This is a genomic window from Pontibacter sp. 13R65, from assembly GCF_047525655.1.
Taxonomy (GTDB): Bacteria; Bacteroidota; Bacteroidia; order Cytophagales; family Hymenobacteraceae; genus Pontibacter.
In genome coordinates, this window is the sequence record NZ_JBLIQL010000002.1 from 1 (window position 1) to 115,343 (window position 115,343).

Consider the following 115,343-nt stretch of genomic DNA (forward strand, 5'->3'; position numbering starts at 1 on the left):
AGTGCCTGCGTTATTAACTTGTCTAGACATAAAGAACCTCCTGCTTTAAGTGATATCTCTACCACTTTAACAGGAGGTTCTTCCTTTTCTATCCCCAATCAACTAAAATTCGGGATGAGTCATGTACAATTATTCTAATGAAAATGGCCTTCCGGAGGCTTTTATAAGACCTTAGATGCTAGATTATAGATGTTAGATTTATTGAATCAGTTACGAAGCCTACTGCTTTCCCAGACACTCGCTGGAGCTCCGCACCTTGGGAAGTTTTAAGGGTTTCCTTAAATTAACCATTAAACAATTAAGCCAATTAACAACCAGAAAGTAAATTATTATTCTAATGAAAATGGCCTTCCGGAGCTGTTTTCTATATATACAAGCCAAGGCTTAACTTACCAGTGCCTGCAGTGCTTTTTCGGCACGTTCGAAATGGAACGAAGCAATTGCATGTTGCATAAGCTGCTGAATTTGATCGTTACAAAGGTTGCCGATACTGCCTTCGTGGGTATGTGTAACAGAGGCTGGCACTGTAAAGGTACCTTCCTCTATCGAAGTGCCAACTTTTTTATAGGCATCTCTAAAGGGTACCCCGTTCAGGACTTCGGCATTCACGGCATCTACACTAAAAGCATATTTGTATTTCTCTTCTTCCATGATGTTATCCCGCACCTGCAGGTTCTGCACCATAAACGTCATCATCTGGAGGCAATTCTCTAGTTCTGTAAACGCCGGAAAGAGGCACTCTTTCAGCAATTGCAGTTCGCGGTGGTAACCAGATGGCAGGTTCACGAGCATCATGGTAACCTCTGTTGGTATTGCCTGCAGCCTATTGCACTTGCCCCTCATTATTTCAAACACATCGGGGTTCTTCTTGTGTGGCATTATGCTGGAGCCAGTAGTCAGGTTATCAGGCAGTGTTACGAACCCAAAGTTCTGGCTCATGTACAGGCAAAGGTCCATAGACATACGCGCCAACGTGGCGGCCACCGAAGCTAAGGCTACTGCCACTACACGCTCTGTTTTGCCTCGTCCCATTTGGGCATACACCACGTTGTAGTTTAGCGACTCAAAGCCCAGCAGGTCAGTCGTCATCTGGCGGTTGAGCGGGAAAGAAGAACCATAACCAGCCGCAGACCCAAGCGGATTTTTATCAGTTATCTTGTAAGCTGCCTGTAGCAGGTGTATGTCGTCTACAAGGCTTTCGGCAAAGGCGCCGAACCATAAGCCGAAGGAGGAGGGCATGGCAACTTGCAGGTGGGTGTATCCAGGCAGCAGTTTATCTTTGTGCGTTTCGCTTTGCTGAATCAACACTTCAAACAGATTTTGAACCTGCTGCACCGTCTGCTGTAATTGGTGACGGAAAAACAATTTAAGGTCTACCAGCACCTGATCGTTGCGGGAACGACCGCTATGAATTTTCTTGCCAGCGTCTCCAACCCTTCTGGTCAGTTCCAGCTCTACCTGCGAATGCACATCTTCTACACCTGCTTCTATTGCAAACTCACCTTTCTGGATGCTCTGGTAAATATTTTTAAGTTCACGCTGCAATTCTACCAACTCCGCCTCTTCAAGCAAACCAATGCTCTCCAGCATACGCGTGTGCGCCAGCGAACCCAGCACATCGAAAGCAGCCAGTTGCAGATCAAAATCAGGATCTTTTCCTACGGTAAATTTCTCTATTTCTGATGCTACACTTGTGTTCTTTTGCCAGAGTTTCATTTTATAAGATGTTAGATGCTAGATATTAGATTTTAGATTAAAAGTTATTAGGGCAAAAGTAACAGAAATAGAGGTAAGTGATAAAAGGAAGGTGAATTTAGGTTTGATTAAAGTTAAAATGAAGTTTTATTATCTAATATCTAAATTCTAGCGTCTATAAACTACTTGCTCTAGTATCTGCACATACAGTCCGATGCCCTCTTCAATTTCGTGCAGGTAAATAAATTCGTCTGCCATATGTGATCGGGCTGAGTCGCCGGGACCAAGTTTGAGCGACGGAATAGAAAGCAGTGCCTGATCAGAGGTGGTAGGAGAACCATACGTGTTGCGGCCCAGCTTCAATCCTGCCTGCACCAAAGGGTGCTCTACTGCGATGGATGACGGGCGCAGGCGCATTGACCTTGGTGTTACTTCCGCCTTTACATTGTCTTTAACAATTTGCAGCACCTCCTCCATACTATGCGCATCTGTCAGGCGAATGTCTACGGTAAACTGGCACTGGTCCGGCACCACATTATGCTGCGTTCCTGCCTGCACCATCGTAACCGACATTTTTATAGGCCCCAGGTAAGCAGACTCCCTCGGAAACCTATAATCCTTGAACCATAGAATATCCGGAAGTGCTTCATATATAGCATTAACACCTTCTTCCCGTGCCGCATGCCCAGATTTTCCTTTGGCCACGCAATCGAGCACCAACAAACCTTTTTCGGCAATAGCCAGGTGCATGAGCGTAGGTTCTCCCACAATGGCTGCTTCCAGCGGTCCCAGCTCGGCCACCACCAGCTCAATGCCGTTTCTACCAGAAATTTCTTCTTCTGCGGTTGCTGCTATTACGAGGTTATAAGCCAGGTTTTCCTTTTCATAAAAGTATAAAAATGTCGCTAGCAGCGACACCAGGCAACCGCCAGCATCGTTGCTGCCCAGGCCGTACAACTTATCGTCTTGTACAGTTGGCGCAAAGGGATCGCGGGTATAACTCGTGTTCGGCTTTACCGTGTCGTGGTGCGAGTTCAGCAGCAGAGTCGGACGATCGGGATTATAATGCTTATTAAAGGCCCAAACGTTGTTCAGTTTCCGGTGTACTTTTTCCACCCTGTGCTGCTCCAGAAACTGTGCAATTGCGTTTGCCGTCTTGTCTTCTTCCCTGCTAAAAGATGGTATAGAAATCAGCTCTTGCAGCAGCTTTGTCGCCTCCCCGTATAGTGCCTGAACCGTCATTTTTATTCTTTGTGGTATAATTGCTCTGCTTTAGCAGATGATAACTTAATGCCTTTGATCATGGCAGAGCTGAAGCCATGGTGCTCCATTTCGTTTAATCCGGCAATAGTACAGCCTTTTGGCGAGGTAACTTTATCAATTTCATTTTCGGGATGGCTGCTATTCTGGAGCAGTAAAGAGGCTGCTCCTTTTGCAGTTTGAGCGGCCATTCGTAGAGCGTCTTTTGCATGAAAGCCAATTTCTGTACCGCCTTGTGCCGCCGCCCGAATAGAGCGCAGGAAAAAGGCAATGCCACAGGCTACCAGTGCTGTAGCCGAAGACATAAGTTCTTCTTCAATTTCTACAGTCTCGCCCACAGAGTCGAAAATATCTTTCACCAGGGCCTGATTCTCTGCAGAAGCGTTACCGGCCAAACAGGTCATAGATTCTCGTATGGCAATGGCCGTGTTTGGCATGGCCCGCATCACTTCCACTGGTTTGCCTAAGCGTTGCACGATGTCGCCAACTGCAACTCCTGTTACAATAGAAATGAACAAGTGCCGCTTTGGGTCTACACTTTCAGAAATGGTGTCCAGTACGCTGTCGAGCTGCTGAGGCAGGATGCTCAGAATAATAATGTCTGCCTCTACCACAGCCAAGGCATTGTTGTTCGATACTTTATAGCCTTCTTTTGCCAAGTCATCGAGCTGACGCAGGTTACGTCGGGTAAGGGTGATGTTCTCGGCATGATATTTTCCGCAGGCCACCATGCCTTTGGCAATGGCAATTCCCATGTTGCCGCCTCCCAGTATGGCTACTTTTTTATTTTCTGTACTCATTGTCCTTTTGGTTTATGGATACAATGTACCACTAATTCTATTTGCCTTGTTTATTTTGAGGAGCATCCTGGAACTGTAGTCACCGGTATATTGCTTTCATCAACACAAATTCTGCTAATGAAAAAGGGCTTCCGGAGCTATTTAAAGAAAAAACAATCAAGGGCAAGGCAGCACTGGTCACCAGAAGGTGACCAGTGCTATTCCCTATAAATTCAATATGTCTACTTCTAACAGTATTCCCCGGTCCGTCTGCTGCTGAACTACAATTTATAAGCTGATCAGTGTTCCGGCTTCTCCTCCTGCTACTATGGTATTAATTTCGGCTGCATCTCCTATTATGACCGCGCTTACTCCCTGGTCCAGCGCCGCAAAAGCATTGTCTAATTTTGGAATCATGCCTAATGTCACGATGCCATCTTCTTTAAGCTGCTTATAAGATTTTTTGTTTATGCGCGAGATCACTGATTCATCATTGTCTGCATCCTGCAGGACCCCCTTTTTCTCGAAGCAGTAGATAAGCTTCACCTGGTACAAATGCGCCATGGCTGTAGCCAGTACAGAGGCAATGGTATCAGCATTAGTATTGAGCAGGTTTCCTACCTTGTCATGAGTCAGCGGAGCGCAAACAGGTGTAAGGCCGCTTTTCAGAAAAGTGTCCAACACCGTGGCGTTGATTGTTTCAGGACCTGCCACATCGCCTACAAAACCGTAATCAATTTGTTTAACAGGGCGTTTGGAGGCCGGTATAATGTTAGCATCGGCACCGGTAAGACCTATGGCGTTGCAGCTCATGCTCTGGAGCTGTGCCACTACATTCTTATTAACCAGACCGGCATAAACCATTGTTACCAATTTCAGGGTTTCGGCATCGGTAATGCGTCTTCCTTCGACCATGTTTGGCTCTATACCGAGTTTCTTACCTATAGTGGATGCTATTTTACCACCACCATGAATGAGCAGCTTTGGCTCTGGCAGTGCTGCAAAATCAAGTAAAAAGCTTTCCAGTTTAGCAGGCGAATCCAGAATATTGCCGCCTATTTTTATAATGTGTAAGGTTTGCACGAGTTGATAGGTTTAAACCCACCAGGATTTAAGATCCTGACGGGTTTGTTTTACTTCGAATTTTCCAGCAGTTGCTTCAGCACCGCTTGAGCGGCATACACCCGGTTGCCTGCTTCCTGGATGACCAGCGAGTTTGGTCCGTCCAGAATTTCATCGCTCAGTTCTAATCCACGTCGCACCGGCAGGCAGTGCATCACTTTGGCATTGTTCGTATTGATCAGCTTTTCGTTGGTCATCATCCAGCCTTCGCCATCCGATAATATTTTGCCGTACTCTTTGTAAGACGACCAGTTTTTTACATAAATAAAATCGGCATCTTGTAGTGCCTTCTCCTGATCGTATTCTATGGTGGCACCTTCGGTAAAGCTATTTTCAAGCTCATAACCTTCCGGGTGCGTAATTACAAAGTCAACGTCTGCTGCGCACATCCATTCTGCAAACGAGTTCGGTACAGCCTGAGGCAGCGGCTTTACGTGCGGCGCCCAGGTTAACACCACTTTAGGTCGGCGACCTTCCGGTTTGTGTTCAGTAATAGTTACTAAATCAGCCAGGCTCTGCAGGGGGTGCCGGGTAGCAGATTCCAGGCTTAAAATCGGAACCCCGGTATATTTGATAAACTTGTTCAGTATATCTTCGCTATAATCTTCTTCTTTGCTTTGCAGCTTTGGGAAAGAACGTAAGCCTAATATATCGCAATACTGGCCCATTACAGCTGCAGCTTCTTTTATGTGCTCTACTGTTGTGCCGTTCATCACCACGCCTTCCTGCGTCTCCAATGCCCACCCTTCCTTGTCGAGGTTCATCACCATTACATTCAGTCCTAAGTTTAGGGCAGCTTTTTGGGTGCTGAGGCGGGTGCGCAAGCTGGGGTTAAGGAAAATGAGGCCTAAAGTTTTGCCTGTGCCTAATTCTTTATGAGCAAGTGGCGCTTTTTTCATTTCCAGCGCCTCTTTTACCAACGCAGCCACATCAGCCACATCGTGCACAGAGGTATAATTTTTCATAGTTCTGAGGTTAGGAAATCAGTGATTTAAAGGCTGCTAAAAATTTATCTGCGTCTTCTTTGGTAACAGATAAAGCAGGCAGTAAACGTAATGTATTTTTGTTATTGGCAGAGCCAGTGAAAATTTTAAACTCGTTCAAAAGCTTGTTGCGAATGGGACCACATGGTTCCGGAAGCTCCACACCTATCATCAGGCCTTGTCCTCGTACTTCCTTCACGCCCTCCACCTTCTGCAGTTCTTCCATCAGGTAATTGCCAACGTTAGTCGCATTTGTCAGCAGGTCTTCTTCCTCCAACACTTCCAGCACAGCCAGGCCAGCAGCGCAAGCCAAATAGTTACCCCCAAAAGTGGTGCCCAGCATACCGTGCTTGGCATTTATCTCAGGACTAATCAATACGCCACCGATGGGGTAGCCATTGCCCATGCCTTTGGCTACTGTAATGATATCGGGTTGAACTGCTGTGTACTGGTGCGCGAAAAACTTGCCGGAACGGCCGTAACCCGACTGTACCTCATCCAGAATAAGGAGTGCTCCGCTTTTTTTACAAAGCGCTGCAATGGCTTCCAGAAAAGCGGGATCAGGAATGTACACGCCTCCTATTCCTTGAATTCCTTCTATGATAACGGCTGCAAACTCCTCTTTCTGAAAAGCTTCTTCCACAGCAGCTATATCGTTGAATGGGAGAAACAGGAAATTATTGGTTTCGTTGATAGGCGCAATAATACTAGGGTTATCTGTAGCCGCCACTGCCGCAGAAGTACGACCGTGAAAAGAATTTGTAAACGATATAACTCGCTTACGTCCTGTCTGGAAAGAGGCAAGTTTCAGAGCATTCTCATTGGCTTCAGCGCCGGAGTTACATAAAAACAGGCTGTAGCTTTCATATCCACTAAGTTTACCCAGTTTCTTTGCTAACTCTTCCTGAAGCGGCATTTTTACCGCATTCGAATAAAAGCCAATTTGCTGCAGTTGCTCCTGAATGCGCTGGATATAAGCGGGGTGGCTGTGGCCTATGGAAATAACGGCATGGCCGCCATACAAATCGAGGTACTCAACACCGTTTTTGTCCCAGACTTTCAGCCCGGATGCTTTAACAGGTTCAATATTGAAAAGAGGATATACGTCGAAAAGATTCATCTTTATAGTTGTTGGATGGTTTTTGTTGATTATCAAATGGCCTGAAGGTTAGATGCTTGCTTATTTGCAGTTGTATTAGCGCTGATGCACTTAATCTTCAACTTGTTCCATTTCATAAGAATTATTCTTATTAAATCGATTCACTACAATAGTCCGCACCCTTAGGTGCAGCTACTCAGGAGCAACGTTAAATAAGCAAGCTGGTCAGAAAGGACAGTATAATTGATCAACAATTAACCCTTACAACAACCTAACAATCAACAAAAAACAATCAAAAATTAAATTAAAACGCAGCTGGCTTCAGCTTGAGTCCGGCAGTTTCTTCCAGGCCGAACAGCAGGTTCATGTTTTGTACAGCTTGTCCTGCCGCTCCTTTCAGGAGGTTATCGATCATGCTGGTAATGACGAGCATGTTGCCGTGCTTTTGCAGGTGCAAAATACATTTGTTGGTGTTCACGACCTGTTTCAGATCCGGGTTATGCTCCGTTACAAAGGTAAACGGATGTGACTCGTAGTAGCGCCTATATAATTGCTGCGCCTCCTCCAGACTTAACTCCGTTTGCAGGTAAGAGGTGATAAAGATGCCTCGGGAGAAAGGACCTCTGTATGGAATGAAATGGATAGTGGATCCCTGCCCCGGCTGCAGGTGCTTCAGGCTGCGGTTAATCTCACGCAGGTGCTGATGCTCCATAACCTTGTAGGTAGAAATGTTTTCGGTGCGCCAGCTGAAATGCGAAGTAGGGCTAAGACTTTGTCCGGCGCCAGTAGAACCGGTAATGCCGCTCACATGGACGTCGGAAGTCAGTTTACCTGCAGCTGCCAGAGGCAACAGGCCCAATTGTATGGCAGTGGCAAAACAGCCTGGGTTAGCAATGTGCTGCGCCTCCTGTATCTGGTTACGCTGAAGTTCAGGTAAGCCATAGGTAAAGGTTCTGCCATCGGCTTCTACATTTGCTGTTGCCGTGCCTTCGTTCCATCGGAAGTCCTGGCTAAGGTCTATTATTTTTGTAGAAGTAGAAACAGTAGTAGCTGCTAAAAATTTTTTGGCCTCACCATGGCCTGTGCATAAAAACAATACATCTACCGCTTCGTCGGCCTCAGCTGAGAAAATCAGATCTGTTTCTCCCAGTAAATCAGGAAGGGTTTCTGATACAGGTTTACCTGCCTGGCTGCGGCTTTGCACAAACGCTAAAGAGACTTGTGGGTGGAGCAGTAGCAGGCGGAGTAACTCTCCACCTGCATATCCTGCTCCACCCACAATGCCTGCCTTTATTATATCTGTCATTTTAATGTAGATCCGTTGATTTTGTGGTACATCACGGATTGGTTTCCGAATATCTTAGAGAATCCTTTTACATCTTCGCCACTCCAGGTGTTGTTCATTTCGCCATAGCGGCCGAATTTAGAAGACATTAGGTCGTGATCCGACTCTATGCCCTCTACCTGAAAGCGGTAAGGCGCGAGCAGCACTTGCACCTTGCCCGTTACATTCTGCTGCGTATCCTGCAGAAAAGCTTCAATGTTGCGCATGGTAGGGTCCAGAATCTGTCCTTCATGCAGCCAGTTACCGTACCAGGCCGATAGTTGGTCTTTCCAATAGAGCTGCCACTTGGTCAGTACGTGTTTTTCCAGTGTATGGTGTGCCTTAATGATAATGATTGGGGCAGCGGCTTCAAAACCCACACGACCTTTAATACCAATAATTGTATCGCCTACATGGATGTCGCGGCCAATAGCAAACGGACCAGCCATTTCCTGCAGCGCCTGAATAGCTGCTACCGGGCTTTCGCAAGTTTTGTCGTTAAGACCAACCAGCTCTCCTTTCACAAAGTGTAAAGTCACATGCTCCGGCTCCTGCTTGCTCAACTGCGTTGGGTAAGCTTCTTCGGGCAGTGGTAAATGTGATGTAAGGGTTTCTTTACCGCCAACTGATGTGCCCCAAATCCCTTTGTTTATAGAGTATTGCGCTTTTTTGTAGTCGTATTCAACGCCATACTTTTTCAGGAATGCAATTTCCTCTTCTCTAGAGAGTCTGTTGTCGCGAATAGGAGTTAAAATTTCCACATCCGGAATCATCATCTGAAAGATCATGTCGAAGCGCACCTGGTCGTTACCGGCACCTGTGCTGCCGTGGGCAACATAAGAGGCTCCTACTTGCTGCGCATGGCGGGCTACGGCAATGGCCTGCGTTACGCGCTCCGCACTCACCGATAAAGGATATGTACCGTTTTTGAGCACATTTCCGAAAATCAGGTATTTAATGCAGCTCTGATAGTAGTATGCGGTTTCGTCGAGGGTGGTGTGTTCTTTCACGCCAAGCGAGTAAGCCCTCTCCTCTACCTCTTTCAGTTCTTCTTCTGTAAAACCGCCTGTATTTACCAACACCGAATAAACCTCAAGACCTTTTTCTTCTTTCAGGTGCTTTACGCAATACGATGTATCTAGTCCGCCACTAAAGGCTAATACTACTTTGTCTTTCATTATAAGGGTTTATTGATATACCAGTTCTAGGTCTGAGCTTCTTACGTGCTCTACATTCTGACTCGCCGCTAAAGGAGCCTTCTGCTCTATTGCGGCATTAGCCTTTTTTTCGCGTGCGGGGTCGAACAGCATGGCTGTGCAAAGGCAGTTGCTGCGGCCTTTCATGGTAAGAATCTCATAGTTCACGCAGCTCTTGCAACCTTGCCAGAAAGCTTCGTCGTCGGTTAGCTCAGAGTAGGTAACAGGAGTATAACCCAGCTCAGAGTTGATCCGCATGACAGCAAGCGCCGTGGTCAGGCCGAATATTTTGGCGTTAGGGTACTTGGTGCGCGAAAGCTCAAATATCTTCTTTTTAATTTGCTTCGCCAAACCACTTTTCCGCAGATCAGGCGATACGATAAGGCCAGAGTTGGCCACGTACTCTCCGTGCCCCCATGTTTCTATATAACAGAACCCAGCCCACGTGCCATCTTTCTGGAGCGCAATAACAGCCTTTCCCTCCAGCATTTTCTGCTTCAGGTACTCCGGCGATCGTTTGGCTATACCAGTACCTCTTGCTTTTGCTGAAGATTCCATCTCGTCGCAGATTTGCTGTGCGTAAGAGATGTGTTGCCCATCGGCAACCAGAATATTAAAACCTGATTGGTTGCTCATAACCATTAAAATATAAAAATACTGTGCCCTACACAGCTGATGAACAGAAAAAAGAGAATACGAATAATACGAATCGAATGGCTGTACGTTCAGGTACAGTTACAAACGTTACGCAAAAGATGTAGATGGAGGAATGATTCCCACGTAGGCAATCGGTAAGCGCATCGGCCTAGGGCCTGTAGCAAAATAGCATCTGCGGTGCCCTAAAAACTATCCTACTTGATAGGATAGAAAAAGACGCATTCCCGGTGAAGGAATGATTTATCATATCAGATGATAAAACCGGCTTTTTTTTCATTTTTTGTCTTGAAGTAATGGTATTTGTTATGGTTATACCAATTAGAAGCACAAATGTTTCTTATAATTTTTGGGAAATACAAGTGTTAAATCTATTTTTTTTATTTGCACCGTTTTTCCACTTCGCAAGGATTCGTTGATCCGCCTTGTTGTAGTGCTTAATTTACAACTCTTATGCCAGAAACAGCAGCAGGGACATTATAGTGCATTAAATTCGATAATATTTTTAACACAAAACCCTAACTTGCCGCTTTTAGCAGTTTCTTTCATGAAAAACTTAACAATTCGGATTTTTTTCGGGCTCTTGTTTTCTGCCATTGGCACAGTTTCACTTATACTTAACCGCGACATTTTAATGGCCGCGATCTGGCTTAGCTTTGGTAACGGCTTATTGCTCACAGATTATAAACTCACCAAACAGGATGAGCAAGGCAACACCTACCTGCAACCTGTACCCAAAGTAAGGTTCTATGCCGGTTTGTTCCTGATCGGGTTAGCTGTGTTGTTACTCTTCCTTCAGATTGTAGTAGATATGCAGGCGGTGTAAGGTAAATAAATTTGCTTGAATGTAGCATGACCCTAGCCCTCAGTTACACTAGGATTTTAAAGCAGCTTTTTGTCTCCGGAAGGGCTTTTTCATTCGAATAATTCAGCAAACAATTTATAACGAGTGCCTTGTGTAGGACGGGTATCTGCTTTCTAAATTCTGTTCTGCAATGTCAGGACAACTTGATGCACCTCTTTTTCGCGGTACAGCTTTAGCCTCAGCTTTTTGCCAGGCCCTTTCTCCAGGTAACCCAACACATCGGAAAGCGACATAGAGAAGCAGTTCTGGCCGTTAATGCTTAGAATCTGATCGCCTTCCTTCAATCCAACTTTATGAGCCGGTGAACCATCTACCACGTAGGCCACTTCGTAAAGTTTCATGCCTACAACGGGCGTGCTTACTTCGAAACCTGCCAGGTTATAATGAAAGGGCTCCTTGTAACGCTTGTTTGGTATCAGCGTCATCTGGCTGTGAGGGTAATCGAAGATAACGGTAAATCGCTTCAGTATGTCTGATCCCAGGTTCCCGTTCCGGTCGGAAATCTGCATGGCGGCCTGAATAGATGCCTCATCAGGGTAAGAAGCAGGTAAGTTCTGTAATTCGTGGCGCCCTATAGAAAAACTGTTGATGCGCCCTATCTTCCCATTTACATCGCCGCTTAATCCTCTGCCCAGATAAGCCTCCATTACTTTAGGCGGCAACGACAGCCGGTTGTGGCTTGGCAGGTACAACGACAGCGAATGGCTGGCTCCTGTGTCTATTACCAGTTTCACCCGCACCGTATCGCCGCTGTGTTGCCGCACATTAGCGAAAATATACGCCTTGTCGCGCTCCAGGTACAGCGGATACACCTCCCCCCGCTTGTGCGGTTTTAAGGTGGCATCCGGCCTATACAAAGTGATATGGCGCGAACTGTAGTTAATCTTTACAATAAAATTCTTAAAGATATCGTAGCCAATGATGCCATGTATGGGCATGCCCATACGCGCCGAAAGATGAAAAACATCTTCTTTCATTACATAAACATCCTGGTTCCTGCCTTCAATGCCTTTCATCTTGAGCGAATTACCTCTGGAGTAAAAGGCTTTTAAAGTATCGCCGGTGCCGAGCCCTTTGATAACTATTTCGGAAGCGTGGTTCAGGTTTAAAGAGTCGGTGTAATAGAGATGCGTTATGAGAATATTTTTTACCCCAGTATCTAAAATGAAGTTTAGCGGCGGTGAGTTGTTGATCTGCACCGGAATAACCATCAGGTTATGGATGAAATGAAAAGGAACAACAACGCTCTTTCTTTTGGAGGTGAACGAAACAGTGTCGTTAAGAATGAATTGGGCATGAGTTTCAGTACCTATCATGAAAAACAGGTAAAGACAAAGCAAAGAAGAAAAACCTCTTTTTGTCATGGCCCCTCACAACTATTATTCTACAGCCACATGTCGTGCGCTACTTTTACAACACACTTAATTAGCTATACGTTCCTGCTAAAAAATCAGCAATAGTTTAAATTAAAATCAGAATGTTTAAACTCTGATCGCCTTAAACATGCTTTAAGAGCTAAATATTAGCTATTTTCTTTTGTTTAAGGTTTGTCTAAAAATGATAGCTTATCATTATTCACACAAACTACTGTTAGTTATAAAGTGAAATGCTATGCTTTACGTGAATTATTTTAATGAAAAAGGCCTTCCGGAGGCATTTAGTTGGTGTTAGGTACAAGGCTGTTCCAGGCATCTGCAGCAACAGGTAGCGTGCTTTCCACTTTTAAATGTACTCTATAGCAACCCCACCTACCATGTTCTTTGGCTGTCAAATTCCGCTAATAAAATGGGCCTTCCGGAGGTACTACGAAGCTTTGAACCTAATGGGCTCTAGGTGATGCATGTTTGAACAGCAGGCAAATTCCTTATTTTCTCCGCTTTTTACGGCGGTCTTCCAGAACAGAAGCCAAGCTCTTGCCTTCTTCCCTTCCGTAAAAAAGGTGCTTCGGGCTTCCTATTAGTTGAGCACCATAAACACCCGAATGCCCCGAAAACAGGTAAGCGCAAACACAGGCAAGTGCCATAAACACAGCGCTTTCAGCACCAAAAAGCTCCATTGCCATAATTGTACAGGTAAGTGGAGTATTGGTAGCTCCGGAAAAGACTGCCACAAAGCCCATTCCTGCCAGCAGCCCCATGGGCAGCGGAATAAGCTGCGAGAGTGCATTTCCCATGGTGGCTCCTGTAAAAAACAAAGGGGTTACTTCTCCGCCCTTGAAGCCAGCTCCCAACGTAAAGGATGTAAATAGGATCTTTAGAAAAGAATCGTAGACAGGTAGCTCCTCTGTAAAAGAAGCCAGAATAGTGGGTAAACCCAGGCCAATGTATTTGGTGGTGCCAATTGCCCAAACAGCCACCGCTACCACTAAACCACCTACAAACGGACGAAGCGGCGCGTACGAAAATCTGTTCCTGAATTGGTCAGTCCAGAAGTGGGTTGCTTTCGCGAAGATCATTCCTGTTAAACCAAAGACTGCTCCGGCAAGCAGTGCATAAGCAAAACCTTCCGGGGTCATAGCAGGCACAATAGGAATTTCGTAATGGGTATGGCCTACACCCCAGGCGTGGCAGGTAAGGTTGGCGATAACGGCCGCGAGAATGCTTGGTACCAAGGCATCGTAGCGGATGCGGCCTATCACAAATACCTCAAGCCCAAAAATGGCTCCTGCTAAAGGCGTACCAAACAAAGAGGCAAACCCAGCGCTAATACCGGTAATAAGGAGACTTTTACGGTCGCGGGGCCGAAGTTTGAAAACCCTCGTAAATTGATCGGCAATAGTTCCTCCCATTTGCACAGCCGTCCCTTCTCTGCCTGCCGAACCACCCAAAAGGTGTGTCACGAGGGTACCAAACAGTACCAGCGGTGCCATTTTAAAAGGAATGATTTGGCGGGGATGATGTATTTCCTCCAGGAGCAGGTTGTTCCCCTTTACAGATCTGCCTCCCCAATAATGGTACAGCAACCCAACCAGCAAGCCGCCTAGGGGCAATAGCCAGATAATTGCAAGATGTGCCTCACGATAATAAGTAACCCAGTTTAAGGAAGTGAGGAAAAAAGCGGAAGCAGAGCCCACCAGCACTCCTACCACACTGCTAATAACTAGCCACTTGCAAGTGAAAAGCAAGGCCTTGGCCTGTTCCCCCGGTGAGAAAAGCTTCTTTATAAAAGTATTTGTACCGAGCTTGGACTGGGGATATGGTTTCATAAAAATGCAGCTGACAACTGGCTATACCCTGCTAGTACATGAAGACCACATGCTTAAACAAAAGTTATCAGCCCTAAAACAAGGCGGATTCAGGCGAACTCCACCACCTTCTGCGGCAAATGTAGTGCACCACAAGATGTAGCGCAACTATAATTTCAGGAACTTAACGCTTCACCTCCGAAATCGCTCATCCGGTAAAAGGATGTTATGAGGCAGTAAAACCAATTGCCGTGGCTATTAGATAAGGGATGTGCTTCTAAAGCAATTCTCAGGTGCTTTAAACCGTTTCAAAAAGTTTAGGGTGTAGTGAGGGAGGCCGCATCGTTTTGCAATTGCACCAAAAATTGACCTAAAACTCCCGGATGATGTTCCTGCATCTTTTCAATCATATAGTGCATGATTTTGTATTCCATATCTGCATCAATAGGATAATCCAAAACAGTATTAAATTTAAACTGCATGATATTAAAGTAAATGTTGTAGTCATTTACTTTTAGAAAGTTATAGACCAACTGATATAGTTTGTCAGATAGAGCTTCGTCTAAGTCAGCATTTAAAACCTCAGCTATGGCTCTTTTTTTACCCATGGTACTTATACTATATTTCAATTATGGATGAAGCGGGTGCATTTTCAAATTTAAAAAATTTCATAATAAGTAAAAATACTTTATGTGTAAAAACACCTACAATGAATAAGTACGTACTTATGCTCTTGGAGTACATAAACAGTCTTACATTTTTCATTTTAATTTTACTTTCTGGTAATTTACCACCAGAGCAACTCCTACTTTGCCAAATTGGTAGTTAACTTAAAAATGGATTTGTAAATAAATCTATCTAATTTGGCCTTAACCGTAGAGGCAGAATTTGATTGTTCTTCTTCTTGCTGGCAGGCACTTACTTTAGGAAAACCTAACTTAGACGCAGAATAACAGCCACCTGCCTATGCTTCTTATGGCGACAACTTTTAAAACCATGTTAGAGCATTTTTAAATTCTTTCTCAAGGATACCTCCGTTATCGAGGTACTCATTAACCAAAAACCTACACACTGTGAGTAACGTTGTCGAACGCCGGCTATTTAGAATAATCCTTTACCCTGTGCAGGCCTTTATACAGGCAGAAGCATTTAGCGGCATCCTGCTCATCTTTATTACACTGATCGCATTATTGTGGGCTAATTCTGCCTGGAGTGAATCTTACAACGAAGTATGGAATACCTACTTCTCTATATCTTTAGGCGATTTAAGCATATCAAAAGATCTGATTCACTGGATAAACGACGGGCTTATGGCTGTCTTCTTTTTTGTAGTTGGGTTAGAGATAAAACGAGAAGTAACCACCGGCGAGCTTTCCTCGCTGCGCAGAGCGGCATTTCCTGTGATGGCTGCTGTTGGCGGTATGGTAGTTCCTGCCTTGTTTTATTATTTTATGAATGCAGGTGAGGCTACGGTAGCAGGCTGGGGAGTTCCAATGGCCACAGACATTGCCTTTGCACTTGGTATTTTATCCTTACTCGGTAAGCGTGTTCCCCTTTCGCTTAAGCTGTTTCTGGTGGCCCTGGCCATTGTTGATGATATTGGGGCGGTGCTGGTCATAGCCGTTTTTTATACGGCAGACGTTAATTTTCTGAGCCTCTGGGTTGGCTTCGGAATTTTTGGTCTGCTCCTGGTTATTAGCTCCTACAACCTGCGGGTGCTGGGCGTATACATTTTGCTTGGCCTTATAATGTGGGTTGCGTTTCTATTATCAGGGGTGCATGCAACCGTAGCAGGTATCTTATTGGCGCTCACCATACCTTCGCGCAGTGGCATTAACCAGGAAGAATTTATTACGAGTACTGATAATGTGCTGGGCGAACTGCATTCTTCTTACTTAGCACATACCTATCCTGCTGTTAAAAGTGAGGCGGCAGACCAGGAAAACGATTTACAGGCTGCTGTATACACCATAGAGGCCAATTGCAAGAAAGCCCTCTCGCCATTAGGCCGCCTGGAGCACACGCTGCACCCATGGGTTGCCTTTGCCATTATGCCTATTTTTGCCTTGGCCAATGCGGGCATATTTGTAAATGCTTCCCTCATATACGACTTCTTTAATCCGGCAACAGCAGGAATAGTGTATGGTTTAGTTTTGGGCAAGCCTATTGGCATTGTGCTTTTTTCAGTGCTGGCCTCTGTTACGGGCATGGGCATTAAACCAGCCTCTATTACTTGGAGGCATATTATCGGGGTTGGCTTTTTAAGCGGCATTGGATTTACCATGTCTATTTTTATTGCAAACCTGGCTTTTGAGGGAACAGGCATTCTGGCTACTGCCAAACTAGCCATTCTGTCGGCCTCTATACTGGCAGCCTTGGCAGGGTACCTACTCCTGTTTAAGGCCAAACCTGTGGTGGCAGTTAAACCATAGCCTCACAACCTTCAGCACACTCACCAGAAACATATGTAGCCCCGCTTACAACTCCTTTTTCACCTGTTCTACATACAGCATCAGTTCAGGAAAAAAATTATGGAAATCAGCAGCATAATGCCTGTAGTTGGCTTGTAGTTCATCTCCGGCCCGCTCCATTCCCGATACAAAGCTGGTGCGACGGCTCATCCCTGCCAGGGCCTGCCGTATACCCTCTATTTCAGAGTAGGAAGCGAGCCAGTTCTGGCGCATCATGTACGGAAAAAAATGCTGCACCCTTGGCGGCAACTGGTCATATTGCTGGTTGATAATCTGGTAAACACGATCCACAAAAGAAGCAAGCGGCATGGTGGCAAATTGGTCGAAGCCAGTAGCTAAAAAATGATCGTAGAACACATCGGCTACTACGGGGGCATACTTGCGGAAGTGTGGCCTGAGCCGCAGCTTAGTCTGGTGCACTACCGGATGCGTATCAGTATAGGTATCGATGAGGCGGTGCAACCGGATGCCCCGGGCTATTCCTTCCGGATACTGCTCTAACTGCTTTCCTTTTACAGCATCTGCTATAAAATTGCCAATGAGCAACTCTTCTTCATCTCCAGATAAAAATAGGTGGGCCAGGTAATTCACTTAGTAGTATTGTTTTAGTATGAAAAGCAGCTAACAAAGCCGCCACTGAAGCTAAACCGCAGGAAATCTATTCTATTTAATATTTCGGTTTAGGACTGGTAACAGAAATTTTTCAGATGTCGCTGCCAGGTAACAAGAACGTTGTTTAAACAAACTGGCAACGGTGTTGGTTATACGAACAGAAGCTACTCACGAACAAAACGCACAAACCCTTTCCGAAAGCAGCGCGTAATTACAACACAAACACAAGAACGAAAACTATGACTAATAATTTGATCACCAAAGAAAATCTTCATAAACTAGTCGAGAAGATAAAAGACATTGACATTGCCATGATGACGACTCAGGAGAAGGATGGAACGCTGAGGAGCCGGCCTATGAGCACTCAGGAGGTAAAGGAAGATGGCAATCTATGGTTCTTTACTGGTTACGACTCCGGTAAATCGCACGAAATCGAAAATGATGCCCATGTGAATCTGAGCTATTCTAAACCAAGCGATAACCTATATGTATCCGTATCCGGAAAGGCAACAATTACCCGAGACAAACAAAAAATAGAAGAACTTTGGAGCCCTGCCTTGAAAGCCTGGTTTCCAGATGGCAAAGACGATAAAAACATCGGTCTTATTAAAGTTACTATTGAACAGGCTGAATACTGGGATTCTCCTAACAGTGCCGTAGTGCACCTGATTGGTATGGCCAAAGCCGTAATAACAGGCGAGGAATACCATCCGGGAGAAAATGAAAAACTTAACCTTTAGCAGCTTCTCCTATTCACTATAAAACACCTGTCGCCTTTTGGTGTGGCAGGTGTTTTTTTTGATGCACTTGCCTACCTTTACCCTCCCATAAACTCCATTATAACTCTTGTTAACAACTGTACCTGCCCGACTTACCACCTTAACGCTTTTTGGCCTCCGCAAAGGTCATAGGCGCTGGGGTCTTTCCCAGATGGGAACCTCTGTGGGTCCGCTGAACAACGTCCCCGGCCTGCTGTTTTATAAACTGCTCGGAAGCGGTGTAGGCAAAGGATTCAGCCTGAAACCAAATTTCGACCGCTATGGCCTTATGTGCACCTGGAGCAGCCAGACAGCGGCAGATGATTTTTTTAGAAATTCGGCACTGATGCAGGAGTACGGGCAGCACACTGATGAGATATGGACGGTGTGGATGCACCCGCTGCAATCGCACGGGCTTTGGGACAAGCAGGCTCCTTTTCAGCCCTGCTTAGCTCCTGCTTCCGAGGCTGCTGGCCCGGTGGCAGTGCTAACCCGGGCCTCCATTAACTGGCTGGCTCTGCCTCGGTTTATCAGGTATGCACCGGCTGCCACCCGAGCCTTAGATAGTGCCGAGGGCTTGCTATGCTCTATTGGTTTAGGAGAATTACCCTTTATCAGGCAGGCCACCTTTAGCGTATGGGAATCGGCAGAGGCCATAAAAGCCTATGCCTACAGGCAGAAGGCGCACCAAGAGGTAATTAAAAGAACGAGAGCTGAAAACTGGTACTCAGAAGAACTCTTTGCACGCTTTACTCCTATTGCAAGCGAAGGAACTTGGCAAGGAAAGGATCCGCTTAAGTCTTTGCTGCCAGCTGGTTTGTAAGCTCCCGTGCTAATTAGACCGCAGGATCAGAAAGTGCTTCTGAAAGACGACTTTTAATGGCCTCGTAGGTTTTGTAACCTCTGCTGATCAGGCTTATTTTTTTGCCGCTTAACAAATACAAGCTAGGAAAAGCAATAGCCCTGAGCTGGCGGGCGATCAGAAAATCCTGCTGTGTTTTTTCAACAGTCGTTTCTGAGAAAAAATTTTCCAGAAAATCTTTCTCTGTGGCACCAAACTTTAAGGCAATAGCGGCCAGCACATTCGGGTTTGTTACGTCCTGGTTGCGATGGTAAAACGCCTCCTGAATCTCTTCTGCCATATCCATTTCTTTACCTGCGTTGAGGTAGCGCATAGCAACCACAGCCCTACAGGCAGGTTCGGTGTCGTAGATAAAATTTTCTCGCTTAAAAAAGCTGTAATTAAATGGCTGGCCAGTCGTTTTTTCGACCTCTTTCCAATGCTGCTCCACATCCTCTACTGCATCAGCTTGTAAGGTGGTGGTAGCACCAGGCCTCAGTCCACCCACCACCAGTTTTAGGTGAAGTGGTAGCTCCTGTTCTTCTTTCAGTTTGTGTATTACAGGCGAAAACCCATAGCACCAGGTACACATCGGGTCCATTACATAAATCAGGTGCGGCACTGCCAGCAACTCATTCTTTTCATCCATAGCTGTTTGTTTAAAGATCTCAGGTATCAGCACGTTTATCATCACCCGCAGAGGCAACCTATAGACCCTCCGGCTCTTGTACCGGATTGGAAAAAGGTATAATTTATCTTCACAAAAATAAGCATTTTAACTTATATAGAATAGCCGCTCTCAACAACCACGTTCACCTGCTCATACCTTGCTGCTCCGCGCTTAGAAAGTAATTCTGCTAATGAAAATAGTCTTCCGGAGGTAAAAAGTTTAGGAATTAAGCTTGTAAGACCTCGCAGCGTGCGCAGCTCCTGCGAGTATCTGGGAGAAGGTTAAAAATCTAACATCTAAAGTCTAACATCTAAAATCTTAAAATCACCTCCGGAAGGCTGTTTTTATTAGAAGAATTTGCTGTCAACAAACCCGCCTGCTACCACACGCCAGAAAAAACTAGCGCATTAAAACCATAATACTATATCTATTGCCGATTATCTACTAACTATTCCTAAATTTGCGGTCCTAAGAAACAATGCTAGAAAAACAGATGTCAGAGTATAATTTCAATCAAATTGAGAAAAAATGGCAGCGGTACTGGGAGCAAAACCAGACGTTCAGAGCCGAGGCAGCAAGTGAGAAACCTAAATACTACTCACTCGACATGTTTCCGTACCCTTCCGGTGCAGGGCTTCATGTGGGGCACCCGCTCGGTTACATTGCCTCTGACATCGTGAGCCGCTACAAGCGCTCCAAAGGCTTTAATGTGCTGCATCCAATGGGCTTCGATGCTTTTGGCTTACCGGCAGAGCAATATGCGATACAGACTGGCCAGCACCCAGCCATTACCACTGAACAAAACATTACCCGCTACCTGGAGCAGCTTAAGAACCTGGGCTTCTCCTTTGAGTGGGAACGTGAGGTGCGCACCTCCGACCCAGGCTACTACAAATGGACGCAGTGGATCTTTATGCAGCTGTTCCAAAGCTACTATAACTATAGTGCAGAAGCAGCAGAGCCCATAGACCAGTTGGTGCGTGCCTTCGAGGAAAGCGGTAACCAAAAAGTAAACGCCGCCTGCGATGAAGATACTCCTGCCTTTACCTCTGATGAGTGGCTGGCCATGACGGAGCAGCAAAAAGCGGAGATGCTCTTGAAATACCGCTTAACCTACGTGGCAGAAGCTGTAGTAAACTGGTGCCCTGCCCTGGGTACTGTACTGGCAAACGATGAAGTTAAAGACGGCGTATCAGAGCGTGGTGGCTATCCGGTAGAGCGGAAGCGTATGCGCCAGTGGATGATGCGCATTACAGCCTATGCAGAGCGTTTGTTGCAGGGGCTGGACAAGATCGACTGGCCGGAGCCGGTAAAGGAAATGCAGCGTAACTGGATAGGAAAATCCATTGGGGCTGAAATGGCCTTTGCTATCGAAAATTCGGATCAACAAATTAAAGTATTTACCACCCGCATCGATACCATTTATGGCGTAACGTTTCTGGTACTCGCACCGGAGCATGAACTGGTGAACCAGATTACCACTACAGAGCAGGCCTTTGAGGTGGAAACCTATGTGGCTGTTGCTAAAAACCGTTCGGAACGCGAGCGCATGGCCGATGTAAAAACCATCTCAGGTGCCTTTACCGGAGCATATGCCATTAACCCGTTTAACGGCGAAAAAATACCTGTGTACATTGCCGATTACGTGCTAGCTGGATACGGTACCGGAGCCGTTATGGCAGTACCATCTGGCGATCAGCGCGACTGGAACTTTGCCACTCATTTTAATTTGCCTATTGTGCAGGTGCTCGATGCCCAGCAAGATATAGCGCATCAGGCAGATGCGACTAAAGAAGGCCGCTATATGAATTCGGAAATAATCAATGGCCTTACGTATCAGGAAGCCATGCCCGTGCTGATCAAGTTCCTGGAAGACAATGGTGTTGGAAAGGCCAAGATCAACTTCCGCATGCGCGATGCGGTGTTCAGCCGCCAACGCTACTGGGGAGAACCTGTGCCAGTGTATTTTAAGGACGGAATTCCGCACCTGATCCAGGAGAGCGAACTGCCCCTGGAGCTGCCAAAAATAGATGCTTACCTACCTACTGAAACAGGTGAGCCACCGCTTGGACGCGCCGTAGATTGGAAATACCAGAACGAGCACCCTTACGAATTAAGCACGATGCCTGGCTGGGCGGGCTCGAGCTGGTACTGGTACCGCTACATGGACCCTCAGAACGAGCAGGCCTTTGTAGACCAGGATGTGGTAAATTACTGGCGCAGCGTAGATCTTTACATTGGCGGTTCCGAACATGCCACTGGCCACTTGCTCTACTCCCGCTTCTGGAATAAGTTCCTCTTCGATATGGCACTGGTGCCGGAAGACGAGCCATTTAAAAAGCTGATCAATCAGGGCATGATCCAGGGCAGGTCAAACTTTGTGTACCGCCTTAAAGACAGCAACACATTTGTCTCATTCGGGTTGAAAGAACAGTATGACACAACGGAACTGCATGTTGATGTTAATATTGTGGAGAATGATGTGCTGGATCTGGAGGCATTTAAGAGCTGGCGTGCAGAGTATGCGAGTGCAGAGTTTATCTTGGAGGACGGAAAATACATCTGCGGCGTTGAGATTGAGAAGATGTCGAAGTCGAAGTATAACGTAGTAAACCCGGATGACCTGGTAGAACGATTGGGTGCCGATACACTACGCATGTATGAAATGTTCCTGGGGCCGCTGGAGCAGTTTAAGCCGTGGAATACCAATGGCATGGACGGTGTAAATAAATTCCTGCGCCGCTTCTGGAAGCTCTTCTTCGACAAAGATGGTAACCTGGCTGTTTCTGATGCCGAGCCTACTCCTGTTGAGCTAAAATCGCTGCACAAAACCATTAAGAAAGTAGAAGAAGATATTGAGCGCTTTTCGTTCAATACCTCAGTGTCCACCTTCATGATTTGTGTAAATGAGCTGGTGCAGCTTAAGTGCAATAAACGCGCTATTCTGGAGCCGCTTACCATTATTCTGGCTCCTTATGCTCCACATATTACAGAGGAGTTATGGGAAAAACTTGGGCATAGCGAAAGCATTAGTTTTGCCCAGTTCCCGACTTGGAACGCCGATTACCTGATAGAAAATTCTTTTGAGTATCCGGTATCGATCAATGGTAAAATGCGCGCCAAGTTAACGTTTGCCACTGATGCTGCACGCGAAGAAATGGAAAAAGCCGTTGTTGCCGATGAGCAGGTACAGAAATTCTTGGAAGGAAAATCACCAAAGAAAATTATTATTGTGCAGAACAAAATAATAAACGTGGTAGTATAAAGACCTCCATCTTACCAATTAACTTACAAAAGCCGCTTAGAATTAATTTTAGGCGGCTTTTGCTTTTCCGGACTTTACAAATGCAAATTATGTGCAACTGAAGCACCTAAAAGGCACACTTCTACGACTGCCAATATCAGCAGCATTAGTGAAACAAGAAACGGCCGACTTTATATTTTTAGCTTGCGCACAGAAGAGCGTACTTTATCAAGCAGTGCATTAAGGGTTTGAGCTTCCTGCTCATCCAGCTCGAGGAGCATACCGTCCATATGTACAATTTTTTCGTCTATTCTCTTGAGCAATGCCAGACCTTTTTCAGAAATCAGTATGTTGACCAACCTTTTATCGATTGGATTAGGCGTAACAGAAACGAGCTCTTTGTTTTTGAGCCTGCTCACTAACCGCGATACATCCGACATTTTATCTAGCATACGCTCTCTCAGTACGGAGGTAGAAACAGGATCTGGAAATTCATCGCGCAGGATGCGCAGAATATTATACTGCTGAAATGTAAGCTCGTAATGTTTGAAAAAAATCTCATAAGTGTTAAAAACTAAACTGGAAGTATAAACAATATTTATACATCCCTTTTGCCTTTCATTCCGAAAGGAATAGCCTTCTAATTCAAGTTCTAGCTGCATGTAACGTAGAATGTGTGTATTCAAGTATAAGTAAAAAATATTTTTTTCCTGCTGATTTTCTACCTTTTTTTAAAGAATTCTGCTCATCGTTTTGTATTAGATTGCATATCAAAGAAGTGTAAAAAGCCCTTGCTACAGAATAGCACATAATATACAAAATATTGTTTAATTCTATATTCTTTTTGATGTATAAACATAAATTTCTGCCTCTGCAGCACTTTTAGGGTGATTTGCAGTCTCCGGGCACTCCCCTTATTGCTATCCCTTAAACTATATAGCCGGATTTAATTTGGACTTAATTTACAAATGAAAACAGGTAACCTTGGCTGCAGACTTTATAGCAGCCAATTTTTTTCTGTCGTCAGGGCTGCCAACAGAAAAATGCACTTTAATTTAAGTTACAAGAGAGGCTTGCAAGGCTTTGGGTAACTTTTGTACTATCAGGTTATAGGAGTCGTCTATCCATTGTTGTAGCAGCTTATCAGGAACGGAACCATCAGGTACAATCGTATTCCAATGTTTTTTGCTCATATGGTAGCCTGGCAGTACACAGGTGTATTTTTCCCTTAGCTCAATGGCTAAGGTTGGGTCACATTTTAGATTAATACCTGAAGAATAGGTATTAACATTGGTAAGGGCAAATATTTTTCCGCAAACCTTAAACACGAGGGTATCTTCACCAAAAGGCATAGCTTCTGTAGTGCCTGGTTTCGCCAGGCAATACTCCCGAAACTCCTCAATGTTCATAGCTGATTTACCAGTGTTTGATTATAAAGTATACCAGCCCCAATAAAAACATAACAATGGAGATTTTGTTAATGGTATGCATTGCGCGTAAATTAAAATTCGATTTGCGGTTTGCATCTTTTTTACGGAAAAAATAAGTTGCCACTTCTGAAAAATCAAATAAACCTTTCATGATCGTCTTCTTTTTAGGAAATACAATAATTAAACTTTAAAAATGAAATCGCCTCCTTCTGTGGCTATTCATCAGGCCTTATCCTGTTAAATTCTTTAAATGAAACTGGCCTTCCAGAGGCATTTAAGGCCATTGGCCTATAAGGCACGACCAAAGGGATTTATTACAGCTGGCTAATTACTGCTCCAACTGCATTGGCTCCAGCCATTTCTCATCCTCGCGGATAAGCTCGATAAGCTCATCTACGGCGCGGTCGGCAGGAACAGATTTTTTAACAACAGTCTGGCCGCGGTATAACGCTATTTTATCTTTGCCAACACCCACGTAGCCATAATCTGCATCTGCCATTTCACCAGGTCCGTTTACAATGCAGCCCATAATCCCGATCTTCACTCCTTTTAGGTGGTCAGTACGTTTACGGATCATAGCAGTAGTTTCCTGCAGGTCGAAAAGTGTGCGGCCGCAGCTTGGGCAACTGATGTACTCTGTTTTGCTCATGCGAGTGCGCGCTGCCTGCAAAATACCGAAACTAAGGTTATTAAGCTTATCGATGGTTTGCAGTAGATCAGGCTTATGCTGAGCAGACAGAAACTCTGTTCCAAGCATAACGCCATCGCCTAAGCCATCTATAAGCAAACCTCCTATATCAGTCGCTGCATATAGCTGCACCTGGTCATTGGTAAGTTCCCCGTACGCTCGTTTTATAATACAAGGTGTTTTAACTCCATTGTTCATGAGCCGGAAAAAGCACTTGCGTAGCTCAGGCATGGCATGTTCGTTGGTAGTGTTTAAGAAAAGTACCGCGGTTGAATCTTCTTTCAGACGCTGCAGCATAGCATCAGTCAAATCACTTATTGAGGCCTCTACAAAATTGAGCCGAGGGTGCAGTTGTGTAGCTTCCAGGTATTGTTTTGTGGTGAGCAGGGGATGACTGTTCTCCTGATCTGTCATTAGTTGCCAGGGCACATAATGCACAATTTCTTTCAGGCCGTTGGGCAACATGAAGGTAATAGGTGTATCGCCGGTATAAATAAAATCGGCACCCAAATCGTTCATGTTAAACTTATCGAGCAGCATGGAGTATAGGTGTCCTACACTTTTCAGATCTGCGTACACCACATCCTGCAAACGGCTCAGGTCTGCCACCACACGCGGCACATTTAAGCCACCCAGGTTCTCCACCTCCACCGTATCCCGGCGGTTGTACTGAAACGGATCGTTGGGCACCTCACATATCGGCTTAATCGGCTGAGCTTTTTCGGCCCGGTGTGTATAACGGTCGATGAGGGCTTTGGCAACGGGAGCTTCTGCTTCCGGAGCCTCCGTTAACGACACCCGCACCGTATCACCTAATCCATCTTCTAACAAAGTGCCGATGCCTACAGCCGATTTAATCCGCCCGTCTTCTGCTTCTCCAGCCTCTGTAACACCCAGGTGCAGCGGGTAAGGTTTTAGCCCCTCTTCCTCTAATTTTTGAACCAGCAGCCTGTACGCCTGCACCATTACCTGCGTGTTCGAGGCTTTCATGGAAATGACGATGTTGTAGTACTGCTCATCTTCACAAATTCGCAAAAACTCCAGCGCACTTTCCACCATGCCCAGCGGCGTATCACCGTATCTACTTAAAATTCGGTCGGAGAGCGAACCGTGGTTCGTACCAATGCGCATGGCCGTTCCATGCTCCTTGCAGATCCGGACAAGAGGCAAAAATCGTTCACGAATACGGTCCAGTTCTGCCTGGTAGGTGGTATCGTTGTACTCAATTACTTCAAACTTCTTTTTATCGGCATAGTTACCTGGGTTAACGCGCACCTTTTCGACAATACGCGCTGCCACTTCGGCAGCATTGGGAGTAAAGTGAATGTCGGCAATTAAAGGCACTTTGTAGCCTCGGCGATGCAACTCATTGCGGATTTGGCGCAGGTTCTCCGCTTCCTTTATGCTCGGAGCTGTAATTCTAATATATTCGCAGCCAGCCTCAATCATGCGAATACACTGCTCCACCGACCCAAGCGTGTCCATGGTATCTACGGTAGTCATCGACTGTACTCTGATTGGGTAATCGCCTCCCATAGGCAAATCGCCAATATTAACTACTATAGATTTTCTGCGCTCGTAGGCCGTCAGGCTCGGACAATAAATTTTGCTCATCTGAATATGAATCTGCTTGTATTATTAACCAAAGTTAACCCTGGTTTGTTCAACTGCTATAGAACGTAAAGTTACTGTTTATTCGTTATTATAATCTTAAAAATAACCTGGCGCCTGCTTCTGTGGCTAACCTTTCAGAAGATGCAACAATAATGAATAGGTCGATTAAAAAAATGTAAAGAGGGGGATTAGTTTACTCTCTATTACATTTAATCCATTAATTTTTAATAAATTATAAATCAATACGTATTAAGTAAAAGCTACTTGCTGGTAGAAACTAATAACTGTAGAACATGAAATTCACAATACCTCATTTTGAACAACTTAAACCAGAGGAGCTCATGCGCTGGACCAAGTTGAGGCAGCAACAGGTGGCAGAATCTATTCTTATTACCAAAGACACTGTGCTGGGATTTTTAAAAAGGCAAGCCGAAAGAGGCAATTGGCAGGAAGTAGAGCAAGTGCTAAAAGGAAAACCGATAACAGCAGGCGCAAAATTTATGGCCCAGGAGCTTAAAGATCGGATTGTACGCAACCTCATAATTCGAATGGGGCTTAGGCCTGTTATAGCGGCTGGTCTGGCGCTGGTACTCCTCCCACTCATACTGGCTAAAATTGGCGGAACGATTATAAGCAAATGGCGATAAGCACATCCGTAGCCACTTGGTTTAGCTATAACCAACACGCTTCAACCTTGTTAAGGAATAGTGAAATTATTCTAATCGAAAGTGCATTCCGGAGCTGTTTTAAGCTAGGTTTGACTAGGCCTTGGCACATAAAAAAGGAGGCAACCTTTCGGTTGCCTCCTTTTTTACAAAGATTATTTCTGATTAGCGCAGGAAAAGCAGCTCACGGTATTTAACCAGTGGCCAGTCTTCGTCGTCTACCATCAGTTCCAGCTTGTCTACGCTGTGACGGATAGTATCGAAGTAGCTGTAAATTTCTTCGCAATAGAAAATAGCACGCTCACGTGAATCTTCTATTTTATTAGCCACTTTACGCTGACCGATCATGGCGACTACATTTTTCTGAATAGTAGAAATGTAGCCAGACATTTTTTTGATAGATTCCAGCATGGTGTCAGAGTAATCGTCTTCCAGACCAAGCTCCTTCAGGCCTTTGTAGTTGTTGATCAGCTTGTTCTGATAAGCAACGGCAGTAGGAATAACGTGGTTCATGGCTAGATCGCCCATTACACGAGATTCGATCTGGATCTTTTTGATGTACTCTTCCAGAAGGATTTCGTGACGCGCATTCAATTCAACCTCAGTAAAGATACCATGTTTCGTGAACAGGTCTTTTACGTCTTGTCTGTGGTACACGTCAAGCGCGCGTGGCGTGGATTTAACGTTAGATAAACCACGACGCTCAGCTTCCTGAGCCCACTCCTCTGAGTAGCCGTTTCCTTCGAAGCGGATGTTCTTAGACTCTACTACATACTCGCGCAACACCTGGATAATAGCAATCTCTTTCTTCATGCCTTGTCCGTCGATCAGTTGATCAACTTTAGTTCTGAACTCGATCAGCTGATTAGCCATCATGGTGTTCAGCGCAGTCATAGGAGCAGACACGTTGGCAGAAGAACCAACAGCACGGAACTCAAACTTATTACCTGTAAAGGCAAAAGGAGAAGTACGGTTACGGTCGGTGTTGTCCAGAAGGATCTCAGGTATCTTGTCAATACCAAGCTTCATGTACATGTTATCACCTTTCTCCATAGGCACTTTCTCGGTGCGCTCGAACTCGTCGAGCAACTCTGTTAACTGCTGTCCGATAAATACAGACATAATAGCCGGAGGAGCTTCGTTTGCACCTAAACGGTGGTCGTTGCTGGCAGAGGCAATGGTTGCACGTAACAGATCAGCATTTTTGTAAACCGCCTGAATGGTATTGATGAAGAAAGTAAGGAACTGCAGGTTCTCTTTTGGTTTTTTGCCAGGAGACAACAGGTTTACACCTGTGTTGGTGCTCATAGCCCAGTTGTTGTGCTTGCCGCTACCGTTAATTCCTTTAAACGGCTTCTCGTGCAGCAGCACTTTAAACCCATGCAACTCGGCCACCTTGTCCATAATATCCATCAGGAGCTGGTTGTGGTCGGCAGCAAGGCTGGCATCTTCGAAAGTAGGTGCACACTCAAACTGGCTTGGAGCCACTTCATTGTGACGCGTACGCAACGGAATACCTAATTTATGGGCAGCAGTTTCGAAATCGACCATAAAGGCGTGCACACGGCTAGGGATAGAACCAAAATAATGGTCTTCCAGCTGCTGGCCTTTGGCAGGCGAATGTCCGAATACAGTTCTTCCGGAAATAGCAAGGTCAGGGCGTGCATCGTACAAAGCTCTGTCTACCAGGAAATATTCCTGCTCGATACCCAACGTAACGCCAACTCTAGAAACATCCTTATCAAAATACTGGCAAACCGGCACGGCAGCTTCATTCAGCAGGTTCAGCGACTTCAGCAATGGTGTCTTGTAATCAAGGGCTTCGCCAGTGTAAGAAACGAAGATAGTAGGAATACAAAGCGTTTTAGAACCACCGCTCTCCAAGATAAAGGCAGGAGAAGAAGGATCCCAGGCAGTATACCCACGGGCCTCAAAAGTATTTCGGATACCACCGCTAGGGAAAGAAGAGGCATCTGGCTCTTGCTGTACCAAAGCGCTTGCTTTAAAGCTCTCGATTGCCTTGCCATCGCTGGTCAGGTCAAAAAACGAGTCATGCTTTTCGGCAGTAGCACCTGTCAACGGTTGGAACCAGTGTGTGTAGTGTGTAGCACCTTTGTCTACTGCCCATGCTTTCATAGCAGCTGCAACAGTATCGGCTAAGTTGCGGTCTACTTTTTCTCCCGCATCGATGGCACGACGCAGCTTCTTAAAGTAGTCAGATGAGAGTGTTGAACGCATGGCGTCTAATCCAAATACGTTCTCTCCATAGTAATCTGAAATTTTTTGTGAAGTAGATGATACCTCAGTAACTGTTCGTTGGCTTACGAGCTCAAGAGCTTTGAAACGAAGTTTGGCCATATGAAGATAAGGTTGTTGTTTTTATTTGAGCAAATATAGCCAGAAATTTAATTTCACAAGCGTATTGCTGATTTTTTTATAGGTGTTTTTAAAATTTCTTGCTAATTTTTTAAATAACCCCCTTCTTTTTGCACCAGATCCGCCAAAAAATCACCCTTTTTTCTAATCACTGCATTGATTTTTGTTTTAAAAGCTTTTTCGACTCCAGATTTTTTACCTGCGGCTGCTATCCTACCTATTCTTAATAGCTAATTCATCAACTTAATAAGGTTTTTGCAGAAGCCCCCTTTTAAAATCTGGCTTTAGTTTAGGAAAAGATTATTTTTTCTGAAGATGCCTCTCTATAAGGGAAGGATCGGCAATAAAGTAAATCAACCAAATATGAAATGCTTTCATGAACAATGATGATAATCCCAATTAAGATAAGTGGAGAACGATTTACAGTTTACTTCATGAATTATTTGGTCTTAGAGCGGCATATATACTTAGCGACTGCCGCCAGTGCGCAAGAAGAGCGTGCTACCAGAAAATAGAAGATATCAGCAAATTAGGAAACCCCTTCAGGCACTAGCGGGATTTCTGCTCCGGAAGGGCAATTTCATTAGAATAATTGAGTGTTGTTTTTAGAAGCTGGCTTAATGCTAGTAAACTATTGAGGCAGACACAAAAGAATGTTGGTCTTTTCCTGCTAAAAGAGAAGATTACTTTACTTCCAACCGATCGTATAGACTTGAGCTATAGTATATGAATTTATTTACCCCAAACTCGATGTTATAACTGGTAGTATTTTTGCATAAGGCTTTTTGTAGCAAACGGGTGCTTCTAAGTAATCTAACAGAGCACCGCTTAATGCGCTATATTTGCACCGTGAAACGAAGAATTTTTTATCAGCCTTTTTATTTCCTGTTCTGGATTATCTACTTTCTGGTGACCAGAGCTATTTTTTTGCTGTACCACCTGCCCCGCACACATACCTTAAGCAGTAAAGAAGTTGGGCAGGTTTTTCTTAATGGATTACCATTAGACATTTCCTTTGCCGCCTACTGCTCCTTAATTCCATTTTTAGCTATCACCATATCGGTGGCTATACCTAAACTCCGGGCTGGCAAATTTATCAGGTATTACACCTTTAGCATTATTTTATTGCTTACCCTGCTGCTGGCTGCAGACCTGGAGCTTTATAATTTCTGGGGCTTCCGACTCGACTCGTCTCCTCTCCAGTACCTGAATACCCCTGCCGAACTCATGGCTTCAACAGCCATTGCACCCTGGTTTTTACTTGCTGTTATTACAATAACTACGTCAGCCTTTTTCCTGTTCTTGTTCAGGTTTGTATTCGACTACAGAACTTTTGTGCATATTTACCCGCGGCTGCTCTTTTCTGCCATTGCCTTTTTGTACCTTATTCTACTTGTGATTCCTATCCGGGGCGGATTGCAGCAAATCCCGATTAACCAAAGCATCGCTTATTTTTCTGATAAGCCTTTTGCCAACCATGCCAGCTTAAACATGCCCTGGAATCTGATGCACTCTTTGCTCAAGTACAACAAGGAAAAGAAAAACCCTTACCAGTTTATGGAGCTGCAGCAGGCCGAGAGCCTGGTAGCACACCTGTATGCCGCCACTCCTGATTCGGCAGAAAATATTTTGCGGGAAAAAAAGCCAAACGTGCTCTTTATCATTTTAGAAAGCTTTACTGGAAAATTTGTCGGCAGCCTGGGCGGTGAGCAAGGCGTTACACCAAACCTGGATAAACTGGCCGCTGATGGCATTAACTTTACACAGATGTACGCCAGCGGCGACCGAAGCGAAAAAGGCCTGGTTTCGTTGTTGAGCGGTTACCCGGTGCAAACAACTACCTCCATCATTAAAAACCCAAGAAAGTCAGAACAGCTGCCGGAGCTTAGTGTGGTATTTGAGCAACACGGCTATAGCACCAGCTTTTACCACGGAGGTGAGTTGGAGTTTGCCAACATCAAATCGTATTTGCTCAATGGAGGCTACGACCGACTTATCAGCAAGTTTGATTTTAGCTCTAAGACTTATAATTCAAAATGGGGAACGCACGATCATGTGCTTTTCAATAAGGTACTGCAAGATCTTAACACCGAGAAACAGCCCTTCTTTTCTACTGTTTTTACCCTTAGCAGCCATGAGCCTTATGATATCCCGATTCCCGCTAAATTCCCAGGCAACGATTTTGCCGCCATGTTCCGGAATTCAGTTTACTATACCGACTGGGCTTTAGGGCAATTTATAGAAGCGGCACAGCAGCAGCCGTGGTGGGAGCATACGCTGGTTGTGCTGGTGGCAGACCACGGGCACCCACTTCCAAACGAAGACCCGAACCATGTGCCTTCCAAATTTCGAATACCATTTATACTAACAGGTGGAGCTGTAAAGGAAAAAGGCAGGCAAGTAGCTACCCTTGGTACTCAAACCGACATTGCCGCCACCCTGTTGCACCAGCTGGGCATGCCATACGACGAGTTTAAGTGGAGCAGAAACCTGCTGGCTCCAAGTGCACATCCTTTTGCTTTTTATGTTTTCAACGATGGCTTTGGCTACATAACCAACCAAGGCGCCGTGGTCCTGGATAACATAGGTAGAAATGTCCTGCTCCGCGACGAAGGTGTAACCGATGAGCAACTGGAGCAGGGCAAAGCTTACATGCAATATTCCTTCGAAGATTTTATTTTGAAGTAGTTTGACTGATTGGGTAATTTAAAGATATAGAGATCTGGAAATAATCTGAATTCTCATTGATGCATCAGGTTCTGAATCATGTAAGAAAACTGATTTTTTAAGATAAACTGTCTTTATTATTTCTATTCTCTTGCCCTTACATCCTCCTACTCCGCTCATCTAAAAATTAATTTTCGTAACTTTGCTGCCTCATTATGAAAACAGTAGCATTTTATACATTAGGTTGTAAACTCAACTACTCCGAAACCAGCACCATTGGTCGGCTGTTTCAGGAGCGTGGCTTCCAGAAAGTGGAGTTTACCGATACCCCAGATATTTATGTGATCAACACTTGTTCTGTAACAGACAATGCTGACAAGAAATGTCGGAAAATAGTAAAGGAGGCGCTCAAGCACTCTCCTAATGCCTTTATAACCATTGTAGGTTGCTACGCTCAGCTTAAACCAAAAGAGATTAGCGAAATACCTGGCGTGGATGCAGTGTTGGGCGCCGCTGAAAAATTTCAGCTGGTAGATATTCTGGATGGTTTTGAGAAGAAGGAAAAGCCGCAGGTGCATGCAAGTGCCATCAGTGAGGCTAATACATTCCACAACTCTTATTCATTTGGAGACCGCACCCGTACTTTTCTTAAAGTGCAGGATGGCTGCGACTATTCCTGCACGTTCTGCACCATTCCGTTGGCACGTGGCAACAGCCGCTCCGACACCATTGCCAACGTAGTGCGATCTGCTCACGAAATCGCCGAGTCTGGTGTAAAGGAGATTGTGCTCACCGGTGTAAATACTGGTGACTTCGGATTACAAGAGGGCAAGCGGGTAGAGACTTTCTACGAGCTGGTGCAGGAACTTGATAATGTAACGCCAATCAACCGATTCCGGATCTCATCCATAGAGCCCAACCTGTTAAGCAACGAGATTATAGAGTTTGTAGCAAAAAGCCAGCGCTTTATGCCGCATTTCCATGTGCCGCTGCAATCGGGCTCCAACAAAATACTCAAACTCATGCGCCGCCGTTACCTGCGGGAACTATACGCCGACCGCGTGGCCAGTATTAAATCACATATGCCACACTGCTGCATTGGGGTAGATGTAATTGTAGGCTTCCCTGGCGAAACAGAAGAAGATTTTCTGGAGACATATAATTTCCTGAATGCGCTGGATGTAAGCTACTTACATGTTTTTCCTTACTCTGAGCGTGAAAACACAATGGCGCCAGGCATGGCAGGTAAAGTAAGCATTAAAGACCGGAACCGCCGCGCCGACATGTTGCGCATCTTGTCTGAAAAGAAAAAGCGCTATTTCTACGAGCAGAATATTGGCCGTGAGTTTACAGTGTTGTTTGAAGATGATGTAAAAGATGGCCAGATGGAAGGCTGGACAGAAAACTATGTGCGCGTGGTTGCCAAGTACGACCCGGTACTGGTTAACGAAACCAAGCACGTGCGCCTTACTGCTGTAAACGCTGAAGGACTAATGGAAGCAGAAGAAACTTATGTCGAAGTGCTGAAGCATTAATTTTCAGCTAGATAACTATCAGCGGCAAAAAGTAGAATGGCTTGCGTCTTCTTGTAAGGAATATGCGCTTATTATTAGAATTAACTAAAACCAAATAAAGAATCAACCTGTGAAAGTAAGAAACTATGTAATTGGCCTTTCGATGGTCTCCCTGCTGATGAGCGGCTGCCAAAATGATAAAAACAACCAGGCAAACAACGCACCCGCTGCCTCAGTACCGCAACAAGCAGGCTCCGACACTACTGCCGCAGCGAATGACGGATTGCTGGCCGCAGAAAAGGTAGTCTACATCAACACCGACACCTTGCTTACCAATTACCAGTATTTTAAAGATGTAAGCGCTCGTTTGAAAACAAAGGCGCAGAAAACTGAGCAGAATTTACGTTCACAAGCAGAATCTTTTCAAAAAGAAGTGGCCAAATACCAGCAAACTGGTGCCAGCATGACGGCAGAGCAGCAGGCCTCTACGGAGCAGAAGCTTGCTCAGAAGCAGCAACAGATCCAGGAGCGTAGCCAAAAAGCTGGCAACGACATTGCCACCGAAGAATCTGAAGAAATGAAAAAGCTTTATGACCGTGTGGAGACCTACCTCAAGAAATTCTGCGAAGAAAAAGGTTACAAGATGGTACTCAGCTATGCTAGAGGGAACAGTGCCATTTTATATGGCGTGAGCTCTTTAGATGTTACTACCGAGGTGCTGACAGGCCTTAACCAGGAATACGAGCAGGAAAAGTCGAAAGCAAAAAAATAACAGCTTCCTATCTTTAAAAAAAGGCTTCCGCTACTGTTAAGGTGTAGTGGAAGCCTTTTTTAATCTAGTTGACCTCTAGGAAACTAGAAAATGGTCGATAAATTATTCTAATCAAAACGCCCTTCCAGAGCCATTTTTACAATTCTAGCCCTAGGGCAGGTATTGGCTCACAGAAAACAACTCTTCTTCATCTAATGCCGTTGGCAATTCCATTCTGATGCGCCATTCCTTAGGGAAATAATTATTCATTCTATTGCCAATTTGCTTAGCCCAACCCAAAGGCAAACCTTTGTATTGCAGCAATACCCAATTCGTACCGCCACTCCCCGCGTTTATATCTTCTTTCCGGAGGTAGCGGAGTGCCTGCTCCAGTGTAAGATCAATGGTTTCGAAGGCGGATTTGTTCAGGTAACGAGATAGCGATAGCTGGTGCTGTGGTTTTATTTTTTTTCCTTTTACCTCGGCTATCTCGGTACCGGCATACACCACGTACAGCTGCTGGTAAAGTTCGTCTATCTCCTCGAAATAGTCAGCAGGAATGGCGGTTATGAAATCACCGTATTGTACCCACTCAAAATTTCCTGGGTTAAGGAGCCAGTTTTCTACCAGTGCTTTTTCCTTTTTGCCTGCCAGGCTGAGTTTATACTTTTTCCTTTTGCTGCTCTTAAAACTGATGGCCTCTTCCAAAGGTTTGCGCATAACTGTCAGAAAAAAGCCTTCGCCCTGCAACTGGTGCGGATAAAAGCGGTAGCCCTCCACTCCTGCTAAGCTTCCTGACACCACTCCCCAGGCTGGCTCAAGATCAAGTTTTAAATTTTGCGCACCGTTCTGCTGTGCCAGCCAGGCCATATTTTCTTCATTTTCCGCCAGGTTCCAGGTGCAGGTACTGTATATCAATAAACCTCCTGGTTTTAGGGCTGGCCATACATCCATTAAAATACGCTGCTGCCGCTGGGCACATAACTTCACATTCTCCTCCGACCACTCGTCCATGGCATTGGCATCTTTCCGGAACATGCCTTCTCCACTGCAGGGGGCATCTACCACCATCACATCAAAAAAATGAGGAAGCCTTCCAAAGTCGCGCGGGTCGTTGCTTGTAACCACTACATTGCTGCTGCCCCACTTTGCTATGTTTTCCGCCAAAATGGTGGCTCTGCTACGTATTACCTCATTCGAAACAAGCAGGCTTTCGTCAGAAAGCAAACTGGCCAGGTGCGTAGATTTGCCTCCTGGCGCACCACACAGGTCCAGCACCCGTAGCGGCTGAGAAACATCTGCTGCCTGCGTTAATGCCTGCTCCAGAAACATGGAACTCGCCTCCTGCACATAATACGCCCCGGCATGCAGCAAAGGATCCAGCGTAAACAAAGGCCTTTCAGGCAAATAATAGCCCTGATGAGTCCAGGGTATTGGCTGCAGCTCTCTAGGCTCCTCTATTTTTGTATGGTTAATGCGGATGCTAATGGGTGGCGTGGCTGCCATAGCTTGCTCAAACGACTGAAATTCAGCTCCAAGCTGCTGCTTCATTCGTTCTGCAAAAGAAGTAGGTAGGTTCTTCATAAAGCGAAGATACGGCTAAAAGTGGTGCCGTGGCAGTTCCTTTTTTATTCGGCACATTTTAGCAGCCTTTCTTAATACTTGTGTAGCAGCAGGTATTCCTCCAGCACCGGCAGGTCGGCGGGGCACCAGTCGTAGCTTTTCAGCATGTGACGCTCCGACCACTGGTAGGCTTTATGCTCCACCAGCTGTATGACGCCACCCTCATACTTGCAGATATACGGAATCAGCTCCATCGATTTCTGATTTATTGTATATGGCACGGGTGTAAGCCGTTGCAATGGCAGAATATCCAGCTGCAATTCTTCTTTAATTTCCCGGATCAGGCCCGGTACCTCCTCTTCACCAGGCTCCAGTTTACCGCCCGGAAACTCCCATAACAGGGGCTGCGTCATTTCTCTGTTTCGCTGCGTTACTAATACACGGTTGTGTTGCTCCAAAATTGCGCACACAACTTTAACTACAGGTTTTTCTTCCATAATTGCTTGCGTATGTAGGATAAAATAAAGCTTAAACGCCTTGAAATAGGCTAAAGGGTAGTACAAGAGACGTCGCTATTTTATCGGGTGTACCAAGCTTAGTACAAAAAATAGGGATAGTCTGTGAGAGTAGCAGGAGCGGGTGTTCGGAATTTTTGACAAAGTAAAAATATTCTATGTCATTCAGTAAAAAAGTTTTGCCAGTAAAAATTTTACTTACCGGCATTCGCTATTTTACAATAAAAAAATAGTAGCTTAAACAAGATTATTCCACTTCATTTACCCAACAGGCATTTAGGAGCTACTATGAGGATGACCGCAAACTATAGTTTTTTAGTCAGAATCAGTATATTGCTTGCCTCTCTCAATAGTATTTTTACAGGGGTCCTTACCTGGCTGGTATGGCATCAGGAATCTGTAATTCCACTTTGGGGGCAACGCAGTATAAACAGCTACTTGTTTTTAACCAGCTTTGTCATGAGCTTTGTGCTTAGTGTGCTCGCCTCTAAATTAACCCACCGCGCAGTTTCTAAACGTAAAATTCTACCGCTGCACTGGCACCTCAAAAACCAAACCATGCTCGACAGGCTCCCCTCCGACACCTTTCACCGCTCTTTTATTATTAGCCTGATGGGTTGCTGTTATGCCTTCCTGCTGGTGTACCTGCTGAACCTGTACACGGAGCAACAGCTGGAAGTAAGTAAATTTATCAAGCTGAATATGGTGTATAGTATCCTGTTAGCTGCTGGAGCATGTGTGCTATCTGTGTATCGGGCATTGGGTGCCGCTTACCGAAACAAGCGCCTAAACAGATAAAATTTGCTCTGGAAGGCCATTTTCATTTAAATAATTTGGTTGATGTGCAGTTATGCTATTATGTCAAGGATAAACTTTAAAGCATTAGAAATTTTCTAATAAGACAAAAGAAAGAACTGCGGCGATACAATCGCTTCACTCCCCTGTCACAACTATAGTAGAAACAATGCGAACTTAACACCACCACCAGTAGCACCACAAAATCTTTCCAGCATGTTAAAAAGAGGATGCTAAGTTAAACGCAGACAAGGCTTCGTTCCTACTGCCTTAGTAGTTGAACCAATTGGCAGCAGCCTTCCCTATTTTAATTTATTTTTCAGGATCTCGAACTCTACCGCAGGCGAAATACGTTCGTACAGGATATTATAAACTGCTGTTGTAATCGGCATATCGAGTTTAAAGAGCTTGTTGAGCTCATGAATGCTCTGCACCGCATAAAACCCTTCTGCCACCATATTCATTTCCATCTGGGCTGACTTGGCTGAATAACCACGTCCGATCATATTGCCGAACGTACGGTTGCGGCTGAACTGAGAATAGGCTGTTACGAGCAGATCTCCCAGGTAAGCTGAGCCACTAAGAGAGCGGTGCATGGGCATAATCCGGTGCAAAAACCGTTCTATCTCCAGCATAGCATTGGATACCAGCACCGACTGAAAATTATCGCCATAGTTCAGGCCATGCGCAATGCCACAAGCCAGCGCAATAATGTTTTTTATTACGGCGCAATACTCTATGCCGTCCAGGTCATCAAGCGGGTTAGCCTTAACATAGCGGTTGCGCAGCATCTCGCAAAAGCGCTCTGCTGTTTCCAGGTCGTGGGACCCGATGGTGAGGTAAGATTGTTTTTCAAGCGCCACTTCCTCTGCGTGGCACGGACCTGCAATTATAAGTTGGTGCGTGTTTGGGACCTGGTAATGGCGCTCCAGGTAATCAGAAATTAAAATGTTCTCTACCGGAATCATGCCCTTAATAGCAGAAACCAGCACTTTGCCGGCAAAGGCATGTACAGGCAAAGTAGTAACTACATGTTGTATAAAAGCAGCCGGCACGGCCAGTATGACCCAATCAGCAACAGCCACAGCCGCCTCCAGGTCGTTGGTTGGCTTTACGTAATTTAAATCGAAGCTCACGCCGCTCAGGTAGCGGGGGTTGTGCTTGTACTGGATCAGGTGCTGCACATCCTCTCTGTTGCGCATCCACCAGTGTACCTGCGATTTGTTTTCTGATAATATTTTTACAAGAGCTGTTGCCCAGCTTCCACCACCAATAACTGCTATTTTTTCCAAATCTAATGTTTCTTTATGCCATTTTATTCAGAAGCAATGGCCGCAGGTTTGGCCGCAGACTTTTCGTCTTTCACGGCTACTTTAGCACCGTCTTTCAGCGTTTTTGATACCGCTCTGAATGGCCCCGCCACTACCTTCTGGCCTTCCTGCAAACCACTGAGAATTTCCATGTTGTCGAAGTCGCTGATACCTGTTTTTACCTGCACCGCCTTTACGGTGTTGTTGGCATCGTACACAAACACAACTTCTTTTACAGGTTCTTTGCTAGTTGGCTGCGGTTCTACTTGCTCCTGGTTGTCCTGCTCGTTACCGGCACTGGCTCTTTCGTTAGAGCGGGTGGTAACGGCAGACAAAGGTACAGATAAAACATCATTTTTCTGCTCTGTAAGAATTTCGACGGAGGCCGTCATGCCTGGCCGGAAGGGCCTTTGGGTTTTAGAGGTTAAATGCTCATAGGAATTATTAAGTAGGCGAATGCGCACTTCGAACTCAGTTACAGCCTCTAAGGAGGCGCCTTCTTTGGCTGAGTTAGCTATAGCCGTTACCAGCCCTTTAAACTTATCGTCTTTACTCGCATACGAATCTACTTCTACAATTACCGAGTCTCCGAGCCCTACCCTGATGATGTCGTTCTCATTCACGTTTACTCTTACCTCCATGTTGTTGAGGTTGGCGATACGCATGATTTCGGTACCTGCCATTTGTGAGGTTCCTACCACACGCTCTCCCCGCTCCACATTGAGTTTAGACACGGTACCGCTTACCGGGGCGTAAATAGTTGTTTTGTTTAAATTCTCACGGGCATCTTTAAGCGAGGCCTGGGCATTTTGTACACTAAATTCGGCGGCACGCACACTTTGCTCCAGACCGGCTATCTCCTGCTGGCCTGCCTCGTAAGTCGCTAAAATCTGCTGGTACTCTGCCTCCGAAATTACTTTTTGCTGATAAAGTTGCTTGTTGCGGTCAAAATTCTGTTTTACCTGCACCTGATTGGCGCGGGCCTGCTGCAGCCTCGCCTTGGTTTGAGCCAGATTGGCGCGGGCCTGGTTTACCCCCGCCTGCTGCGCATCTACCATCGACTGGTAGTTATCGGGCCGAATTCGAAGCAGGAGCATTCCCTTTACCACAGAATCGCCTTCTTCTACATGCAGTTCAATTATTTCTCCCGAAACATCGGGACTAATTTTCACCTCCGACTCCGGCTGAATTTTACCGGAGGCACTTACTTTTTCTACAATTGTCGTTTTTTTTACCTCTGCAAGCACCACTTCCTCACTTTCTTCTTTCCCGATCCAGCCTGCCTTTTTGGCAACTAAAGCCCCTATTAATAAAAAAGTAATAACTCCAATGAGCGTGTAGAGCAGCTTGTTTGAGTTTTTTTTAGCCATGATGTCTTATAAGGTGAGGGGTTTACCCTGGTAAAAATCGAGAACTTTGAGTTTAAATGTGTATTCGTATTTAGCCTGCAACAGGCTTGATTGTGCCGAGCGGAAGGTGGTGGTAATCACATTAAAATCGATGGTGTTGATTACACCGCTGTTCAGGCGCAGCTCGGCATTCTGAAAGTTTTTCTCTGCTGCTGCCACCTGCTCCTTGGCCGCTTTGTACCGTCGTTGTGAGGCTACAGCATCTACATACGCCTGCTCAATGGTCTGGCGAAGGTTGTTACGGGCAATATCGGCATTTAATTTGGCATTTTGCTGTCCCAGCCTAGCCCGTTCCACATTGTTTCGTACCTGAAAGCCATTAAAAATGGGAACAGATAGGCTAAGACCAGCAAAGCGTGCTATGTTATCCTTCATCTGCTCAAAATAGGAATAATCGCCATAAATAGGATTAACGGCGATGTCGGGTACATACACTATAACAGGCTGTGTACCAGCTTCGTCATAAAAGCCCAACGATTCTGGCACTAAGCCTCTGTTAATGAGTTCTCTGCCGGTCAAAAATTGACTGGAACTTGAATATCTGGAACTAATGCCTCCACTCAAGCTCAGCCTGGGATAGTACCCGCCTCTGGCTATGTCTATGCTTTTGGCCGCGCTCAGTACCCGTAGATCAGCTGCTTTTATGGCTGGCAATGTTTCCTGGGCTATTTCGAAAACCTGGTTTCCGGTAACTCCAACGGGGTTCTGGTCCGGCTCTGGTATCTCTGGCACCACAATCTCAAAGTCTTCGGAGGTAGGCAGGTTGAGCAGCTGCATAAGCGACAGACGGGCTATATCGAGCTGGTTCTGAGCGTTAATAAAGTTTAGCTCGTCGGTGGCTAACTGCGACTGCAGGTCCAGCACGGCGTTTTCGGCTACGCTGCCAGCCTTAAACAAGAGGCTGGTGCGGTCTAGTTGCTGCTGGGTTAGATTCCGCTGAAAATCTGTTGTTTTTATGAGTTCATCTGCAAACAGAATGTTCAGGTACGCCGTTACTACCTGTATGCTGATGTCGTTCTGGATAGAGAGCACATCCTGCTCACTGGCCTGCAGGTTCAAAGCATTCTGCTTTACCTGGTTTGCCTGCTGAAAACCCATAAACAAAGGCACAGACACTCCTACTGAAAAATTACTCGTTTGGGCGCGCTGTGTAATCAGACTAAAAGTTACCGGATCCTGGAATGAACCTGCATTGGAGTTGAAGTTACCGTTGGCGTTAACAGAGGGCAACCTTCCTAACTTAGACTGTCGTAGTTCTACCACATCAAGCTCGCGGTTGAGTCGGTTTTGTTGCCCCTGCAGGTTATTTTTTACGGCATAATCTATGGCCTCCTGCAATGTCCAGGCATCGGTTTTGCCAGATTGTGACTGAGCAAAACCTGCTGTGGCTCCGCAGAGCATCAGGCCCAGCATAAGCAGTATCTTTTTAGGCGTTTTTCTCACAGGTTTAAAGTTATAGGTCAATGTTTGGTATGTAAATGATTTGTTTAACCCAGCTCAGTTGCCGTAAATATTCCAGTGTTATGGGCTTTATGCCTGAATCCATTTCTAAAAAGTGTCTGGCCAATTCATGTTTTCCTTTCCTGGAAACACTCATGGTGGCTATGTTACAGTCGTCGTGTGCAACTACAGAAGCAATAAAAGCAATACTGCCTTTTACATCGTCTGCATCTATAATAAGGGTGTGCTGGTTCGCCGAGAAATTGGCTGTAAATCCGTCTACCTCCACAATTCTGATGATGCCGCCTCCCCTGCTTTGCCCTATCACTTCCACCTCCCGATCTGCTGATTTCAGGTTTAACTTCACTGTGTTCGGGTGCATAGCCGAAGCGTTTCCGATTGATTTAAACTTGTATTTCAGGCCTTTGGCTGCAGCGTGTTCAAAGGCATCTTTAATGCGTTTGTCGTCTGTTTTAAAATCGAGCAAACCTGCCACTATGGCCCGGTCGCTGCCATGCCCTTCGTAAGTCCGGGCAAAGGAGTTGTAAAAAGTAATATCCGCTTCTTCTGGCGCTGCACCTAAAATACGAATGGCCGCCCTGGCGATCCGTACCACTCCTGCTGTGTGCGAACTTGATGGCCCAATCATTACAGGTCCGATCATATCAAAAATGCTGCTTTTCTCCGCCATGGGAACACAGGTAACGAAATATAAGGAAATCCAAATTTAACAATTCTGCACTGAGATTAACAGAATATCTTGTAATGTTGCAAGCGAACTAGACCAAACTACCTAAAATTTCTATCAACTCCTGTTACAGGTCCACCAACCATACAGTTGAGCAGCCGCTTTAAGGCTTATAGAGGATATTCCTGGTGACTTTTACAGCTAGAATTTTCGTACTTATAGAGCTGGAGACTGCTACTGCTTTGCAAGATAAAGATTCCGTGCTATCTCTGAAAAGCAGATGCAGGTGGCGGTAGATCGGTGGCCTGAAGCAGCTTGTTTTTTTGAAAAGTATGTAAAGAAGCGGGCTTTGGGGCTTATTCTTTCGTTCTGAGTTTCACATAGCAGCAGAATTACTTACTTTGCGCTGTTTTTGCAGCTTAACATTAAAATTATCTAGTACAATGGAGCAAGCGTATACCCAGGAAGTTTGGGATCAGATTAAGCGTCTGGAACAAAAATATGTGCCGCTGGGCCAGGACCTGGCAGCTTATCTGGAGGGTTTATACCATACTGATTTTCTTAATTACTGGGATTACATTCACCTCGATGCTCTGTTAAGCCTGCAGATTCCGCGCACGTCTATTCCCGACGAAAAGATCTTTATCATCTACCATCAGATTACGGAGCTGTATTTTAAGCTGTGTCTGGAGGAGTTCCGCCAGATTGGCGATGACCAGGCAATAACAGTAGAAATGCTCCTGAAGCGCCTGCGCCGCATTAACCGTTACTTCGAGAACCTGATAGACTCTTTCGACGTGATGGTTGACGGCATGGATCCTAAACAGTTCCTGCAGTTTAGGATGGCCCTGATGCCAGCCAGCGGGTTCCAATCGGTACAATACCGCATGATTGAGATTGCCTCTACCGACCTCCGCAACCTTACCGACAAAGAAAAGCGCAAAACACTGGGGCAACACACCACGCCCGAAGATTTAATGGGCTGCATCTATTGGAAAGAGGGGGCCACCGAGGTGTCGTCTGGCGCCAAAACGTTAACGCTGCTTCGGTTTGAGGAGAAATATACAGATCAGTTGGTGCAGTTTGCTAGAAACTACGCTCAAAAGAATATCTGGTCGGTGTATAAGCGCCTTCCGGAAACCGACCAGCAAAATCCCCGCCTGATCCGCCATCTCCGTGAGCTGGACAGCAACGTGAATGTAAACTGGCCGCTTATGCATTACAAATCAGCTGTGCGTTACCTGCAGAAGGACCCGGTAATTATAGCGGCTACCGGTGGAACGAACTGGCAAAAGTACCTGCCTCCTAAATTCCAGAAGCGAATCTTTTATCCAGAGCTGTGGAGCGAACAGGAGCTGGAGGACTGGGGAAAAGGCTGGGTAGAAAAAGTTCTGAACGGCGACGTGTAATTAAGCTTGCTTTGGTATTGTCAAGAGCAAATTCGTCTAATGAAAATGACCTTCCGGAGGCTTTTTTAAGATTTTAGACGCTAGATACTATATGTTAGACTTTTTCTGGTACTTGAGTTCTCAAGCACCCGCTAGAGCCGCACACACTGCAAGGTGTTCCAGCTATAATCGGTCTACCATTTATCAATTTAACCCTAAACCCTTTTAACAAGCACAATCAAATTCTTCTAATGAAACTACCCTTCCAGAGGTATTTTCACATGCTAGAGGTTTAGGCTTTTGTGGAGACTTCCACTATTATACATGATCTGCAAGGCTTGTACGTCCCCCGCTACGGAAGATGCGCTCCTAAAGGAATTGAATTGTTTGATTTCGTGTTAAGAAAGCGGCCTTACCAGCTACCATTACCACAAGAATTAGCATATAGATTAACCACAAGTTTAAGGCTAACTACCTTACCTACTATAAATGAGAAAGAAAGAAATTGAACTGGTGGTGAGCCCTGAGGTGGCATACGACCAGCAACTACTGGAGCAGGCGCTTCTGAAAAATGCTCAGGTGCCCGCAGAGGCTGTTAAATTTATTCACCGAATCAAGCGCTCTATCGATGCCCGTGGCCGCGAGATATTGCTCCGGGTCAGAGCCGATATTTACCTCGACACTCCTCCCGATGATATTCTGAGCTTAAAGCCTGCCGTTTATCCTGATGCTACCCATGCTAAAAAAGTGATTATAGTGGGTGCTGGTCCTGCAGGCTTATTTGCGGCCTTGCGCTCCCTGGAGCTGGGGCTTAAGCCGGTGGTGCTGGAACGAGGCAAAGATGTGCGTAGCCGCAGGCGCGATCTGGCTGCCATTAACAAAGAGCACCTTGTTAACCCCGACTCTAATTATTGTTTTGGGGAAGGCGGAGCCGGTACCTACTCCGACGGCAAACTCTACACCCGTTCTAAAAAGCGTGGCGACGTTCAGCGCATCCTGCAACTGTTGGTGCAGCACGGTGCCACGCCAGATATATTATTCGATGCGCATCCGCATATCGGCACCAACAAATTGCCTGCTGTTATCGCTACCATCCGAGAAGCGATTATGGCAGCTGGCGGACAGGTACTTTTTGGTCAGCGCGTAACCGATTTTATAGTGGAACAAGGTGAAATGAAAGGCGTTGTTACCCAAGACGGAGAAGAGCACATCGGAGAGGCTGTAATTCTGGCTACCGGCCACAGCGCCCGCGATATTTTTGAGCTACTGCACCAGAAAGAGGTTCTAATTGAAGCGAAACCATTTGCCATGGGCGTACGGGTGGAGCATCAGCAGCGGCTTATAGACAACATACAATACAAATGCGAGGACCGGGGCTGTTACCTTCCCGCCTCTTCTTATGCCCTGGTGCACCAAACTGTTTACGAGAACAAACAGCGCGGCATCTTTTCTTTTTGCATGTGCCCCGGCGGCTTTATTGTTCCTTCTGCCACCGCGCCCGGCGAAGTGGTGGTAAATGGCATGTCGCCAAGCCGCCGCGATTCAAGGTTTGCCAACTCGGGCATTGTAGTGGCCATCGAGCTCGAAGACATGGAACTGAAGAAATATGGCCCTTTGGCTGGCCTTAAGATGCAGCAAAGCCTGGAGCAGAAAGCCTTTGCTATGGCCGGAGGCACGCAGGCAGCTCCTGCACAGCTCCTCCTCGACTTTACCCGGCAAAAAACCGGTGGTGCCCTCCTCGAAACCTCTTACCAGCCAGGCCTTACGCCAGTAGACATAAATGCTCTGTTCTCGCCTGACATGGCCTACCGGCTACGCGAAGGCTTTAAGGCATTTGGTGGCAAAATGCGTGGCTACCTCTCTAACGATGCCCAGATCATCGGGGTGGAGAGCCGTACCTCCTCGCCTGTTCGAATTCCGCGCGATAAGGAAACGCTGGAGCACGTGCAGATTAGAAACTTATACCCTTGCGGTGAAGGAGCCGGCTACGCAGGCGGCATTGTGTCTGCTGCCATGGATGGCGAACGTTGCGCCGAAATGATAGCCGCCAAGGTAAAGCGTATTGTCGCCTAAGCTACCTCATGCTTGTTTTCATGTCATAAATCCAGCATTTAGTATACCTGCTTCTTAAATTTGATTTATCTTAAGCGGTCATCTTTGGCATCAGACAAAGCAGCCGCAGCATTGCTTTTTTGAAGGAGATCAATAACCATTCTGTAACAGTTACAGTTTAAAGAGGTATGTTATTTTAGTAGATACATTGATATAACTTAACATGAAGAAGACATTGGTTTTAGGCGCTACCGACAATCCATCCCGATTCGCCTACAGAGCAGTACAGAGGCTACAACAGCACGGACACCCCGTCGTACCTGTCGGCATACGCAAAGGTGAAGTAGGTGGTCAGCCCATTATTACCGACAAAAAACAGACGATTGAAGACGTAGATACCGTTACCTTGTATGTGGGCCCACAGAATCAGCCTTCCTGGTACGATTATATTCTATCGCTAAAGCCCAAGCGTATTATTTTTAACCCTGGCACCGAAAACCGGGAGCTGGAAAAAATGGCGCAGAACGCGAATATCGAAACGCTTTACGACTGTACGCTGGTGATGCTGGCCACTGATAGTTACTAAAAATATTTTTCCTGTTTTTGCAACCTGCCTTTTTGCAGCACGTAAAAACAGATATCTAACAAGAAGAAACAGATGGCATAGTTGTCTATGTTTTTTCAAGAAAAAGGGATCTTTAAACGGGATCCCTTTTTTATTTTGTCTTGCCTCCTGGTTATAAATTACGGCAGGCGCATCTAAAATTACTCTCCAAGATGCGCCTGCCGTATTTTATAATACTAATTAAACCGGTTGCTGATAGTTAGCCTCTTTTTCGGCTTCCTCCTCCGCTTCTTCCATCTGGTAACGCATGGTAGCGGCTAAGGCTGTATCGGGCAACAGGTTGGATGTGGCGGCCTGCACCTTGTTCATTAATCCTGATACAATTTTCACCTCTCCTTTCATCAGCGCCATATATCCGTCTTTGGCTACGTCTTCCGGTTCAGAAAGCGGACCGTTGGCAGCTCTAGAATTCTCGGCATGGGCGCGTTTAAAGAAGTAAGTATTGCTGGCACCAGGACATAAGGCCGTCACGGTTATGTTTGTGTCTTTCAACTCATTGCTAAGTGCTTCTGAAAAGGATAAAACAAATGCTTTAGAGGCTGCATAAATAGCCATTAAAGGTGCTGGCATTAGCGAAACAATAGAGGCTACGTTTAAAATTTTACCGTCGTTGCGAGCCTTCATGTCGCGTAAAAACAGCTTCGTCAGCTTCATTACCGATGTAATATTCAGATTGATAATTTCTTCCTCTTTATCCATGTCGGTTTCATGAAAAAAGCCGTGGAGGCCAGCACCGGCATTGTTGACCAGCACATCTACCCGCACACCAACCTTTTTTAGTTCGTCGTAAATCTCCTGAGGCGACCCCGGTCTCGACAAATCGGATGTAATGATGCACACTTTTTCCAGCCCGTGCTCATCCTGAAGGCTATAGCCTAGCTCCTTCAGACGGTCTTCAGAGCGGGCAACCAATACCAGGTTATAACCATCTTTGGCAAAGAGTTTGGCAAACTCCAGCCCAAACCCGTTAGAGGCTCCTGTAATAAGGGCTGTCTTTCCGTGTCCAACTTTGTTCTTTTTCATGCTTGCTTTATTAAGTTTGAAGTATAGGATCTTCAGCGGTATTACTTGCTGATGCACTGCTTCTTTTTTACCCCTTCCTTAAGGTATAGGTTATATTTTATATCCCTCAGCTTCCGCTACGGAATATATTTCACTTTTCTTGAAACAATTTACATAATTTCATATATTGTAAAACATTTTGATTCTTATCTTACTTCATGAAACAACACCAAGAAGGCTATTTTATTTTGATGGCTGATATTATCAGCAGTAGCAGGCATAAGGGAGACTTGCTGATGAAGCAGTTTAAAGAGGTGGTAAACACAGTGAACGAAAAACACAAGGAGTTGCTTCTGTCGCCGCTCACAATTACACTAGGCGATGAGTTTCAGGGGGTGGCACTTAATCTGGAAGCTGCCATAAAAGTAATAGTTGCGCTTGAAGAAGTTATTGTGTTGCAATACAAACCGTTTAAGCTCCGATATGTGCTGAACTTTGGCCAGATCGAAACTCCGATAAACCATGAAATTGCCTATGGCATGCTAGGTAATGGTCTAACAGAGGCCAGAGAGCTTTTGGAGCAGGTAAAGCATCACAGAGGCGAACGGTTTATAGTAAAAACCGGAAATCAGCGCCAGAGTATAACCCTGCAAAAAACCTTTATTTTATATCAATGGCTAGTGGACGCCTGGAAACCAGCAGACAGTCAATTGATAGGTGCTTTCCTGCAAGAATCAGATTATAAGGTGGTGGCAGAGCAGTTAGGCAAAGTAAGATCGCTCATGTGGAAGCGAGAAAAAAGCCTGAAAATAAAAGAGTATCTTGCCGCCCGCGACTTGTTACACCTTATTGCCTCTGCCTGATGAAGTACCTGTTGTTTCTAGTGATTTACCTGCTAGGCGAAACCCTGGCATACTTTATATTCTTCTTTATCAGAAAGCGTTTTGAAAATAAAGCACCTGCTCCCGAACAAAACAACAGGGAGCGGAAACGAAACAAGTACAACACCATAGCCAAAGGCTTACTGGAGCGGTTTTTCATTTACATTAGCCTGGCTAATGGGCTACCGCACGTGCTCACCCTGCTGGGAGCACTCAAAATAGGCACGCGGCTGGATGCTGAAAAACAGCATGCCGTATCGAACGATTATTTCTTGATTGGCAACCTTGTCTCAATTCTGCTGGCGCTGCTCTACTTTTTTGTCTACGACAAAATCGGAAGCTTATGGGTGCTGCATTAAGCCAGATCGGAAAATACTGAAACAGTAATTATTCTAATGAAAAAGGTCTTCCGGAGCTGCTTAAACCAACTTGGGGCCAAGGGCTTAAACCACAAAAGTTGTTCAGTAACAAATCGTTTACATCAACCTAAACAGAAACCTATTCAATTTTGCAAATAAAATTCACTATATTACAGCTATATAGGAAAAATTTAATTTTTTAACACCCAAAAGAAATTTGTATCATGGGAATGATTAAAGAGTTTAAGGAATTTGCCATGCGTGGCAATGTTATGGATCTGGCCGTAGGCATCATCATTGGCACTGCTTTTAGCGGTATCGTCAATTCAGTGGTAAACGACCTCATCATGCCCTTAGTAGGAAAAGTTATAGGTGATGTAGATTTTTCGAACCTGTATGTGCCGCTTTCAGAAAACATTCCAAATGGTCTGGCCCTGGAAGAGGCAAAGAAACTAGGTGCTGTGTTCGCATGGGGAAATTTTGTGACGGTGCTCCTTAACTTCATCATTCTTGCCTTCATTATTTTCCTGATCATCAAAGGCATGAACAGCCTGAAACGCAAAAAAGCAGAGGCTCCTGCTGTTCCGCCGGCACCGACTAAAGAAGAAATTCTGCTAACCGAGATGCGAGACGCTTTAAGGCAAATAGCATCCCGCTAAATAATTTAGATTCAAAAAGGGCCACGTTGCACAAGAGCAGCGTGACCTTTTTTATTTCCAAAGCAACAGTTGATATAAAAGGTAATATTCAGTTATAAATGAATCAACTACAGACTCAGCAAAGTCAAATTATTCTAATGAAATAGCTCTTCCAGAGGTAAATTACAATCCAATTAAGCCGGGCTCAGCTGTACTAACTATGCCTCTCTGCGCAGCACTTCCAGCGGCGGCCGGTTCAAAATGCCACGGCTATTCAGCAGACCTACGGTAAGCGTGAGCGCGGCAACAAGCACAAAAATAATAAGCAGCGGCCATACTACTGGCACAAACTCCACCTCAAAGCTGAATACAGATAGTGCCCACGAAGCACCAAAAGCAATTGCACAGCCAATAAAGGCAGCCAGCTCACCAAGCAATAAATATTCGAGTGCGGTAATAGCAAAAATCTGCCGGCGGTTAGCACCCAGCGTCCGAAGCAGCACACTCTCCTGCACCCGCTGAAACTTGCTTACATTTACAGACCCCACCAACACCAGAAGACCGGTAAAAATGCTGAAAAGCGCCATAAATTGAATAACAAAGGAAATTTGACTCACTACCTCGTCCAGCGTCTGCAGAATAAGATCGAGGCCAATAGTAGAAATATTAGGATACTGCTCCACCACCTTGCGCTGAAACTGGGCTGCTTCCTGCTCATTGTTAGTCCGTGTCATGAGCACATGAAACTGCGGCGCATCCTCCAGCACACCAGCCGGAAAGACCACTAAAAAGTTGCTCTGTACACGATTCCAATCCACCTGCCGCAAATGACTAACGCGTGTAGCAATAGGAGCTCCCTGCACATTAAACACCAGCGTGTCGCCTATTTTCACTTTCATGCGTTCGGCGTACCGGTCTTCCAGCGATACAGGCACCAGGTCACCATTTACCGACTGATTTGCCTCCCAAGTACCCTCAGTGGTTTTTTCTGCATCAGACAGTGTGTTCCGGTAGGTGATCCTATACTCCCGGGTAAACACCCTTGGAGAGATTTCGAGCGTTGTATCAGCTCTTACATCGCTTAAGGTTAAGCTATTAATCTTCTCCAGCCGAACTGTTACAATAGGATCATAATAGATAATAGGCAGTCCTTCATTTTTGGTTAAGGCTCCGATCTCTTCCCGCTGCACATTTTGTATATCGAACAGCACCAGGTTAGGCTGATTTTCGCTGCCGGCAATAGAAACCTCGCTCAGCAGGGTGCGCTGCACCATAAACAACGTGCCGATAAGCGCTGTGCCAAGGCCGATAGAAACCATGAGCAACAGTGTCTGGTTATTGGGCCGGTACAGGTTTGCCAGCCCCTGCCGCCACACATAACCCCAGTTAGTGGGGAAAAACCGACGAACGGTCCACGAAAGGAGTTTCGCCAGCGATGCCAGCACCAAGAACGCAGCTACTACCCCACCTGTAAAGTAGCCAGCCTGCCACCAGGTGCCCAACTGCCACCGCGAAAACAGCAGGATAAACAGCAGAATGAGCGCATAAACCACCCAGCGCAATGGATCTTTCTGGTTGGTGAGGTGTTCTACATTCGCTCGTAAGGTAATTAATGGGGAAACCTGCCGGATGGAAAGCAAAGGCAGCAGCGCAAACAGCACAGATACAAACACTCCCAACATAACGCCCTGCAAGGCAGCACCCACAGAGAAATAAGCATCTACGTTTACAGGCAGAAATGCTTTAAATAACTCCGGCAGTACCAGTTGCACCACACTGCCAATCGCTGCGCCTATCAGTCCGCCTAAGAGGCCCATGCCTGAAACCTGAAAAAGGTACACCAGAAAAGCCTGCCTGCCGCTCATGCCCAGGCATCGCAGCACGCCGATGGTCTTCAGCTTATCGCGCATGTACACGTGCACAGCACTGGCAACGCCAACACAGCCAAGCAGCAGCGCCACAAACCCCACCAGGGCCAGAAAGCGGGCAAGTTCGTCATACGACCGGCCCATGCTTTCTTTGCGGGTCTGCACCGTATCGTAAAACATGCCGTATTCTTCTAGTCGCGGTTCCAGCTTTTTACCCAGTGTGTCTGGTTCTACGGTGTCTGCCAGGTCGTAATAAAAGTAGTACGACACCCGACTGCCTCGCTGCACCAGACCGGTTTCAGGCAGGTATTGCTTTGGAATGTACACCACAGGAGCCACAGCTGCCGTCATGGCTGTTTGGCCGGGTATGCGCCGCAGCGCGCCTTCGATCACAAAAGTCTGGTTCCCTACCCGAATAGAGTCTCCGGCTTTGGCTTCGTACTGCAGCATCAGGTTGTAATCTACCAGGGCGCGTCTGCCGGAGCGGAAGGTCCGACTGGCCTCCTGTGGCACTGTTTCTATTTTACCAAAGTATGGAAAGCCGCCTTCCAGTGCCCGTACCTGCACCAGCCGGGTGGCATTTCCGTTTACAAAATAAACCATGGAGAGCAGGCGGTTCTCATTGGAGCGACTGCCCAGGTCACGAACAGAGTCTACAAGGGCCGTTGCCAGGGAATCAGGTTCTTTGTTCATGCCAATAACCAGGTCCGCCCCGATAAGAGAGCGCGCCTGCTCATCAATAGCCCGTTGCAAGCTATCGCGGAAGGAGTTGATGGCTACCAGTGCCGCAATACCCAGCACAATAGATGAAAGGAAAAGCAACAGCTTTCCCCTACTTCTCCGCGTATCGCGCCAGGCCATCCGAAGCAGCCAAGGCACATTAAGCTTTGGTTTAACTGGCAGGTCGTTATCTAGCTCAGAAACAGATTCTTTATATTCAGTCATTCTTTTAAGGTTTGGGAGTAATTTTCACGAAGCAGATCATTACCTACCAGCACAGCATGAACTGCACAAGCTATTTAATTAAAATTTGCCTGTGCAGTTTATGCCATTTTACTGCCGGTGCCACGACCAGCACCTAAATTTACTCCTGATTATATTTTGCTACAGCTTTGTCACTGATTACCTGGCCGCCTTTGATGCGGATAATGCGTTGGGTTTTCTCAGCAAGCTCCAAATCATGGGTTACCAGCACAAGGGTTGTGCCTGCTTCCCGATTCAGGTCAAAAAGTAAACCTTCTACGCGCTCGCCTGTTTCTTCATCAAGGTTACCCGTAGGCTCATCGGCAAACAAAATAGAGGGCTTGTTAGAAAAAGCACGTGCCAACGATACCCTTTGCTGCTCCCCACCGGAAAGTTGAGTCGGGTAATGGTCGTGCCGCTCCGCCAGGCCCACCCTGCCAAGCAGTTCCATAGCCTGGTTCTGCACGTTCCGCTCCCCCCGCAGTTCCAACGGCACCATCACATTTTCAAGGGCCGTGAGAGTCGGGATCAGTTGGAAGTTCTGAAAAATAAAGCCAACGTACTGGTTACGCACCTGCGCTCTTTTATCTTCAGATAAGTTGTCTAACCGGATGCCGTTTAGAATTACAGAACCGGTGCTGGATCGGTCGAGGCCAGCGCACAAACCGAGCAAAGTAGTTTTGCCGCTGCCAGACGGACCAACAATGGAGCAGGTATCGCCAGCCTGGAGCGAAAAAGAAACATTTTCGAGCACTGTCAGTTCACGGTCGCCACTATGGTAAACTTTGCCCAGGTTTTGAATATCAAGTATAGTTGTCACAGATATAAGATTAATTTTGAGGTGTCTGGTACTATTGCTTCTCCAGACAAGTTCATTTATAAAACCCAATAACTATTGTAGTGCGTTATAGGTTTTGAGATAGATTGCTTTAAATTTAGGAAACTTACTTTTTTTATGTCTAAAAAGATAACATTTTTGAGCTTTTGCCTTGCCGCAGGGCTCTTGTTAACAGGTTGCGACAATGGCGAACAGCGGAATGTGCAGGAGGAAACGCAGCAAACAGCCACAGCAACCCCAGACGCTACAGGAAAATCGAAAACAGAAAGAACCAAAACAATTCTCTTTTTTGGAAACAGCCTCACCGCGGGTTACGGCTTAGAGCCTGACCAGGCTTTTCCTGCCCTTATACAACAGCGCCTCGATTCGCTGAAACTGCCCTATAAAGCTGTTAATGCCGGCCTGAGTGGCGAAACATCGGCAGGGGGTAAAAGCCGGATAGACTGGCTCTTGCGCCAGCCAATTGATGTTTTTGTTTTAGAACTTGGCGCTAACGATGGCCTACGCGGCATAAACCCTACTGAAACCTACAGCAACCTGGCTACTATAATAGATAAAGTAAGGGAGAAGAACCCTCAAGCGCAGGTGGTGCTGGCTGGTATGCAGATGCCTCCCAGTATGGGACAACAGTTTACGCAGGAGTTTAGAGAAGTATTCTCCAGGCTGGCAGAAGAAAAAAATGCAGTCCTAATTCCGTTTTTGCTGGAAGGTGTAGCCGGTAACAGAGAGCTAAACCAGGGAGATGGCATTCATCCGACCATAGAAGGCCAGAAAATTCTGGCCAATAATGTATGGAGTGTTCTGGAGCCAATTTTGAAGCAGGAAAAAATTTAAAATAATTGAAGCTAATTACAATAATAATTTCCCAAAATACTAAATATGGCATAAGTATTGCTATGGATAAGACGGCTAAAAGTTGGAAATTTATATTTTCAAACTCAAGAGAGGCTCCCCAAAGTACCGGGGAGTCTCTTTTGTTTTTTAGGCCATTTCAGTCCGAACCAATCCCTTATTCCGCTACTTCAGATTTCATTTTCTCTGCCAATAGGTAAAAAGCGCCTTTCGTTACAATACGGGCATCTGCCTTTGTGTCTGCAACAGATTTTATCTCCGTAAATCCAGCCTCTGTAACGCCTGTTTCTACTGGTGTCAACCTAAAAGTATTGGCCGCTTCCTGCACAAATATATATGGTTCATTTTTATAACGAACAACGGCTTCTTCGGGCAAAGCAAGTAATTCTTGCTTGCCTGCCACTATTTCTGCATTCACATACATACCTGGCAAAATTTTTGCCTTGCCGCTGTTCTCCAGTTCCGCGTGTACCCGCACCATACGTGAATCACCTTCAAACGCTTTTCCCAGGGAAAACACGCTTGCCTTTTGCTGCGCTGCAACACCGTTAGGTATAGTGAACAACACTTGCTGGCCAACTTCTATATTTTCAAAATCGCGTTCAAAAACCAACAACTGCAGATGTAGGTGGCTATTGTCTACTACCGCAAACATTTCCTGCCCCGGTTGCGCATAAGAACCCAGATTTATAGCAATATTCTGTACAAAGCCGCTAATGGGAGCAACAATGGCCATGGTCGCTGTCACTTTCCCAGCCTCTACCTGCTTAGGAGAAAGGCCTAGGGAGCGGAGGTGTGTTCTCAGAGAATTAAGCCGGGCCTGCCGCACTTTTACGTCAGTATTAGCCTGTTCAAATTTTTTCCGCGCGCCAATCTGCTCTTGGCTAAGAATCTGCTGCCTTTCCTGGTCCAGTTCGGCCATGGCTAGCTGACTTTGGGTGGTAAGGTACTCTTCCTGCAGCCTGATAAGCTCCGGGTTTTCGAGTGTGGCGAGAATTCTGCCCTTCTGCACATACTGGCCATCTTTAACTCTAATAGATCTTACCACACCACCCATTAAAGGATTAATACTGGCCTTGTTTTGAGGAGGAAGCTCAATCTGTCCGTTAGCCTTGATGCGTGCTGATAAGGATCTATTCTGAATCGTTCCAATTTCTATCTCACTTATTTGCTGTTGTTGGGCCGTCAGTTGTACCATGTCCTCTGGCAAGGCAGTTGCAGTGGCTTCCGGAGCAGGAGTCTCCGTTGCAGTTTCTTTACTTTGTTCTGTACAGGCCGCAAAAGATATTATTCCTGCAGTCAGTAAGCTATATAAAAATCGGTTCATGGTTATTCTATTCCTGTTGAAAATTCAAGTTGAATGATAGTTTGGTTGTACTCCCGCAGAGCGATCAGGTAATTTGCCTTCAGCAAAAAGGCTTGTTCCAGTGCCTGGACATATTCTACATAGTCGATCTCGCCAGCGCTAAAGCTCAGTTCCGCCGCTTTAATCATCTGGCTTGCCTGGTTAAGAGCCCCCTGTTCAAAATAGGTAAGTGTGGAAGTTTGTTTTTGCAATTCCTGCGCCAGGTTCTGAATTTCGGCTAGCAGCAATTGCTCCTGATAGCTAACGCTTGTGCGGGTAGCTTCTTCCTGCAGACGGGCAGCTTTAATTCTGGCCTTTTGAGCACCAAACCAAAGAGGCACTGCAATACCGGCCTCCACACCAGCAAATCGGTCACCTGCGGTGTACCTGCCGCCGGTTCCTTCCACGGGTGTTTCTCCAATAAAGCTTTGGTTGAAGTAACCAATCGTAAAATCTGGTAACAGACGAGATTGCTCCAACTTAGTCTGTCGCTCTGCTACCTGCACACCTTGTTTTAAAAAGGCAAGATAAGGTGTAGAGGCAGGCAAACTGGTATCGCTTAGGGCGGGCACCAGGCGTTTAGTTAGCTCTTCTTCTATTACCTGAACTGGTTCTGTTGCCTGCAGAAGCACCAGCAGTCTTCGGTTGGCAATCTGCACATCGGCCTGCACCTGCTGGAGCTCTGTTCGCAGGGCCATGCTCCTGGTTTCGGCAGCAGCCTGCTCCAGATACCCTGTTTCGCCAGTTTTAAAGCGAATGGCGGCGGCCCGGGCGAAGCGGCTGAAAAGAGAATCCTGCTGTTGCAATAGTCTTTGCCTGGCTCGCTGGTACTGCAGGGCATAATAAGCCTGCTTTACCTCGCGCACCAACTCCCGCTCTGCCAGCACCTTTCTGGCTGAAGCCTGCCCAATGGTGGCATCGGCTAATTTTGCCTGGTTGGCATATACTGTAGGAAAAGCAAATTGCTGTGAAGCCGAAATATATGTATCCCTGTTCATCGTACTGATCTGCCCCCTGCTGTAGCCCAATTGTGTCTTCGGCAGGTCAATAGAAGCTCCTCGTAAGGCAATCTCACGGTCTACTAACTGGGAGGTAGCTTTAAGATCAGGATTATTCATTTTAGCATCCTCCAGCAGTTCCTGGAGTGTCATTTCTTGTTTAGGTGTTTCCTGTGCCTTCGCCGGTATGGCGGCTAATGCCCCTACACCAAGCAACCCAACCAAAAGGATAGGCCAAGAAATATGATAAGCCTGACTCACAACTACTTTTGGCCTTTCTTTTGAAGTAAAGAAATAGTACAGCACCGGCAGCACAACCAGCGTAAGTAAAGTAGAAGTAAACAAGCCACCGATAACAACTGTCGCCAAAGGGCGCTGCACTTCGGCCCCGGCTGAACCAGACAAAGCCATTGGCAAAAAGCCAAGAGCCGCTACTGAAGCAGTCATGAGTACCGGTCGTAATCTGACACGTGTTCCTCTTATAATACGCTCATATACATCCGTAACACCCTCTGCTTTTAGCTGGTTAAAATAACCAATGAGCACAATGCCATTTAGTACGGCCACACCAAATAAAGCGATAAAACCAACGCCTGCCGAAATGCTAAAGGGCATACCCCGAAGCCAAAGTGCAAAAATACCGCCTATTGCAGAAAGCGGTATTGCGGTGAAAATCAAAAGGCTTTGCTTCACCGACTTGAAGGTAAGGTAGAGCAAAAACAGGATGAGCAACAGAGCTGCCGGAACAGCCACAGAAAGTCGCTTCTTGGCATTTACCAGGTTTTCGAACTGCCCGCCATACGTTACAAAATAGCCGGCAGGCAGGTTTAGCTCCTGCGACAGCTTGCCTTGAATCTCCGCCACAATAGATTCCACATCGCGGTTGCGCACGTTAAAGCCTACCACAATTCTACGGCGGCCTTCTTCTCGCGAAATCTGCATTGGGCCATCTTCAAAGCGGATATCGGCTACCTGCTGCACTTGTACCTGACCTCCGGCCGGAAGCGGAATAAATAAACTTCCTATATCGGCAAGATCTTTGCGCGACTCTCCCTCCATGCGCACTACCAACTCGAACCGCCGGTCCCCCTCGTACACGGCCCCTGCAGCCTGCCCAGCAAACGCAGCACGTAGCACAGTGTTGACATCGGCCACCTTAAGCCCGTACTGCGACATACTGGCGCGTTTATATTCAACCACAATCTGAGGGAGACCCGTTACTTCCTCCACGTACACATCCTGCACGCCTTCAACAGGCGATATGAGTTTATCTACCTGGGCACCCAACTCAGAAAGCTTATTGAGGTCGTCGCCAAAAATTTTTATGGCTACATCTTGTTTAGACCCAGTCATGAGCTCATTAAAGCGGAGCTGCATGGGCTGCTGAAAACCATAATTCATGCCCGGCAATACTTTTAGTGCCTGATCCATTTTGCCTGCCAGTTCCTGGCGGTTGCTGGCGCTGGTCCATTCATCTTTCTCCTTGAGCAGAATCATAACATCGGCGGCTTCTATAGGCATAGGATCTGTGGGAATTTCGGCTGTACCAATTTTGCCAATCACGCCTTCCACCTCCGGGAACTCCCTTAGCAGTATCTCACTTACTTTGGTGGTGGTACTAATAGTTTGACTGAGCGAGGCACCCGGCACCAGCCGCAGGTCCATGGCAAAGTCCCCTTCCTCCAGGTCCGGCAAAAACTCGCCTCCCATGCTGTTAAACACAAACAGGCTGAAGGTAAACAGCAGCACCGCCAGGCCCACAACAATGGCTTTAAATCGAAGAGCCAAATGAATAATTGGTGTGTACAAGCGCTGCAGAAAACCCATAATGCGATCTGAGATGTTCTCTTTGTGCTTTGACTTTTTACTGAGAACCAATGTTGAGATCATAGGCACATAGGTGAGCGAGAGAATAAAGGCACCCAGAATGGCAAAACTCACAGTTTGGGCCATTGGCTTAAACATTTTGCCCTCGATGCCCACTAGTGCCATAATCGGCAGGTATACAATCAGAATAATCAGCATCCCAAAAGCAGCGGAGTTCATAATATTAGAGGCGGCAGACTCCACTTCTTTGTCCATTTCGGGCTGAGTGAGCTTACGTAAGGGCAAATTTTGATTTTTGACCACGATAAAATGTAGCACGCCTTCCACAATAATCACGGCGCCATCTACGATCAGGCCAAAATCGATGGCTCCCAAGCTCATCAGGTTACCGGACACGCCAAACAGGTTCATCATACCCAAGGCGAACAACATCGAAAGCGGAATAACAGAGGCCACTACCAAACCTGCCCGCAGGTTACCCAGCAACAGCACCAAAACAAAAATAACAATCAGGCCCCCTTCAATTAAGTTTGTGGCTACGGTGCTAATGGCCTTGTCTACCAGTTTGCTCCTGTCCAGGTAGGCTTCCACCATGAGCCCTTCCGGCAGCGAGCTTTGAATCGCCTCCACTTTCGCCTGAACATTCTTTATAACTTCTGAAGAGTTGGCGCCCTTTAGCATCAGCACGATACCGCCTACCACTTCGCCATCGGTATTTCTGGTGAGGGCGCCGTATCGCACCGGGTGCCCATACTGCACCTGCGCGACATCGCGCACTAAAACAGGCACCCCCTGCCGGTTAGCTACCACTACCTGCTCTATTTCCTCTAAAGTGTTCACGAGGCCCAGGCCACGAATAAAAAAAGCACTTTGGTTTTTCTCGATGTAGGCTGCACCGGTGTTCTCGTTGTTGGCATCCAGGGCTGCTACCACTTCTGCCACTGTCAGGTTCATGCTGCGTAGCCGGTTTGGCTCCAGGGCCACCTCGTATTCTTTCACAAAGCCTCCGAAGCTGCTTACATCGGCCACACCAGGTGTTCCGAGCAGTTGCCGCCTCACAATCCAATCCTGGATGGTGCGCAGCTCCATAGCACTGTATTTTTTGCTGCTCCCCGGCTTGGGCAGCAGCACATATTGGTAAATTTCTCCCAGACCAGTAGTAACAGGTGCCAGCTCCGGCGTACCTAACTGGGCCGGTATCTGGCGTTCTGCTTCGCCTAACCTTTCAGATATCATTTGTCGGGCCAGGTACTGATCTACCTTATCTTCAAACACAACGGTTATGACAGATAAGCCAAAACGGGACACGGATCGCATCTCTACCACATCAGGTACGTTGGCGAGGGCAATCTCTATGGGAGTGGTAATAAAACGCTCTACTTCCTGAGCGGCCAGCGTAGGTGATGAAGTTACCACCTGCACCTGGTTGTTGGTAATATCGGGCACAGCATCTACCGGCAACTGTGTGAGGCCATAACCTCCCCACAATACCAGGCAGAAAACCATTAACCCAATTACCAGCTTGTTCTGTATAGAAAACTGAATAATTTTAGGGAACATGAGTATTTTGGATTAACTAATGAAAAAGCTTTAACACCTGTGCCTTTCGCTAAAAGGAAGAGGTGCAGACACAGCAATTACTTAGACCAAAAAACAAATTGGCCTGCAGTCAGTCTTAAAGTGCAGAGAAGGCACAGCAGGTATCCAGCATTAGGATACAGTCCTTACAAAGCACATGTAACTGAAGTTGTTCAGAAGTTAAACCAAGGGTCTAGGCGGTCGCCAGAAGGAGTAATAACAGGTAAGCTGTCGCTCCGATGGATAGGTAATGGCTTTACTCTTTGGTTTAAAGTAAAGCTTAAAAACAAACTGCTCCGGCTCTACGGTAACCGTGTAAGTGGCGCAGCAGCCACAACTGCAAAATATGGGGCAGCTGTCTTCATGAAAAGGAGAATGCCCGGTAGAATCAGACACATCTGCCAGGTTAGGATGATGCTCGCTGTGGTCCAGTACCTTATCGGTGCATGGCAAACAGGCCATCCAGCACAAATAAAAGCAAAAGAACAAAGCGGTAAAATTCATGCGGCAAAGATAAGCATTCGCATCTAAAATTTAATGGTTAAACTTTAATTTAAAAGCTTTAACAAGATTCTTTTACTACAAACAGGTGCGTATCTTTAGTAAGCCCTCTTTTGCTGGGAGCTACCATCCTTTGAACCTGCGGGAACTTACTTCTGACAGGTTAATAAATTATGCTAATGAAACCGGTCTTCCAGAGGCATTTTAGAGAATATAGAAGCTAGATTTAAGCTTCAAGACTTATTCTGAAACTGGTGTTCTAAAAACTGACTCGCCAGTAGCGGCGCACCCTGTGGAGTTTTACCAGTAGTTCAAAAACCCCACATCAGTACATTTTATCATCAGCACATTAATTAAATTCTGCTAATGAAAAGTGCCTTCCAGAGCTGTTTTAAGTTTTTTACCGCAAGGGGCCCCTTTATCTTTTTAAGCTATTTTTCTTGATGAAAGTAAATTTATAACCAAAAACAGCGCTTAAAACACTCATACTAAAATATTTACCATACCTAAACCTCCTCAGTAAAAAAAATTTCAGAAATTTAAGATACCTCAGGCAACCTCCGGCTAAGGTTTTTACATCTTAGAGACAAAGAGCAACAAAAAGCTCAGATCAAAACCAAAACATACACTATTTGTAAAACAATTACCCAGCGTGACAGAACAAGAACTGATAGCAGGTTGCCAGCGGGCAGAAAGTAAAGCGCAGAAATGCCTTTACGAACGCTTTGCGGCTTCCATGTACGGGGTTTGTCTTCGCTACCTGAAAAACCAGATGGATGCTGAAGAGGCGCTCCTGAACGGTTTTATGAAAATTTACCAGCACATTGGTCAGTACGAGGCAAAAGGCAGTTTTGAAGGTTGGGTAAGACGTATTATGGTAAATGAGGCACTTGGCTTTCTTCGTAAAAAGGAGCCGCTGCACATGGCGATAGAAGACAGCCATATTCAGGTAGCCGCGACAACCGGTGCAGACCAGGAACTGGCAGAAGAAGAATTACTGGAGCTGCTCCAGAACCTGCCCGCAGGCTATAGAGCCGTATTTAACCTGTACGCCATTGAAGGCTATGGGCATAAAGAAATTGCTGATATGTTAGGCATAACAGAAGGCACTTCGAAGTCGCAGTTGAGCAAGGCCCGGGCCATGCTCCAGCGCAGATTGAGCGGCAACGAAGCCATTGCCAAGTAAAAGGAGGAACAACATGAAACCAGAAGAAGTAGATAAAATTTTTAAAGAGCGTTTAGGCAACTCCTCTCCTACACCGCCAGCCGACCTTTGGAACCGGCTGCAGGAGCGAATAGAAACTGAAATGCCGCAGGCCCAGCCTGAGCAGGAAGATAAAAAGGGGGTGTTCCTGGCGTGGTACCGTAATTATGGAGTGGCAGCCGCTGTGGCCTTGTTACTTGCCGCAGGACTTGTATTCTTCAGCCTCAGGCAGAACCAAACCGAAAAGGCTCCTGCCCTGGCACAAACAGAGAAAACGGCACCCGGCACACCAGAGACTATAGCCCAAAACACTCCAGCTCAACAAGCCGAAGCTCCTGGAGCGGTGGTAGCAGAACCAGGCAAGCCTGAAAATATTACGTCAACCGAACCAGCTTCTCCGGTTGAGAAACAGGCGGCACCTGCTAAGGCCATAGCCAAGACGGCTCCGGTTAAAAAAACAAATACTGTAAAGCAAGTGGAGCCACTTGCCCCAGCTGCGCCTGAACGTGCTTTGGCTACTCTAACCGAACAAGACAAACCGGAGGTAATTATACCAGAAGCCCGTGTTACCACAGCAGAAAAACAGGAGCGCGTCGAGATTATTATAAAGCGTTCCATGAACTCCCAAACTGTAGCCATGCAGCAACCGGAAAAGGATGAGCCCCTCACTGGCCTGGATAAAAAGCAGCAGGTAGCGAAAAGCATCTTTAAACAAGTTAAAAATATCGCCTTGGGCGAACCAGTAGAGCTTTCTGATCTTGGTATTCACACAGATCAGATTGCCCTGGAAACTCAAATAGGAAAACAAAAATTCTCAAAAGTCATTAATCTCTAATCCTAAAATCATGAAACGATTATTCCTACTCATTACGGCCATTTTCATGGCTGCCGCTACCGGTGTGTCTGCCAAAGGCGGTCTTACCATAGGCGAACGCTTTGGTGCCCAAGATACCATAGTAGTTAAGATGCCAAACGGAGCTAAAATGGTGCTCTTTCTGGATAACATGGAGCAGCTACAGGCCTTCCGCAACTACAGCCTCGACTCTCTTATAACGGTTATCAGCAAATATGCCGGCGAAGTAGATAATCTGGAGCGTACCAGCAAGGCAACTAACTCCAAGCAAATGACCGTTACCATTACTCCTTCTGAAAAAGGAAGCAGCTCCGACGCCGAGCAGGTTACCATTATGGTACAAGGCGCTGACCAGAACGACACCACCAAAACAGAACGGCACGAAATCCGCATCAACAAAAACATTAAAATAGATGTGGAAGTACGGGAGGATGGCAAAAACACCAGGGTAAATGTAAACACCCCTTCCCGCTCCGACAGCACCAAAACTAAAAAAGAAAAACCCTTCAAGCCTACCCGTTTCGGACTGGACCTGGACCTTGGCCTGAACACTTTTGTAAATCAGAACGAGACACAGGGCGGATCTCCTATTCCGGACCTGAAACCACTCGGATCGCGTTATGTGAGCATCAACTGGCGCATGACATCGCAGGTAGGCGGAAGAACAAGTCCCTTCTATGTTATTTCTGGCCTGGGGTTCGCCTTTAACAACTACATGTTCGATAGAAACTATGTAATAGAGGAAGATGTAAACGATATTACCTACTTCAGAAGAGCAACTGACATCAGCTACGCAAAATCAAAGTTAACGCACTCCTCTGTTAACCTGCCGATTATGCCGATGCTCAAATTTAAGCGCGCTAACGGTAAGGAAGGCTTTAAAATTGGCGCTGGTGGTTTTGCAGGTTACCGCTTAGGCAGCCACTCTAAACTGAAATACAGCGAAGGCGGCAGCACCGAAAAAGACAAAGTGCGCAGCAACTACAACCTCAACGACTTCCAGTACGGCCTGACAGGCGTAATCGGCTACGGAAACCTGGACCTTTTCGTGAAATACAACATGAACAGCCTGTTCAGAGACGACCGCGGTCCGGATGTAAACGTGATCAGCTTTGGTTTCCGGTTATTATAAAATTAGTTTCTACCACAAAAAAGGTTCTGTTGCCCTTGCAGCAGAACCTTTTTTGTGGCTATTACGCAACCTGAAAGAAATTATCTAAATGAATTTGCCCTTCCAGAAGCTTTTAGGATCATATTGCGCCAAGGGTAAACAGGAAAAGTTTTGCTCTTTCTACACCCAAAAATTTAGTCTCAGCTGTTCCTTTTAAAGTTATCGATGATAATGGCAGTGGCAGTAGCTACATTCAGCGACTCTGCTTTGCCAAAAGCCGGAATTTTGATCAGGTGGGTCATACAGGCTTCTACTTCTGGCCGAATGCCATTGGCTTCGTTCCCTAACACCACGATGCCCTGCGGCTGCAACTGCTGCTTATGCAGGTTCTCTCCGGCAAGCGAAGCTCCATACACAGCCAAGCCAACCTTCTTTTGCTCCTTCAGCCACTCTACCAGGTCGAGGTACTGTGCCTGAACTCTTGTAAAAGACCCCATTGTGGCCGATATAACTTTCGGATTGTAAAAATCGGCACAGTTTTCTGAACAAACCAATTGGCTAATGCCGTACCAGTCTGCAATTCGGATAATGGTGCCCAGGTTTCCGGGGTCACGCACATCGTCGAGCGCAATAATAAAATCAGTATTTTTTAGTTGTATTGGCGGCACAGTTCGCATCTTTGCAACCGCCAGAGCGGCATTGTTGCTGGCAAAAGTGCCCGCTTTGGTAAGTTCTTCCTCGGTAACAATATGATAGCGGTAGCCCTTTGCTAAAGTTTTGGTATTTTCGTGGTAAAATGCTTCTGTAACAAACAGGTGCTGAAGCTCGAAATCGGCTTTGAGCAGCTCCATTACGCTTTTAGCACCCTCCACCACAAATGCCTGGTGCTGGTGGCGGTATTTTTTTATTTGTAAGGAATTAATATACTTTAGTACTGCCTTAGATAACATAGCTGAAACGTTTGAACCCACGATTTTACATATTCACCCTGTTAATTACAATTTTTAGTTTTGCAGGCTGTGTTCCTACACGTCACTTGGCTGAGAATGAGGAACTTCTAGTTAGCATTAAAACCAATGGGCTAAAAAATATTGAGCCCTTGAGCATCGCCTCACTTTACCAGCAGCAACCTAACCGGGTTATTCTCTGGTCTACGCCTTACCTTTCGTTTTATTATTTTGGAAAGCGGTTCTACGCGCCCGAAAAAATAGATAAGCGGATTGAGAAGCAGGAAATTAAGCGGGAGGAAAAGATAAGGGATGCCGAAACCGATACGCTCAAGATCAGAAGAATTCAGTCTCGGTTTGAGCAGAGAATAGAGCGGTTGCAGGATAAAAAAGAAGAAGGCAACTTCTTTATGCAACTTGGAGAGCCACCTGCCATTTACGACTCCACTCTCATGAAGGCCACCATGAAACAGATCGACTTCTACATGAATGGCCGCGGCTATTTTAACCACGAGTCGGCTTACGAGAAAGAAGTTAAAGGAAAGAAAGTTTACATTACCATTAATATAAAGGAAAAGGAACCTTACCGGTACTCTCACCTCAACTATGCCATTCCTGATACGGCTGTGCTGCGTGTGGTAAAGCGGACGTCTACCCGATCTCTGCTGAAGCTGAACGACATTTACGACGATCAGGTACTGACAGAGGAAAGAGATCGGATTTATAATTCGCTTCGAAACAATGGCTTCTATGATTTTGCCAAAGCCTATATCCGTTTTGATGTAGACACCAGCTTTGGGGGAAATACCGTGCGCCTGGATGTGGTGGTAGACAACCCGGAGAACTCTGACCATCACCCGCTTTACACCATCGAAAACGTTTATTTCAAAACTGACAATGACCGTTTTGGCCGCACCCGCGATACCATTGAGTACAACAATATAAAATTCCTGTCTTACAACCACAAATACTCACCTCGCATACTCGACCTAAAAACAGATATTGAGGCCGGGCGACCTTATAGCCAGATAAGAACCACAGTTACACAGCGGAGGCTGTCTGAGCTAGATGTATTCCAGTTTAACAACATAGTGTATACCAAGGTGGAGTCGCCAGATGACACGACTCGGTACCGGCTCAATGCCTTTGTGAATGCCGTGCCAACCAAAAAATTTCAGGAAACTGCGGAGCTAGGTCTCAACTACTCGGAACGTGTGCCAGGGCCTTTTACAAGCCTGCGGCTGCGGGTGCGAAATGTGTTTGGAGGAGCCGAGAACCTGGATTTCGGCTTGCGTGGCGGTTACGAAGGGCAAGTGAGTCTAGACAGTCGTCAAACAGTCATTATTAGGGAATTAGGAGCCGATGTAGCCTTGTCGTTCCCTACTTTCCTGCTGCCTTATGGCGGAGGCAAGGTTCTTAGCGACAACAATCCCCGAACCAGGATTTACGCAGGTTATACCGATGTAGACCGCGATGAGTACCATCGGACAAACTATGACCTGGCCCTGTCCTATATCTGGCAAAAATCTCGCACTCCGGCACAGCCGCCTTACCTGCAGTACATCTTTTCTCCTGTAAACCTTCAGATTGCGCAGGTAGATACTGTGGGTAAAAACTTTCGGCGGTTCCGGGAGTACCTGGAGCGGTTCAGCCAGGGTAGCAGGTCGCTTATCGAGAGTTTCAGGCCAGCGTTTATTTCTACCATTTCCTTTAATGCCACCTATAACACCAACGACTTTACCCAAACCCGCGATGCCCGGCTGTTCCGACTGCAGCTCGAGGTAGGCGGCTTATCGCAAAGGCTGGGTTTTAACCCCAAACTTGGCGGCCTCAACACCTTTCAGTTTGTAAAGGTTAACCCCGACTACAGGCGCTACATTCCCTTAGGCGGCAAGCGGTTTCTTGTTTACAGGGTCAACATGGGCTTAGGCAATCCTCTATTTAAAACTGACCTCCTACCCTACGACAAATACTTTTTTGCAGGTGGCGGCTCGAGTGTGCGCGCCTGGCTTGTAAGAAGACTGGGCCCCGGCTCCTACGCCACCACCTCCATCGACACAGTGAACGGTGCGCCGGTAGAGGTCCGAGACTTTACGCCGGAGCAGCCCGGCGAGGTGCTGATAGAGGGCAGCATGGAATATCGCTTTAACATGTTCAGTTTTTTAAATGGCGCTGTGTTTGTGGATGCCGGTAACGTATGGTTTCTGAGGGAAAACCCGGAGCGACCAGGCGCCGACTTTGCCTTTAACAGGTTTTACAAAGAATTTGCGGTAGGAACAGGTTTCGGCCTTCGCTTCGATTTATCGGTTCTAATTCTCCGGTTCGATTTTGCCACTAAAGTCTACGATCCGGCCGCCTTAGATGGCAATAACTTTATCATCAGCAATTTCAAGTTCTGGGACTTTTTCTCCAGGAACAACCAAAGCAACCTGACAATTGGTATTGGTTATCCGTTCTAAAATCTTTTCCCCAATTCTTCTAATGAAAAGGGCCTTCCAGAGCCATTATATAAGGCAATTGGGTCTAGGGCTGACCCCGAGCGCAAAGCACGTTAAAGAGTCGCTAATAGTTGAGCAACTCTTCCATAGCCGCTGCTACTTTTTGGGCATTTGGCAGCACCATGCGCTCCAGCTCTATACTTAGTGGCAAAGCCGGTAAATTAGCGGCTCCCAGTGTAAATACTGGCGCGTCGAGCTGCTGGAAACATGCTTTGGAAATGCGGCCTGCTAACGATTCGGCGAAGGAGTTGAGCAAAGGTTCTTCAGTTAGCACAAGGGCTTTACCATGCCGCTGCACCGATGCCACCACACTGTCGAAATCAAGTGGGTTTAGGGTACGGAGGTCCAGTATTTCAACACAACCTGTAAAGCGTTCGGCAGCTGCTTTTGCCCAGTATATTCCCATTCCGTAAGTTATAACTGTCAGGCTATTGCCGGCTTGCACCTGCTCGTCCTGCGCATACTGTACCACTCTAGCGACTCCCAGTGGCAGTACATAGTCTTCGTCTGGCTCCACTGTTCGGGCCTCCTCCGTGCCTGGCACTTTAGACCAGTAAAGTCCTTTGTGCTCCAGCATGACCACCGGATTCGGGTCCAGAAAAGCAGCTTTCATAAGGCCTTTCATATCTGCCGCGTTAGACGGATACACTACTTTAATGCCTCGGATGTTGAGCAAGGTAGACTCTATACTGCCGGAGTGGTACGGGCCTCCTCCACCATAAGCTCCAATGGGCACCCGTATCAGCGCCTGAACAGGAAATTTGCCATTGGTCAGATAGCAGCTCTTTGATAGTTCAACTACCAACTGGTTCATTCCTGCCCAGATGTAGTCGGCAAACTGGATTTCTACTATGGCTTTCACTCCTACTGCCGACATGCCTGCTGTAGAGCCTATTATGTAGGCCTCCTGAATAGGCGTATTGAATACACGTGCATCGCCATATTTCTTTGCCAGCAGAGCCGCCTCTCTAAAAACGCCTCCTAGCTCACCGCCAACATCCTGGCCATAAAATATGGTCTCTGGGTATGTTCTCAAAATATCGTCTACTGCATGCAACGCGGCATCCACCATCGTCACTTTTTCGGCTTTGGCCGGCTTGCGGTTGCCTGCTTCGGCAGTTACTGGTGTGGGTGCGAAAATATGCTGATCGTAAGTACCAGGATCTGGTGTGGCGGCATCTAAAGCACGTGCAAAATCCTGCCTCACCAGGTCTATTGCCTGCTGCTCCAGTTCCTTAATTTCTGTTTCCGGCACATCTGCATCGAGCAGGAGTTGTTTTAGCTTTGGCAGAGGGTCACGTGCGGCTTCCTTTTCGAGGCTGTTGCCCCGGTACCACTCCCGCCTAACGCCGGAGGTATGGTGGTTGAGCAGCGGGCAGCGGGCATGCACCAATATAGGTCTGCGCAGTTGGCGGGCATACTCAAAAGCCACTCGCATGCCTTCAAATGATTCTGCAAAATCAGAACCGTCGAGGCGGAGCCGTTCCATACCTTTAAAACCGGCAGCATACTCGTAGGCATCCATGGCGCGCATTTCTTTGCCCTGCGCCGAAATTCCCCACTCATTGTCCTGCACCAGGTAAATAATCGGAAGCTGTTTGAGCACGGCCATTTGCCAGGCCTCTGCCACCTCACCCTCTGTTACGGCACCGTCGCCGATAGAGCAAAGTACCACAGGCTTTTGCTCTCCCTTAAGCAGCCCCTGCGATTCCAAGTAGGCCAATCCATGGGCCATGCCGGTGGCCGGTATGGCCTGCATGCCGGTAGCAGAACTTTGGTGGGGAATAATTGGGAAACCTTCCCGCTTCATGGAAGGGTGTCCGTAATAAGTGCGGCCACCTGCAAACGGATCGTCAGCTTTGCCCATGAGCTGCAGCATCATTTCGTAAGGCTTTAACCCAAGGCCCAAAAGCAATGACTCATCGCGGTAATAAGGAGCCAAAAAATCGTATGGCTGCAACTGAAACGCGGTTGCAAGCTGAATAGCCTCGTGTCCGCGGGAGGTGCTGTGTACATACTTGCTGCAGATGGCTTTTTCCTCTTCGTAGGTTTCGCCCATGGTTTTGGCGGTAACCATCAGGCGGTAAGCTTTTTTTAATGTTGCCAGCTCTATCTTCAGGGCCTCCATCGTTTCTCGTTGCATATGTAGACTGGTCTTTTGTAGTTTGTTTCAGGTAGATAAAAAAGAATGCATTTAGTCATCCTTTATATAAAGTTATGATGCTGAGTGTGAACTTACTGCTAAAAGTTAGGTTCAGGTTCGGCAGAACAGGCTTTATTCAGTAATTTTGCCCTCACTCAAAAATAATACTTTATACCTATGTTCAGAGAAGAAGTTGAAGCATTTTTCCGGCAATTCCAAAACGACTTGTGCCACGACCTAGAAACCTGTGATGGCGGTGCCACTTTTGCGGCTGATGTGTGGCAACATGCAGAGGGCGGCGGCGGCATTTCGCGTGTAATCCAACAGGGAAATGTGCTGGAAAAAGGTGGTGTCAATTTTTCGGCGGTGCAGGGGCAACTTTCGCCCGCCTTCCTGAAAATGCTCGAAATGCCTGATCCTGCTTTTTTTGCCACTGGCGTTTCGGTGGTATTGCACCCGCACAGCCCTATGGTGCCTATTACGCACATGAACGTCCGCTACTTTGAAGCTGGCAATGGCAAAGCGTGGTTTGGCGGCGGTATAGACCTTACACCCATCTACCTGGACCTGAAACAGGCAAAGGAGTTCCATAAAGCCATGAAAGCAGTCTGTGACAAACACCACCCCTCTTACTATCCAGAGTTTAAGAAATGGGCCGACGACTACTTTTACAACGACCACCGCAAAGAAACACGGGGCGTAGGCGGCATCTTTTTCGACAGGCTGATGGCTACAGACGAAATTACCATTGAGCAGCGTTTTGCTTTTGTACAGGATATGGCTCGTGCCTTTGCACCTTTCTACACAAATATTATAAACCAGAACCGGAATTTACCTTATAATAAGCAGCAGAAGCATTGGCAGCTGATCAGGAGAGGACGCTATGTGGAATTTAACCTGGTGTATGACCGTGGCACAAAATTCGGCCTTGCCACCGGTGGCCGCATCGAGTCTATCCTGATGAGCCTGCCGAAGTATGCCTCCTGGGAATACAACCACCAACCGGAACCTGGAAGCCCGGAGGCAGAAACTCAAAAATACCTAAAAAAGGATATCGACTGGATTAATGTGCTATAGTAGCCAAGTATGGAGGAATTAGAGAAGTTTGATCAAGAGCTGTTTGTTTCGCTAAACAGCCAACACAATCCGTTTTGGGATACCGTAATGATATTGGTATCCGATAAATATGTCTGGATCCCATTTTACGTACTGCTGATAGCCTACGTAATCTACCGCTACCGTAGGCAAAGTATCCCGATGCTGGCAATGAGTGTAGTAGCAATTGGCCTAGCCGATTTTATTGCTTCTGGCATCCTAAAGCCCTTCTTTGCCCGCCTCCGCCCCTGCTATGAACCTGACCTGGAAGGGCTGGTAAATATAGTGCATGGCTGCGGCGGACAGTTTGGCTTCATGTCCTCGCATGCTTCTACGGCCTTTGCACTGGCGGTTTTCTTTAACCTGATTCTGTCGGACCGCTACTTTATTTTTAAGGTGGTGCTGGTGGCTTGGGCGGTAATAGTATCGTACAGCAGAATTTACCTGGGAGTGCACTACCCAGGCGATATTGTTGGAGGAGCGCTTTTAGGCTCCATGCTGGCCTTTGCTTCTTCTATTGGTTATCGATATATCCTGCTCTACTACCCTTCTCTCAAAAAGGACCCAGTAATTTAAGCAGCAGTAGCAGCAGCATAACAAAAGGAGAAACCAGTTTAAAACCTGATTTCTCCTTTTGTTTTTGTTAACCAACCATTTTTTAGCTCCATTCCTCCTGGCACTTCATCTTAATTCTAGGCTTTTCTATGATTTTGAATTCTGGATGCTAGATACTAGACTTTTATCTTCAGCAGCTGCTCTGGCACAATCCTCGAAGGAGCTGCGAAGCCTTACCTGCTCTTTTTAACAATTTAATCCTTAATTAATTAAGCCTCTTAACAATCCGCTTCCAGCCATCAACAACCAGCTACCAAATTCTTCTAATAAAAATGGCCTCCCAAAGGCTTTACAGCTTAAAACAGGCTAAGACTGACCTAAAAGGCGTTTAACATACTTGCCAATAATGTCGAACTCCAGATTCACACTATCACCGGGTTTTACATGTTGCAGGTTTGTATGCTCATAGGTATACGGAATAATAGCCACTGAAAAACGATCGGCCTGAGAGTTTACCACCGTCAGGCTGATGCCGTTCACGCAGATAGATCCTTTTTCTACGGTTACATTGCCAGCTGCCGGGTCGTAGCTGAAGGTAAAAAGCCAGCTGCCATTTTCGTCAGATACAGATTCGCACCGGCCTGTCTGGTCCACGTGCCCCTGCACCACATGCCCGTCGAACCTGCCATTGGCCTGCATGCAGCGCTCCAGGTTTACGACATCGCCTTCTGCCAGGGTGTTAAGGCTGGTTTTTTTCAGCGTTTCATCAATGGCTGTAACTATATAGTTTTGGCCTGAAATGTCGACCACAGTTAAACAAACACCGTTGTGAGCGACGCTCTGGTCTATCTTCAATTCGCTGGTAAAGGGGCAGGAAATGGTAAAGTGCTTGTTCGTGTTTTCGGCCCGAATGGCTTCTACCTTACCTGTTGCCTCAATTATTCCTGTAAACATATTGTCTTTATTTTAGATGCATAAAATTAAGAAATTGAATGGAATAACTGGCTTCTTCTGTGGTTTTGAACCAAACTCATTTGCCTTTAAAATATTATTATTCGGCCTGGTTCTTTATTTTCGCAAAATCAAACGTCCGGTTCGCGTTAAATTTAGTACTTATAAAGAGTGAGCCGTTTTTTTTTGGCATAAACCATTTTAGAATGCAAGTTGACTTATACAGACACAAAGGAATGCGGCGCGCATTGGTAAAGCTACTGCGCGAAAAAGGAATTAGAAGTGAGCAGGTGCTGGCCGCAATGGAGGCTGTGCCTAGGCACTTCTTCTTCGAAGGAGCTTTTCTGGAGCAGGCATACGAAGACAAGGCATTTCCGATTGGTGAAGGTCAAACCATTTCGCAGCCCTATACCGTTGCCTTCCAAACAGAGCTGCTTAACCTTAGACCAACCGATAAAGTACTGGAGATCGGAACAGGGTCGGGTTACCAGTGCTGGGTGCTGCTACAAATTACGCCCCATGTGTATACCATAGAGTTTAACAAGGTGCTGTACGAAAAGGCGCGCCGGTTCTTCAGAACTTACAACCTGCGCCCGCACACCTTCCATGGCGACGGTTCTGAAGGCCTTCCTCGGCATGCTCCTTACGATAAGATCATTGTAACAGCAGGTGCACCGGGTATTCCTAAAAGCCTGGTGCGGCAATTAGCCATAGGCGGAATATTGGTAATTCCGGTGGGTGATGAAAAGCTACAGAAGATGCTCCGTATTACCCGTACCGGCGAAAACGATTTTACTAGAGAAGAATTTTCAGACTTTAAATTTGTGCCTCTGTTAGGTAAATCTGGTTGGGAAATTAACGAATAAGGCACCAAGTAACATACGCATCTTTAATTTTTGTTTTACGGTTTGGGAGCTGAAGAGTATATTTGTATAAATACTTAAGAAGAATGCGTAAACAGAAAAAAGTAAAAGACTCTTACGTTATCATGACGGAATTGGTGTTGCCCAACGACACCAACACACTAAACAACCTGATGGGTGGCCGCATGATGCACTGGATGGATATTGTATCTGCCATCTCTGCTCAAAAGTTCTCTAACAGAATCGTAGTAACGGCTTCGGTAGATAACGTATCCTTTTCTGAAACCATTCGACTTGGTAATGTGGTGACGCTGGAGGCAAAGGTAACGCGTGCCTTTAATTCTTCTATGGAAGTGCATATTGAAGTGTATGCAGAAGACATTCCGAGCGGGAAGAAATTCCTGTCTAACCAAGCCTTTTTCACTTTTGTGGCTGTAGACCAACTTGGTAACCCTATCGATGTGCCAGAAGCAATTCCGGAAACAGAAGAAGAACAAAAGCACTTTGAGGGAGCCCTTCGTCGCCGACAGTTGCGCCTTGTACTTGCTGGCCGTATGAAACCAAGTGATGCGGTAGAACTAAAATCTATTTTTGACATCAAGGAAGAATAGAGCATGGGGCTTGCGGCAGAAGAACTTAATGGCGTATTTTTAAAGCATTTTTTGACCGAGACACTTTATGTAGTTCCCGGTGAAACACTGCTTTTTGATATGCCTCTCCCAGCTTCTGAACCAGAGCCTGCTATTATTGCCCACCCTGCTCCTGTTCAGAACCAGTTGCAGTTGCAGTCGCAGACAGCAGAAATACCATCAGCCACTCCTGCAGAACCGGCCACTGTTCCTCCAACATTTACTGTTATTGGTGAAAACCAAAAAGGAGTTATTGTGCTGGTTACGCTGGATGATGCAGTATTTCAGAACCTTCCGCAGCTAGAGTTCCTTCGAAAAATTCTGGCAGCGATTGGGCTCGGTCCGCAGGATGTTGCTTTTGTGAATAATGTTTCAGGTAGCATAGCCCAATTTGAGGAGCTGCAGCAAAAACTAAAAGTGAACCACATCATCAGCTTTGCCAGCCGCATCGACACCCAGTTGCCACACGACAAATTCACGCTTTACAATCCGGTGCTTGTAGATCAGGTCCCCATTATTTTCTCACAGTCTTTAGCGGTGCTCGACAAAGACCCGGAGCAAAAGAAACTACTTTGGAATGCGCTTCGGCAGGTGTTTCTATAACTCCTCCTTTTGGACATTGAACCCAAGAGCATAAAACAACTAATTTGACTCTGGAAGGGTGCTTTTATTATAATAATTTCCCGATGTGCAGAGCTTAAAGAATATAGCTGTGTTAGACATGCCCGTTGAGCTATTGATCAAAATACCCTTGTGTATTTTTCTCCAATTTAGCTCCGGAAGGGTCATTCTATTAGCATAATTTACTTACCTGAAGCGAGCAGCTATGCTGAGCGGCAACAAAAAAGCCCCAGCTTTCGGCTAGGGCTTTTTCTATGTTCTTGAAAAACTAATTGAGCAGACTGGCTAATTTTGCTTCCAGGTCCGGACCTCTTAAGCCCTTTGCTATAATTTTGCCTTCTTTATCAATAAGTACTGTTTGTGGAATGGCAGTTACCTTATACAGTTGGGCGGCACTGCTCTCCCAGCCTTTCAGGTCTGAAACTTGTGGCCATGTTAACTTATCTTTCTCAATAGCTGCCAGCCACTTATCTCTCGATTGATCAAGCGATACTCCAAATATCTCAAATCCTTTGTCTTTGTACTGGTTGTACATGCGAACTACATTTGGGTTCTCCTGGCGGCAAGGGCCGCACCACGATGCCCAGAAATCTATCAGTACATACTTGCCTCTTAAAGAGGAAAGTGCAATGGAGCCACCATCCGGCGTAGTCAGTGCAAAATCCGGAGCCATAGCCCCTACTGCAGTGCTTCTTAGTCCTTCCAGCTGCTTGTTGAGCATGGCAGTGTATTTGGACTCCGGCAATTGCTCAGAATAGAGCGTTACCATGCTGTCTGCAAAGGCAAACTCTTCTATTGGGTTCACAAAGCTTAATATTCCGAATACAGAGGCCAGAGAACCAGGGTTTTCTGCAATAAAGTTTCGCAGCTTTTTGCGGTAGCCCAAGTATTCTTCGCGCACCGCAAGCACCGCACCCTCATCTCCGGATGCCATGGCTTCGTTAAAGCGAGGCGTGAGCGCCGCCTCCTTCTCCTTTAACTCCTCGTTTAACTGGAACCACTCCTGCAACAGTTTAGAATCTTCCGATCCTTCTACTTTAGCAGTGGTGGCCAGGTTACTGGCATCAGCTTCTACTTTAATGTCCTTGTTCTCGAGCACCAGCATCAGTCCATTCTGTTGGTCGAGTCCTACCCTGTAAAAGGAAGGTTCGGCCACAGAGCCTTCAAATTGAAAGCTTCCATCCTGTGCAATGGCCGAAGTATCACGGGCTACAAACTGTGTTTCTCCCAGTTCAAACAAGTAGATGTTTCCTTCGGAAGCGTTTTGAAGCTTCCCTTTAATTACATAGGCATTGCCTCCGTTAGAAGCAGGCTTATTTCCCTGGCATGCACCCAGTAACACTACTGCAGAAGCAATCGCTAATAAGTTATTTAGTTTCATTTTATTTTATTTACTATTTAAGCCATCGCGCAGCAATTGATTGGCTACTTTTGGATCGGCTTTTCCTTTGGTCTTTTTCATGATTTCGCCCATGAACATTCCAACCAACGATTGCTTACCGGCTTTAAACTCGGCTACTTTCTTGGGGTTTTCGGCCAAGACCTCTGCTACAATTTGTTGTAATGAGCTGCTATCAGATTCCTGAAGGAGATTTTGCTCCTCTGCCACCTGATGGGGCGTTTTGCCAGGGTTCTCCAGCAGGTAAGGGTAAATCTTTTTAGACGCCACCGAATGGCTTACCTTATTACTATCTATTAACGCGATAAGGTCGGCAATAGTCTGTGGCTGCAGCGGGAAATCGCTGATGTGCAACTGCAGTTCATTTAAATACGATTTTACGGGCCCCATTACCCAGTTCGAGGCTGCTTTGTAATTGCTCGTATGCTTACAGAGCTCCTCAAAATATAAGGCAACTTCTTTAGTGTCTGTCAACACGTTTGCATCATACTCTGGTAATCCGAATTCATTTACAAATCGGTTGTAGAGAGCCTGTGGCAGGCTTGGCATAGTTTCTTTGATGCGGTTCAGCCACTCCTTTTCAATAATAAGCGGTGGCAGGTCCGGCTCCGGGAAGTACCGGTAATCGTTCATCGTTTCTTTTGTCCGCTGGCTCGATGTGGTGCCGGTATTTGCGTCAAAGCCGCGGGTTTCACCTTCGATCGTTCCGCCTGCCTCTATTATTACAATCTGCCGCTCTACTTCATGCTCTATAGCGCGTTGCACGTTTCGGAAGGAGTTCATGTTCTTTACCTCCACCTTAGTTCCAAATTTATCAGCTCCCTTCAGCATAACTGAAACGTTCGCATCGCACCTGAAAGAACCTTCTTCCATGTTACCATCGCAGATTTCGAGGTAACGCACCAGGCGGCGAACCTCCTGTAGGTAATTATAAGCCTCTGTAGAATCTCGCATATCCGGCTCCGACACAATTTCGATCAGGGGCACTCCTGCGCGGTTGTAGTCTACTAAGGTCTCAACCTCACCTGGTAAGTGCATCGATTTTCCAGCATCTTCTTCCATATGGATGCGGGTAATGCCAATACGGCTGTCTTTTCCTTCTTCATTCTTAACTACCAGGTGCCCGCCAGTACAGATAGGTGTTTTGTCCTGCGTGAGCTGGTAACCCTTTGGAAGGTCGGGGTAGAAATAATTTTTGCGTGCATACACATTGTAACGGGTAATGTCGCAATTGGTGGCCAATCCCATTTTCACAGCCATCTCCACTACCCTTTTATTTATGCGCGGAAGTGTGCCTGGGTGAGCCAGTGTAATTACGCTCAGGTTTGTGTTTGGCATCATACCAAACTCCGTTGAGTCGGAAGAATAGGCTTTGCTTTCAGTTAGCAGCTGCGCGTGAACTTCTAAACCGATTACTACTTGGTACTTATCTCTTATGGTTGCATCCATCTGTTTAAGGTACAGATTAGTTGTTTAATGATTTTTTAATTAATTCCTGTGCCTTGGCTGGTACGGCCTGCAAACCTGAGGCATCTTTTCCTCCAGCTGTGGCATAGAAGGGCTGGCCTCCGCCTCCGCCTTTAATCTCCTTAGCTAGTTCACGAACCAGTTGGCTTGCATTCAGTTGCCTATCGGAAACGAGATTATCAGACAGCATGACTGCGATCTGAGGTTTTCCATCAATCTCAGCAGCCAGAACAAGCACCAGGTTTTCTACCGCCTGTCGCAGATCGAAAGCGAGCTTTTTCAGGTAATCTGCCGTGCTTACCTCCACCACTTCAGCGATAAAGTTTACTTCTCCTAAAGTCTGCGCCTTTGTAGCAAGGGTATTTTTAAGCGAAGAGAGTTGCTTCAGTTCGAATTGCTCCAGTTGCTTTTGCAAGGCTTTGTTTTCTTCCTGCAGCTTTTGCACGGCACCAGACACGTTGTTTTGCGTGCTTAGTACCTCACGTACCGCATTAAGTTCATTAAGTTGCTGTTGCACAAATTCTTCGGCAGATACAGCTGTTACTGCCTCTATTCGGCGCACACCGGCGGCTACAGAGCTTTCCGAGACAATTTTGAAGTAGCCTATATGGCCCGTATTGAGTACATGGATGCCACCACACAACTCTACTGAGTGCTCCCGATCGAAGGCAATGACACGAACAAACTCTCCATATTTTTCACCAAACAAGGCCATGGCTCCCATATTCTTGGCCTCTGTAATAGGCACATTGCGTTGCTCCTCCAGCGCAATGCCCTGTCGGATACGCTCATTTACAATATGCTCAATTTCACGCAACTGAGCTTCTTCAACCTTTGCAAAATGCGAAAAGTCAAAACGAAGTACTTTCTCGTTTACAAGAGAACCCCGCTGCTGTACATGGTCGCCCAATACTTTTCTTAAAGCGGCATGTAGTAAGTGAGTGGCAGAGTGATTTTTTCGGATCAGATTACGACGCTCTGCATTCACTTCACTTCTGAAGGAGGCCTCCACCTGCTGCGGCAATTTTGCTGTAATATGCAGAATAAGATCATTCTCCTTTTTAGTATCCAGCACTTCTACCTGCTCCGTTCCTGAAATCAGGAATCCAGTGTCACCAACCTGCCCGCCACTTTCGGCATAAAAAGGAGTTTTATCTAAAACCAGATGATATTCGCTCTTATTTTTTGTCTTTACCTGGCGGTATCTTACAATATGTGAATCAGCAGTTTCTGTATCGTACCCGATAAATTCGGTGCTCACATCAGGCTGCAACACCACCCAATCTGTTTGTTCCGAGGCTGAGGCGTTGCGGGAGCGGTTCTTCTGTTGCTCCATTTCTACCTCAAATCCAGCCTCATCTACTTTCAAACCTTTTTCACGGGCTATAAGTGCAGTAAGGTCTAATGGGAAGCCAAAGGTGTCATACAATTCAAATGCAGTTTTGCCATCGATTGTATTGTCGCTGCTCTTAAACCTTTCTTCCAGGGCATCTAAGCGCTTCAATCCATTTTCAAGGGTACGTAAAAAGGCATTCTCCTCTTCCTCAATAACGCGTTGTACAAAGCTTAACTGCTGTTTCAGCTCTGGGAACACATGGGCCAACTGGTCGGCCAATACTTCGGTGAGGCGGAACAAAAATGGCTTCTTGAAATCGAGGAATGTAAAACCGTACCGCACTGCACGACGCAAAATCCGACGAATTACATAACCGGCTTTGTTATTAGATGGTAGTTGCCCGTCTGCTATGGCAAAGGCAATGGCACGTATATGATCGGAAATAACCCGAATGGCAATATCTGTTTTCTCCTCGTCACCATAGGTCACACCTGCTTCTTTGGCTACAAACTGTATAAGCGGCTGAAAAACATCGGTGTCGTAATTGGAGCGTTTGCCTTGAATGGCCATACACAAACGCTCGAAGCCCATGCCAGTATCTACATGTTGAGCAGGCAGTTTAACCAGCGATCCATCAGCCAGCCGGTTAAACTCCATAAATACGTTGTTCCATATTTCCACCACCTGCGGATGGTCGTTGTTCACCAAATCGCGGCCAGGCACCTGGGCTATTTCTTCAGGGGTACGCAGGTCGATATGTATTTCGGAGCAGGGACCGCAGGGGCCGGTATCGCCCATTTCCCAGAAGTTGTCCTTTTTAGAACCGAACAGAATCCGGTCCTCTGCGATCATGGTTTTCCATATCGCGTAGGCCTCTTCGTCTTTCCCTAGATTCTCCTTGGCGTCACCTTCAAATACCGACACATACAGCCTGTCCTTTGGCAGCTGATACACTTCCGTAAGTAATTCCCAAGCCCACTCCAACGCATCCTTCTTAAAATAATCGCCAAACGACCAGTTGCCAAGCATTTCGAACATGGTGTGGTGGTAGGTATCGTAGCCTACTTCTTCGAGGTCGTTGTGCTTGCCGCTTACACGGAGGCATTTCTGCGTATCGGCGGCCCGCTTATAGGGAGCAGGTTTGTTGCCCAGAAAATAATCTTTAAACTGGTTCATTCCTGCGTTGGTAAACATCAACGTAGGGTCATCCTTTACCACAATCGGGGCCGACGGCACCACCTGGTGCTGCTTGGAAACAAAGAAATCCAGGAACTTTTGTCTTATCTCAGCTGAGTTCATGTATGAGTATTAAGCCTTTAGATACTAAGTGCTATACTTGTTGTTTAAGAAAATAAATTATCTGATTTTTGTGCTACAGAAATCCCATTTGGAGGTATTTGCTGCAGATTATATACTGGCAAAAGTAATGGTTTTTACCTTTAATCTTAGCATCGGCCTGAAAATAGTGATTTTCTGTTTTTTGTAACTAGCCTGCAATATGCCCTATAAAGAAAGAGAAATAGAGAAACAGTATTATACCATTGGGGAGGTGGCAGCCATGTTCGATGTGGCACCCTCACTGATTCGCTTCTGGGAAACTGAATTTGAGCAACTTAAGCCAAAGAAAAGCAAAAAAGGCAACCGCCAGTTTACACCAAAAGATATTGAGGAGCTCCGGACTGTATACCACCTTGTGAAAGAGCGCGGCTACACCATCCAGGGTGCTAAAGAAGTCTTGAAAAACAAATCAGTTCAAACAAAAGATAAAATTGAGATCATACAATCGTTAGAGAAAGTTCGTATGTTTCTAGTAGGTTTAAAAGATCAGCTAAATACGAAACAAACAGAATAGGTAATTGATGACCCAAGCGAATTTGTATGAAGTAGCCCTCACCTTTCTTTCGGGAGTGGGTAATCAGGTTACGCGCCTGCTGGTAAGTTATTGTGGTTCTGCCCAGGCTGTATTTACCACGCCAGCTGGCAAATTGCTGAAAATACCTGGCATTGGGCCTAAACTCGTGAGTCAAATCAGTGATAATTCGAAGCAGGCCCTGTACCAAGCCGAGCTAGTGCTCCGAAAGGCTGAGCAGCAGCAGGTGCAGTTGCTTTTTTATACGGCTGCAGCTTACCCCGATCGCCTGAAGCAAATAGCTGATGCCCCAGTGCTCCTTTACTACCGTGGCAACGCAGATTTAAACCAACAGCATATTGTAAGCATAGTGGGTACTCGTAAACCAACTACCTATGGGCAGGCGGTTACAGAGCGAATTGTAGAAGAGCTAAAGCAACACCAGGTCATGGTGGTAAGTGGCCTTGCTTATGGCATCGATATAATTTCGCACCGTGCGGCCCTGCAACATAGCTTAGACACAGTTGGTGTGATGGCATCCGGTCAAGATATTATTTACCCTTCCGTACACAGCAAATATGCTGAAAGAATGGTGGAGCATGGAGGCATTCTGACAGAGGGTACTTTCGGAACCAAACCAGATGCCCACCGCTTCCCGGCTCGCAACCGCATTATTGCCGGTATGTCAGACTGTACCATAGTGGTGGAAGCCGCTATGAAAAGCGGTACTCTTATAACTGCGGACATTGCTCACAGCTACGACAGAGAAGTAATGGCTGTTCCTGGCAATATAAACTCTTCGGTGTCGGAAGGCACCAACTTTCTTATCAAATCAAATAAAGCAGCTGTCTACACCTCTGTTCAAGACCTAGTTGAACTGCTAAACTGGGACCTGGAGCAGAAGAGGAAAGAAAAACAAGCGGCTGCTCTCATTTATAGTGCTGATGATTTTACAACGGCTGAACTACAGGTGTTGCAAGTGCTGCAAAAGACTCAGGAAGAGCAAATGGATAATTTAAGTTGGAAGGCGCAGGTGCCTGTCAGTCAGCTTGCTTCGCTCCTGCTTGGGCTTGAGTTTAAAGGTGTAATAAAAGCGTTACCAGGAAAGAGGTTTGCGCTGATAAAATAAACTACAACCTCAAAATAAAAGTATCAAAGCCACTTGTCATCTTATAAATTAACGCGTAAAAATAAAATTTAATTGCCATTGTAAATAAACAACCACATTTGCTATCAGCTATTAAATCAACGCACCTGCTGAAGCCTACAATAAAATAAAACTAATTAAGATTTGTATTTGCTATTCAACAACCAGCTCGTACCCGAGGATGAAATGCTCTTTTACAGGCATAACAGAGCCCTGCAGTACAACGATGGCTTTTTTGAAACTATTGTTGTTCAGGAAGGGTCAGTACGCTTATGGAACTACCACCTAGAGCGAATCCAAAAAGCCGCCAGCGCTCTGAAGCTGGAGCTGGACACGCAGTTACTTTCAAAAGAATTTCCGGATACTATTTTAGAACTCGCTGAACAAAATTTGGCTACACCCTTTGCCAGAGTTAAATTAAAAATATGGCGAAGTGGTGCGGGCCTATATACTCCTGAAACAAGCAAATCAGACTGGATATTAACTGCACAGCCTGTAGCTGATTTTAAAAGTACTGATTTAGACATTGGTATTTGTAAAACGGTAACCACCTCCTTTACTCCTTTTTCTTTTTGCAAAGGCCCTAACTCGCTATTATACGTGATGGCCGGAGTTGAAAAAAAGGAATCACACAAGCAGGACATGCTCCTCCTGGATCAACAAGGGCATATGGCAGAACTAACCTCTTCCAATATTTTTTGGTTTACAAATAATACGCTTTTCACACCGCCTATTTCAACAGGTTGTGTCCAAGGCATAATGCGTGCTTATATTCTCAATTGGGCTAACAGAAAAGGTATAAAGCTGAGAGAAGAAACAGGTAATGTTGAGATACTGAGGAATTCGGAGACTGTATTTGCCGCGAATGTTTTTGGGGTCAGACCTATAACAAGAATAGAACAATCAGAACTTCCTAACACATCTTCTTTTTTAGCTCAATTACAGAAAAATATCAATAGAATTGCTTTAGATAAATAAGCCTTCCTTTGTAAAGGAGCAAAAGATATAAATTACCTGTATGGGCAAATAGGTAGAATAATTTAAATTACCAGATACCCTTTCAGCACTTAAGTTATTACAGTTGAATTATTTATATTAGCAGTTTATTTCCTTCTGCTCTTTTGCCTATGATTTCATTTTTTGCATCTGTTCTGGCTCTTATATTAGGATACCTGCTGTATTCAAAATTTTTGGAAAAGATAGTTGGTGTCGTGTCAGAACGTAAAACTCCCGCGCTTACTATGCCTGATGGCGTAGATTATGTGCCATTGCCGGTATGGAAAATCTTTCTGATTCAATTTTTGAACATAGCAGGGCTAGGACCTATATTCGGAGCAGTGGCTGGTGCAATGTGGGGGCCTGCGGCCTTTCTTTGGATTGTACTTGGGTCTATTTTTGCCGGAGGCGTTCATGATTATTTTTCTGGAATGCTCTCGCTGAAACACAACGGAGAGAACATAACAGAAGTATCTGGTCGGTACCTTGGCCAGCCCATGAAGCAGTTTATGCGTGGGTTTACCCTAGTCTTAATGGTGATTGTTGGAGCTGTCTTTATTATGGGCCCTGCAAAAATAATAGATGATATGACAAGTGGTTTCGCTGGTATTACACTTTGGGTCTGGATTATTTTTATATACTATATCTTGTCTACCATTCTGCCAATAGATAAATTAATTAGTAAAGTCTATCCAGTCTTTGGGGTAGCACTCCTTTTCATGGCCATCGGCATCTGCAGCATTATGTTAGCCAAAGGATTTGATATACCGGAATTAACCTTCGCTAACCTTGCCAACCTACATGCTACGCCTGAGAAGTTCCCGCTCTTCCCAATGCTTTTTATTACCATTGCCTGTGGAGCCATATCTGGCTTTCATGCTTCTCAGTCACCCATGATGGCACGCTGTATGACAAACGAGAAGCAGGGACGCACCATTTTTTATGGAGCAATGATTACAGAAGGTGTGGTAGCGTTAATTTGGGCAGCTATTGGCATGAGCTTTTATGGCGGTGTAACAGAACTAAACGACGTAATGGTATCACAAAAGGGAAATGCCGCCTTTGTGGTAAATGAAATTTCTAATTCCCTGCTGGGCAAAGTTGGGGGCTTACTGGCTCTTTTAGGTGTTGTGGCTGCTCCTATCACTTCCGGTGATACCGCCTTCCGCAGCGCCCGATTGATTGCAGCTGACTTTCTAAAGTTAAAACAAAGCTCGATCAAGAACAGATTATTGATTAGCGTTCCGCTTTTTGCCATCGGCTATGGCATTACATTGGTAGATTTTGGAGTGGTTTGGCGCTACTTTGCCTGGACCAACCAAACCTTGGCTACACTTGTACTTTGGACCATAACAGCTTACCTAATTCAGGAACAAAAATGCTACTGGGTTACATTAGTGCCGGCTGTATTTATGAGCGCAGTGATTACCTCTTATATATTAGTCGCACCAGAAGGTTTTGGCTTACCCATTGAACTTGCCTATACTGCAGGTATAACCGTAGCAGCAAGTTTATTGCTCGCCGCACTTTGGAAGATTAACCTCCGCAAAAACAAGGCTGCATTAGAAATGGCTAAATAAAAGCCCTAATTAAATATTATAAACTTCAAGGTTTAAAGCAGCTAGATTAGCTTAAGCTTCATAAAACCAAATACTTTTATTTTATTGTCGTCATTTAAGGTAAATTATATACTTTGAAAATTATTCAATTGTGCACCGGCGAAGGACTGGGAGGTTTAGAACAGATTTTCGAAAAATACACGATATGGTTTCATTATTCCCGACATGATTCTTTAGGAATAGTGCATCAAAATAGTGCCTTACATAAACGCTTGCAGTCTGATGGGATACCAGTAGTGGCCCTGCCATCCATTTCAACAAAAGCTTTATGGTCAAATGCAAAGAGCTTAGCTCAACTTGCTGAAGAGCAGGAAACGGATGTTCTGCATTTCCACCATAAAATGGATTTGAAATTAGCAGTACTTGCCAAAATCCTGAGCAAGCAAAAATTCAAGCTGGTGTACACGCGCCACATGCACATCGCAAGCTCTAAAAAAGACCCTTGGCATCGTTTTTTCTATAAAAGAATAGATTTATTTATCACCATAACTGAGCAGATGCGGCAGACGGCCTTGCGCTACATACCCTTACCTGCCAATGCTATTAAATGTCTTTACTCCGGCGTAAAAGCGCCCGCACACTTTCAGGTAAGCAACTGCCAAAACTTGTTTGCGGAAGAAAAGTACAAGGCCCCATTTAGAGTGGCCATTTTTGCCAGGATAGAGCGGAACAAAGGTCAGCACCTGGTTTTGGAAGCAGCGAAAGCTCTCCACGATAACTATCCTGCGCTGCACTATTACATATTTGGACTTCCAAGTGATGAAGCTTATCACCAATCTTTATTACAACAGGTAGCACAGGAAGGGCTAAGTGACTATATTCATTTTAAAGGTTTTCATACACAACCTACCGCCATCATGCCATGTTTTGATGTGGTGCTACTGCCAAGCCTTAACGAAAGCTTTGGGTTGGTGTTACCAGAAGCTATGCGAGCAGGTGTAGCCGTAATTGGTTCAAACTTTGGTGGAATCCCTGAAATTATAGACGATATGGAAACAGGTATGCTATTTGAAAACGGCAATACTAAAGATCTGGCTAGTAAGCTTAAACTTCTGTACCAGAATAAGGAGCTAAGGGAAAAGTTAGCCAAGCAGGGTAAGCAGAAAGCAGACAGGATCTTCAGCGAGGAACAGCATTACCTGGACCTAGAACAGCTATATCTCTCCTACTTTAACTTGCCTGACTAATGCAACAATACACTTAAACCGCGACAGGAGCTTTGATAGCCGGGTGTGGGTTATAATTCTCTAGCTGAAAATCCTCATAACGGAAGCTAAAAATGTCTTTCACATCTGGGTTCAACTTCATAACAGGTAATGCTTTAGGCTCCCGCAAAAGCTGTGTATTTGCCTGCTCCAGATGATTTAAGTACAGATGTGTATCTCCACCGGTCCAGATGAACTCCCCTGGTTCCAGGCCAGTTACCTGTGCCATCATAAGAACCAGAAGCGCATAAGAAGCTATATTAAAAGGAACACCTAAGAAAACGTCTGCTGATCGCTGGTAAAGCTGACAAGACAATTTGCCTTCAGCTACATAAAACTGATAAAAAGCATGGCAAGGGGGCAGTTTCATATTTTCTATTTCCGCTACATTCCAAGCACTTACAATAATCCGGCGGGAATCTGGATTATGCCTGAGCTGGTGTACTACCTGCGCAATCTGGTCAATATGACGACCGTCTGGTGTAGGCCAGCTACGCCACTGAGAGCCGTACACAGGGCCCAGATCTCCGTTTTCATCAGCCCATTCATCCCAGATGCTTACTTTGTTCTCTTTGAGGTATTGAATGTTTGTATCACCTTTCAAAAACCACAGTAATTCATGAATAATGGAGCGGAGGTGCACCTTTTTGGTTGTTACCAACGGAAAGCCATCTGCAAGGTTAAACCGCATCTGGTATCCAAAAACACTTAACGTACCCGTTCCGGTTCTGTCTTCTTTCTTTACAGCCTTGTCAAGGATATGCTGCATCAGGTTTTGGTACTGTTTCATAAGCTACTTCAGAACACTAGATTAAATTAAGAGTATCAAAGATACAGCTTCTACAAATAATAATAAGCAAGGGTGAGTTATTGTATATAAAAATTGGGTTGCTATAATTCGTAACCCCTCCAAAAATAAGTTTACTGTTCTACATTAGAGAAAAAAAGTAATAGCCAAACAATTTTCATTAGGTTTATGGACTTCATGAGTGACAATCTGGCCTCAGGCAACAGCTTCAGGACACTAAACGTGCTGGATGACTGCAACCGGGAAGCATTGGCCATAGAGGTAGCTTCCTCTATTTCATCAAAGAGAGCCATCCGGACGCTGGAGCAGCTCATTGATTGGCGCGGAAAACCGGAGGCCATGCGGATAGACAACGGGCCTGAATCACCATCGTTGATATTGTTAACTGGTGCAGGTCAGTGGCCTTTTCCCATTGAGAAGCGGTAAGCGCTCTTCAGGGTCACGTTCACATCAACACTGTACCTAGAGCAACGCACAAAGAGGCAGTCCACTTAGCTAGCATGAGGCCCAGACATTTGCCGGAGGGGTAGCCTGCAAAACGACTTGGCGTTAGGTCTTCCTGGACCAGAACAGCAGCGTATACATAATCTTTAAGGTTCTGGATGAAATTTGTATATAGAAGACAACTTATTTGTTGTCTTCTATATACATTTGAATAGCCTTTTCTGTATCTCCAAAGTATACCAACTCACCTTGTTTCATGAAGGCAGCTCTGTGGCAGTATTGTCGTATAACTTCCATAGAGTGACTTACTAAGATTACAGTTTTTCCTTTAATCCAAGAACTCTCAAAAACCTTTATGGCTTTCTCCTGAAACTTTGCATCACCCACAGCAAAAATCTCATCAAGAAACATAATATCAGCCCCAGCTTTTACAGCGATGGAAAAGCCCAAACGGGCCGCCATACCAGAGGAAAAAAATTTCACTTTAGTATCTACAAACTCCTCTAGCTCTGCGAATTCAATTATTTCATCAAAAATATGGTCAATTTCTTTTATCTTTAACCCTAAAACTGACCCTGACACATAGACGTTTTCTCTTGCTGTAAGTTCATGACTCATTCCAACACCAAGGTTCATTAACATTGTAGATCCTTTGATATTAATATAACCACTATCAACTGGGTATACACCCGCTAAAAGCTTTACTAAAGTAGATTTTCCAGATCCATTTCGTCCTAAAAAGCCAATACACTCTCCTTTTAGAATTTCAAGAGACAAATTCTTTACTGCAGGAATAAGTTTCTTTTTGGTTGGATTAAAAATATTAAATAACCGATGTTTTACAGTATTATGGCTATCTTCTGATATTTGAAAAGTTTTACTAATATTTTTTGCCTTAATAGCAACTCCGTTTTGTACAATAACATTCTCCATAATTTTCAAAGTTTCTCAGCCGCCTTTGCACCAATTTTTTTCAAAAGAGTAAATCCTAACATAAAAAAGAATAGAGCATAACCTAAATCTAAAAACAAAAGATAAAAGTCAGGCAAAGAATTCTGTAATATTATTCTCCTAACATTTATCAAAATTCCTGCCATTGGATTTAACTCAGCAAATGAAGGAAGCGCTTTCACATAGTCATCTATTTTGAAAACCACTGGAGACAAAATAAACATTAGACCTGATAAAACTTGCCAAATTTGATGTATGTCATGCATATACACATATAATGATGACAGTACTAAAGAGAATGCAATAGAAAGCAAAAAAAGATTTATAAAAATAGGTATTAAATAAATATAATTACTAAAATCAGCAGCATGAAAGTTTTGACCACCATTGTCTATTGCGAAGAAATATAAAAAAAACATGCAAAGGTTGAAGAACAAACCAATACAGTTAGCTAAAAGAGTTGATATATATATATCGATCTTTTGCATATTATTGTACTCATACAAAAACTTTTTAGTTTTTAGTAATTGCACAGTCCCAGATGTAGATTCAGCAAAAAAATTCCACAATATGAGTCCACTAAACAAATAGGCAACAAAAGAAGGTATATTTTGATCTATTACAACGTTGAATGCTATATAATAAATAAATATATCTGTAATAGGCTTTAATAAAGCCCAAAACAAGCCTAATTTATTTTCATAATATCTTAACTTATACTCAATCTTAGCAAGTAACCAAAGTCTTTCAAATCTTACTGAAGGATTAAAATTCATAATAGGTAAATGTGAAAGTTAGATTATTCTTGCATTGCTTTTTTCAAAGCGTTCATATATTTATCAACTAGTAAAGTGTCAGAAAATTCATTCCAAATGTTCTTGTATTGCTCAAATTCAATCTGCACATTTCTTTTTTCCCCTGTGTCAGCTCTGCCTCTCTCGGCTTTCTTTATAAACTCTTCAGCAGACTTTGTAAAATAATGATTTATTTGAATCAAGTCTATTGAATGGTTCTCATTAAATGCACTAGTTATAGGAAAATGTTTAGCGTCAATATAGTGAGAACCTTCAACCATACCAATGTAATGAGGATTTGCAGCAAAAAGCGCTTTTCTTGGATTTACAATAGATTTTATATGGATATTTTGCTTATTTTCTCTAGATGTATAATTTTCTGTTACTAGCCCTGGAGGTCTGACTTCATGATTATTATGTCCAAAAAGAGTCCAATTAATTCCAACAGCATCAGCATATTCGTAGGCTTTTAGAAAATCAGGTAAAGTATAAGCTGTTTTAGGAACTATAAACTCATCTAAATCAATAAATCCAGCCCAGCGAGAATCTTTACCATATGTTGACAAATAATGCTTATAGGCATCCATTTGTCTTGCTTTTCCACTTATTCTGTTTATTGTGATTAAGCTTTTATTATAGCCTGCTAAGCTCTTGGATACTGGTATAGTGCTATCATTGTCATAAAAATAAAAATGATTTACACCTAATATTTTATAATATTCAATAAATTCTTTAAGATAAGCATCTTCATCTTTAACAATAATTACAAGGGATAAATAGTTTTTCATTTTTATTTAATTAACTTAGTTAAATTGATAATATCAATAATTTTTCTTTTAAAAAAGGGATGTTTATTCAATTTATTTTTAAAACGGTTCACCATGGGAATAAAATATTTGTACTTCCTTAATATCTTATAATCTAAAGTAGGATTGTCAAAATCATATCCTGGTCCATTAGCGGTTAAAATATTAGTTAGTGATACACTAAATTTTGAAAAATACTTGTGATGCTTATTAGCTATATACTTATAAGAATATAATAGTTTTTCTTTATTGATACTTCTAATCATGGAATTAGACCGTATTCTATAAAAGAAGTTAACTTCAGGTATTACAATTCCGTTGCAACCAGATTGCATCATATTCACCACACTTTCATAATCTTCTAAACCGTAATCTGTGTCCTTATCATTTTTACCATTTACCAGGAATGCAGATCGTTTATATACTAGGGAGCTACTATTAACAGAATTGTGAGCTAAAATGTAAGGTGGCTGAGGATTGAAGGTTGGCCACACTGTAGAACTTTCACCAAAATACTTAGTCCAGCAACCTATAAAGAATACATTATCGTACTTGTTTAAAAGTAAAAGAGCTTTAGAGTAGTACGATTTTGAAACTCTATCATCAGCATCAAGAAATGCCAAATACTTTCCTTGTGAAGCTTCGGCACCCTTATTTCTTGCTTCAGCTACTCCACTGTTTGGTTGATCAATTATTTTTATGTTTGGATGTAATCTTAATTCATCTAGTTTTAGTAAGCTATACTTATCTGTACTACCATCATTAATAATTATAATTTCTTTAGGGCCGTAATCAGAAGCTTGTACTGACTCTAGACAATCATCAATATATTTTCCCATATTGAAGTATGGGATTACAATTGACAGAATTTTGTTATTAGGCTCTATAAAATTATTTCTAATTTTCTCCTGGTATACAAAAGGAAAACTAATTGTTTCAGAAGAATGTAAGTTTTTCTGAAAATCAGTTAAAATTTTAATTTTTTTTGGAAGTATTATATCTGGACTAAACCTGTCAAGACTATCATATGCCCTTTGACAGACTTCATTTAATTCTTCTCTACTTTTTCTGAGAATATAAATTAGTTTAGATACAAAACTTTCGGGTTCACTATGATCAAAAATAAATCCATTATATCCATCCTTAATAACTTCCTTTTGCCCACCTTGAGCCGACGTAAGAACAGGCTTTACGCTAGCCATAGTTTCAAAAATAACATATGGAAGGTTGTCAATGATGCTGGGCACTAATACTAAATGAGCTTTTTTAAGATGCTGTGCAAGTTCTAAATTATTTATTTTACCTTTGATATTAAGTTTCCCGTTTTCAATATACTTTCTATACCTACTCTTAACAATTTGGAGCATTGTTAAATGTTCAGGATGATATACAATATCTGTTCCACCTAGAATTGTCAATTTAACTTCATGTCCAGCTTCCCAGACTTGTTTAAAATATTCCAGCATCTTAAAGGTCCCCTTTTGAGCAGAAAGCTTGCCATAAAAAAAAACATTATTTTGGTCATACTCAAAGGAAGATCTATCAATATTAACAACGAAAGGATTTGGTAGAATATGAACAATCTTATTTTTTAAATCTAAATATTTTTGGATTTCATCAATTAAGAATTTTGTTGGTGAAATCAGAATGTCAGCCCCAATAATAGCTTCCTTTTCCATTACACAAGTCCAATATTCAGGAAAACGATATGTAGGAACTCTATTATATTCTAAATAAACGAACGCAGGAGAATGCAAAGTAATTATAATCGGAACTTTATCAAGAGCAATTAGGCCCGTTAACTTAAACTGCAACAAATAATAAGCTATACCGAGATAATCTTGGGCTTCAATAAAATTAGGGACTCCATTTTGAACTGTAAAATCTTTTACTATTTCAGCAAACGAGTAACTTAAATTAGCTGCATATCCTAATATTTGGCTTTTCCCTCCATAATTAGGATTAAATCTAACTATTCTTAATAGAGGTTCGCTATTATCGACCTCATTGGTAGCAATTGATTGATCTGGAACAAAGATTGTAACTTCAATTCCTAACTTAGCTAATGATTTAGCAGTTATATAAGAATATGTGCTTATTCCCCCCCCAGAAAAAGGCGGGTACTCTGTAGTCAAGAGCCAGTATTTCAATTTTTTATTTTTTTAAGTAGCTCTGTATGTTTCTTTTACCCATAAGAATTTTAATAATATGTCCTACTCTTTTATACCATAATGGAAGTACTTCATATTGTTCCTGATAAAAATCTAGAATGATTTTAGTTTCGCTTGAAGAGTGTAACATTCTTAAGAACGCTTTACTATTAGCGTGCTCATTCAAGTAATACTTATGAAGAAATATATTGTAATCATTTTCAAGTTCTATCCTAGAACAATAGCTAATTAAATTGTATAATTCAGGATTTCTGGTAATCAAAAGTTCTTCAGCTAATTTTAACCTGTTTAATATTACTCCTATAACCTGAGGTTCTTTAACTTCAATAATAATGACCTTGTAAAATAGATTAGTTACTGAGTTTAAATCGAAAAGTATGTTATAGAAGCTTTCCTCATCTTTTTCAAAGGGAATTTCTAAAACTTCCTTATTATTTGAGGAACTTAACAATTGAGGACTAACTAAGCCTTGATTCTCACACCATTTGAATAGGCTTAAGCTTGATTTGCTTTCTTCCTCTTGTGTAAGTAGCAAAGGTACAGTGCTCTTATTATAATAGTAGTTGTTTAAAAAAAAAGTTCGACCTATGCTTTCTGCGGTTTCAAAATTGTCTAGGGTACAATTCTGTAAATTAAATATAAACTTAGATTTGTATGTATTACCAGAACTTACTATTCTATAAACATCTTGAATTGCTTTATTATTGTTAACATTAACTGCAAAATTGATGTCGGACAATTCTAATGACAGGCAACTACCAAGGTGGTTTGCATCTATATTAAAAAAAACGTTTTTAAATATATGATTCATTAACATCAATCTGTAAGCCCCTTTAGAATTACTATAGGTTTTTATTAGAGAATTTTACTCTTGCCTTTCTGAACAAAGTTTTTAAGAGGTGTTCCACTTAATACTTTATCCTTAACGACACCTAAAATACTTCTCTCCTCATAAGTTCTCCTATACCAAGCTAAATCATTTCTCAAGTTTCCAATTTCTAAAAATAACCTATTACAATCATTTTTTAATTTCTCAACTTCATTAGATGAATTTACTGCCAAACTCTGTTGTAAAGTAACAGTTTGGTTCACAGGAACAACTCCCCTTATTAAATTGTTGTAAAGGATGTGATTTTTTATTTCAATTTCCTGAAACCTTACTACAGTTTCAAACAAATGTAATTGATCTTCTAGCTTTCCTATTTTGTTTAAAATGGAAAGCACACCTGGGTATTCTTTTAATAAAGATGTTGAAAAGTTTTCTATGAAATTATTAAAACTATAAAACTCTTTTTTATTGTTAATTTGAAGAATAAATTTATAAGAAAACCACTCCATGGAGATAGTTCTTTCGTGAAAGGTTAATAGAAATTCATCCTGAAGATGATGTGGAACATTAATTAACTTTTCTTCAGAGTAATTATTATTACCAAAATTTGACACTTCAATGAAAACTGGATTATCATAACCTTGGTTTAAACACCAATCAACCAGTAGTTCACAAAACTGTAGACATTTTGTTCCTGTAAAAGCTAATATTGGAGAGTTGTTGATAAAACAATATCCAGATAAAAAAAAGAACCTTGTGAGATTAGCCACTTCACTTAGTGCACCACAATCAGATGGAAGCACCAAAATCATTTTAGAACCTCTATTAACAGCTAATTTCTTATAGACTCTCTCTAATTGTTCTACTTCAAGTGGCACTGTAATAGCTAAGGTGAACTTATTAATATCATTATTTTCAATAAGCTCCAGCGTTGTATCAGGAGATACTCCGACAAAAATATTTTTAAATGTCTTATCCAATTCCTGCTATTCTTTTTGTATTATCAAGAGCAATCCAACTTAAAAGCCTCTCCCAAGAGTGTGCATTTGTACCTTGATGATGATCTAAAACATTCCCTTTTTCAAGAGTTGCCCTAATATCTAAGGGGTGATTTTTACTAAAAAACCTTTTTAGAGCTTCACTTTTTGCCCAAAACATTGTTCCCGCAGCAAATTCATATGTTCGTGGCCTCACATCATATTTAGTAGTTAATTCAACTAATTTATCATGATTGATCGTTTGAAATCTCTGGCTAGACTCACGCCACTCATTCATAATAAAATTTTTATGTGTCAAAACATTGGTATCAATTCTTTCCATATAGTCAAGTATCAATTCTTTGTTTCTCACATCTACAATTGAGAATAAGCTATCTCTCCAAAATTTCCCAGTAGTTGTATGGGGGCTGTGTTTATCATGCAAAAATATCCAATATTTACTTTCATCTTTTAATTGCATCAAAGAGTCAATCAGCACAAGCTTTCCACCAATATCTTTACCTACATTTGAGCTCTTCAATATTGTAACATTATCGTATACTTCAAATGCTTTTTCATCAAATGGAGCACTATTAACAAGGTTAACATAAAGTCTATCTTCACCTAAAAAATCCTTTGTTATTTGAGGAAGCACTGTCTTTATAGATTCTGGATAATATAAATGTAAAAGGATACTAATCATATAGATGTGATAAGTGAATTATATACTCTGAAACACATAAATTTTGTTTATATTAAATTAATAAATTTTTCCTTCAAAGTTCCAAATAGACTTCTGTTCTCGTAAGTGCGTTTATACCACTCCACGTCCTGCTGTAGCTTGTCTAAATCGTGCAGCAGTTTATTGACTATTTGCTTATTACCTTCAGACAAATGTTTAGTAATACCAAGTTCACTTTGTAAATCACTTATTCTTTGATCCTTCTTATCTATTAACTTTTCAAGGATAATAACTTTTTCAGCAAGCAATTGAATAGCCTCTTGCTTTATTCTTAACTCAAATAGTAATTGCTTTTGAATAGCTTCTAATGACTGATGAATTCCTTCTAAAGATTGAGGGTTTTTGTCGTAATCCGGTAAAAGTAATGCTTGGCCCATGAGCAAATATAGTAAAAGTAGAATAAAAAATTAAATAGCTGTTGCAAGGCTTCTTCCTTTAAGGAGGGGCTTGTTGTTTTGATAAACAACTTTGTTAAAAGAGCAGTTAGAATTTTTAATTTGTAACGAATCCACCATATTTCCCGTAGACGAGCTCACAAAATCTGGCACCCAATCTGCAGTGGGTTTAACGATGTGCACAATTATCATTCTAGTTCGTTTTTTAAGGAGCGATCTTTAAGGATCGATTGTGTCAATTTTGTATTATTCTGCACAAAACTAAATATTTATTTTATATAATCATCATAAATATTCTAAAATAAATTATTAAATAATTGTTTTAAAATTGAACTTTTAATAAAATTTGGTAACACTATTGGTGTTTAACAATTTATGTTTCCTATACCTAATGATAAGATTATACTTTTAATGGCAATAAAAAGCCCTTTTCATTAGCCACCTTTTCTATTAATTTATTTGTATAAGCAGACCTTCTCTTTCTCCTACATCCATGCTTTTGAGTTATTTCTTAATCATGAATAAAAATTAAACTTTATTTATTTTATCTATTATTGCGGTTTTACAACAGTATCTAGATCTACCTTTAGGAAGTGAGGTTATAAAAAAGGGTTGTAGTCTACAATATATGATGGTTTCGGTAATAACATATTAGCTACATAGCAATGTAGTGATTCTGCTCTTTTTTAGAGAAGTAGGCTGTTTTCTCACGATCCTCCTGTTTCTCGTTCTCAGGCACAGGTTCACCCCTCAATGTTCTTGGTGTAGGCCTTGCCAATCCTGTGCTTTTCCTCCGGCAGCAGTTTGCTGAAAGCCAGCCAGTAATCAGTACAGAACCTGCCAATTTCTAGCGCCTGCAACTGCTTGTATAGCTTTGCAATTGTATGCATGCTGCGGTTTCTACAGCTCCTCGTCAGTTTCCGGCGCGTAGGCGTAGAAAAGCCAGTACTTGCACTGTTTGCGCCGTCTGACAAAGGTCCGATCGTCTATCTGCACCTGAGCGTAGCGCTGGTGCCGTGGGATTACCTGCCTTTTGGTGTAGCCACTTAAGCACCGTCTGCCGGTGCACGCCCGTCACCTTTTCAATGTCTCGGATACTGCAGTTTCGCACCAGAATGCACAGCACCAGTTGTTTGGCCTCTGGCCTGCAGCCTACCTTCTGGTAGACGTACTGGAACTGCTTGCCGCACCCATGGCACAGAAAATTCTGCCTGCCCGTGTGCTTTATGCCATTTTTGATTATCTTCATACCGTGGCAGTAAGGGCAGTTTACGTAGATAGTTATCTCGCACTTAACTTCCTATAAACACACTTGCTGCCATACTTATTCCAGCATAATACAATATAGACCAAAACAAGAAAAACATAATTCCTTCTGCTCATTTATAGTAGACAGATTCAAAAATTATATGTCCTATAACTAGATATTATCTACTCCTGCTGCTTCGGATTAATCTGCCACCTAACCCGCACCTCCAAGGGCGAAGCGCCATGATGCTCAGTGTCGACGCTTAAAATCTCGATCTGCTCAAAATTTATGTCTAAGTTTAAGACAGTAGTGGCTTCACCATAAAGAGTGGGAAGGATACTAATATCGCGAGCTTTGGTGTTTTCAAACTTTTCCGGATAATCCTCAAGCTTGATAATGGTGGTATAGTGCTTGCTCATAAAACTGTCTTTAAAGTCTGCTCTATTAAACTGGTTTCAGTAAGCTGCTGTTTAGCAATACTAAAAGTTTTTTCCCACAAGGCAATTATTCTAATGAAATTACCCTTCAGGAGGACTTTAGGAAAATAATCCTTAGGACCCAAGTTGCAAACTTTAATGTCTAAATTAGGATTTACAAGAAGCCGATGAAGGTGCGCCTAGAAGCTACAGATTCTTCTAATCAAATCGTACCTCCAGAGATGTTTTGGCTCAGGATAACCTTAAGCCACGCATGATTAGAAACGGGCAATAAACCGCAGGTTTACTCTTCGACCGGGCAAGTAGTTGGGTACAGCGTATGTAAGATTGTTAACATCACTTACATAGCTGTAGGATACTCTGTTACGAGCGTCTATGAGGTTTAAGAATTCTAACCCAATCCACAGACTTTCCAGCGATACATTCTTCCGCGCCACTAATTCGTCACCTAGCATAATTAGTTTAGAAAAACCAATGTCTACGCGTTTGTAGGATCTTCCTGTAAAATAATTCCGGTAAGCTGGCTCGCGCGGTGGCCCAAATGGAAGCCCGCTGGCATATATCAGGTTCAGATTCATGCGAATGGTAGGATTGTCAGGCAGGTGGTCCTGAAAGAAAACACCAATGTTTACAAGCTGGTTTGTTGGTCTTGGGATGTAGCCTAGTTCCTTTTTCCCTGTTATATTGCCCTCTCCATCAAAAACAAAGGTTGAATCGCCCTGGAGGTTCTCTTTAGTCGTCATCAGGCCCAGGCTCAGCCAAGATTCAGCACCTTTTATGAACTCACCATTCACCCGTACATCAAATCCTGCAGCATAGGCGGTGGCATTGTTTTCGGCGTGGTAACGCAGCCGGACATTGTCCAGGTCATAAGGCACCACATTGGTAAGGTACTTGTAATAAATTTCGGAGGTAAGTTTGAAATCGCGGCCCCAGGCTTCAAACAAATAATCGCTGCCGGCTATAGCGTGTACAGAGCGCTGCGCTTTCAGGTTTGCATTCAGTGTTCCTTCATAATTGCGAAGCTCCCTGTAAAAGGGTGGCTGGTAGTATAACCCAACAGCTGCCTTAAATGAAAGATTTGGATCGTTGCGGGTAATAAAGGAGTACTGCACCCGAGGCGTAAATGTAAACTCCCTGTTCAGTTCCCAATAAGATGCCCGGACACCATACGTAATCGTTTTTAGCGAATCGATTTCGTAAGTGTGCTGCACATAAGCATTATACCGGTGCGTATTCAGGTTGAGGTCAGTTTGTAGGTAATAAGCCGGCGACACAAAATCGGCTGAATCTGTAAACCCGTATTCAGAGAGCCTGTCTTCTATTCGCTCCTGCCCTACCTTTACTCCCGCCACAACATTGCTCCTTTTGCCAAGCTGCCACTTATTACGACTCTCGAAGGTAAGCACCTGGGCCAACAGAGTGTTGCGTGCATGGTCGAACTGACTGCCAACACCCCGTTGCTGAAGGCATTCGCCATAATTGGCGCCACGGTTTGTATTTACGTCACACAGGCGATATCCGGCTTCAATGTCTCGGAACTCCCGCTCTCTTGAGTAAACTCCAGAAACTATAATTTCAGATAAGAAACTGGTTGAAAAAGCTTGTGCTAAGTTCAGACCAATTTGGTAGGTCTGGTAATCCATGAGTTCGCGGCCATCGTACCCCACAAACAGCCGTAAAGGTGCTTGGCGGGTGCCGAAGGTAGTCTCGCGCGATTCCGGCACAGTGGTAAAATTATTCTGGGCATAACTGGCCAGCACGCCCAGTGTAGTACGTTCCGGCTCCTGCCCTTTTTTGCTCAGATCAAAGTGCACATATGCCTGCGCATCAGAGAAGGTAGGCTGGTACTGCCCCTCCACCTGAAGGCCATTTAAAATATACCGGCCATCTTTATGGCGCAGCCCCAGCAAGTAAGATACTTTTTTGTTTTTAGAAGCCGATTCCAAATGCATTGCCCCGCCAGTGAGGCTGCCTGTAACGGAGCCGGCAAAGGCTTTTGGTCTTTTATACTGGATGTTCAGCACAGAAGAAAGTTTGTCGCCAAACTTAGGTTGCCAGCCTCCTGAGGAAAACTCCAAGGAGCCAGCTAAATCTGGATTCACGAAACTTAATCCTTCCTGCTGCGCATTAGTGACCAGGAACGGACGATAAATTTCTATTCCGTTTACATAAATCAGGTTTTCGTCGTAATTGCCGCCTCTAACAGAATACGTAGACGATAACTCATTACTGCTACTAACTCCAGGCAGGGTAAGCAAAATCTGATTAAAATCTCCAAAAGCAGATGGCAGTTCTTTTATTAGTTTCGGATCCAGCTTGGTCATACTAACCTCTTCCCGGGTATTTGCCTCACGCCTTCCCTGCACATCTATACTGCGCAATTGCCTATTATCAGCTTGAAGATCAAAGTCTAACAGTCTTCTCTCACCTGCTCTTAAAACAATGGTTTGTTCCTGCTCCTGATAACCAAGGAAACGTACCACCACTGTTATCTCCTTACCTGCTGGAACCTGCAACGAGTATTGTCCTTTAGCATCGGATTGGCGTGCCAATGCCGTTCCCTTAATACCGATGGTAGCATACTCTAATGGAACTTTACCAGGAGAGGTAACTGTGCCCGAAATAACGGCTTGCTGCTGTGCTGTAAGAACAAACGGCACCAATAGCAGTAGCCAAACCGCAAAATATCGAAGCATCAGCTAATTAAAATTTAATTAATGAGAGGAAACATTTTTGAGGTCTGCAATGGTCTGCAGCGGATCGCTCGCTGTAAATACAAAGTTCCCCGCTACCAACACATCTGCTCCACTTGCTAATAGCTTGGCAGCGTTCTGCTGGTTTACTCCCCCATCAATTTCAATCAGCGCCTGCGACCCGCGCGATAAAATTAGTTCTTTAAGCTGCTCGATCCGTCGATAAGTGTTTTCAATAAATTTCTGTCCTCCAAAGCCTGGATTAACAGACATGATAATCACCTGATCCACATCGGCAATTATATCTTCTAATAACTGAACAGAAGTGTGTGGATTAAGAGCGACACCTGCTTTGGCACCAGTTTGCTTTATTTGTTGAACCGTGCGGTGCAAGTGGTTACAGGCTTCATAATGCACCGTAATGTTTTCAGCACCGGCTTTTCTAAACTGCTCAATATAGTGCTCCGGCTGCTCAATCATGAGGTGTACATCAAGTGGCTTTTGGGCATGCCGCTGAATAGCTTCTAAAACAGGAAAACCGAAAGATATATTAGGCACAAAACGGCCGTCCATAATATCAATGTGCAGCCAGGCAGCCTGGCTCTTGTTTAACATTTCAACTTCTGCCTGTAGATTACCAAAATCAGAGGCAAGTACGGAGGGTGCTATAAGTGGATTCATGGAGCAAAGATAAGTATTTCAGCTTACTCTGAAACAGGTTTGGCTATAGTTTGAGGAAACGCAGCGTAGCCTTATCATTAGGAGAGATTAACCTGCAAATGTAAATGCCTTGCTTCAGCGTTTGCGGCCGAAGCGCTAGCACCTGCCTTGGCTGACTACCAAAAAGCTGCTGCTGGAACAAAAGTTTGCCCGATACATCGTATACCTGCACGCTTACTTCCTGCTGTGCCCATCCTTCTCCCAAATGCAATACAATATCCTGCACCCCCACCGGGTTTGTAACAGTTACCAGATCGTTGGCAGGCCTTTTGTTAGCTGAGGAAGTGGTGCGGGTGTAATTAGGAATTCCATAACCTATGTTATTGTCTGGTGATGAGGCGTTGCTTCCAGAATGCCTGATTAACTCGATCAATTCCATATTAGTAAGATTAGGGTCAGCCTGCCAGAGGCAAGCTGCAAGACCAGCCACTATCGGGCCAGAAAAGGAGGTGCCGTTTCCTTTTACAAGAGTACCAGATCCACTAAAAAAATATGCATTTCTGCCCATTCCTACTACATCCGGCTTTAGACGTCCATCGCTGGTAGGTCCTACAGAACTAAATGGAGCCAGCACCGATAAAGAATCTACTGCACCTACCGTTAACACAGAATCAGCATCGGCCGGGGCACTGATATAGCGCCATGGTCCTGCTCCGTCGTTGCCAGCACTCACTACTACCAGCATGCCAGTGGCAGCGGCAAAATCTGCGGCTTTCGTAATAAGCGCTGTATTACCGTCCATATCCTGGTAGGTATAGCTGATAGAAGGTTCGTGGAAGGTGGTATAACCGAGGGAGGAGTTAATAATATCGGCTCCGGCACTGTCGGCATATTCGGCAGCTAATAGCCAGTTAATTTCTTCTATATGATGCTCTGTGGCCGCATCCTCCGTCCGCAGCAACAAATAGTTTGCCTTGTAAGCAGTTCCAATTAGCATATTAGGCTGGTAAGCTGCCATGGTAGATAGCACAGAGGTACCATGCGCGTTGCCCTGGTATACATCTGCCTGTTTTCTGACAAAGTCAAATGTACCCAGCACTTGCTTATGCTCAAAAAGGTGCGAGAATGCCGGTATAGTGTTAACATTCGGAAAACCGGCATCCAGTACGGCTATGGTTATGCCTTCTCCTTTGCTGCCACTTTTATGCAAATCAACGGCACCAACCATATTAGCCTGGTGAAAGCCTAAGCCATATAAATCCTTGTCTTCATCCGCTGTTGCAACCTGAGGACCTAAAAATGTCCCCTTTGTATCAGCCATTGTACCTGCTTTTGAGGCCCCTGCCTGCACGGTTTTCTTGCGATTAAGAGTTTGTGAGGATTTTACAAAAGATAGCGTTTCTATCTCAGCAAGTTTAGCATCTGAACACTCTACTACCACGCCATTAAACCATTTGGAAGTATACCATACTGGCACATCCAGATCCTTAATGGCAGCTACATAAGCCGGATCAACTGGTAAATCGCGAGTTGTTAGGTTAATATTTTGTTTACTGCGTCTGTCTAAAGCTTTTTGAGAAAGGTAATCGGAAGGATTTGCGATTGAAAAGGGAGTAGCTGATTTGTCGGTAAAATAAACTAACCGCTTTCGTACCTCTGTGGCAGGGGAGTCAGATCCCTGAGCCAGCAGGAATGAAGACTGCACCAGGATTAAAAAGCAAATCAGGATCTCCCGCATTTTTATCTGGTTCCATAAGTTTGTAATGTCTCTTCTCGTTCATGTCCATACAGTTTATAGGGTGGTTCAGGAGGACGTCTAAAAGGACAAGTTTTAGATTCTGAATCGTTGCAATATGTCACCTTTTTGAACAGTCGGTAAACCATTCCTACATTATTAGCATAAACTTCTTTTCGGTCGTCTAACTGCACCAGATTATCGGCTGGAGTACCATGTATAACAGTAACTGTCTGATTATAAGATGCACCTCCCACTGTGGCTGGTGCTCCCACCTCCTGAAAGGAGTACATTTCTTTTGAACGGTTCTCATCCAGGTTTGCATTAAAAGCGTCAGCGCGCCACTCTTTACCACTTCTTACCGGAAAAACCATCTTTACGCGTTTGGTGTTGTCTTTAGTTTCTGTTACAAACTTATCAGACTTTGTAACTACCATTACCGAATCGTCTTGCCAGGCCATGGTATTGTTTGCTCTTACAGAACGAACAATTTTGAAGGTTAACGTATTGGTTTGATCGTAAAAACTAGTGTCTACCCGCTCCCTCAGTTGGAAGCGGGTAGTGTCACCTATGTTATTCCTGAAGCGGATATCTGTAACGTTATATATACGGAAGTCCCCTACCTTAACAGGATAATAATCAAGTCCTATGGCTGTAGGATCTGGTTCCACAAACTTTTCTGTACAGGCAGTGCTTAGCCCAGCTGCTACAGCGAAGAGGAAAAGAGTTTTTTTCATGATGGAAGCACATCCAGGGTGTATTCCATGTTATAATTGGTCTCAATCCAGCCGCCACCTACTACATCGTTTCCTTCGTAAAAAACGGCAGCCTGACCGGGTGCAATAGCATGCACACCACGCAAAAAATGAACTTTCATTTTATCTCCGTCCTGCTCAATTATAGCCTCTGTGCCAGGATCGTTGTACCTTACTTTAGTAACGGTAGGAATAGGTTGCCCCTGCAGGTGCTCATACTTGCCCATGCTCAGTTTACCAACCGTCATGGCGTTTTTAGCCAGATCCTCAAAATTGCCTAATACCACCTGGTTGCTATCTTTTTCTATGCGGGTGACATAGGCTGGAAAGCCTAGGGCGATACCTAAGCCCTTACGCTGCCCGATGGTGTAAAACGGGTAACCTTCATGTTTGCCCACTACAGTTCCATCTTCGAGCACAAACTCGCCACCGGCAACCTGCTCTTCAAGCCCATCTACCCGACGCTTCAGAAAACTTCTATAGTCGTTATCCGGAATAAAACAAATTTCATAAGACTCCGGCTTATTTACCAGTTCAGTAAAGCCACGATCCAGGGCCATTTGCCTGATTTCCGTTTTGCGTAACTTGCCCAGCGGGAAAATAGTTCGGCTAAGGCTTTGCTGCGAAATTCCCCAAAGCGCATAAGACTGGTCTTTATTTTCATCCAGGCCTTTGGAAATTATATAACGTCCATTTTCTTCACGGATCTGCGCGTAGTGGCCAGTAGCAATAAAATCGCATCCGAGTTGGTCAGCACGGCGTAGCAGCGCATCCCATTTAATATGAGTATTGCATAACACGCACGGGTTTGGGGTTCGGCCGGCCAGATACTCATCCGTAAAATGGTTTATAACATAATCGCCGAATTCTTCACGGATGTCGATAATATAATGTGGGAACCCCAGTTGCACAGCTATATTGCGGGCATCGTTTATGGAGTCGAGGCTGCAACAGCCTGTCTCTTTCCTGTTTCCACCACTGGAGGCGTAATCCCAGGTTTTCATGGTCATGCCCACTACTTCGTAACCTTGTTCATGTAGCATAACAGCCGCAACCGAACTATCGATTCCGCCACTCATTGCTACAAGCACTCTTCCTAACTTACTCATTTATATAGGGATACTAGATAGTCAATTGTATTTTTTTACAAATATACTAACATCGGCACATTAATAAAGATTCATGGAGGCAAATAATATAGACTTGCTGGGCAGCGTTGCAAGAAGGATACACCACTGGCATTTTAAAAAATATGATAAAAAGATAGCATCAAAAGTATTTTGGAATTTACTTTGGTACTAATATTCATTAGAGAAACTTTAAATACTTATCGATAATAAAATCATGGGACTTCGAACTTCTGTAGTAGTAAGCGGGATAAACAACCTGAGCGATGCACGTTATTGTGCCGGAATGGGTGTGGACATCATTGTTTTTAACCTGAAGCTGGATAGTCCTGAGCGCGTGTCTTCTGAAGCTCTGAAGGAAATTACAGGTTGGGTATCTGGTGTAAAACTGGGAGGCCAGTTTGAGCGTGCAAAACCTGATGTAATAAACCAATATGCCGAAGACTTTAATCTCGATTATATTCAACTGGACACACCATATCTAATAGATGAGATTGAAGAAATTTCGCGTCCGGTTATCCTGAAGGTCTTTATTAATAAGGATACTGTAGAAAGTGAATTACTGGAAATGATGGAATTGTATGCGCCCGTTGTAGATACTTTTCTTATTTACTCCAACGATTTCACCACCATTGATGAAACTAATAACAAGTTGCTAAAATCCATTGCAAAAGCGTTTCCTGTGTTTATAGGATTTGGTTTACAGAAGGAAAACATAGGCACGATCTTAAGTAAAATAAAGCCAAAAGGCATTGGTTTGCTGGGTGGCAATGAAATTAAACCTGGACTGAAAGATTTTGATGAGCTGCAGGAAATTCTGGAAGAGATAGAAGATTAAAATAGCAACAGCTGCAGCACGCCTATCCCTCTAGAGGTGCCGCAACTGCATTTCTCGTCATACACTTTGTACTTGTAACACAACTACTTATGAAGTACCTAAAACGATCTGTTTGCCTCTTCCTGCTCTTATCCTTCAGTGCATACAGAGCTCCAATAGCATTCAGTCAAAAAAGTAACATGGAGATTCCGCTATACACCGGTGCAATTCCGAACGAAGTACCTGGTGCTGACGATGAGAAGGTTGATAGTTCTGTTGACCAAACGAAGAACACTGATATTATCCGGATCAGCAATGTCAGGAAACCAACCTTAACTGTTTTCCTTCCTGAAAAAGGCAAAGCAAACGGTACGGCCGTTGTCATTTGTCCGGGTGGAGGCTATGCAAGGCTTGCTTCGGGCCATGAGGGGTACGACGTTGCCAAAAAGTTTAATGAACAAGGTATTGCGGCCTTTGTATTAAAATACCGCCTGCCTGATGCAACGATAACTTCTAACCCCGAACTGGCGCCACTGCAGGATGCACAGCAGGCGCTATTGGTGGTTAGAAAACGTGCTAAAGAATGGAATGTAAACCCGCAAAAAGTAGGAATTATGGGTTTCTCGGCAGGTGGGCATCTAGCCTCTACGGCAGGAACGCATTTACAAAAGGTAACGGTACCTAATCCAGAAAACATTAACCTCCGGCCAGATTTCATGATGCTGATTTATCCGGTAATTAGCGGTGATCCTGAAATTGCGCACTTAGGTTCTTACCAGAACCTGTTAGGTAAAGAGGCAGCAGAGGCAAAAATTAAAGAATACTCCAACGAGCAACAGGTAACAGCGCAAACCCCTCCCACTTTTCTGGTCCATGCCTCCGACGATAAGGGCGTAAAGTCTGAAAACAGCATCAGGTTCTACCAGGCTTTGTTGCAGCATGGAGTACCGGCCGAGCTGCATCTTTACCAGAAAGGTGGCCATGGCTTTGGGCTTACAAACTCTACTACCAAAGACCTGTGGTTTGATAGAGGAGTTAATTGGTTAGATATGAATGGGCTTTTAAAGGCTACGACTGCAACTAAATAAGATTCAGCAAATTATTGTAATCAAAAAGGCCTTCCTGAGCTAAATTAGAATTGTAAGCAGCAGGCAAATAAAAAAGCATAAATCCGGTATTTGCTCTTCTGGCAAGTACCGGATTTATGCTTTTTTAGCTTTAAAATGAATTAGCAAAACTATTGCACCCAGCTATTTCTGCACTGGCACAGAATGTCGAGCTCAACTATAGCTGTAACGGAGGCAGGTAAGATCCTGTTTATCGCACTCCCTGCTCCGGAAATTTCCCTTTCTTGGTTCTATAAAAAGCCAGAATCTTTTCCATATCTGCTTCTATGTCGCCTGATGGGTAAATAGCAGGTCCCACTCCTGCTTCTTTTCTGGAATAGTCTAAGTAACCCAGCACGATTGGAACACCCGCTCCTAATGCCACATGATAAAAACCTCGTCGCCAGCGTGGCTGGTATTTCCGGGTTCCTTCTGGTGTCACCATCACACACATATCGCCAGGTGTCTCATTAAAGATGTTTACCATAGCATCTACCATACGGGTATTTTTCGAGCGGTCCACTGGCAGGGCTCCCATAGACCGGAGCAACCCACCAAAAGGAAATCCCATAAACTCTTTTTTGATTGTAAACTTTATTGGAGCATCCATCAGGTAAAACGCGGCCCTAGCGTAAATAAAATCCCAGTTACTGGTGTGCGGAGCGGCTATCATCACACATCTGCGGATTTCTGGTGCCAGGTTACCTACTAATTTCCATCCGGATACCTTAAAAATTGATTTTGCTACAAATCTCCAAAACATGCTTTAAAAAATAAGCCATTCTATGACGTATAGAATGGCTCGCGAAATTATAATTTCTAATTATATTAAAATATAAATTTCTTAATTTTTATAACCCGTACCGGATAGTTTTAGCAGTTTCTCTTAGGAAGTATGCTTGCACGCCAATTCCGATCATGGGACCAAACCTAGTGTTGTGATCTACCGTGTTTGTCTCGCGATGGTAGCGGAAAGAAAGTATGGGCTCAATGGCAATTTTTTCGCTCATAAAATAAGAGTACCCAATACCTAAAGATCCGGCATATAAATTAGTTGACCTGTTGTTGGTAAAGTTCTGTGTGCCTACACCTGCCGACAATTCTCCAAATACACCATTATCGAGATAGTAACGCACAAAAGGCCCCGCAATAATGGTATATCTGTCAGATGAAGTCTTGCCTGCTTCTGTTTTAGTGGAGGTGCTCTGGTAGTTATGATCAAGCTCCAACCCTACTACCAGGTCTGGAATAAGAAAATAGCCGACTTTCGCCTGGCTCAGCGCCTGAATCGTAGTGCCTTGCTCATATTGCCTGTTGGCATTGAGCCCATTGTTGAATTTATAAAATGTGCCGCTAATTCTTCCTCCCAATAAGATGGAGCCTTGCTTAATTTTAGCAGGATACAGCGAACTACGGTTTTCCTGTGCTTCTGCCAGAAAAGGAAGCATGGCAACCAAAAGAGTAAATGTATATTTTAGCATATATTTCAAGATTAATATAGACTGCTATACGTAATCTTTTTTAAAATGAGATTGTATTTTTAAAAGATAATACAACTGTAAAAATACGAATAAGATAGATGTGATAACACTATTTTAAGGTTCTCCTTGGGAGGAGCTAATCACCTTGCGTATGTTTTTTTCCATGTTGAGGGTATAACGGTAACCTATTTCAAATATTTCATCTGCTTTCCTAAAACTGGTGAGGCGGTAGTGCTGAAGTTCCTGGGGCTCCAGCAAGAGGTCGCACAAATGCAAACGCAGCTTCACGTTATTATTAATACCAAGCTGCACAGAGCGTTCAATCATGCTCCGAATTGTTCTTAAATTGGCATTATGATTAATAGGATTTACATGAACTCCTATTTTTACATCGCAATTACCATGCAAGGGATCTATTGGCATGTTATTTAACAATCCACCATCGCAAAGTAACTTGTTGTTATACGATACCGGTTGATATAAGATAGGAACGGCAGATGTAGCCAAAAGAGGTTTGATTAGGTTTCCGCTTGAAAAGTAGGCTGTAACGCCTTCATTTAATTCGGTGGCAGTAATAATAACGGGGATTTTCAGCTTTTCGAAAACAGCATCTGCACCCAGATATTTTTCAAACAGCTTTTCTACTTCGTCGAGGTGCATGAGTCCCAGTTTACCGAAGATGGGCCTTGCAATCTTAAATACACTAAGCTCTTTAATTAGCCGCAGGATTTCTTCCGGCGAAAAGCCAGCTGCATAGAAAACACCCGCTATGGCACCAGAACTTACCCCTGAAATTAAATCTAATTTGATTTCTAACTCTTCAAGTGCTTTTAGAACTCCCAGATGGGCCACACCTCTGGCAGCTCCCCCAGACAGCGCAAGGCCTATCTTCATATTTAGATTGCGTTTAGTGAAAATGAATTTTCTAAACGGATTCCCTTTTCGGTATGTTGCACCGTGCAGCACTCATTTTCAGGGTCATGCTCTAAAAACAGAATATATTTTTCGTCGGCAGCTGTCTTCAAAAAGGAAGCTTTTTCTTGCAGCGTAAGCAGCGGCCGCGTATCGTAGCCCATTACATAAGGCAAAGGAATATGGCCAACCGATGGAAGCAAATCTGCCATAAAGGCAATCTGGCTGCCTTTGTAGGAAATAATTGGCACCATCATTTTATCTGTGTGGCCATCGGCAAAAAAGATGCTGAATTGCGGAAAAGGAGATGGCGCGGCAGGATCGATAAATTCCAGGTGTCCACTTTCCTGCATCGGTAAAATATTCTCTTTCAGAAAGGATGCTTTTTCGCGGGCATTGGGTTCGGTAGCCCACTTCCAATGATCGGCGTTAGACCAGTAAGTAGCATTGGGAAATACCAGCTCCAACGCCCCATCGCTGTTTTTGTAACGTACGCCACCCCCACAGTGGTCAAAGTGCAGGTGCGTTAGAAACACATCGGTTACTTCTGAGGCATCATAGCCAGCCTTACGCAAGGAAGTGTGCAAGCTATCGTCGCCATGGAGATAGTAATGGCTAAGGAAGCGGGCATCTTGCTTATCGCCAATGCCATTGTCAATCAGGATCAGTCGGTTGCCGTCTTCTATCAGCAGGCAACGCATAGCCCAGGTACAAAGGTTATTTTCGTCTGCCGGATTAGTGCGTTGCCATAAAGTTTTAGGCACTACACCAAACATGGCACCGCCATCTAACTTAAACAACCCAGTATTGATAACGTGTAGCTTCATGGTTTACCTGCTAATGAGTAGCCAGAAAAACATGCGTTTAGCCATTTTGTGCAAGCAAGGACTGGCTAAACGCATGCATAAACTATAATTTTATCCTTCTACTACCACACCCATGCCCGAGAACTTCTCAATGCGCTGCATAATGCGTTCTTCAGGATCAATGCTCTCCAGCTCGTCCAGCAAAGACAGAATCTTCTTCTTGAGTAGTTGCTTCATCTTTTCTGGCTCTGCATGAGCTCCGCCTAGTGGTTCTTTGATGATACCATCTATCAGTTTGTGCTGCAGCATGTCGGTGGCGGTAAGCTTAAGAGCTTCGGCAGCCTGCTCTTTATAGTCCCAGCTACGCCACAAAATAGAGGAGCATGATTCCGGAGAAATTACAGAATACCAAGTGTTTTCCAGCATCATTACTCTGTCGCCAATGGCTATACCAAGGGCACCACCCGAAGCACCTTCTCCAATTATAATGCAGATAACAGGCACTTTCAGCATAAACATTTCTTTCAGGTTGCGTGCAATGGCTTCGCCTTGTCCCCGCTCCTCTGCCTCTAGCCCCGGAAAAGCACCAGGTGTATCGATAAATGTAACAATGGGCTTTCCGAATTTCTCGGCCATTTTCATCAGGCGCAGTGCTTTGCGGTAGCCTTCGGGATTTGCCATACCAAAATTGCGCGTCTGGCGCTGTTTGGTGTTGCGTCCTTTTTGCTGTCCTATAAACATAATACTTCTGCCCTCAACTTCTCCAAATCCACCGATCATGGCTTTGTCGTCGCGAACGGTGCGGTCGCCATGCAGCTCAATAAACTTATCGGTAATGCCTTCTATATAATCGAGGGTGTAGGGGCGTAGGGGGTGCCGGGAGAGTTGTACACGCTGCCAGCGGGTAAGATTGGCGTAGGTCTCTTTTTTGAGAATTTTAATTTTCTCTTCCAGTGCCTTTACCGCCTCAGAAACATCGACCTGGTTTTCACTGGCCAGTTTCTTCATTTCTTGTAGCTTGCCTTCCAAAGCGGCAATGGGTTGTTCAAAATCCAAAAGCATATCTTGTAGCGCTATTTTTCCTTACAAATTTAACAGTTTAAACTTACGCTGGTATGGCGGGAGCAAATTTTAAGTTCAGTTAAAAATTAAAATTAGTGAACCTGAATACTTTACAGTTTTTTCAAAAAAATATAGGGTTAAAATTGAGGAAAGCACTTGCACAATTAAAATTAACCCTCTACATTTGCATCACCTTAAACGATAAGGGAAACACAAAACAGTAAAACGGTCTGGTAGTTCAGTTGGTTAGAATGCCGCCCTGTCACGGCGGAGGTCGCGGGTTCGAGTCCCGTCCAGACCGCAGGTAAAACTGCGGTAACAAATAGTAAAGAGCAGCAGGCTCTCAGTTTTAAAAGTATTGGTCTGGTAGTTCAGTTGGTTAGAATGCCGCCCTGTCACGGCGGAGGTCGCGGGTTCGAGTCCCGTCCAGACCGCAGGTAAAACTGCGGTAACAAATAGTAAAGAGCAGCAGGCTCTCAGTTTTAAAAGTATTGGTCTGGTAGTTCAGTTGGTTAGAATGCCGCCCTGTCACGGCGGAGGTCGCGGGTTCGAGTCCCGTCCAGACCGCTTAAAAGCCTCTTAGAGAAATCTGAGAGGCTTTTTGCGTTTTAGGCCTTTACTCCCACCGCTCCTGCTTTCCGGCTACCCTAGTTCTTTATTCATTGTTGATTGCTTTATGGTTTAATTGTTACATGGTTGTTTTGGAAAGGTCTTAATAGGATCACCAAAACCTAGTTTTCAACCCCTGATCAACTTACTCCAAAAAGCCTCTGCAAGGCCAGAATCATTAGAATAATTTATTTATTCGAATCAGGTTAATCATGAACATTATATTGCGGCAAATAGCTAAGAAGAAGGCACTTTTGCCAGGTGCACCATTTGACGCTAAACTGTTGGGGGAAGGGGCCCTCTTTAAAGAGCGTTCAACGAGTTTTTCGCATCTTGATTTTTTTGGTTCTTTTTGTATCAAGACAAAAAGAACAACGAGGCAGGCAATGAAATAGCTTCACTTGGAGATCACAGTAAGAAAAGCAGCTATGCGAACTTAAACTAAATCACCTTTTGCTACTGCTGCCGGACCTCGCCCACAAGATCTTTACAAGATGACAAAAAGGAGAAGAGCCTCTCGCCCACAAAGTTTTTACATAATGACAATAAAAAGAGCTGAACGAAAAGAAGTCATTAAGTTATATTCTACCGTGCAACCTAGGTTAAAACAATATATTTCTAATCCACAGAATCAGCAGCTAAGCAACAGCCTACCCTTCTTTTGCTTTTTTACAATCAGCCACTCCTGCCCTATTTTATCCAGCCACTAGCTACCATCCAATACCTGCAGCGCTCTAACCAATTGTCGATTGGGGCTCCCAGCGAAAAGCCGTGCTCGCCTTTGGGGTACAGGTGCAGTTCGGCCGGTACACCATTTTTCTGAAGCGCTTCATAAAACCTGAGACTATTCTGAACAGGCACCTTGCTATCGTCGCCGGCATGGATCAGGAAAGTTGGTGGAGTCTGCGCCGTTACCTGCTGTTCGTTAGAATACAACCGGATCTGCTCTTTAGAAGGCGCTTTACCTACCAAACTTTCGCGGGAGCCGGCATGCGCCAAACCTTCTTCAAAACTGATAACCGGATAAACCAGCACCATAAAATCTGGGCGAAGGCTAATGTTTTCTTTGTTCTCGATCTGCGCATGCTGGAAATGTGTACCGGCTGTAGAAGCCAAATGCCCTCCGGCAGAAAAACCTAAAATTCCAATTTTGTTAGGATCAATGTTCCAAGCAGCAGCCTTTTGCCGAACCATTTTAATAGCCTGCTGCGCGTCCTGCAGTGGTCCTATGGTTTTATCCATCATGGTTGCCTCGCTGGGGAGCCGGTACTCCAGCACAAAAGCGGCAATGCCCATTTTGTTTAAGGCCTCTGCCACATCTGTTCCCTCCCGCTTCACCACCAGGCTACGGTAACCTCCTCCCGGGCACACAATCACAGCCACACCAGTTGCCGATTCTTTGGCCGGGAAATATGCGGTGAGCCTTGGCTGTTTTGTCTCAGCCCCAGCTGCAGCTCGCTGGTTGGGCACTTTGCCAGGATACAGAGCTATAAGCTGCTGCCCCTTTGATGAGGCGGCAGCTAAAAACGTGACAAAGAATACGAAGAATGATTTCTTTAAAAAGACCTGCATAAGCATAAATCAAGAGGAAAATTAACTGGAAATAGCACTGGAGGAAATCAGCTTTACCCTATAAGGCGCATCATAAAGGCTAAAACTTTTCGGTATGCGAGTATTGACCGTTCTCGTTGTATACCTTCCAGTCGCCAAACCAGTAGAAGCGCAAGCGCTCGCCAGTGGTATCAAGCCTTGCTTTTCCTTCACGGTTGAGCGTACCGTTTTCATTGTACCGCTTCACCAGTATCTCGCCTTTGCGCGGCTTCCACCGCTCCACCATGTACGTGGTGCCATCAGGGTAGTAATATTTCCATTTACCAACCTCGCGCCCATGCCGGAACCTGCCTTTCCTGATCAGGTAACCGTCTTCCTCATGATACACTTTCCACCTGCCATGGAACTGCCCTTCTTTATCGAAACGATTTATTTTGAAGAACAGAAAACCTTTATCCTGGTCTGCTTTTTCTGGTGCCTCTGCCGCTACAAAAAGCGGGTACAGCATAAATAAGAGTAAGATGTAGCGCTTCATTTCGTTAAAAATTAAACCTGAATTAATTGCTTCCCTCATTTATTAATGCTAAATATAGAAATAATTTAGCAGCTTCTTAAATTTTTCAGAGGTCCCTGCTCTATGTAATTATTTCATTTACAGACACTAACCTGGTTGTATAAAAGCCAGAAGTTGTAGTAGCCCCAAAAACCAGTTGTTCTGTCGCTGCAGTGGGTGCCCTTACATGCCTTAGGCCCGTAAAAGAAACCAGATGTACATCTCAGAAGAGCATGCTTACCCTATTAATTAGTTAACGGTTCCACCTTTAGTTTAATTATGTATGCCCAAAAACACCAAAGACCCTGTCGCACCTCCGGTAGTAGAAGCAAAAACTGAAAAAGCTGGAAAGCAGACCAAAGCGACAAAGAAACCAACGGCCAAAGCAACGACTTCTAAAAACAGCAAAGTATTCGTTCTTGACACCTCCGTTATCCTCTACGACCACAGCGCCGTTCAGAATTTTAAAGAGCACGATGTCGCCATTCCGATTACGGTGCTCGAAGAACTTGATAATTTTAAGAAAGGAAACGACATTAAAAACTTCGAGGCACGGGAGTTTATCCGGTTTATCGATAAATTGTCTACGGAGCACATGCTGCAGGAGTGGCTGCCCCTGAATGGCAAGAACAAAGGCAAGTTTAAAGTGCTCATGAACAATGCCGCCACCAAAGATGCCACCGCCATTTTTGGAGATAAAAACGACCATCAGATATTAAACGCAGCCCTGCAGTTGCAGGTAGAAGAGCCGCAACACAAAGTAGTGCTCGTAACAAAAGATATAAACCTGCGGCTGAAGGCCCGAGCCCTCAATCTGATAGCCGAAGACTATGAAACTGGTAAAATACAGGACGTTAACGAGCTTTATACCGGCAACGACACGTTGGAATCTGTGCCGGCTGCTGTTATAAACGAGCTGTACGAAAATGGCTCATGCGCTATAGACAAAGTGCTGCCTACCCCTCCTACCGACAACCACTATTTTGTACTTAAAAGCTTCAAAAATTCTGTGCTCGCCTACTATAACCAGGCAGAGAAGCAGTTGGAGCGTGTAGACAAGCAATTGGCCTATGGTGTTAAACCTCGCAATGCAGAACAGGCTTTTGCTTTACATGCCATCATGGACCCCCGCATAAAACTCATCAGCATACAAGGAGTGGCTGGTACAGGTAAAACGCTGCTGGCGCTGGCTGGGGCACTGGAGCAACGCCGCGACTACAAACAAATTTACCTGGCGCGGCCAGTGGTACCGCTTAGCAACAAAGACATTGGCTACCTGCCAGGCGACATCAAATCAAAGCTCAACCCTTACATGGAGCCCCTCTGGGACAACCTGAAATACATTCAAAACCAGTTTAGCGAAACCAGCAAGGAGTTTCAGAAGCTGCGCGACATGGTAGATCTGGAAAAACTGATGATCACTCCGTTGGCTTACATTAGAGGCAGAAGCTTGTCGAACATTATATTTATAGTAGACGAGGCGCAGAACCTGACTCCGCATGAGGTGAAAACCATAATTACAAGAGCAGGTGAAAACACGAAAATAATTTTTACCGGCGATATATACCAGATAGACACGCCCTACCTCGATTCGCAAAGCAACGGCCTGTCTTATTTAATAGATCGCGCCAAAAATCACCCGCTCTACGCACACATCACGCTGCTGAAAGGAGAGCGCTCTGAGCTGGCGAACCTGGCGAACGAACTGCTGTAGCGGCTTCGGGTATTGAGGTTAAATTATTGTAATAAAAAGGGCCTTCCGGAGGGACTTTTAACCCAAAATGATGGAGGCTACCCCTGTACGCCTGAATTAAAAATTAGCTCAAAACAAAAAACCGGAGAATGGCTGCAGTGCCGGTCTCCGGTTTTTTATTAAAAATTCAGGCAGCTAAAGAAGCAGCCACCAAAAACTAATATTAAACTGACTTCTGTTTTTTACCAGCTCCATTTCCTTCCAGCAGCGTCTTCAAACCGGCCAGACCTTTTTTTAATTCTTCTTCCGATTTATATTTTTTCCAGGCGCCACGGCAGCGGGCAAGTGGGTTGCTGGCTAGGGGCGTAATTTCGTGCCAGGTAACACGCGTGCTGTCTTCCAGTTTCTCGAGCTTAAAGTAACCTATGGTTGTGTCGGCTTCTCCGGCCAGTACCTGCTCGTACTGCAGCATCAGCGGCACTTCCACCGCCTTAAAAACACGTTGGCCCTTGCCGGTTTTTTCGCCGTTCCAACTGTGCCTTGCTCCCACACCGGCCCAAGGTCCGCCATACATATGAAATAATGTTGGATCGGCTGTTTTGTTCCAGGCGCTCCAATGCTCCCACTGCGTAGGGTTGTTCAGGTACTGAAACACACGCTCCGGCGGCGAAGATAACACAATGCTCTGCTCCACCTCACAAGTGGCTGGCAACAAAAAAGACATGGCACCAAGGCTAGCAGCCACGATCAGAAGCGATAAGAAAATTTTTACCGTAAACTTCATAACATATCTTGTAAAGCAGGAAATCAGGTCCTTTGGAATGGAGGTTCAAGTTCATCAATTTTAATGAGCTTTTCATTAACCGGCAATACTTCCAGGCAAATTTTTTTTGAAATAAAAATGTAGAAATTCAGGAGTATTTGGCTGCTTACCGGTGCAACTATCTGGCTGTGCTAGTCGGAGAAAATGGGTCTTCTTTAGCAGTGTACAGGAGGATCTGAAAAGGGAATTAATATGGAGCAGGAACTAAAAGATAGCACCTAATGATTTACAATATCGTAAAGGCTTGTATCTTGGAGCAGAACTTTAGTTGCCGATCGTGCAACAGGAGGCAAAACCTGTTCTTAACTAAACACGAAGAAAACATGAATATAAATGATCTCGTTTCGCAGGGGTTAAAATTAACCTCTCATCCTATGTTCAAATCTTATTTAGGCAAAGCCAGCGGCCTAATTTCTAAACCAGCCAAGCTGGCCATGTTGCTTTCAACGGCCTATGCTAAACTGGTAGATACCGACAGTTCTAAGAACGGATTTGAACAGCTGAAAGAGCTGATGCTGACTTTCATCCGGATGGTAAAATTTTATATACAAGGAACGTACCGCGAAATTTCTCCCAAGTCGTTGCTGCTCGGTGTAGCGGTGCTGCTGTACTGGGTAAGTCCGCTCGACGTTATCCCTGATTTTATTCCAGTTATTGGCCTCTTGGATGATATCAGCCTGATGGCCTGGTTTATCGATACTATTCAGAAAGAGATCACGAAATTCAGAGCCTGGGAAGCCGGAGCCAATTTTGAGCCCAACCTCGGAACACTGTAAAAAGTATTAGATCAAAATCATTTGCAAAGGCTGCTCCTAATGGTGCAGCCTTTATTTTTTGCTTTGAATTCTGCTAATGATTTAGGCCTTCCAGAGGCTTTTTAGCAGAACAAGGAGCAAGGCTTAAGACGCCCTATGTATCAATAAAAGACAGTACGCAAGTAATAATAGCCTGGCGCGGGAAGTATTCCTGTACCGCTTTCTGCTCCATTAGCCAGTCTATGGATTTCTGAAATTTTGGTGGCGAAAAGATATCTGAACTGCGCTAGCACTTGCACAATCTGCTCAAATTGCTTCCGGAAGGATGCATTTTTAACCCGGTCTGAGTAACTTTAAGCTTTATTCCTCATTTTTAAAATTTACCATGATCAATAAAAGAATCCTGTTATTGGTGGCAGCCTTCTGCCTGAGCATCGGGTGGAGTATAGCCCGGCCTGCTGAAGGTATGTGGCTTCCCCTGCTCCTGAAGCAGCTCAACGAGGCAGAAATGCAACAAAAGGGCTTTAAGCTAACAGCAGAAGATATTTACAGTATTAACCGCTCCAGCCTAAAAGATGCGGTTGTTTCGTTTGGTGGCTTTTGCACCGGCGAAATGATTTCGGCAGAAGGTCTGCTCCTTACCAACCACCACTGTGGCTATGGGCAGGTGCAGTCGCACAGCTCCGTAGAAAACGACTACCTGACCGATGGCTTCTGGGCCATGAACCGGCAGCAGGAATTGCCCAACCCAGGTTTAACCGCCACTTTTATTGTGCGCATGGAAGACGTAACGACCCAGATCCTGACAGGAATTCCAGCCACTGCTTCCGAAGCGGAGCGTGAAGCGGCTATTCTGCGCAACATGACCCGCGTGCGAAAAGAGTCAACTGCAGGCACCCACTACGATGCCGTTATCAAGCCGTTCTTTTATGGCAATGAATTTTACATGTACATAACTGAGACATTCCGTGATATCCGATTGGTAGGTGCGCCTCCATCTGCCATAGGTAAGTTTGGCGGCGATACTGATAACTGGATGTGGCCACGCCACACTGGTGACTTTTCGCTTTTCCGGGTGTATGCCGGTGCCGATAACAAACCCGCCGACTACTCCCCAGATAATAAACCGTACCAGCCTAAGCACCACCTGCCTATTTCCCTAAAAGGAGTGCAGGAAGGCGACTTTACCTTGGTGTTCGGTTTTCCTGGCCGCA

The 115,343-nt window shown here is 44.7% G+C and carries 100 protein-coding genes, 3 tRNA genes and 1 pseudogene (1 of these 104 running past the window's edge); 43 read left to right on the top strand and 61 right to left on the bottom strand.

Going from position 1 to position 115,343, the window contains the following annotated elements; translation table 11 throughout:
- Window positions 1-384: 384 nt before the first annotated feature.
- The 9 genes from argH to ACMA1I_RS02620 all read right to left on the bottom strand — a co-directional run bounded on the left by argH (window position 385) and on the right by ACMA1I_RS02620 (window position 10,094).
- On the bottom strand, window positions 385-1,716 hold the full coding sequence (gene argH / locus ACMA1I_RS02580) for an argininosuccinate lyase (protein ID WP_337066686.1): 1,332 nt from the start codon (window positions 1,714-1,716) through the stop codon (window positions 385-387).
- Window positions 1,717-1,863: 147 nt separating this feature from the next.
- A complete protein-coding gene (locus ACMA1I_RS02585; protein WP_337066687.1) occupies window positions 1,864-2,937 on the bottom strand; it encodes a M20 family metallo-hydrolase in 1,074 nt (357 codons plus the stop codon).
- Window positions 2,938-2,939: 2 nt separating this feature from the next.
- A complete protein-coding gene (gene proC / locus ACMA1I_RS02590; protein ID WP_337066688.1) occupies window positions 2,940-3,755 on the bottom strand; it encodes a pyrroline-5-carboxylate reductase in 816 nt (271 codons plus the stop codon).
- A 267-nt stretch (window positions 3,756-4,022) separates the two neighbouring features.
- Window positions 4,023-4,817 carry an acetylglutamate kinase gene (gene argB, locus ACMA1I_RS02595; RefSeq protein ID WP_337066689.1) on the bottom strand — a complete coding sequence of 265 codons (795 nt, stop codon included), beginning with the start codon at window positions 4,815-4,817 and terminating at the stop codon, window positions 4,023-4,025.
- A gap of 50 nt (window positions 4,818-4,867) precedes the next feature.
- Window positions 4,868-5,821, bottom strand: coding sequence for an acetylornithine carbamoyltransferase (locus ACMA1I_RS02600; RefSeq protein ID WP_337066690.1), 954 nt, complete (start codon window positions 5,819-5,821; stop codon window positions 4,868-4,870).
- A gap of 10 nt (window positions 5,822-5,831) precedes the next feature.
- Window positions 5,832-6,959, bottom strand: a complete 1,128-nt coding sequence (locus ACMA1I_RS02605) for an aspartate aminotransferase family protein (protein ID WP_337066691.1) — start codon at window positions 6,957-6,959, stop codon at window positions 5,832-5,834.
- Window positions 6,960-7,242: 283 nt separating this feature from the next.
- Window positions 7,243-8,244 (bottom strand): N-acetyl-gamma-glutamyl-phosphate reductase, encoded by a 1,002-nt coding sequence (gene argC / locus ACMA1I_RS02610; protein ID WP_337066692.1) that lies wholly within the window; start codon window positions 8,242-8,244, stop codon window positions 7,243-7,245.
- Entirely contained in the window at window positions 8,241-9,440 is a 1,200-nt protein-coding gene (locus ACMA1I_RS02615; protein ID WP_337066693.1) for an argininosuccinate synthase, read from the bottom strand. The genes argC and ACMA1I_RS02615 overlap by 4 nt, the downstream gene beginning before the upstream one ends.
- A gap of 9 nt (window positions 9,441-9,449) precedes the next feature.
- Window positions 9,450-10,094, bottom strand: a complete 645-nt coding sequence (locus ACMA1I_RS02620) for a GNAT family N-acetyltransferase (RefSeq protein ID WP_337066694.1) — start codon at window positions 10,092-10,094, stop codon at window positions 9,450-9,452.
- A gap of 565 nt (window positions 10,095-10,659) precedes the next feature.
- Here ACMA1I_RS02620 and ACMA1I_RS02625 point away from each other — a divergent pair.
- Window positions 10,660-10,938, top strand: coding sequence for a hypothetical protein (locus tag ACMA1I_RS02625; RefSeq protein WP_337066695.1), 279 nt, complete (start codon window positions 10,660-10,662; stop codon window positions 10,936-10,938).
- Between the two features lie 152 nt (window positions 10,939-11,090).
- On the opposite strand, the gene ACMA1I_RS02630 is transcribed toward ACMA1I_RS02625, so the two are convergent.
- The 3 genes from ACMA1I_RS02630 to ACMA1I_RS02640 form a co-directional block, all read right to left on the bottom strand.
- Complete coding sequence (locus ACMA1I_RS02630) at window positions 11,091-12,293, bottom strand: aspartyl protease family protein (protein WP_337066697.1); 1,203 nt, start codon at window positions 12,291-12,293, stop codon at window positions 11,091-11,093.
- 548 nt (window positions 12,294-12,841) lie between these two features.
- Window positions 12,842-14,182, bottom strand: a complete 1,341-nt coding sequence (locus ACMA1I_RS02635; protein WP_337066698.1) for a voltage-gated chloride channel family protein — start codon at window positions 14,180-14,182, stop codon at window positions 12,842-12,844.
- Between the two features lie 296 nt (window positions 14,183-14,478).
- Window positions 14,479-14,769 carry a hypothetical protein gene (locus tag ACMA1I_RS02640; protein WP_337066699.1) on the bottom strand — a complete coding sequence of 97 codons (291 nt, stop codon included), beginning with the start codon at window positions 14,767-14,769 and terminating at the stop codon, window positions 14,479-14,481.
- Window positions 14,770-15,234: 465 nt separating this feature from the next.
- Here ACMA1I_RS02640 and nhaA point away from each other — a divergent pair, with 465 nt between their 5' ends.
- Window positions 15,235-16,593, top strand: coding sequence for a Na+/H+ antiporter NhaA (gene nhaA, locus ACMA1I_RS02645; RefSeq protein ID WP_337066700.1), 1,359 nt, complete (start codon window positions 15,235-15,237; stop codon window positions 16,591-16,593).
- A 45-nt stretch (window positions 16,594-16,638) separates the two neighbouring features.
- Here the strand turns inward: nhaA and ACMA1I_RS02650 are convergent, their stop codons facing one another.
- Entirely contained in the window at window positions 16,639-17,223 is a 585-nt protein-coding gene (locus tag ACMA1I_RS02650; RefSeq protein WP_337066701.1) for an ACP phosphodiesterase, read from the bottom strand.
- Window positions 17,224-17,483: 260 nt separating this feature from the next.
- Here ACMA1I_RS02650 and ACMA1I_RS02655 point away from each other — a divergent pair, with 260 nt between their 5' ends.
- Complete coding sequence (locus ACMA1I_RS02655) at window positions 17,484-17,984, top strand: pyridoxamine 5'-phosphate oxidase family protein (protein ID WP_337066702.1); 501 nt, start codon at window positions 17,484-17,486, stop codon at window positions 17,982-17,984.
- Between the two features lie 106 nt (window positions 17,985-18,090).
- Entirely contained in the window at window positions 18,091-18,825 is a 735-nt protein-coding gene (locus tag ACMA1I_RS02660; protein WP_337066703.1) for a spheroidene monooxygenase, read from the top strand.
- A gap of 13 nt (window positions 18,826-18,838) precedes the next feature.
- On the opposite strand, the gene ACMA1I_RS02665 is transcribed toward ACMA1I_RS02660, so the two are convergent.
- On the bottom strand, window positions 18,839-19,492 hold the full coding sequence (locus tag ACMA1I_RS02665) for a DsbA family protein (protein WP_337066704.1): 654 nt from the start codon (window positions 19,490-19,492) through the stop codon (window positions 18,839-18,841).
- 514 nt (window positions 19,493-20,006) lie between these two features.
- On the opposite strand from ACMA1I_RS02665, the gene leuS reads away from it, so the two are divergent.
- Complete coding sequence (leuS, locus tag ACMA1I_RS02670; RefSeq protein WP_337066705.1) at window positions 20,007-22,778, top strand: leucine--tRNA ligase; 2,772 nt, start codon at window positions 20,007-20,009, stop codon at window positions 22,776-22,778.
- A 170-nt stretch (window positions 22,779-22,948) separates the two neighbouring features.
- Here the strand turns inward: leuS and ACMA1I_RS02675 are convergent, their stop codons facing one another.
- The 4 genes from ACMA1I_RS02675 to ispG form a co-directional block, all read right to left on the bottom strand.
- On the bottom strand, window positions 22,949-23,419 hold the full coding sequence (locus tag ACMA1I_RS02675; RefSeq protein WP_337066706.1) for a MarR family winged helix-turn-helix transcriptional regulator: 471 nt from the start codon (window positions 23,417-23,419) through the stop codon (window positions 22,949-22,951).
- A 393-nt stretch (window positions 23,420-23,812) separates the two neighbouring features.
- Window positions 23,813-24,166: an MmcQ/YjbR family DNA-binding protein gene (locus ACMA1I_RS02680; protein WP_337066707.1), complete on the bottom strand. Its 354-nt coding sequence runs from the start codon at window positions 24,164-24,166 to the stop codon at window positions 23,813-23,815.
- A 7-nt stretch (window positions 24,167-24,173) separates the two neighbouring features.
- Complete coding sequence (locus tag ACMA1I_RS02685; RefSeq protein ID WP_337066708.1) at window positions 24,174-24,338, bottom strand: DUF6728 family protein; 165 nt, start codon at window positions 24,336-24,338, stop codon at window positions 24,174-24,176.
- A 177-nt stretch (window positions 24,339-24,515) separates the two neighbouring features.
- A complete protein-coding gene (gene ispG, locus ACMA1I_RS02690) occupies window positions 24,516-26,489 on the bottom strand; it encodes a (E)-4-hydroxy-3-methylbut-2-enyl-diphosphate synthase (protein WP_337066710.1) in 1,974 nt (657 codons plus the stop codon).
- Between the two features lie 293 nt (window positions 26,490-26,782).
- Here ispG and ACMA1I_RS02695 point away from each other — a divergent pair, with 293 nt between their 5' ends.
- Window positions 26,783-27,136, top strand: a complete 354-nt coding sequence (locus ACMA1I_RS02695) for a hypothetical protein (RefSeq protein WP_337066711.1) — start codon at window positions 26,783-26,785, stop codon at window positions 27,134-27,136.
- Window positions 27,137-27,319: 183 nt separating this feature from the next.
- On the opposite strand, the gene ACMA1I_RS02700 is transcribed toward ACMA1I_RS02695, so the two are convergent.
- Window positions 27,320-29,512, bottom strand: a complete 2,193-nt coding sequence (locus tag ACMA1I_RS02700) for a glutamine synthetase III (RefSeq protein ID WP_337066712.1) — start codon at window positions 29,510-29,512, stop codon at window positions 27,320-27,322.
- An 867-nt stretch (window positions 29,513-30,379) separates the two neighbouring features.
- Between ACMA1I_RS02700 and ACMA1I_RS02705 the strand changes: the two genes are divergently transcribed.
- The 3 genes from ACMA1I_RS02705 to ACMA1I_RS02715 all read left to right on the top strand — a co-directional run bounded on the left by ACMA1I_RS02705 (window position 30,380) and on the right by ACMA1I_RS02715 (window position 34,483).
- Window positions 30,380-32,218, top strand: coding sequence for an LTA synthase family protein (locus ACMA1I_RS02705; protein ID WP_337066713.1), 1,839 nt, complete (start codon window positions 30,380-30,382; stop codon window positions 32,216-32,218).
- 194 nt (window positions 32,219-32,412) lie between these two features.
- A complete protein-coding gene (mtaB, locus tag ACMA1I_RS02710) occupies window positions 32,413-33,732 on the top strand; it encodes a tRNA (N(6)-L-threonylcarbamoyladenosine(37)-C(2))-methylthiotransferase MtaB (RefSeq protein WP_337066714.1) in 1,320 nt (439 codons plus the stop codon).
- Window positions 33,733-33,841: 109 nt separating this feature from the next.
- Window positions 33,842-34,483 (top strand): OmpH family outer membrane protein, encoded by a 642-nt coding sequence (locus ACMA1I_RS02715; RefSeq protein WP_337066715.1) that lies wholly within the window; start codon window positions 33,842-33,844, stop codon window positions 34,481-34,483.
- A gap of 150 nt (window positions 34,484-34,633) precedes the next feature.
- Here the strand turns inward: ACMA1I_RS02715 and ACMA1I_RS02720 are convergent, their stop codons facing one another.
- Window positions 34,634-36,046 carry a methyltransferase RsmF C-terminal domain-like protein gene (locus ACMA1I_RS02720; protein WP_337066716.1) on the bottom strand — a complete coding sequence of 471 codons (1,413 nt, stop codon included), beginning with the start codon at window positions 36,044-36,046 and terminating at the stop codon, window positions 34,634-34,636.
- 71 nt (window positions 36,047-36,117) lie between these two features.
- Entirely contained in the window at window positions 36,118-36,522 is a 405-nt protein-coding gene (locus tag ACMA1I_RS02725; protein ID WP_337066717.1) for a (deoxy)nucleoside triphosphate pyrophosphohydrolase, read from the bottom strand.
- Window positions 36,523-36,828: 306 nt separating this feature from the next.
- Between ACMA1I_RS02725 and ACMA1I_RS02730 the strand changes: the two genes are divergently transcribed.
- On the top strand, window positions 36,829-37,338 hold the full coding sequence (locus ACMA1I_RS02730; RefSeq protein WP_414703857.1) for a hypothetical protein: 510 nt from the start codon (window positions 36,829-36,831) through the stop codon (window positions 37,336-37,338).
- Between the two features lie 299 nt (window positions 37,339-37,637).
- Here the strand turns inward: ACMA1I_RS02730 and ACMA1I_RS02735 are convergent, their stop codons facing one another.
- Genes ACMA1I_RS02735 through sdaAB form a run of 4 tightly spaced genes read right to left on the bottom strand, consistent with a single transcriptional unit; the run spans window position 37,638 to window position 42,185 of the window.
- On the bottom strand, window positions 37,638-38,627 hold the full coding sequence (locus ACMA1I_RS02735; RefSeq protein WP_337066719.1) for an NAD(P)H-dependent glycerol-3-phosphate dehydrogenase: 990 nt from the start codon (window positions 38,625-38,627) through the stop codon (window positions 37,638-37,640).
- Between the two features lie 23 nt (window positions 38,628-38,650).
- Complete coding sequence (locus ACMA1I_RS02740) at window positions 38,651-40,015, bottom strand: efflux RND transporter periplasmic adaptor subunit (RefSeq protein WP_337066720.1); 1,365 nt, start codon at window positions 40,013-40,015, stop codon at window positions 38,651-38,653.
- A gap of 6 nt (window positions 40,016-40,021) precedes the next feature.
- Window positions 40,022-41,497, bottom strand: a complete 1,476-nt coding sequence (locus tag ACMA1I_RS02745) for a TolC family protein (protein ID WP_337066721.1) — start codon at window positions 41,495-41,497, stop codon at window positions 40,022-40,024.
- Between the two features lie 10 nt (window positions 41,498-41,507).
- Complete coding sequence (sdaAB, locus tag ACMA1I_RS02750) at window positions 41,508-42,185, bottom strand: L-serine ammonia-lyase, iron-sulfur-dependent subunit beta (protein WP_337066722.1); 678 nt, start codon at window positions 42,183-42,185, stop codon at window positions 41,508-41,510.
- Between the two features lie 440 nt (window positions 42,186-42,625).
- Between sdaAB and ACMA1I_RS02755 the strand changes: the two genes are divergently transcribed.
- The 3 genes from ACMA1I_RS02755 (at window position 42,626) to ACMA1I_RS02765 (ending at window position 46,208) form a co-directional block, all read left to right on the top strand.
- Window positions 42,626-43,591 carry a tryptophan 2,3-dioxygenase family protein gene (locus tag ACMA1I_RS02755; RefSeq protein ID WP_337066723.1) on the top strand — a complete coding sequence of 322 codons (966 nt, stop codon included), beginning with the start codon at window positions 42,626-42,628 and terminating at the stop codon, window positions 43,589-43,591.
- 468 nt (window positions 43,592-44,059) lie between these two features.
- The gene (locus tag ACMA1I_RS02760; RefSeq protein WP_337066724.1) at window positions 44,060-45,643 is read left to right on the top strand and encodes an NAD(P)/FAD-dependent oxidoreductase; all 1,584 of its coding nucleotides are present in this window, start codon (window positions 44,060-44,062) and stop codon (window positions 45,641-45,643) included.
- A 202-nt stretch (window positions 45,644-45,845) separates the two neighbouring features.
- Complete coding sequence (locus ACMA1I_RS02765; protein WP_337066725.1) at window positions 45,846-46,208, top strand: CoA-binding protein; 363 nt, start codon at window positions 45,846-45,848, stop codon at window positions 46,206-46,208.
- Between the two features lie 219 nt (window positions 46,209-46,427).
- Here the strand turns inward: ACMA1I_RS02765 and ACMA1I_RS02770 are convergent, their stop codons facing one another.
- Window positions 46,428-47,270, bottom strand: coding sequence for an SDR family oxidoreductase (locus ACMA1I_RS02770; RefSeq protein WP_337066726.1), 843 nt, complete (start codon window positions 47,268-47,270; stop codon window positions 46,428-46,430).
- A 197-nt stretch (window positions 47,271-47,467) separates the two neighbouring features.
- Here ACMA1I_RS02770 and ACMA1I_RS02775 point away from each other — a divergent pair, with 197 nt between their 5' ends.
- The 3 genes from ACMA1I_RS02775 to mscL all read left to right on the top strand — a co-directional run bounded on the left by ACMA1I_RS02775 (window position 47,468) and on the right by mscL (window position 49,148).
- Window positions 47,468-48,112 carry a SatD family protein gene (locus tag ACMA1I_RS02775; protein WP_337066727.1) on the top strand — a complete coding sequence of 215 codons (645 nt, stop codon included), beginning with the start codon at window positions 47,468-47,470 and terminating at the stop codon, window positions 48,110-48,112.
- Window positions 48,112-48,489, top strand: a complete 378-nt coding sequence (locus ACMA1I_RS02780) for a hypothetical protein (protein ID WP_337066728.1) — start codon at window positions 48,112-48,114, stop codon at window positions 48,487-48,489. The genes ACMA1I_RS02775 and ACMA1I_RS02780 overlap by 1 nt, the downstream gene beginning before the upstream one ends.
- A gap of 224 nt (window positions 48,490-48,713) precedes the next feature.
- Window positions 48,714-49,148, top strand: a complete 435-nt coding sequence (gene mscL, locus ACMA1I_RS02785; RefSeq protein WP_337066729.1) for a large conductance mechanosensitive channel protein MscL — start codon at window positions 48,714-48,716, stop codon at window positions 49,146-49,148.
- 197 nt (window positions 49,149-49,345) lie between these two features.
- Here mscL and ACMA1I_RS02790 read toward each other — a convergent pair whose 3' ends face one another.
- A complete protein-coding gene (locus ACMA1I_RS02790) occupies window positions 49,346-51,940 on the bottom strand; it encodes an ABC transporter permease (RefSeq protein WP_337066730.1) in 2,595 nt (864 codons plus the stop codon).
- A 139-nt stretch (window positions 51,941-52,079) separates the two neighbouring features.
- Window positions 52,080-52,778 (bottom strand): ABC transporter ATP-binding protein, encoded by a 699-nt coding sequence (locus ACMA1I_RS02795; RefSeq protein ID WP_337066731.1) that lies wholly within the window; start codon window positions 52,776-52,778, stop codon window positions 52,080-52,082.
- A gap of 135 nt (window positions 52,779-52,913) precedes the next feature.
- On the opposite strand from ACMA1I_RS02795, the gene ACMA1I_RS02800 reads away from it, so the two are divergent.
- Complete coding sequence (locus ACMA1I_RS02800; RefSeq protein ID WP_337066732.1) at window positions 52,914-53,630, top strand: arylesterase; 717 nt, start codon at window positions 52,914-52,916, stop codon at window positions 53,628-53,630.
- A gap of 175 nt (window positions 53,631-53,805) precedes the next feature.
- Here ACMA1I_RS02800 and ACMA1I_RS02805 read toward each other — a convergent pair whose 3' ends face one another.
- The 3 genes from ACMA1I_RS02805 to ACMA1I_RS02815 all read right to left on the bottom strand — a co-directional run bounded on the left by ACMA1I_RS02805 (window position 53,806) and on the right by ACMA1I_RS02815 (window position 59,900).
- The gene (locus ACMA1I_RS02805) at window positions 53,806-54,975 is read right to left on the bottom strand and encodes an efflux RND transporter periplasmic adaptor subunit (protein ID WP_337066734.1); all 1,170 of its coding nucleotides are present in this window, start codon (window positions 54,973-54,975) and stop codon (window positions 53,806-53,808) included.
- A gap of 2 nt (window positions 54,976-54,977) precedes the next feature.
- On the bottom strand, window positions 54,978-59,378 hold the full coding sequence (locus tag ACMA1I_RS02810) for a CusA/CzcA family heavy metal efflux RND transporter (RefSeq protein ID WP_337066735.1): 4,401 nt from the start codon (window positions 59,376-59,378) through the stop codon (window positions 54,978-54,980).
- Between the two features lie 198 nt (window positions 59,379-59,576).
- The gene (locus tag ACMA1I_RS02815; RefSeq protein WP_337066736.1) at window positions 59,577-59,900 is read right to left on the bottom strand and encodes a hypothetical protein; all 324 of its coding nucleotides are present in this window, start codon (window positions 59,898-59,900) and stop codon (window positions 59,577-59,579) included.
- A 649-nt stretch (window positions 59,901-60,549) separates the two neighbouring features.
- On the opposite strand from ACMA1I_RS02815, the gene ACMA1I_RS02820 reads away from it, so the two are divergent.
- From ACMA1I_RS02820 to ACMA1I_RS02830, 3 genes are read left to right on the top strand one after another with little or no spacing between them, the layout of a single operon-like run.
- Window positions 60,550-61,083, top strand: coding sequence for a sigma-70 family RNA polymerase sigma factor (locus ACMA1I_RS02820; RefSeq protein ID WP_337066737.1), 534 nt, complete (start codon window positions 60,550-60,552; stop codon window positions 61,081-61,083).
- Window positions 61,084-61,096: 13 nt separating this feature from the next.
- Window positions 61,097-61,936 (top strand): hypothetical protein, encoded by an 840-nt coding sequence (locus ACMA1I_RS02825; RefSeq protein WP_337066738.1) that lies wholly within the window; start codon window positions 61,097-61,099, stop codon window positions 61,934-61,936.
- Between the two features lie 10 nt (window positions 61,937-61,946).
- Window positions 61,947-63,086, top strand: coding sequence for an outer membrane beta-barrel protein (locus ACMA1I_RS02830; protein ID WP_337066739.1), 1,140 nt, complete (start codon window positions 61,947-61,949; stop codon window positions 63,084-63,086).
- Window positions 63,087-63,265: 179 nt separating this feature from the next.
- Here ACMA1I_RS02830 and ACMA1I_RS02835 read toward each other — a convergent pair whose 3' ends face one another.
- Window positions 63,266-64,015, bottom strand: a complete 750-nt coding sequence (locus tag ACMA1I_RS02835) for an RNA methyltransferase (RefSeq protein ID WP_337066740.1) — start codon at window positions 64,013-64,015, stop codon at window positions 63,266-63,268.
- Between the two features lie 149 nt (window positions 64,016-64,164).
- Between ACMA1I_RS02835 and ACMA1I_RS02840 the strand changes: the two genes are divergently transcribed.
- Window positions 64,165-66,471 carry a BamA/TamA family outer membrane protein gene (locus tag ACMA1I_RS02840; RefSeq protein ID WP_337066741.1) on the top strand — a complete coding sequence of 769 codons (2,307 nt, stop codon included), beginning with the start codon at window positions 64,165-64,167 and terminating at the stop codon, window positions 66,469-66,471.
- A gap of 103 nt (window positions 66,472-66,574) precedes the next feature.
- On the opposite strand, the gene ACMA1I_RS02845 is transcribed toward ACMA1I_RS02840, so the two are convergent.
- The gene (locus ACMA1I_RS02845; protein WP_337066743.1) at window positions 66,575-68,653 is read right to left on the bottom strand and encodes a thiamine pyrophosphate-dependent enzyme; all 2,079 of its coding nucleotides are present in this window, start codon (window positions 68,651-68,653) and stop codon (window positions 66,575-66,577) included.
- Between the two features lie 177 nt (window positions 68,654-68,830).
- Here ACMA1I_RS02845 and hemF point away from each other — a divergent pair, with 177 nt between their 5' ends.
- Window positions 68,831-69,730 (top strand): oxygen-dependent coproporphyrinogen oxidase, encoded by a 900-nt coding sequence (hemF, locus tag ACMA1I_RS02850; protein WP_337066744.1) that lies wholly within the window; start codon window positions 68,831-68,833, stop codon window positions 69,728-69,730.
- Between the two features lie 9 nt (window positions 69,731-69,739).
- Complete coding sequence (locus ACMA1I_RS02855) at window positions 69,740-70,324, top strand: phosphatase PAP2 family protein (RefSeq protein ID WP_337066745.1); 585 nt, start codon at window positions 69,740-69,742, stop codon at window positions 70,322-70,324.
- Window positions 70,325-70,669: 345 nt separating this feature from the next.
- Here ACMA1I_RS02855 and ACMA1I_RS02860 read toward each other — a convergent pair whose 3' ends face one another.
- Window positions 70,670-71,257 (bottom strand): riboflavin synthase, encoded by a 588-nt coding sequence (locus ACMA1I_RS02860; RefSeq protein ID WP_337066746.1) that lies wholly within the window; start codon window positions 71,255-71,257, stop codon window positions 70,670-70,672.
- Window positions 71,258-71,460: 203 nt separating this feature from the next.
- Between ACMA1I_RS02860 and ACMA1I_RS02865 the strand changes: the two genes are divergently transcribed.
- The 3 genes from ACMA1I_RS02865 (at window position 71,461) to ACMA1I_RS02875 (ending at window position 73,349) form a co-directional block, all read left to right on the top strand.
- Window positions 71,461-72,120, top strand: a complete 660-nt coding sequence (locus ACMA1I_RS02865) for a protein-L-isoaspartate(D-aspartate) O-methyltransferase (protein ID WP_337066747.1) — start codon at window positions 71,461-71,463, stop codon at window positions 72,118-72,120.
- A gap of 83 nt (window positions 72,121-72,203) precedes the next feature.
- Window positions 72,204-72,728: an acyl-CoA thioesterase gene (locus ACMA1I_RS02870; RefSeq protein ID WP_337066748.1), complete on the top strand. Its 525-nt coding sequence runs from the start codon at window positions 72,204-72,206 to the stop codon at window positions 72,726-72,728.
- 3 nt (window positions 72,729-72,731) lie between these two features.
- Complete coding sequence (locus ACMA1I_RS02875) at window positions 72,732-73,349, top strand: hypothetical protein (RefSeq protein ID WP_337066749.1); 618 nt, start codon at window positions 72,732-72,734, stop codon at window positions 73,347-73,349.
- Between the two features lie 286 nt (window positions 73,350-73,635).
- Here the strand turns inward: ACMA1I_RS02875 and ACMA1I_RS02880 are convergent, their stop codons facing one another.
- Genes ACMA1I_RS02880 through alaS form a run of 3 tightly spaced genes read right to left on the bottom strand, consistent with a single transcriptional unit; the run spans window position 73,636 to window position 78,868 of the window.
- Window positions 73,636-74,748 carry a TlpA disulfide reductase family protein gene (locus ACMA1I_RS02880; RefSeq protein ID WP_337066751.1) on the bottom strand — a complete coding sequence of 371 codons (1,113 nt, stop codon included), beginning with the start codon at window positions 74,746-74,748 and terminating at the stop codon, window positions 73,636-73,638.
- Window positions 74,749-74,754: 6 nt separating this feature from the next.
- On the bottom strand, window positions 74,755-76,215 hold the full coding sequence (gene gatB / locus ACMA1I_RS02885) for an Asp-tRNA(Asn)/Glu-tRNA(Gln) amidotransferase subunit GatB (RefSeq protein ID WP_337066752.1): 1,461 nt from the start codon (window positions 76,213-76,215) through the stop codon (window positions 74,755-74,757).
- A 16-nt stretch (window positions 76,216-76,231) separates the two neighbouring features.
- Window positions 76,232-78,868, bottom strand: coding sequence for an alanine--tRNA ligase (alaS, locus tag ACMA1I_RS02890; protein ID WP_337066753.1), 2,637 nt, complete (start codon window positions 78,866-78,868; stop codon window positions 76,232-76,234).
- Window positions 78,869-79,067: 199 nt separating this feature from the next.
- Here alaS and ACMA1I_RS02895 point away from each other — a divergent pair, with 199 nt between their 5' ends.
- The 5 genes from ACMA1I_RS02895 (at window position 79,068) to ACMA1I_RS02915 (ending at window position 84,367) form a co-directional block, all read left to right on the top strand.
- Window positions 79,068-79,421 (top strand): MerR family transcriptional regulator, encoded by a 354-nt coding sequence (locus ACMA1I_RS02895; RefSeq protein ID WP_337066754.1) that lies wholly within the window; start codon window positions 79,068-79,070, stop codon window positions 79,419-79,421.
- Window positions 79,422-79,428: 7 nt separating this feature from the next.
- On the top strand, window positions 79,429-80,547 hold the full coding sequence (gene dprA, locus ACMA1I_RS02900; RefSeq protein WP_337066755.1) for a DNA-processing protein DprA: 1,119 nt from the start codon (window positions 79,429-79,431) through the stop codon (window positions 80,545-80,547).
- A 162-nt stretch (window positions 80,548-80,709) separates the two neighbouring features.
- A complete protein-coding gene (locus tag ACMA1I_RS02905; protein WP_337066756.1) occupies window positions 80,710-81,543 on the top strand; it encodes an aminotransferase class IV in 834 nt (277 codons plus the stop codon).
- A 149-nt stretch (window positions 81,544-81,692) separates the two neighbouring features.
- Window positions 81,693-83,141 (top strand): carbon starvation protein A, encoded by a 1,449-nt coding sequence (locus tag ACMA1I_RS02910; protein WP_337066757.1) that lies wholly within the window; start codon window positions 81,693-81,695, stop codon window positions 83,139-83,141.
- Window positions 83,142-83,362: 221 nt separating this feature from the next.
- Window positions 83,363-84,367, top strand: a complete 1,005-nt coding sequence (locus ACMA1I_RS02915; protein ID WP_337067096.1) for a glycosyltransferase family 4 protein — start codon at window positions 83,363-83,365, stop codon at window positions 84,365-84,367.
- A gap of 13 nt (window positions 84,368-84,380) precedes the next feature.
- Here the strand turns inward: ACMA1I_RS02915 and ACMA1I_RS02920 are convergent, their stop codons facing one another.
- On the bottom strand, window positions 84,381-85,175 hold the full coding sequence (locus ACMA1I_RS02920; protein ID WP_337066758.1) for a thymidylate synthase: 795 nt from the start codon (window positions 85,173-85,175) through the stop codon (window positions 84,381-84,383).
- A 186-nt stretch (window positions 85,176-85,361) separates the two neighbouring features.
- Between ACMA1I_RS02920 and ACMA1I_RS02925 the strand changes: the two are divergent.
- Window positions 85,362-85,610, top strand: a pseudogene (locus ACMA1I_RS02925) (DDE-type integrase/transposase/recombinase); the annotation flags it as partial.
- A gap of 210 nt (window positions 85,611-85,820) precedes the next feature.
- Here ACMA1I_RS02925 and ACMA1I_RS02930 read toward each other — a convergent pair.
- From ACMA1I_RS02930 to ACMA1I_RS02970, 9 genes are all read right to left on the bottom strand, one after another.
- Entirely contained in the window at window positions 85,821-86,570 is a 750-nt protein-coding gene (locus ACMA1I_RS02930; protein WP_337066759.1) for an ABC transporter ATP-binding protein, read from the bottom strand.
- 5 nt (window positions 86,571-86,575) lie between these two features.
- Window positions 86,576-87,364: an ABC transporter permease gene (locus ACMA1I_RS02935; protein WP_337066760.1), complete on the bottom strand. Its 789-nt coding sequence runs from the start codon at window positions 87,362-87,364 to the stop codon at window positions 86,576-86,578.
- A 23-nt stretch (window positions 87,365-87,387) separates the two neighbouring features.
- Window positions 87,388-88,170 (bottom strand): glycosyltransferase family 92 protein, encoded by a 783-nt coding sequence (locus ACMA1I_RS02940; protein ID WP_337066761.1) that lies wholly within the window; start codon window positions 88,168-88,170, stop codon window positions 87,388-87,390.
- A 2-nt stretch (window positions 88,171-88,172) separates the two neighbouring features.
- Window positions 88,173-90,338, bottom strand: a complete 2,166-nt coding sequence (locus ACMA1I_RS02945) for a glycosyltransferase (RefSeq protein WP_337066762.1) — start codon at window positions 90,336-90,338, stop codon at window positions 88,173-88,175.
- A gap of 4 nt (window positions 90,339-90,342) precedes the next feature.
- Complete coding sequence (locus ACMA1I_RS02950) at window positions 90,343-91,170, bottom strand: hypothetical protein (protein ID WP_337066763.1); 828 nt, start codon at window positions 91,168-91,170, stop codon at window positions 90,343-90,345.
- Window positions 91,171-91,214: 44 nt separating this feature from the next.
- Window positions 91,215-92,168, bottom strand: a complete 954-nt coding sequence (locus ACMA1I_RS02955; RefSeq protein WP_337066764.1) for a hypothetical protein — start codon at window positions 92,166-92,168, stop codon at window positions 91,215-91,217.
- Entirely contained in the window at window positions 92,161-92,868 is a 708-nt protein-coding gene (locus ACMA1I_RS02960) for a rhamnan synthesis F family protein (RefSeq protein ID WP_337066765.1), read from the bottom strand. The genes ACMA1I_RS02955 and ACMA1I_RS02960 overlap by 8 nt, the downstream gene beginning before the upstream one ends.
- A gap of 47 nt (window positions 92,869-92,915) precedes the next feature.
- Window positions 92,916-93,284, bottom strand: a complete 369-nt coding sequence (locus ACMA1I_RS02965; protein ID WP_337066766.1) for a hypothetical protein — start codon at window positions 93,282-93,284, stop codon at window positions 92,916-92,918.
- Window positions 93,285-94,045: 761 nt separating this feature from the next.
- Window positions 94,046-94,192: an IS1 family transposase gene (locus tag ACMA1I_RS02970; RefSeq protein WP_337066767.1), complete on the bottom strand. Its 147-nt coding sequence runs from the start codon at window positions 94,190-94,192 to the stop codon at window positions 94,046-94,048.
- Between ACMA1I_RS02970 and ACMA1I_RS02975 the strand changes: the two genes are divergently transcribed.
- Together ACMA1I_RS02975 and ACMA1I_RS02980 are read left to right on the top strand one after the other, a co-directional pair.
- A complete protein-coding gene (locus ACMA1I_RS02975; protein ID WP_337066768.1) occupies window positions 94,191-94,352 on the top strand; it encodes a hypothetical protein in 162 nt (53 codons plus the stop codon). The two genes, ACMA1I_RS02970 and ACMA1I_RS02975, sit on opposite strands and share 2 nt — an antisense overlap.
- Before the next feature lie 13 nt (window positions 94,353-94,365).
- The gene (locus ACMA1I_RS02980; RefSeq protein WP_337066769.1) at window positions 94,366-94,608 is read left to right on the top strand and encodes a hypothetical protein; all 243 of its coding nucleotides are present in this window, start codon (window positions 94,366-94,368) and stop codon (window positions 94,606-94,608) included.
- A 125-nt stretch (window positions 94,609-94,733) separates the two neighbouring features.
- Here the strand turns inward: ACMA1I_RS02980 and ACMA1I_RS02985 are convergent, their stop codons facing one another.
- From ACMA1I_RS02985 to mnmA, 6 genes are all read right to left on the bottom strand, one after another.
- Window positions 94,734-94,970 (bottom strand): hypothetical protein, encoded by a 237-nt coding sequence (locus ACMA1I_RS02985; protein WP_337066770.1) that lies wholly within the window; start codon window positions 94,968-94,970, stop codon window positions 94,734-94,736.
- A 275-nt stretch (window positions 94,971-95,245) separates the two neighbouring features.
- A complete protein-coding gene (locus ACMA1I_RS02990; protein WP_337066771.1) occupies window positions 95,246-97,687 on the bottom strand; it encodes a TonB-dependent receptor in 2,442 nt (813 codons plus the stop codon).
- Between the two features lie 18 nt (window positions 97,688-97,705).
- Window positions 97,706-98,365, bottom strand: a complete 660-nt coding sequence (gene rpe / locus ACMA1I_RS02995; protein ID WP_337066772.1) for a ribulose-phosphate 3-epimerase — start codon at window positions 98,363-98,365, stop codon at window positions 97,706-97,708.
- Window positions 98,366-98,408: 43 nt separating this feature from the next.
- The gene (locus ACMA1I_RS03000; RefSeq protein ID WP_337066773.1) at window positions 98,409-100,082 is read right to left on the bottom strand and encodes a S8 family serine peptidase; all 1,674 of its coding nucleotides are present in this window, start codon (window positions 100,080-100,082) and stop codon (window positions 98,409-98,411) included.
- 2 nt (window positions 100,083-100,084) lie between these two features.
- Complete coding sequence (locus ACMA1I_RS03005; RefSeq protein ID WP_337066774.1) at window positions 100,085-100,816, bottom strand: hypothetical protein; 732 nt, start codon at window positions 100,814-100,816, stop codon at window positions 100,085-100,087.
- Window positions 100,813-101,943, bottom strand: coding sequence for a tRNA 2-thiouridine(34) synthase MnmA (gene mnmA / locus ACMA1I_RS03010; protein WP_337066775.1), 1,131 nt, complete (start codon window positions 101,941-101,943; stop codon window positions 100,813-100,815). The genes ACMA1I_RS03005 and mnmA overlap by 4 nt, the downstream gene beginning before the upstream one ends.
- 235 nt (window positions 101,944-102,178) lie before the next feature.
- On the opposite strand from mnmA, the gene ACMA1I_RS03015 reads away from it, so the two are divergent.
- Window positions 102,179-102,799, top strand: coding sequence for a hypothetical protein (locus ACMA1I_RS03015; protein WP_337066777.1), 621 nt, complete (start codon window positions 102,179-102,181; stop codon window positions 102,797-102,799).
- A gap of 179 nt (window positions 102,800-102,978) precedes the next feature.
- Entirely contained in the window at window positions 102,979-103,866 is an 888-nt protein-coding gene (locus ACMA1I_RS03020; protein ID WP_337066778.1) for an alpha/beta hydrolase, read from the top strand.
- 229 nt (window positions 103,867-104,095) lie between these two features.
- Here the strand turns inward: ACMA1I_RS03020 and ACMA1I_RS03025 are convergent, their stop codons facing one another.
- From ACMA1I_RS03025 to ACMA1I_RS03045, 5 genes are all read right to left on the bottom strand, one after another.
- The gene (locus tag ACMA1I_RS03025; protein WP_337066779.1) at window positions 104,096-104,647 is read right to left on the bottom strand and encodes a 1-acyl-sn-glycerol-3-phosphate acyltransferase; all 552 of its coding nucleotides are present in this window, start codon (window positions 104,645-104,647) and stop codon (window positions 104,096-104,098) included.
- Window positions 104,648-104,735: 88 nt separating this feature from the next.
- The gene (locus ACMA1I_RS03030) at window positions 104,736-105,365 is read right to left on the bottom strand and encodes a hypothetical protein (protein ID WP_337066780.1); all 630 of its coding nucleotides are present in this window, start codon (window positions 105,363-105,365) and stop codon (window positions 104,736-104,738) included.
- 114 nt (window positions 105,366-105,479) lie between these two features.
- Window positions 105,480-106,259 (bottom strand): patatin-like phospholipase family protein, encoded by a 780-nt coding sequence (locus ACMA1I_RS03035; RefSeq protein ID WP_337066781.1) that lies wholly within the window; start codon window positions 106,257-106,259, stop codon window positions 105,480-105,482.
- Window positions 106,260-106,261: 2 nt separating this feature from the next.
- Window positions 106,262-107,104, bottom strand: a complete 843-nt coding sequence (locus tag ACMA1I_RS03040; protein ID WP_337066782.1) for an MBL fold metallo-hydrolase — start codon at window positions 107,102-107,104, stop codon at window positions 106,262-106,264.
- Between the two features lie 90 nt (window positions 107,105-107,194).
- Window positions 107,195-108,145 (bottom strand): acetyl-CoA carboxylase carboxyltransferase subunit alpha, encoded by a 951-nt coding sequence (locus tag ACMA1I_RS03045; protein ID WP_337066783.1) that lies wholly within the window; start codon window positions 108,143-108,145, stop codon window positions 107,195-107,197.
- 227 nt (window positions 108,146-108,372) lie between these two features.
- On the opposite strand from ACMA1I_RS03045, the gene ACMA1I_RS03050 reads away from it, so the two are divergent.
- The 4 genes from ACMA1I_RS03050 to ACMA1I_RS03065 all read left to right on the top strand — a co-directional run bounded on the left by ACMA1I_RS03050 (window position 108,373) and on the right by ACMA1I_RS03065 (window position 109,149).
- Window positions 108,373-108,446 (top strand) — tRNA-Asp (locus ACMA1I_RS03050).
- Between the two features lie 59 nt (window positions 108,447-108,505).
- Window positions 108,506-108,579, top strand: a tRNA-Asp gene (locus ACMA1I_RS03055).
- A 59-nt stretch (window positions 108,580-108,638) separates the two neighbouring features.
- Window positions 108,639-108,712: transfer RNA gene (locus tag ACMA1I_RS03060), tRNA-Asp, on the top strand.
- A gap of 254 nt (window positions 108,713-108,966) precedes the next feature.
- Window positions 108,967-109,149, top strand: coding sequence for a hypothetical protein (locus ACMA1I_RS03065; RefSeq protein WP_414703858.1), 183 nt, complete (start codon window positions 108,967-108,969; stop codon window positions 109,147-109,149).
- A gap of 295 nt (window positions 109,150-109,444) precedes the next feature.
- Here the strand turns inward: ACMA1I_RS03065 and ACMA1I_RS03070 are convergent, their stop codons facing one another.
- Window positions 109,445-110,326 carry an alpha/beta hydrolase gene (locus tag ACMA1I_RS03070; protein WP_337066784.1) on the bottom strand — a complete coding sequence of 294 codons (882 nt, stop codon included), beginning with the start codon at window positions 110,324-110,326 and terminating at the stop codon, window positions 109,445-109,447.
- Window positions 110,327-110,405: 79 nt separating this feature from the next.
- Window positions 110,406-110,840 (bottom strand): hypothetical protein, encoded by a 435-nt coding sequence (locus ACMA1I_RS03075; RefSeq protein WP_337066785.1) that lies wholly within the window; start codon window positions 110,838-110,840, stop codon window positions 110,406-110,408.
- A gap of 301 nt (window positions 110,841-111,141) precedes the next feature.
- Between ACMA1I_RS03075 and ACMA1I_RS03080 the strand changes: the two genes are divergently transcribed.
- The gene (locus ACMA1I_RS03080; protein ID WP_337066787.1) at window positions 111,142-112,572 is read left to right on the top strand and encodes a PhoH family protein; all 1,431 of its coding nucleotides are present in this window, start codon (window positions 111,142-111,144) and stop codon (window positions 112,570-112,572) included.
- Between the two features lie 202 nt (window positions 112,573-112,774).
- Here the strand turns inward: ACMA1I_RS03080 and ACMA1I_RS03085 are convergent, their stop codons facing one another.
- Complete coding sequence (locus ACMA1I_RS03085) at window positions 112,775-113,335, bottom strand: SRPBCC family protein (RefSeq protein ID WP_337066788.1); 561 nt, start codon at window positions 113,333-113,335, stop codon at window positions 112,775-112,777.
- Between the two features lie 362 nt (window positions 113,336-113,697).
- Between ACMA1I_RS03085 and ACMA1I_RS03090 the strand changes: the two genes are divergently transcribed.
- Window positions 113,698-114,150: a YkvA family protein gene (locus ACMA1I_RS03090; RefSeq protein WP_337066789.1), complete on the top strand. Its 453-nt coding sequence runs from the start codon at window positions 113,698-113,700 to the stop codon at window positions 114,148-114,150.
- A gap of 364 nt (window positions 114,151-114,514) precedes the next feature.
- A protein-coding gene (locus ACMA1I_RS03095; protein WP_337066790.1) for a S46 family peptidase crosses the window boundary here: on the top strand, window positions 114,515-115,343 show its start. 1,439 nt of this gene lie beyond the right edge of the window; 829 of the gene's 2,268 nt are visible here — the first part of the coding sequence; its start codon is at window positions 114,515-114,517; its stop codon lies off the right edge, out of view.

Bases quoted from the DNA above. Each gene is read 5' to 3' on its own strand.
- argH (WP_337066686.1), bottom strand. From the start codon at position 1,716: ATGAAACTCTGGCAAAAGAACACAAGTGTAGCATCAGAAATAGAGAAA.
- ACMA1I_RS02585 (WP_337066687.1), bottom strand. From the start codon at position 2,937: ATGACGGTTCAGGCACTATACGGGGAGGCGACAAAGCTGCTGCAAGAG.
- proC (WP_337066688.1), bottom strand. From the start codon at position 3,755: ATGAGTACAGAAAATAAAAAAGTAGCCATACTGGGAGGCGGCAACATG.
- ACMA1I_RS02600 (WP_337066690.1), bottom strand. From the start codon at position 5,821: ATGAAAAATTATACCTCTGTGCACGATGTGGCTGATGTGGCTGCGTTG.
- ACMA1I_RS02605 (WP_337066691.1), bottom strand. From the start codon at position 6,959: ATGAATCTTTTCGACGTATATCCTCTTTTCAATATTGAACCTGTTAAA.
- argC (WP_337066692.1), bottom strand. From the start codon at position 8,244: ATGACAGATATAATAAAGGCAGGCATTGTGGGTGGAGCAGGATATGCA.
- ACMA1I_RS02615 (WP_337066693.1), bottom strand. From the start codon at position 9,440: ATGAAAGACAAAGTAGTATTAGCCTTTAGTGGCGGACTAGATACATCG.
- ACMA1I_RS02620 (WP_337066694.1), bottom strand. From the start codon at position 10,094: ATGAGCAACCAATCAGGTTTTAATATTCTGGTTGCCGATGGGCAACAC.
- ACMA1I_RS02625 (WP_337066695.1), top strand. From the start codon at position 10,660: ATGAAAAACTTAACAATTCGGATTTTTTTCGGGCTCTTGTTTTCTGCC.
- ACMA1I_RS02630 (WP_337066697.1), bottom strand. From the start codon at position 12,293: ATGATAGGTACTGAAACTCATGCCCAATTCATTCTTAACGACACTGTT.
- ACMA1I_RS02635 (WP_337066698.1), bottom strand. From the start codon at position 14,182: ATGAAACCATATCCCCAGTCCAAGCTCGGTACAAATACTTTTATAAAG.
- ACMA1I_RS02640 (WP_337066699.1), bottom strand. From the start codon at position 14,769: ATGGGTAAAAAAAGAGCCATAGCTGAGGTTTTAAATGCTGACTTAGAC.
- ACMA1I_RS02655 (WP_337066702.1), top strand. From the start codon at position 17,484: ATGACTAATAATTTGATCACCAAAGAAAATCTTCATAAACTAGTCGAG.
- ACMA1I_RS02665 (WP_337066704.1), bottom strand. From the start codon at position 19,492: ATGGATGAAAAGAATGAGTTGCTGGCAGTGCCGCACCTGATTTATGTA.
- leuS (WP_337066705.1), top strand. From the start codon at position 20,007: ATGTCAGAGTATAATTTCAATCAAATTGAGAAAAAATGGCAGCGGTAC.
- ACMA1I_RS02675 (WP_337066706.1), bottom strand. From the start codon at position 23,419: ATGCAGCTAGAACTTGAATTAGAAGGCTATTCCTTTCGGAATGAAAGG.
- ACMA1I_RS02680 (WP_337066707.1), bottom strand. From the start codon at position 24,166: ATGAACATTGAGGAGTTTCGGGAGTATTGCCTGGCGAAACCAGGCACT.
- ACMA1I_RS02685 (WP_337066708.1), bottom strand. From the start codon at position 24,338: ATGAAAGGTTTATTTGATTTTTCAGAAGTGGCAACTTATTTTTTCCGT.
- ispG (WP_337066710.1), bottom strand. From the start codon at position 26,489: ATGAGCAAAATTTATTGTCCGAGCCTGACGGCCTACGAGCGCAGAAAA.
- ACMA1I_RS02695 (WP_337066711.1), top strand. From the start codon at position 26,783: ATGAAATTCACAATACCTCATTTTGAACAACTTAAACCAGAGGAGCTC.
- ACMA1I_RS02700 (WP_337066712.1), bottom strand. From the start codon at position 29,512: ATGGCCAAACTTCGTTTCAAAGCTCTTGAGCTCGTAAGCCAACGAACA.
- mtaB (WP_337066714.1), top strand. From the start codon at position 32,413: ATGAAAACAGTAGCATTTTATACATTAGGTTGTAAACTCAACTACTCC.
- ACMA1I_RS02720 (WP_337066716.1), bottom strand. From the start codon at position 36,046: ATGAAGAACCTACCTACTTCTTTTGCAGAACGAATGAAGCAGCAGCTT.
- ACMA1I_RS02725 (WP_337066717.1), bottom strand. From the start codon at position 36,522: ATGGAAGAAAAACCTGTAGTTAAAGTTGTGTGCGCAATTTTGGAGCAA.
- ACMA1I_RS02730 (WP_414703857.1), top strand. From the start codon at position 36,829: ATGAGGATGACCGCAAACTATAGTTTTTTAGTCAGAATCAGTATATTG.
- ACMA1I_RS02740 (WP_337066720.1), bottom strand. From the start codon at position 40,015: ATGGCTAAAAAAAACTCAAACAAGCTGCTCTACACGCTCATTGGAGTT.
- sdaAB (WP_337066722.1), bottom strand. From the start codon at position 42,185: ATGGCGGAGAAAAGCAGCATTTTTGATATGATCGGACCTGTAATGATT.
- ACMA1I_RS02755 (WP_337066723.1), top strand. From the start codon at position 42,626: ATGGAGCAAGCGTATACCCAGGAAGTTTGGGATCAGATTAAGCGTCTG.
- ACMA1I_RS02760 (WP_337066724.1), top strand. From the start codon at position 44,060: ATGAGAAAGAAAGAAATTGAACTGGTGGTGAGCCCTGAGGTGGCATAC.
- ACMA1I_RS02765 (WP_337066725.1), top strand. From the start codon at position 45,846: ATGAAGAAGACATTGGTTTTAGGCGCTACCGACAATCCATCCCGATTC.
- ACMA1I_RS02770 (WP_337066726.1), bottom strand. From the start codon at position 47,270: ATGAAAAAGAACAAAGTTGGACACGGAAAGACAGCCCTTATTACAGGA.
- ACMA1I_RS02775 (WP_337066727.1), top strand. From the start codon at position 47,468: ATGAAACAACACCAAGAAGGCTATTTTATTTTGATGGCTGATATTATC.
- ACMA1I_RS02780 (WP_337066728.1), top strand. From the start codon at position 48,112: ATGAAGTACCTGTTGTTTCTAGTGATTTACCTGCTAGGCGAAACCCTG.
- mscL (WP_337066729.1), top strand. From the start codon at position 48,714: ATGGGAATGATTAAAGAGTTTAAGGAATTTGCCATGCGTGGCAATGTT.
- ACMA1I_RS02790 (WP_337066730.1), bottom strand. From the start codon at position 51,940: ATGACTGAATATAAAGAATCTGTTTCTGAGCTAGATAACGACCTGCCA.
- ACMA1I_RS02800 (WP_337066732.1), top strand. From the start codon at position 52,914: ATGTCTAAAAAGATAACATTTTTGAGCTTTTGCCTTGCCGCAGGGCTC.
- ACMA1I_RS02805 (WP_337066734.1), bottom strand. From the start codon at position 54,975: ATGAACCGATTTTTATATAGCTTACTGACTGCAGGAATAATATCTTTT.
- ACMA1I_RS02810 (WP_337066735.1), bottom strand. From the start codon at position 59,378: ATGTTCCCTAAAATTATTCAGTTTTCTATACAGAACAAGCTGGTAATT.
- ACMA1I_RS02815 (WP_337066736.1), bottom strand. From the start codon at position 59,900: ATGAATTTTACCGCTTTGTTCTTTTGCTTTTATTTGTGCTGGATGGCC.
- ACMA1I_RS02825 (WP_337066738.1), top strand. From the start codon at position 61,097: ATGAAACCAGAAGAAGTAGATAAAATTTTTAAAGAGCGTTTAGGCAAC.
- ACMA1I_RS02830 (WP_337066739.1), top strand. From the start codon at position 61,947: ATGAAACGATTATTCCTACTCATTACGGCCATTTTCATGGCTGCCGCT.
- ACMA1I_RS02835 (WP_337066740.1), bottom strand. From the start codon at position 64,015: ATGTTATCTAAGGCAGTACTAAAGTATATTAATTCCTTACAAATAAAA.
- ACMA1I_RS02845 (WP_337066743.1), bottom strand. From the start codon at position 68,653: ATGCAACGAGAAACGATGGAGGCCCTGAAGATAGAGCTGGCAACATTA.
- hemF (WP_337066744.1), top strand. From the start codon at position 68,831: ATGTTCAGAGAAGAAGTTGAAGCATTTTTCCGGCAATTCCAAAACGAC.
- ACMA1I_RS02855 (WP_337066745.1), top strand. From the start codon at position 69,740: ATGGAGGAATTAGAGAAGTTTGATCAAGAGCTGTTTGTTTCGCTAAAC.
- ACMA1I_RS02860 (WP_337066746.1), bottom strand. From the start codon at position 71,257: ATGTTTACAGGAATAATTGAGGCAACAGGTAAGGTAGAAGCCATTCGG.
- ACMA1I_RS02865 (WP_337066747.1), top strand. From the start codon at position 71,461: ATGCAAGTTGACTTATACAGACACAAAGGAATGCGGCGCGCATTGGTA.
- ACMA1I_RS02870 (WP_337066748.1), top strand. From the start codon at position 72,204: ATGCGTAAACAGAAAAAAGTAAAAGACTCTTACGTTATCATGACGGAA.
- ACMA1I_RS02875 (WP_337066749.1), top strand. From the start codon at position 72,732: ATGGGGCTTGCGGCAGAAGAACTTAATGGCGTATTTTTAAAGCATTTT.
- ACMA1I_RS02880 (WP_337066751.1), bottom strand. From the start codon at position 74,748: ATGAAACTAAATAACTTATTAGCGATTGCTTCTGCAGTAGTGTTACTG.
- gatB (WP_337066752.1), bottom strand. From the start codon at position 76,215: ATGGATGCAACCATAAGAGATAAGTACCAAGTAGTAATCGGTTTAGAA.
- alaS (WP_337066753.1), bottom strand. From the start codon at position 78,868: ATGAACTCAGCTGAGATAAGACAAAAGTTCCTGGATTTCTTTGTTTCC.
- ACMA1I_RS02895 (WP_337066754.1), top strand. From the start codon at position 79,068: ATGCCCTATAAAGAAAGAGAAATAGAGAAACAGTATTATACCATTGGG.
- dprA (WP_337066755.1), top strand. From the start codon at position 79,429: ATGACCCAAGCGAATTTGTATGAAGTAGCCCTCACCTTTCTTTCGGGA.
- ACMA1I_RS02910 (WP_337066757.1), top strand. From the start codon at position 81,693: ATGATTTCATTTTTTGCATCTGTTCTGGCTCTTATATTAGGATACCTG.
- ACMA1I_RS02920 (WP_337066758.1), bottom strand. From the start codon at position 85,175: ATGAAACAGTACCAAAACCTGATGCAGCATATCCTTGACAAGGCTGTA.
- ACMA1I_RS02930 (WP_337066759.1), bottom strand. From the start codon at position 86,570: ATGGAGAATGTTATTGTACAAAACGGAGTTGCTATTAAGGCAAAAAAT.
- ACMA1I_RS02935 (WP_337066760.1), bottom strand. From the start codon at position 87,364: ATGAATTTTAATCCTTCAGTAAGATTTGAAAGACTTTGGTTACTTGCT.
- ACMA1I_RS02940 (WP_337066761.1), bottom strand. From the start codon at position 88,170: ATGAAAAACTATTTATCCCTTGTAATTATTGTTAAAGATGAAGATGCT.
- ACMA1I_RS02950 (WP_337066763.1), bottom strand. From the start codon at position 91,170: ATGAATCATATATTTAAAAACGTTTTTTTTAATATAGATGCAAACCAC.
- ACMA1I_RS02960 (WP_337066765.1), bottom strand. From the start codon at position 92,868: ATGATTAGTATCCTTTTACATTTATATTATCCAGAATCTATAAAGACA.
- ACMA1I_RS02965 (WP_337066766.1), bottom strand. From the start codon at position 93,284: ATGGGCCAAGCATTACTTTTACCGGATTACGACAAAAACCCTCAATCT.
- ACMA1I_RS02975 (WP_337066768.1), top strand. From the start codon at position 94,191: ATGCTGCGGTTTCTACAGCTCCTCGTCAGTTTCCGGCGCGTAGGCGTA.
- ACMA1I_RS02970 (WP_337066767.1), bottom strand. From the start codon at position 94,192: ATGCATACAATTGCAAAGCTATACAAGCAGTTGCAGGCGCTAGAAATT.
- ACMA1I_RS02985 (WP_337066770.1), bottom strand. From the start codon at position 94,970: ATGAGCAAGCACTATACCACCATTATCAAGCTTGAGGATTATCCGGAA.
- ACMA1I_RS02990 (WP_337066771.1), bottom strand. From the start codon at position 97,687: ATGCTTCGATATTTTGCGGTTTGGCTACTGCTATTGGTGCCGTTTGTT.
- rpe (WP_337066772.1), bottom strand. From the start codon at position 98,365: ATGAATCCACTTATAGCACCCTCCGTACTTGCCTCTGATTTTGGTAAT.
- ACMA1I_RS03000 (WP_337066773.1), bottom strand. From the start codon at position 100,082: ATGCGGGAGATCCTGATTTGCTTTTTAATCCTGGTGCAGTCTTCATTC.
- ACMA1I_RS03005 (WP_337066774.1), bottom strand. From the start codon at position 100,816: ATGAAAAAAACTCTTTTCCTCTTCGCTGTAGCAGCTGGGCTAAGCACT.
- mnmA (WP_337066775.1), bottom strand. From the start codon at position 101,943: ATGAGTAAGTTAGGAAGAGTGCTTGTAGCAATGAGTGGCGGAATCGAT.
- ACMA1I_RS03015 (WP_337066777.1), top strand. From the start codon at position 102,179: ATGGGACTTCGAACTTCTGTAGTAGTAAGCGGGATAAACAACCTGAGC.
- ACMA1I_RS03020 (WP_337066778.1), top strand. From the start codon at position 102,979: ATGGAGATTCCGCTATACACCGGTGCAATTCCGAACGAAGTACCTGGT.
- ACMA1I_RS03025 (WP_337066779.1), bottom strand. From the start codon at position 104,647: ATGTTTTGGAGATTTGTAGCAAAATCAATTTTTAAGGTATCCGGATGG.
- ACMA1I_RS03030 (WP_337066780.1), bottom strand. From the start codon at position 105,365: ATGCTAAAATATACATTTACTCTTTTGGTTGCCATGCTTCCTTTTCTG.
- ACMA1I_RS03035 (WP_337066781.1), bottom strand. From the start codon at position 106,259: ATGAAGATAGGCCTTGCGCTGTCTGGGGGAGCTGCCAGAGGTGTGGCC.
- ACMA1I_RS03040 (WP_337066782.1), bottom strand. From the start codon at position 107,104: ATGAAGCTACACGTTATCAATACTGGGTTGTTTAAGTTAGATGGCGGT.
- ACMA1I_RS03045 (WP_337066783.1), bottom strand. From the start codon at position 108,145: ATGCTTTTGGATTTTGAACAACCCATTGCCGCTTTGGAAGGCAAGCTA.
- ACMA1I_RS03065 (WP_414703858.1), top strand. From the start codon at position 108,967: ATGAACATTATATTGCGGCAAATAGCTAAGAAGAAGGCACTTTTGCCA.
- ACMA1I_RS03070 (WP_337066784.1), bottom strand. From the start codon at position 110,326: ATGCAGGTCTTTTTAAAGAAATCATTCTTCGTATTCTTTGTCACGTTT.
- ACMA1I_RS03075 (WP_337066785.1), bottom strand. From the start codon at position 110,840: ATGAAGCGCTACATCTTACTCTTATTTATGCTGTACCCGCTTTTTGTA.
- ACMA1I_RS03080 (WP_337066787.1), top strand. From the start codon at position 111,142: ATGCCCAAAAACACCAAAGACCCTGTCGCACCTCCGGTAGTAGAAGCA.
- ACMA1I_RS03085 (WP_337066788.1), bottom strand. From the start codon at position 113,335: ATGAAGTTTACGGTAAAAATTTTCTTATCGCTTCTGATCGTGGCTGCT.
- ACMA1I_RS03090 (WP_337066789.1), top strand. From the start codon at position 113,698: ATGAATATAAATGATCTCGTTTCGCAGGGGTTAAAATTAACCTCTCAT.